Origin of the sequence: Streptomyces sp. NBC_00207, from assembly GCF_045160965.1 — a bacterium.
Taxonomy (GTDB): domain Bacteria; phylum Actinomycetota; class Actinomycetes; order Streptomycetales; family Streptomycetaceae; genus Streptomyces.
Map to the genome: position 1 here is coordinate 6,755,344 of NZ_CP130715.1, position 115,343 is coordinate 6,870,686.

The window sequence follows — 115,343 nt, forward strand, 5'->3', positions numbered from 1 at the left end:
CTATTCGGTGGGATTCCTCGTCGCCTGGCTGGTGGTCCTCTTCCTCGTCGCCGAACTGGTCCGCAACTGCGGGCGCTTCACCCTCGCCGACGTGGTCGCCGCGCGGATGAGCGAGCGTCCGGTGCGGATCGCGGCCGGCACCTCCTCCGTCGTCGTCTCCGTGCTCTACCTCGTCGCGCAGATGGTCGGCGCGGGCAGCCTGGTCGGTCTGCTGCTCGGCAGCTCGAGCGCAGCGGCCCGGACCCTGACCGTGATCGGGGTGGGCGCGCTGATGGTGGTCTACGTGTCCTTCGGCGGGATGCGGGCCACCACGTGGATCCAGATCGTCAAGGCCGTCCTGCTGATGGGCGGGGCGGTCACCCTGACCGTGCTCGTGATGCTGCGCTTCCACGGGAACTTCGACCAGCTGCTCACCAGCGCCGCCGACCGCAGCGGGCACGGGGCCAAGTTCCTCGGCCCCGGCCTCAAGTACGGTGGCGACTGGACCTCCCGCGTCGACTTCATGAGCCTCGGCCTCGCGCTGGTCCTCGGGACCGCCGGGCTGCCGCACATCCTGTCGCGCTTCTACACGGTGCCCACGGCGCGTGCGGCGCGCCGGTCGGTGGTGTGGGCGATCGCGCTGATCGGCGGCTTCTACCTGATGACCATCGTGCTCGGCTTCGGGGCGGCGGCGCTGGTGGGCCCGGACGAGGTACGGGCCTCCAACGCCTCCGGGAACACGGCCGTTCCGCTGCTCGCGGCCTTCCTCGGCGGGGGCGCCGGATCCACCGGGGGCGCGGTGCTGTTCGCCTTCGTGGCCGCCATCGCCTTCGCCACCATCCTGGCCGTCGTGGCCGGCATCACCCTGGCATCGTCGGCCTCCGTCGCGCACGACCTGTACGCATCGCTCAAGCGGCGCCGGGCCAAGCAGCGCAGCGAGGTCGCGGTGGCCCGGGTCGCGGCGGTCGGCATCGGGGCGGTGGCGATCGCCCTGGGGCTGCTCGCCCAGGACCTCAATGTGGCGTTCCTGGTGGGACTGGCCTTCGCGGTGGCGGCCTCGGCGAACCTTCCGGTGCTGCTGTATTCGCTCTTCTGGCGCGGCTTCACCACGCGGGGAGCCGTCTGGTCGGTGTACGGGGGCCTGGTTCCGGCGGTGCTGCTGGTGCTGGTCTCGCCGGTGGTGTCGGGCAGCGCGGAATCCCTCTTCCCGGGTGTGGACTTCCAGTACTTCCCGCTGCAGAACCCGGGCATCGTCTCGATCCCGCTGGGGTTCCTGGCGGGCTGGCTGGGCACGGTCACCTCGGGCGAGGAGCCGGACGAGGCGAAGCACGCCCAGACGGAGGTCCGCTCCCTGACCGGCGCCGGGGCGGTCTGAGCGCCGTCAGGCCGGCCCCTCCGACGGGAGCCAGGTGTAGCGGTGCTCCGGGCGGCCGGTCTCCCCGTAGCGCAGGGCCAGGGTCACGCGGGCGGTGCGTTCGAGCAGCTTCACGTAGCGCTGGGCGGTCTGGCGGCTGACGCCCGCGCGGTCGGCTATCTGCTGGGTGGAAAGGGGGCCCTCCGCAGAGAGCAGGACCTGGCGGACCAGTTCCGCCGTCGTGGGGGAGTGGCCCTTGGGGAGCTCGTTCGCGGGTCCCGCGGCGGCGAGGGCGCCGAAGATCCGGTCCACCTCGGCCTGTTCGGCCTCGCCGCCCGTCTCCAGGGTGCGGCGCAGGGCCCCGTACGCCTCCAGCCGGGTGCGCAGTCCGGCGAAGGTGAAGGGTTTGACCAGGTACTGGAGGGCCCCGAGACGCATCGCGGCCTGCACGGTGGCGAGATCGCGGGCGGCCGTGACCATGATCACATCGGTGTGGTGGCCGAGCTGGCGCAGGCGCCGGACCAGGTCCAGGCCGTTCTCGTCGGGGAGGTAGTGGTCCAGGAGGACCAGGTCCACCGCCTGCGAGGTGAGGAACTCCAGGGCCTCGGCCGCCGAATGGGCCTGCGCCGTGACGCGGAAACCGGGAACCTTCGCCACGTACGCCGCGTTGATCCGGGCAACACGCATGTCGTCGTCGACGACCAATACGTGGATCGGGGTCTCGTTCACCGCAGGGCCTCCGGGAGTACGACGGAGAATTCCGCCCCTCCGTCCGCTGCTTCACCGGCCCGGGCGCTGCCGCCCTGCCGCTCCGCGAGGCGGCGTACGAGGGCGAGGCCCAGCCCGCGCTCGCGGTGGGCGCTGGGCTGCTTGGTCGACCAGCCCTCGGTGAAGATCTCCTCGCGGCGCGCGGCGGGCACCCCGGGGCCGCTGTCGCGCACCCGCAGCACGGCGGTACGGCCCTCCGCGCGCAGCTCCACCTCGACCAGGGGCGCCGCCGAACCGGCGGCGGCGTCCAGGGCGTTGTCCACCAGGTTGCCCACGATCGTGACGAGGCCGCCCGGGTCCACCAGGCGGTCGGGGAGGAGGGTGGCCGCGGCCAGCCTCAGGGGGACGCCGCGTTCGGCCGCGACGGTCGCCTTGCCCACGAGAAGGGCGGCCAGCAGCGGGTCCTGGACCTTCTCGGTGACCTGTTCGGCAGTCGTGCGGTGCACGTCGGCGACCTCGGTGACGAACTCCACCGCCTCCTCGTGCAGGCCCAGTTCCAGCAGGCCGAGGAGGGTGTGGAGGCGGTTGGCGTGCTCGTGGTCCTGGGCACGGAGGGCATCGATGAGGCCCCGGGTGGAGTCGAGTTCACGGCCGAGGCGTTCCAGCTCGGTACGGTCGCGCAGGGTGGCGACGGCGCCGCCGTCCTCGGTGGGCATGCGGTTGGCGACCAGGACCCGGGGGCCCTGGACGGTGAGCAGGTCCCGGCCGGTGACGCGGCCCGAGAGCACATCGGCGGTGCGGCCGGCGCCGAGTACGTCGTCCAGGGGGCGTCCGGCCAGGGTGCCGGTGGAGTCCGGGGCGAGGCCCAGCAGCCGGGCGGCCTCGTCGTTCACGAGCCGGACCCGGCCGTGGTAGTCGAGGGCGATGACTCCTTCGCGAATGGAGTGCAGCATCGCCTCGCGCTCGGCGAGCAGGCCGGAGATGTCGGAGAAGGCCAGGTCCCGGGTCTGGCGCTGGATCCGGCGGGAGAGCAGATAGGCGGCCAGGGCGCCCGCGGCCAGTGCGCCGCCCGCGTAGGCGAGCAGGCCGGGTATGGCGCCGAGCAGCCGGTCACGAACGCTGTCGTAGGCGATGCCCACCGAGACGGCGCCGACGATCTCGCCGTCGGCCGCGACGAGCGGGACCTTGCCGCGGGCGGAGCGGCCCAGGGTGCCCTCGTCGATCTCCATGACCTCGCGGCCCCCCAGCGCGGCGCTCGGGTCGGTGGAGACCGGCAGCCCGATCCGGTCTGCGCTCGGGTGCGAGCGGCGGATGCCGTCCAGGTCGAGGACGACCACGTACTCGGCCCCGGTGGCCCGGCGGATCCGCTCGGCCGAGGACTGCACCGGGCTGTCGGGCGAGGCCCCGGAGTCCAGGAGGTCGGCGGCCAGCGAGGGGTCGGCCGCGGCGCTCTGCGCGATCGCGAGGGCGCGCCGCATGGCCTGGTCGTCGAGCTGCGCGCTCAGCGGTGCCAGGAACAGTCCGGTCGCCAGGACGGCGACCCCGGCGGCGATGGCCAGCTGGGTCAGCAGGATCTGGGAGACGGCCCGTCTGGGCAGCCCGAGGCGCCGAGCGCTCATGAGGGGGAACCGCATGGGCAGCAACGGTAGGTCGGCCCCGGCACGAGCGGAACGTCTGCGGCGAGCTTGTCGGCTTCGCCACTTCTGTCATGTTCGGGCCGTGTTGCGCGCTTCACCGCGGGTGAGGGGGCGAAGCGGAGGCCGCAGCAGGGAGAGCGGGGCGTTACGGCATCGGCTGGGGCGGGCGCGGGCCGTGGTACTGCCCGCTCGGCCGCATCCGCAGCGGCCGCTCCTGGTACTCCTCCAGGGCGTGCGCCATCCAGCCCGCCGTGCGGGCCACCGCGAAGACCGTCTCCCCGGCCTCCGCGGCCATCCCGCACGACACGGTCAGCACCGCCAGCGCCAGGTCCACATTGGCGTGCAGCCCGCCCTGCCTGGCCATCACCGCGGCCACCTCGCGCGCCGCGCCCAGGGCGGGAGCGGCCTGTTCCAGCCCCTCCAGCCGGGCGAACAGCGCCTGCGCACGCGGGTCCTCCCCCCGGTACAGGCGGTGTCCGAGCCCCGGGACCCGGCGCCCGGCCCGAAGGTACTCCGCCACCACCGGCGCGGCCCCGCCCTGTTCCAGCACCTCGACGAGCATCCGGTGCGCGAGCCGTCCGGCCGCGCCGTGCAGGGGTCCTTCGAGTGCGCCGAGCCCGGCGGACACCGCCGCGTACGGATGGGCGCGCGCCGAGGCGGCCACCCGTACGGCCAGGGTCGAGGCGGCCAGGTCGTGGTCGACGAGCAGCGCGAGCGCCAGGTCCAGCACGGCCAGGGCGTCCGGGTCCGGCTCCCGGGCCGTCAGCCGCGACCACAGCTGACGGGCGATCCGGCCGTCGCCGGCCCACTGGGCCGTACCCGCCTCGGGGAGTGCGCCGACCAGTGTGGGAATCAGACTGCGGGCCGAGCCGAGGACCGCCTCCCCGGACAGGTCGAAGCGCAGCGGGTCCGCCACCGCGGCGGCGGCCACCGCCACCCGCAGCCGGTCGATGGGGCCGCCGTGGGCCGGCAGTGCGGCCACCGCCCGCCGGGCCGCGGCCAGTGCTTCCGGGGGAGCGGTGAACCGTGCCCCGGGCACGAGGGTTCCCGTCCAGAGCCACTCGGCGACCTCTTCGTAGCGGTGTTCCGAGGCCAGCGCCACGGCGTCCACGCCCCGGAAGTAGTACCGGTCGGGCTCGATGAGGGTGAGCGCCGTGCGGACGGAGAGCTCTCCGGCGGGAGCTGCCGCCTCGCGCCGGCTCCGCCGGGCCAGCGCCTCCACCTCGGCCGCGTCGAAGGTGCTGCCCCGCCCGGCCGGATCGCGGCGGCTGGTGAGCTGGCCCCGGCTGACGTACGCGTACACCGTCGCCGGCTTCACGCCGAGCACCCCCGCCGCCTCTTGTGTGCTGAGCCTGCGCCCGCCGTCCGTCTGGTCGCTCATGACGGACACCCTACAGATGGGTTTCAATGTTGATTAGATCAACATTGACAAGGATTCAATCCATCATGGATGGTCGATCCATGAACACCACCGACAGCACCATCGAAGGACCGCGCGGCCTCGCGGGGGTCGTGGTCACCGAAACCGAGCTGGGCGACGTCCGAGGCCGGGAGGGCTTCTACCACTACCGCCAGTACTCGGCCGTCGAGCTCGCAGCCCGCCGCAGCTTCGAGGACGTCTGGCACCTGATGTTCCGCGGCACACTGCCCGCCGACGCCGCCGAGCGGGCCGCCTTCGCCGCCGAGACCGCCCCGCTGCGCCACCTGCCCGAGGAGGTCCGGGACGCACTGCCGGGCCTGGCCCGGGCCACCCGGCTCTCCGGCCCGCTCGCCGGGCTGCGCACCGCACTCTCCCTGCTCGGAGCCTCCGCCGGCTTCCGCCCGGTGTACGACCTCGATCCCGCCCGCCGGGCCGCCGACGCGCTGGCCGCATGCGCCGCCGTACCGACCCTGCTGACCGCACTGCACCGGCTGGGGCAGGGCCTGGAGCCCGTCGAGCCGCGCGACGACCTCCCGTACGCCGCCAATTACCTCTACATGCTGACCGGCCGGGAGCCCGGCCCGACCGAGACCCGCGCGGTCGAGCGGTACCTGATATCGACGGTCGACCACGGCTTCAACGCCTCGACCTTCACCGCCCGGGTGATCGCCTCCACCGGCGCCGACGTGGCCGCCTGTCTGACCGGCGCGATCGGCGCGCTCTCCGGGCCGCTGCACGGCGGCGCCCCCAGCCGCGCCCTGGACACCCTCGACGCCATCGGCACCGTGGACCGGATCGGGCCGTGGATCCGCGAACGGGTCCTGGCGGGCGACCGGATCATGGGCTTCGGCCACCCCGTCTACCGCACCGAGGACCCCCGCTCACGCATGCTGCGCGAGATCGCCCTCCAGTTCGGCGGGCCGCTCGTGGACTTCGCCGTCGAGGTCGAGCGCCAGGTCGAGGAGATCCTGGCCGAGCTCAAGCCGGGCCGGGAGCTGCACACCAACGTGGAGTTCTACGCGGGCGTGGTCATGGAGCTGTGCGGGCTGCCGCGCGAGATGTTCACCCCGACCTTCTGCGCGGCCCGTGTGGTCGGCTGGAGCGCGAACGTCCTCGAACAGGCCGCCGACTCGAAGATCATCCGCCCTGCCGCCCGGTACAGCGGCCCCACCCCGCCCCAGCCGGTGCCGCTGATCGACTGATCGACCGATTGACCGATCGACCGGCGGAGGCTGGCTACGATCGACCGGGTGAACAGCAGGCAGCCCATCCCCGTCGTCGTCCTCGCCGGTTTCCTCGGATCCGGCAAGACCACCGTGCTGAACCACCTCCTCGCCGGTCGCGGGGGCACCCGGATCGGGGTCGTCGTCAACGACTTCGGATCGATCGAGATCGACGCGATGTCGGTGGCCGGCCAGGTCGGGGACTCGATGGTCTCCCTCGGCGGCGGCTGCCTGTGCTGCGCCGTCGACGGCAGCGAGCTGGACGCGTACCTGGAGAAGCTCTCCGCCCCCGTCCACCGCATCGACGTGATCGTCATCGAGGCGAGCGGGCTGGCCGAGCCCCAGGAGATGATCCGGATGCTCATGGCCAGCGAGAACCCCGCCATCCGCTACGGCGGTCTGGTGCAGGTCGTGGATGCAGCCGAATTCGACGCGACACGGGCCGTGCACCCGGAGACCGACCGCCACCTCGCCGTCGCGGACCTGGTGGTGCTCAACAAGACCGACCGGGTCGACCCCGGCGAACGCGCCCGGATCGAGACGGAGCTCGCCGCGCTCTGCGCCCCCGGCACCCCGGTCGTGGGCGCCGACCACGGACGGATCGACCCGGAACTGCTCTTCGACCGGCGCCCCTGGACCGAGACCCGGGGCCAGCTCTCCTTCGAGGACCTCCTCGCGGAGGCCGGCGGCCACGACCACTGCACCCACGCGCACGCCGCCTACGCGAGCACGGAGTTCGCCTCCGGCCAGGCCCTCTCCCCGCGCCGGTTCATCGATTTCCTCGACCGGCGGCCTGCCGGGCTCTACCGGATCAAGGGCTTCGTGTGGTTCGGGGTCCGCGGACACGAGGAGAAGTACGAGGTCCACGCGGTCGGCCGGTTCCTCCGCTTCGCCCCGCAGCCCTGGGGGCGGGGCGAAGCGCGCCTGACGCAGCTGGTCCTGATCGGCTCCGGCACCGACGGCGAGGCACTTGTGCGGGAGCTTGAGGCCTGCCGCGAGGAGGCCCCGCAGGACGCCTCCCCCGAGAGCATGTGGGGCGTGCTGCGGTACGTCGCCGAGCCCCGGGCCGCGGCCGGTCCCGAAGCCGAAGCCGAAGCCGAAGCCGAAGCCGAGCCGGAGTCCGGACTCGGAGCCGAGGCCGGGGCCGTCTGATGCGCTGACCGGAGACCGGATAGCCGGCTCAGCCGGCGGGAACCGTCTCGCGCAGGAAGCCGATCAGCAGGTCAGTCACCGCGGCGGGCCGCTCCAGGCTGGGGAGATGTCCGGCCCAGGGCAGTTCGACGTGCCGGGTGTCGGCGAGCAGATCCGGAAGCCTTGCCGCGATCTCCCGGAAGTCCGCCAGGTCGAGGCCGCCGGAAAGCGCGAGACCGGGTGCCTTGACCGCTGACAGGTCGATGTCCACGTTCTTCCGGCCGGCCCCCTCGGGGGCGGCCAGCTGCACCTCGAAGGCACGCCTCTGCATCGCGCGCACCTCGTCCCGGACCGCCTCACCGGCATCCGGCCCCAGGAACGTGTCCACGTTCAGTTCCACGGCCCCCTCGATGTCACCCGCCTCGATCAGCGCGTCCTCCCGCTCGCCGAACGCGCGCAGCTCATCGCCGGGTTCATGTCCGGGCAGCCCGGAACACAACAGGGCCAACGCGGAGACCCGGTCCGGACGGCGTGCGGCGATCTCCACGGCGACCCGTCCGCCGTACGAGGAGGCGATCAGCGCCGCCTGCTCGATGCCGAGGGAGTCCAGCAGGTCCAGTACGTCCTCTGCGTCGTTGTGGCGCCGGTTCGGCAAGGGACTCCGGCCGAAGCCCCGGAAGTCGCAACGCACCACCCGGTATCCGGCATCGACGAGGGCCGGCCACTGCGGGTCCCACATCCTTCGGTCGCACACCGCGGAGTGCAGCAGCACCAGCGCGGGGCCGTCGCCGGCCGCATCGTAGTCAAGAGTCATGCGGCAGACCCTAGGCGACCTCGACGCCGTACTCGCTCAGCAGGTCCTCCAGGCCGCCCCGGTAGCCCTTGCCGCCGATCACGAAGTCCCAGTCGCCGTTCGACCGGCGCCGGAACGAGCCGAGCACCAGAGCTGTTTCGCCGGCCCGCCCGTCGGAGACGTCCAGCCGTCCCAGTTCCTCACCGCCGGCGGACAGCAGCCGGATGTGGGCGTCGGTGAACCCGGCGAGGTCGGCCCGCGGATCGACCTCCGGGTCGATCGCGGCCACGAGGACCAGCCGGTCGGCCTGCGACGGCAGGGCGTCGAAGGAGACCTCCAGCGCCGCCTTGTCGGGCGCCGCGTGCGCGCGGGCCCGTACCGAACCGTCCGGGGTCCGCGGGTTGTTGAAGAAGACGAAGTGGTCCTCGCTCAGCACCCGGTTGCCCGTGCAGACGAGCGCGCACACGTCGAGGGCGACCCGGCCCGACCAGGACATGCCGAGCACGTTGTGGTCGGCCGGGGGAGCCGGCTCCGGCTCGGGTGCCCGCCGCGCGGGCGCCGCGGCGCTGCCGCCGCCGAGCCGGCCCCGAAGTCCGTACTGGTGGAGCAGCTCGACCAGGTCCGCCCCGGGAACCAACTCAAGCGGCTTGCCGTTGGCAAAGGTGTACGACCCCGGTCCGAAGGACGCGGTGGTGACCAGCACCCCCTTGTTCGCCCCCTTGTCCTGGACCGTGCCGTACAGATCACGCACGGCCGTCGGCGGCACCGTGTTCCGGTAGCGCTTGACCTGCACCACGATCCGTCCGCCCCGGATCGGCGCCGGGTCCACCGCCTCCACGTCCACCCCGCCGTCGCCCGACCGCTGCGTGGTTACCGCCTCCATGCCCATCGCCCGGAACAGCTCGGCGACCAGGTTCTCGAAGGCGATCGGGTCCATCACGAAGAGATCCGGCTCGTCCTCGTCCGCGTCGCCGGCGTGCCCGCCGTGGCTGACGACATCTCCGCCGACCTCGTCGGGCCGGCGCCCGGGGCGTACCGCCGTCAGCTGGTCGGGCCGCGCCGACAGCAGCCCGCCCAGCCCCGAGACCAGACAGTCCACCGCGCTGACCTGCTCCAGCCGCAGTCCGGCGAAGGCGTCGCGCGCCGCCGGTACCGTGGCGAGCACGAATCGCGCCTCCCGGCCCGTCACCGGATCGTGGCAGTCCACGAAGCCGTTGATCACGACCGAGTCCAGTACGCCGAACTCGTCCGCCGCGTACAGCTCGCGCACCACCAGCAGCACGCACTGGGCCAGCAGGTCCCGGTACAGCGCCCGTCGTTCCGTGACCGGGCGGGGCTTCACCTTGTCCTGGTCCGTGCTCGGCAGGTACTGCACCGCCCGGGCCTCCGGTACCACCGCGTACCCGGGCAGCTCCCAGTCCAGTACCAGCTGGCGCGCGGCCGGGTCGTACGCGGCCGTCACCTGCCTCGGCAGTGTCTCGGGCCAGGCCGTCGAGGCGTAGAGGGCGGCCGAGAAGTACTCCACCGCCGCCTCGGCGTCACCCGCGCGCAGTGCGTCGGCCAGCTCGGTGAGTCCGCCGTTGTGCGCCCGCATCCCGGCGAGCTGCTCCGCCGCCCACCGGTCGTACTGCTGCCGGTACGCCGCCAGTTGCTGCCGGCGCTGCGCCTCCGCGGCGTTCGCTGCCTGCCAGGCCTGGGTGTAGCGGGCGTGCGCCTCCCGCTCCGCCTGCGCCCGGTGGTTCGAGCCGAGCGTCCAGCCGCTGCTCTGCCGCTGGAAATCCTCGATGCGGGGCATCGGCACCGGATGCGCCAGGGCCCCGGGGTCGAAGGGCTGCAGCCGGTCGGGCCGGGCCAGGGCGGATATCCGGAACGCCGGTGCCCGGCAGCCCGCGACCAACAGGCCCTTGAGGGCTTCGACCTCGGCGTCGAGCTGCGCGGTACGCCGCAGGGCCTCGGCCTCGCGGTACTGCCGGTGGCTGCGGTTCGCGTCCCGTTCGTGGGCCCGCTGCCGGCGCTCGGCCTCGCGCTGCTGGACCAGCTGCGTCTGTTGCTGCCGACGCTGGGCCTCCGCCCAGTTCCCGATCAGTCCGCTGCTCGCTCGACGGCTCATCAGCTGCGTTCTCCCCCCACCGCGTCCACGGGAAAACACTAGTCGGCATTCGGGTGGTACGTCCCACCGGTCGTACCACCCGAATGCCTTCCCGCGACCTACAGCGCGGCACCCGCCAGCGCCGCGACGGACGCGGGCAGCGCCGTACCCGAGCCGTCCCGGCGCGGGTCCACGGCCGGCAGCTCCGCCGGAGTGCCGTTCGCCGCCGCCGCGCGGACGGGCGAGCCGCCCGCCCAGGCCAGCACCAGCACGTCCTCGCCCTTCAGGAACCGCTGGCAGCGCACACCGCCGGTGGCCCGGCCCTTGCGCGGGTACTGGTCGAAGGGGGTCAGCTTCCCCGACAGCACCGAGTCGTCCAGCGTGCCGTGCGAGCCCGCCACGGTGAACACCACGGCGTCCCGGCCGGGGTCGACGGCCGAGAAGTGGATCACCTTGGCGTTGTCGGAGAGCTTGATGCCCGCCATGCCTCCCGCCGGGCGGCCCTGCGGGCGGACCTGGCTCGCCGGGTAGCGCAGCAGCTGGGCGTCGTCGGTGATGAAGACGAGGTCCTCCTCGCCCGTGCGCAGCTCCACCGCGCCGACGATCCGGTCACCCTCCTTGAGGGTGATGACCTCCAGCTCGTCCTTGTTGGCCGGGTAGTCCGGCACGACGCGCTTGACCACGCCCTGCTCGGTGCCCAGGGCCAGGCCCTGCGAGGACTCGTCCAGCGAGGTCAGGCAGATCACCTTCTCGTCCGCCTCCAGCCCGGACAGGAACTCCGAGACCGGGGCGCCGCCCGCCAGGTTCGGCGCGGCGTGCGTGTCCGGCAGCTGGGGCAGGTCGATCACCGACAGCCGCAGCAGCCGCCCGTACGAGGTGACCGCGCCGACGTCGGCGCGGGCGGTGGCCGCGACCTGCGAGACGATCAGGTCGTGCTTGGCGCGGGCGCCGCCCTCCTCCTCCGGCAGCGGGTCGCCGTTGGCCGTGCGCGCGAGCAGGCCCGTCGAGGACAGCAGCACACGGCAGGGGTCGTCCGCGACCTCCAGCGGAACCGCGGCCACCGCGGTGCCCGCCGACTCCAGCAGCACCGTACGGCGCTCGGTGCCGAACTTCTTCGCGACCGCCGCCAGTTCCGTGGAGACGAGCTTGCGCAGCTCCGTGTCGGACTCCAGGATCCCGGTGAGCTCGTCGATCTCGCCGGTCAGCCGGTCGCGCTCGGACTCCAGCTCGATCCGGTCGAACCTGGTGAGGCGGCGCAGCGGGGTGTCCAGGATGTACTGGGTCTGGATCTCGCTCAGCGAGAACCGCTCCATCAGCCGGGCCTTGGCCTGCGCGGAGTTGTCGCTGTCCCGGATGAGCCGGATGACCTCGTCGATGTCGATGAGCGCCACCAGCAGGCCCTCGACCAGGTGCAGCCGGTCCCGGCGCTTGGTGCGGCGGAACTCGCTGCGCCGCCGGACGACCTCGAAGCGGTGGTCGAGGTAGACCTCCAGCAGCTCCTTGAGGCCCAGCGTCAGCGGCTGCCCGTCGACCAGCGCCACGTTGTTGATGCCGAAGGACTCCTCCATCGGCGTCAGCTTGTAGAGCTGCTCCAGCACGGCCTCCGGGTGGAAGCCGTTCTTGATCTCGATGACCAGGCGCAGACCGTGCGAGCGGTCGGTGAGGTCCTTGACGTCGGCGATGCCCTGGAGCTTCTTCGAGCCGACCAGGTCCTTGATCTTCGCGATGACCTTCTCGGGGCCGACCGTGAAGGGCAGTTCGGTGACGACCAGGCCCTTGCGGCGCGCCGTCACGTTCTCCACGGCCACCGTCGCGCGGATCTTGAAGGTGCCGCGGCCGTTCTCGTAGGCGTCCTTGATCCCGGACAGGCCCACGATCCGGCCGCCGGTGGGCAGGTCGGGACCCGGCACGAAGCGCATCAGCGCCTCCAGGTCCGCCTGCGGGTGGCGGATCAGGTGCCGGGCGGCCGCGATGACCTCGCCGAGGTTGTGCGGGGGCATGTTGGTGGCCATGCCGACCGCGATCCCGGACGCGCCGTTGACCAGCAGGTTCGGGTAAGCGGCGGGAAGCGCGACCGGCTCCCGCTCCTGGCCGTCGTAGTTGGCGGTGAAGTCGACGGTGTCCTCGTCGATCGACTCCGTCATCAGCGAGGTGGCGTCGGCCATCTTGCACTCGGTGTAACGCATGGCGGCCGGCGGGTCGTCGTTGCCGAGCGAGCCGAAGTTGCCGTGGCCGTCGACCAGCGGGAGCCGCATGGAGAAGGGCTGGGCCATGCGTACGAGGGCGTCGTAGATCGAGGCGTCTCCGTGCGGGTGGAGCTTGCCCATGACCTCGCCGACGACACGGGCGCACTTCACGTAGCCGCGGTCGGGGCGCAGCCCCATCTCGTTCATCTGGTAGACGATGCGGCGGTGCACCGGCTTCATGCCGTCCCGGGCGTCGGGCAGGGCGCGGGAGTAGATCACCGAGTACGCGTACTCGAGGAAGGAGCCCTGCATTTCGTCGACGACGTCGATGTCGAGGATCTTCTCCTCGAAATCCTCCGGCGGCGGGGTCTTCGTGCTGCGGCGGGCCATCGCTGCGCGGCTCCTTAACCAAGAAAGGGGTGTGCTGGGTGTCTGGCTGGTCTGCTGGGGGTCTGGCTGGGTCTGGCCGGTCTTGCCGGGGCGGGCGGATGTCCGGACGGGTATGACGCGGACCATTGTGGCCCGAGGCACCGACAACGCCGACTCCGACCCCGGGGGAGTGACCCGGGAACTTATCCGGCGGCCGACGCGCTTGCATACAGTGGCAGGTCTGACGGAAATCTCTGCATCGCGATCGAAGGGACCACATGCCCATGGGTCACACGGCCACAGCCCAGGCCGGCTCCGGCGGCCTGACAGCGACCGAGCACCGGCTGGCCAACGGCCTGCGCGTGGTGCTCTCCGAGGACCACCTGACCCCGGTCGCCGCGGTCTGCCTCTGGTACGACGTCGGCTCGCGCCACGAAGTCAAGGGGCGTACCGGCCTTGCTCACCTCTTCGAGCACCTGATGTTCCAGGGTTCGGCGAGCGTCCCGGGCAACGGGCACTTCGAGCTGGTCCAGGGGGCCGGCGGCTCCCTCAACGGCACCACCAGCTTCGAGCGCACCAACTACTTCGAGACGATGCCGACCCACCAGCTGGAGCTCGCGCTCTGGCTGGAGGCGGACCGGATGGGGTCCCTGCTGGCCGCCCTGGACGACGAGTCCATGGAGAACCAGCGCGACGTCGTCAAGAACGAGCGCCGCCAGCGGTACGACAACGTCCCGTACGGCACGGCCTTCGAGAAGCTGACCGCTCTGGCGTACCCCGAGGGCCACCCCTACCACCACACCCCGATCGGCTCCATGGCCGACCTGGACGCCGCGTCCCTCGAGGACGCGCGCACCTTCTTCCGTACGTACTACGCGCCCAACAACGCGGTGCTCTCGGTCGTCGGGGACATCGACCCCGAGCAGACCCTCGCCTGGGTCGAGAAGTACTTCGGCACCATCCCCGCGCACGACGGCAAGCAGCCGCCCCGCGACGGCTCGCTGCCCGAGGTCATCGGGGAGCAGCTGCGCGAGGAGATCGTCGAGGAGGTCCCGGCCCGCGCGCTGATGGCCGCCTACCGGCTGCCGCACGACGGCACCCGTGAGTGCGACGCCGCCGACGTGGCGCTGACGATCCTGGGCGGCGGCGAGTCCTCGCTGCTGCACAACCGGCTGGTACGCCGTGACCAGACGGCCGTCGCGGCCGGCTTCGGCATGCTGCGCCTGGCCGGCGCGCCCTCGCTGGGCTGGCTGGACGTCAAGACCTCCAGCGGCGTCGAGATCCCCGCCATCGAGGCGGCCGTGGACGAGGAGCTCGCGCGGTTCGCCGCCGAGGGCCCGACGGCCGAGGAGATGGAGCGCGCCCAGGCCCAGCTGGAGCGCGAGTGGCTGGACCGGCTGAGCACCGTGGCCGGCCGCGCCGACGAACTGTGCCGCTTCGCGGTGCTGTTCGGCGACCCGCAGCTGGCGCTGACCGCGGTCCAGCGCGTCCTCGACATCACCGCCGAGGAGGTGCAGGCCGTGGCCGCGGCCCGGCTGCGCCCGGACAACCGCGCGGTGCTCGTCTACGAGCCGATCGCGGCAGACGACGACGAGAACGACGAGTCCGACGAGAACGAGGGGGCGGAGCAGTGAGCGACACCGCAGCCGTCACGATGACCTTCCACCCGCGCCCGCAGGCCGGCGAGCCGCAGCCGTGGGCCTTCCCGGCCCCCGACCGCGGGGAGCTGTCCAACGGGCTGACCCTGCTGCGCTGCCACCGGCCGGGCCAGCAGGTGATCGCGGTCGAGGTCAACCTCGCCGCCCCGCTCGACGCCGAGCCCGAGGGCCTGGACGGCGTGGCGACCATCATGGCGCGGGCGCTCTCCGAGGGCACCGACAAGCACTCCGCCGAGGAGTTCGCGGCCGAGCTGGAGCGCTGCGGCGCCACCCTCGATGCGCACGCCGACCACCCGGGCATCCGGGTCTCCCTGGAGGTCCCGGCCTCCCGGCTGGCCAAGGCGCTGAGCCTGCTCGCCGAGGCGCTCCGCGCCCCCGCCTTCGCCGACGCCGAGGTGGACCGCCTGGTGCGCAACCGGCTCGACGAGATCCCGCACGAGCTGGCCAACCCCCAGCGCCGCGCCGCAAAGCAGCTCTCCAAGGAGCTGTTCCCGGCGTCCCTGCGGATGTCCCGGCCGCGCCAGGGCACCGAGGAGACCGTCGCCCGGATCGACTCCGCCGCCGTGCGCGCCTTCTACGAGGCCCACGTACGCCCCGCCACCGCCACCGCGGTGGTCGTCGGCGACCTGACCGGCATCGACCTGGACGCCGTGCTGGCGGACACCCTGGGCGCGTGGACGGGCAACACCGCCGCGGCCCTTCCGGTGCCGCCGGTCACCGCGGACGACACCGGCCGCGTGGTCATCGTGGACCGGCCCGGCGCGGTCCAGACGCAGCTGCTGATCGGCCGGATCGGGGCGGACCGCCACGACCAGGTCTGGGCGGCCCAGGTGCTCGGCACGTACTGCCTGGGCGGCACCCTCACCTCCCGCCTGGACAAGGTGCTGCGCGAGGAGAAGGGGTACACCTACGGCGTGCGCGCCTTCGGCCAGGTACTGCGCTCCACCGCCGACGGCAAGGGCGCCTCGATGCTCGCCATCAGCGGCTCGGTGGACACCCCGAACACCGGACCGGCGCTGGAGGACCTCTGGAAGGTGCTGCGCACCCTCGCGGAGGGCGGTCTGACCGACGCCGAACGCGACGTGGCCGTACAGAACTTGGTGGGCGTGGCCCCGCTGAAGTTCGAGACGGCGGCCTCGGTCGCCGGCACCCTCGCCGACCAGGTCGAGCAGGAGCTGCCGGACGACTACCAGGCGCAGTTGTACGCGCGGCTCGCCGAGACCGGCACCGTGGAGGCGACCACGGCGGTCGTGAAGGCCTTCCCGGCGGACCGCCTGGTCACGGTCCTGGTGGGCGACGCGGCAGTGATCGAGGAGCCGGTACGTGCCCTCGGGATCGGTGACGTCACCGTCGTCACCAACTGACCTGTCGGTGACGGCCGGCTGACGGTCGACCGACGGATCGCGCAGGGGCTCTGGCGGGCTTATCCGCCGGAGCCCCTTTTGTCTGTTTAGTGGCTAGGTTGCTTGTATGGGGTGTGGCGTACGCAACAAAAAGGCGCGTCTGTTTGGCGATTGACTGATGATCCGCCTAGCGTCGGCCGTGCTGTCCGTCAGTTGTGCCCGCCGCACCCGCGGCACCGGACAGCGATCGCCGAGTCCCCGTCAGGCGCGAGCCTGGGGAGCCGGGGACCCACATGAGTCCCTGGGGTGAATCGGACCCCCTCGCAAGAGGAGGCCCGTAGGAGACCTTCCTGCTCCGAACCCGTCAGCTAACCCGGTAGGCGAGAAGGAAGGAAAGGATCAAACCCTTCATGGCGTTTGGCAGTCGTCCCGCTGGTACCGGTAAGCACCGTGGCTCCAGCCGTCTGAGCAAGAAGACCGCCGGCTACGCCGGTATCGCCGCGATCGCCACCACGGGTGTCGTCGGCTCCCTCGCCGCCCCGGCCTTCGCCGCGGACAACCACAGCAGCTCCGCCCCGGAGAACGGGCTGGGTGCCGTGGTCGTCGCCGAGGACCTTGCGGGTGACATCGCCGACCAGGCCGATTCGCAGCACCGCGCCGCCGAGCACGCCGCCGCCAAGGCGCAGGCGGAGGCGGACGCCAAGCAGAAGGCCGCCGAGTCCAAGCGCCTCGCCGAGGCCAAGGCGAAGGCCGAGCGCGACGCCGCCGAGCGTGCGGCCCGCGAGGAGGAGCGCAAGCGCCTCAACACCTTCGTCGCCCCGGTCGACGGCTCGTACGTCAGCACGCAGTACCACGCGGGCGGCGGCATGTGGTCCTCCGGCAGCCACACCGGCATCGACTTCCACGCCGCCTCCGGCACCTCGGTCCACGCGGTGGGCTTCGGCACCGTCGTCGAGGCCGGCTGGGGCGGCGCGTACGGCAACAACGTCGTCATCAAGCACAACGACGGCACGTACACCCAGTACGGGCACATGACCTCGCTGAACGTCTCCGTCGGCGAGCAGGTCACCCCGGGCCAGCAGATCGGCCTGTCGGGCTCCACCGGCAACTCCAGCGGCCCGCACCTGCACTTCGAGGCCCGCACGGGCTCGCAGTACGGCTCGGACATCGACCCGATCGCGTACCTGCGCTCGCACGGCGTCAGCCTCTGACCCCGTCCCGCACCGCTTCACGAAGGCCCCGGCTCACCGAGCCGGGGCCTTCGTGTTGCGTCTCTGTGCAAATGTTTCGCATTTCCGGCCGCTCTCGGAAATTATCGTGTGTTGCAATAGAGTCGCAGCACGCGCATGTGCGTGCAATGAGGCTGGCAGTCGGAAATAGGCGGAGGTTCGGTCTTGCGTATTCCTGCGCACGCGGTATGCACAGCAATCCGCGACGACATCGTCTCCGGGGTGTTCGAGCCGGGCGGCCGGCTGACCGAGGAGGTGCTGGCCCGCCGGTACGGAGTCTCGCGCGTCCCGGTCCGCGAGGCACTGCGGACCCTGGAGTCCGAGGGCTTCGTGACCACGCGGCGCCACGCGGGGGCCTGTGTGGCCGAGCCGACCGCGCAGGAGGCCGCGGACCTGCTGGAGGTGCGGATGCTCCTGGAGCCGCTGGCGGCCGCCCGGGCCGCCCGGCGGCGCACCGAGGCGCACCTCAAGGTGCTGCGCGGGCTGGTCAGGCTGGGGCAGGAGCGGGCCAGGCGGGGCCAGGGGGAGGACCTGCGGTCCCTGGGCGGCTGGTTCCACGAGACGCTCGCGCAGGCCTCCGGCAGTCCGGGGCTGATCGCGCTGCTCACGCAGATGCGGCACAAGGTGGCGTGGATGTACGTGGTGGAGGCGCCGGTGCGGCCCGTGGAGTCCTGGGCGGAGCACGGCGCGATCGTGGACGCGGTGGCCCGCGGGGACGCGGAGCGGGCGCGGGCGCTGACGGTGGTCCATGCCGACCGTGCTGCGGGGGCGCACCGGCTGCGGCTCCGTCCGGCGGTGAGCACTTCGCAACCTGCCGTAAACATGTCGAGCGGCCGGCATTAACAGGAGCCGTATACAAAGGGTGGCGTCGAGCATTGCCGCCGCAATTCGCGGCCGATGCGAATTCACGGTGAAGCGGCGCGGGCGGATCGTGGCCGGAATTGATTTCCGGCCTGCCGAATTCCCGAGGAGCTGAATTCCGGGGCGGTCCGCCGTGCGCGGAACGCCGGCTTCCCGCCGATCCGGCGCCCGGGGAGGCCCCCGGCTCCCCGCTGGCGCCTCCGCCCACGGGCTCCGATACGGAGAACGCCGAAGCCGCGGCCCCTGATGACGGGGGGCCGCGGCTCCGGCGCGGTACCGCGTGGGTCGAACCCGAAGGGTCAGACGGTCTCGGGGAGCTCCTCGAGACCCTCGGCGACCAGCTTCGCGAGGCGGTCCAGTGCGGCTTCCGCACCTTCGGCCTCGGAGGCGAGGACGATCTCCTCGCCGCCCTGGGCGCCCAGGCCCAGAACCGCCAGCATGGAGGCGGCGTTGACGGGGTCGCCGCCGGACTTCGCGATGGTCACCGGGACGCCGGAAGCGGTCGTCGCACGGACGAAGATCGAGGCGGGACGAGCGTGCAGGCCCTCGGCCCAGCCGACGTTGACGCGGCGCTCTGCCATGGTGATGCCCTTCAGGTTCTTACGGTTGTCTAGACCAGTCTCTCACGACGCCCGGAATGCTCCGACCGACCTTCGGCCCGAATCTGCCGCCGCTCGACCTTCCCCAGCTTGCACTCATTTGTCCCGGGTTGCCTCATGCGCCGCGCGGGGGCTGCCCGGCCCCTCCCGGCCTTAAAGTGGCCCCATGACCATCGAGTCGGACCCCTCGTACCCGGCCCACTGGGAAGCCGATGTCGTCCTCCGCGACGGCGGCACCGCCCGGATCAGGCCCATCACCACCGAGGACGCGGGCCGCCTCGTCAGCTTCTACGAGCAGGTCTCCGACGAGTCGAAGTACTACCGGTTCTTCGCCCCCTATCCCCGGCTCTCCGACCGCGACGTGCGCCGCTTCACGCACCACGACTACGTGGACCGGGTGGGCCTCGCCGCGACCATCGGCGGGGAGTTCATCGGCACCGTCCGCTACGACCGCATCGGCCCCGACGGCCGGCCCGCCTCGGAACCCGCCGACGAGGCCGAGGTCGCCTTCCTCGTCCAGGACGCCCACCAGGGCCGCGGGGTCGCCTCCGCCCTCCTCGAACACATCGGAGCGGTGGCCCGGGAGCGCGGCATCCGCCGGTTCGCCGCCGAGGTGCTGCCCGCCAACACCAAGATGATCAAGGTCTTCACGGACGTCGGCTACCAGCAGAAGCGCAGCTTCGAGGACGGCTCCGTCCACCTCACCCTCGACCTCGAACCCACCGCCGAGTCCCTCGCCGTGCAGCGGGCCCGCGAACAGCGCGCCGAGGCCCACTCGGTGCAGCGGCTGCTGGCCCCCGGCTCGGTCGCCGTCATCGGAGTCAGCCGCTCCGGCGCCGGCGTGGGGGCGGCAGCGCTCCGCAACCTCCGGGACAGCGGCTTCCACGGCCACCTCTACGCGGTCAACGAGGCCGTCACGCGCGATCTGCTCGACGGCGTACGGGCCTACCGCACGATCGGGGCCATCGACGCCCCCGTCGACCTCGCGGTGGTCGCCGTTCCGGCCGAGCGGGTCCCCGACGCGGTGGCCGCCTGCGGCGAGCACGGGGTGCAGGGGCTCGTCGTCCTGTCCGCCGGATACGGGGAGAGCGGCCCGGCCGGACTGGCCCGCCAGCGCGAACTGGTGCGCCAGGTGCGCTCGTACGGGATGCGGCTGATCGGACCGAACGCCTACGGGGTGATCAACACCGCGCCGGAGGTGGAGCTCAACGCCTCGCTGACGCCCGCGCCGATGCCGATGCGGGGCCGGATCGGCCTGTTCACACAGTCCGGGGCGATCGGCATCGCCCTGCTCTCCGCGCTGCTGCGGCGCGGCGAGGGCCTGTCCTCCTTCGTCTCCGCGGGGAACCGGGCCGACGTCTCCGGCAACGACATCCTCCAGTACTGGTACGACGACGAGGCCACCGACGTCGCCCTGATGTACCTCGAAACCCTGGGCAACCCGCGGAAGTTCACCCGCCTCGCCCGCCGGACGGCCGCGGTCAAGCCGGTGGTCGTCGCGAAGGGCGGCCGCCACACCCCGGCCGGGCACGTCGTCCCCGACACCAGGCTGCCGGAGGCCACCGTCTCCGCCCTGCTGCGGCAGGCCGGCGTCATCCGGGTCGACACGGTCACGGAGCTGGTGGACGTCGGCCTCCTGCTGGCCGCGCAGCCGCTGCCCGCCGGGCCCCGGATCGCGATCCTCGGCAACTCCGAGTCCCTCGGAGTCCTCACCTACGACGCCTGCCTGGCCCAGGGCCTGCGGCCGCTGCCGCCGCAGGACCTGACGACGGCGGCCGCGCCGACGGACTTCCGGGCCGCCCTGGCCGCCGCGCTCGCCTCCGAGGACTGCGACGCCGTCGTGGTCACGGCCATTCCCTGGGTGAGCGAACACGCACTGGCCGACGACCTGGCCGACGCGCTGCGGGAAGCGGTGGCCGAGGTCCCGGGCAAGCCCGTGGCCGTGGTGCACGTGGAGCTCGGCGAGCTCGTCGAAGCCCTCTCCGCCACGCGGGGCCCTTCCCCCACCCCGGCCCCGTACGCGCCCTACCCGCCCGCGCCCTCGAACGCCGGTCGGGACGAAACGGGCGCAGCGGCGGAACAGCCCCCCGCAGGGGACCGGATCCCCAGCTACCCCGCCGCCGAGCGGGCCGTACGGGCCCTCGCCGAAGCCGTCCGGTACGGGCAGTGGCGCCGCGGCCTCGCCGAGGGCGGGTACGTCCCCGAGTTCGAGGACGTGGACGAGGCCGGGGCGGCCGCCCAGCTGGCCGGGCTGCTGGCCGGGGTCGACGACGCAGCCGTGCTGACCCTGGCGGAGTGGGACGCCCGCGAGCTGCTCGCCCGGTACGGGATCGGCGTCCGGTCCGCCCTGCCCGCGCCCAGCCCCGACGCGGCGGTCCGGGCCGCCGGGGTCCTGGGGTACCCGGTGGCGCTGAAGACCACCGCCCCGCACCTGCGCCACCGCGCAGACCTGGGCGGCGTACGGCTCGACCTCGCGAACGAGACCGAGCTGAGGCGCTCCTACGAGGAGCTCACCGACGCGCTGGGCAAGCCGGCCGAGCTCCAGCCCGTGGTCCAGGCCATGGTGCCGCGCGGGGTCGACACCGTCGTCAGCTCCGTCATCGACCCGGCCGCGGGCGCCGTCCTCTCCTTCGGGCTCGCCGGCGTCGCCTCCGAACTGCTCGGCGACACCGCCCACCGGCTGGTTCCGGCCACCGACCGGGACGCCGCCGGACTGATCCGTTCCATCCGGGCCGCGCCGCTCCTCTTCGGCTGGCGCGGCAGCGACCCCGTGGACACCCCCGCCCTGGAGGAGCTGCTCCTGCGGCTGTCGCGCCTGGTGGACGACCACCCCGAGGTGATCGGGGTCTCCCTGGAGCCCGTCGTGGTCGCCGCCGAGGGCCTCTCCGTGCTCAGCGCCACCGTCCGCGTCGCGCACCCGCCCGCCCGCGGCGACCTCGGCCCGCGGACCCTCCCCAGTTACTGAGCGAGTACGACGCGGCCTGGGGGCCCCGTACGGGCCTTAGGATGGACCTCATGGCGAAATCCGGTACGACGACCCAGGGGCTGCGCACGGCGATCGAGCGCAGCGGCTACTACCCGGCCCTCGTGGCCGAGGCCGTGGAGGCCGCGGTGGGCGGCGAGCCGATTTCGTCGTACCTGGTCCACCAGGAGACGACCTTCGACTCCAACGAGGTGCGCCGCCACGTCACCGTGCTGGTCCTGACCGGCAACCGCTTCATCGTCAGCCACACCGACGAGCAGGCCGCCGACGCCGGGTCCCCGTCCCCGTACGCGACCACCTCCACCGAGTCGGTCAAGCTGTCCAGCATCTCCTCCGTGGTGCTGAGCCGTGTCGTCGCCAATCCGGAGTCCTACACCCCGGGCACCCTGCCCCGCGAGGTCGTCCTGACCATCGGCTGGGGCGCGGTCTCGCGGATCGACCTGGAGCCGGCCGCCTGCGGCGACCCGAACTGCGACTCCGACCACGGCTACACCGGCAACTCCACCGCCGACGACCTCAGCCTGCGGGTCAGCGAGGCCGGTGACGGCCCCGAGGCGGTGCGCCAGACCCTGGTCTTCGCGCAGGCGCTCTCCGAAGCCACAGCAGCGACGTCCACGTCCACCCCCGCCCGCTGATGGCGTACTCCGCGGCGCAGGAGTGGCCCGAGCCTGAGCTGCTGGACCTGGCCGGTGCCCCCGTCCCGGAGTACGGCACCGGGTCGCTCGCCGACCTTCTGCCCACGCTCGCGGCCGGCCAGGGCGTCCCCGGTTTCACCGCCGGCATCGCCGAGCTGGCCCCGGCCGACCGGAACTGCGTGTTCCTGGTCGACGGCATGGGCTGGGAGCAGATCAAGGCCCACCCGGACGAGGCCCCGTACCTCACCTCCCTGCTCGGCAGCTCGCGCGGCGGCACCGGCCGCCCCATCACCGCGGGCTTCCCGGCGACCACCGCCACCTCGCTGGCCTCCGTGGGCACCGGGCTGCCGCCCGCCCGGCACGGCCTGCCCGGCTACGCCGTGCGGAACCCGGCCACCGGCGAGCTGATGAACCAGCTCCGCTGGCAGCCGTGGACCTCGCCGAAGCCGTGGCAGCCGTACCCGACCGTCTTCCAGCAGGCCGACAAGGCCGGCGTCGCGACCGCCCAGGTGTCCTCGCCCGCCTTCCAGACCACCCCGCTCACCAAGGTCGCGCTGAGCGGCGGCACCTTCCACGGCCGGATGACCGGCGAGGAGCGGATGGACCTCGCGGCGATCCAGCTCGCGGCCGGTGACCGCTCGCTCGTGTACACGTACTTCAGCGAGCTCGACGGGGCCGGCCACCGCCACGGCGTGGACTCCGACGCCTGGCGCGGCCAGCTGATGCTGGTCGACCGGCTCGTGCAGCGGCTCGCCGAGCAGCTGCCGCCGCGCACCGCGCTGTACGTGACCGCGGACCACGGCATGGTCGACGTCCCCTTCGACGAGGACTCCCGGATCGACTTCGACGAGGACTGGGAGCTGAGCGCCGGCGTGGCCCTGCTGGGCGGCGAGGGCCGGGCCCGGCACGTGTACGCGGTGCCGGGCGCGCAGAACGACGTACTGACCGTGTGGCGCGAGGTCCTCGGCGACCGGTTCTGGGTCGCGAGCCGCGAAGAGGCCCTGGACCTGGGCTGGTTCGGCGCGCCGGGGGAGTGCGACGAGCGCGTGCTCGGACGCATCGGCGACGTGGTCGCCGCCGCCCAGGCCGATGTCGCGATCACCGCTTCGCGCAACGAGCCGAACGAGTCCGCGCTCGTCGGCATGCACGGCTCCATGACCGCGGCGGAGCAGCTGGTCCCGCTGCTCGAGATCCGCTCCTGACCCTCCCTCCGTCCCGCACTCCGACCCACGACCCGAAAGGTCCCGTACTTCCCATGCCCGAGCTGGTGTTCTTCTCCGGAACGATGGACTGCGGAAAGAGCACGCTGGCGCTCCAGATCGCGCACAACCGCGACGCGCGGGGACTCCAGGGCGTGATCTTCACCCGTGACGACCGGGCGGGCGAGGGCAAGCTGTCCTCCCGCCTCGGCCTGGTGACGGAGGCCATCGAGGCTCCGGAGGGCATGGACCTCTACGCGTATCTGGTCGCCCAGCTCTCGAAGGGCGGAAAGGCCGACTACGTGATCGTGGACGAGGCCCAGTTCCTGGCCCCGGAGCAGATCGACCAGCTGGCCCGCATCGTCGACGACCTGGACATGGACGTCTTCGCCTTCGGCATCACCACGGACTTCCGCACGAAGCTCTTCCCGGGCTCGCAGCGCCTGATCGAGCTGGCGGACCGGCTGGAGCAGCTCCAGGTCGAGGCCCTGTGCTGGTGCGGAGCCCGCGCCACCCACAACGCCCGCACGATAGACGGCGAGATGGTGGTCGAGGGCGCCCAGGTGGTGGTCGGTGACGTGAACCGCCCGGCGGAGGAGATCGGCTACGAGGTCCTGTGCCGCCGCCACCACCGCCGCCGCATGACCTCGGCCGCGGCCCACGCGGGCGCCCTCTCCCCGGACGTCCTCCCGGTCAACCACGCCTGACCCACCGGTCGCAGCGGCGCGCCCGGCACCGAACCGAACGGCGGCTGAGGATGACGGACGAACCGAGCGGGAGTGCGCCGGCCCCGCGGTCGGCGAAGGCCGGGCTGGAGGTCGTGATGCACGGCGTGGCCGAGGGGCTGCCTTCGTACGCGCGGGCCTTCAAGGCCGTCGTCAACGTCGAGGTGGCCCCGCGGGCCATCGTGGCGCGCACGGCTCCGGGGGCGCTGCAGGAGGCCGACCGGCTCTGGCTGGAACACGCGCGGACCGCTGCCGTCATCGATGACGAGGGCTCGTTCCTGGTCCCGGGGGCCGATCGCGACTGGGTCCGGGTGCGCCGCACCGCGCACACCGCGCTCTCCGCCGCCCTCGAACCCGGGGCCGGCTCCGTGGTCATCGCGATGTCCCCGGACGGCCGGCGGCTGTGCGCCCTCACCGAGGAGGACGACGACTACTGGATCGTCGTCCACCATTTCGAGGACCGTCCCGTGTGACCCGGCGGTCCGCCGCGGATCTGCGCCAGGTCCTCCCTCGTGCTCCCGCGGTCACTTCTGGCACAGGGCGGTGTCGAGGAGGGCGTCCGCGTGGGCGAGGGACTCGGCAGGGGCCATGTTGGCGGTGACGACGACGGTGGCGGCGCGGCCGTCGTCGGTGGCGCCGGGGACCGAGTGGTAGCCGGGGGTGTCGCCGCCGTGGCCCCACATCAGGCCGCCGCAGCTCAGCGGGGTGCTGGAGACGCCGAGCCCGTACCGGGTGCCGGGCCGCCAGCCCGGGCTCTCGGCCTTGACGGTGGTACGCATCTCCGCGAGCTGTGCGGGAGCCAGGAGCCGGCCGCCGATCAGCGCGGAGAAGAAGCGGTTCAGGTCGCCGGGAGTGGAGATCAACTGCCCGGCGGACCAGCCCCAGGAGGGGTCGATCTCGGTGATGTCCTCCAGGGCCGCTCCGGGTCCCGCCGCGTGGTAGCCCCGCGGGTGGGCCCCGCGGATGCCCTGCTCGCCCACGCCCGGGAAGTAGGTGTGGCGCAGCCCGGCGCGGTCGATGACCCGCTCGGTGATCTGCTCGGCCAGCGGCCGGCCGGTGACCTTCTCGATGAGCAGACCGGCGACGACGTAGTTGGTGTTGCTGTACGCCCAGCCGGTTCCGGGGGCGAACTGCGCCTCGTGGGCCAGCCCGATGTCGAGCAGCTCGCGCGGCTGGCGGTAGGTGTGGCGTCCCTCGCCGAGCACGGACTCCAGGATGTGATCGGTGTAGTTGGGCAGTCCGCTGGTGTGCTGGAGCAGCTGGCGGACCGTGATGGCGCGGCCGTCGATGCCCTTGCCCCGCAGCAGGTTCGGCAGGTACTGCTCCACGGGGGCGTCGAGCACCACCCTGCCCTCGCCGACCAGTTGCAGCACGACCGTGGCGGTGAAGGTCTTGGTGTTGCTGCCCGCCCGCACCTGGCCGTCGACCGGGACCTTCGCCCGGGTCTTCACGTCCGCCACGCCTGCGGTGTAGTTGCGGGCGCGCCCGGCACGGTCGACGGTGGCGGCCAGCGCCGCGGGAAACCCGTCGTCGGCCACCAGCCGCTCCAGCCCCGTGCGCACGGCGTCCCGCGGACCGTGGGGCTCCGCCGCGGCCGGGGGCAGGGCGGCGGCCACCGTCAGGGCGGCGGCCGCCACGGCCACCGCCGCGACGACCGCCCGCCGCCGCCCGGACGGCGACCAGGCGGGCACGGACCGGGCTCGGCGGGGACGAAGGTCGGTCATGGGAGGTGCTCCTCGTGTCGGAGAGATCGGGGGACGGAGGAACGCACGGCATCGTGCACCGCAGGTGCGGTGCACCGCGTGTCCCTCCGCATGCCCCGACACTAGGAAGCGGGCCCGGTCCGCAGCGTCGCCCGCAGGCACGAGGACCCTGGTACTCCCCGCACCCCCGACCGGTACCCAGGTCCCGCTGGAGGCGGCCTAGGGCCGTGAGTGGACGAGGGTGAAGACCGCGCCCTCCGGGTCCGCGACCGTGGCCTGGCGGCCTCGCAGGCCCTCGCGGGGCGGGTCGACGACGCGTCCGCCGAGTTCGGCGACCCGGGCCGTGGCCGCGTCGGTGTCCGCCACCTCGAAGTACGCCATCCAGTGCGGGCCGCGGTCGTGGGGCAGCGAGCGGCCCACGCCGTGCACCGCGGCCACGGGCCGGCCCTCCAGGTTGAGGGTCAGGTAGTCGAAGTCGTCGGAGGCCGTGCCGTGCGCCAGTGCCTCGTGGCCGAAGACGTGCTCGTAGAACTTGCCGACCGTCGAGGTGTCCTGGGTGACCAGCTCGTTCCAGACGGGGGTGCCGGGCCCGCCGGGCAGCCGGGTGCCCATGCGGCTCTGCGCCTGCCACAGCCCGAAGATCGCGCCGAGCGGGTCGGAGCAGATCGCCACCCGCCCCGCGATGCCCGCGTCCAGCGGGCCCACCGCGACCGTGCCGCCGCACGACCGCACCGATTCGGCGGTCGCGTCGGCGTCGTCGGTGGCGAGGTACGTCGTCCAGGCCACCGGAAGATGCCGGTCCGGTGGCATCTCGCCGATCCCGGCCACCTCCTGGCCGTCCAGCACGGCGCGCACGTACGGGCCGAGCTGCTCGGGTCCCGGTACGTACTCCCAGCCGAACAGATCGGCGTAGAAGTCCTCGGTGGTCCCGAGTCCGTGCACCATGAGGCTCACCCAGCACGGGGTACCGGGCGTGCGCCGCGTCGCTTCCGCTGCCTCGGTCATGTCAGCCGTCTCCTCCGTCGTACCGCTTACCGGTGCTGATGCTTCCACTCCGGAGGACCCGGCGCGCCCCGACCGCGCCGCATCGCGGGGTCCTGGCGCGGAGTTGACCGGATCGGTGTGCCCCGCCGATGACGGGCTTGTTACGCCGGTTCCGGGTGGGGAGGAAGATGGCCGGCATGACTGCGAAACATGCGATCCTCTCCGCGGCCGAACTGAGGAACGAGCTGGCGGGCTCCCGGCCACCGGTGCTGCTGGACGTCCGCTGGCAGCTCGGCGGCCCCGACCAGCGGCCCGCCTACGAGGAAGGACACCTGGCCGGGGCGGTGTACGTCGATCTCGACCGGGAACTGGCAGGTCCGCCCGGGGCGGGCGGCCGCCACCCGCTGCCGGACCCGGAGGCCTTCGGGGCGGTGATGCGCCGGGCCGGCGTGTCGGCGGACGTGCCCGTCGTTGTGTACGACGGCGGCCAGGGCTGGGCGGCCGCCCGGGCGTGGTGGCTGCTGCGCTGGACGGGTCACCCGAACGTGCGGGTGCTGGACGGCGGACTGGCCGCGTGGACGGCGGCAGGAGGCGCGGTGACGGCCGACCGGGTGAATCCCGAGGAGGGCGATTTCAAGCCAACTCCGGGTGCGGTCGGGCTGCTGGACGCGGACGCGGCGGCCGTACGGGCGCGCGAAGGGGTACTCCTCGACGCCCGGGCGGGGGAGCGGTACCGCGGAGAGGTCGAGCCGATCGACCCGGTCGCCGGCCACATCCCGGGCGCGGTGTCGGCACCGACCACGGAGAACGTGGGGCCGGACGGGCGTTTCCTGGCCGCGCACGCACTGCGCGCCCGGTTCGAGGGGCTCGGCGCGTCCGAGGGCGGCCCGGTGGGCGTGTACTGCGGCTCGGGGGTCTCCGGAGCCCATGAGGTCCTCGCCCTGGAGGTGGCGGGCATCGCGTCCGACCTCTACGCGGGCAGCTGGTCGGAGTGGTCCTCGGACCCGGCCCGGCCGGTGGCCACGGGACCGGACCCCCAGTAGGGCCGGGCGTACCGCCGCCGGGTCGTACCCGGCGGCGGTGCTACTCCTGCTTCTTGCGGCGGGTGCCGAAGACGATCTCGTCCCAGCTCGGCACCGCAGCGCGCCGCCCGGGGCGGACCCCGTCGGCCTCGGCCTGGCGGTCGGTGGTGCCCGTCAGGCGGTCGCGGTGGCCCGCCACCGTGCGGGGCATCAGGACGTCGGCGTACGCGGAGCCCGCGCCCGCCGAGGCGGCCGGTGCCGGCGGCTCCTCGACCTCCGGTTCCGTCGCCGGGGTGTCGGTGCGGTCGGGGACCACCATGTCGCCGCGGAAGCTCGGGACCGCCTCCAGCAGGCTGGTCAGGGTGTCCCGCTCCTCCTCCGGGTCCGGCGCGGGCGCCGGCCTGCTGTCGGGACGTTCCAGCTGCCGGTCCAGGGCGCGGTCCAGCGGCCGGTCGCGCGGCAGCCGCGCGATCCTCGGCACGAAGGGGAAGCTCGGCTCGGGCGTCGCCGGCAGGTCCTCCGACTCGCCGATGAGCGAACGGGCCTCGTCGTCCACGGCGACGACCAGCCGGCGCGGCGGGTCGTAGGTCCAGCTCGCCGAGTGCGGCTCGCCCGCGACCCGGTAGACGAGGAGGACCTCCCAGGTGCCGTCGTCGCGGCGCCAGGAGTCCCACTGCACGGATTCCTTCTCGGCCCCGCGCAGGGTCAGCCGCTCCTGCACGGCCTCGCCGAGCTGCGGCCCGGTGTTCTCGCCGGGACGGCGCACGGGGGTCTTGCGGGCCCGCTCGGCCATGAACGCGCGCTCGGCGAGCACGGGGCCCTCGAAGCGGCGTACGCGGTCGACGGGGATGCCGGCGAGTTGAGCGACCTCCTCCGCGGAGGCACCGGCCCGTATGCGGGCCTGGATGTCGCGGGGGCGGAGGTGGCTCTCCACCTCGATCTCGATCTGGTTCAGGCGTGCACGGTCGTTGCGGACGGCAGCCCGCAGCCGCTCGTCGATCGGAAGCGTGTACTCCGTGCTGTCCCCAGCCTTGAGCACCAGTCGTGTGCCGTCATTTGAGACGGCCACGACACGCAGTTCGGGCATGGGGACCTCCCGGGTGGTGCCTGCCGACGTCACGTGCGTCGCTGCTTCCGCTAGTCGAGTGTGGCCTGCCCGGGTGCAGCCTGCCACAACCTTGCCGAGTTAAACCGGCGTGTCGGGCATGCGCCCTTGATCGCCGTTATGGCACGGTTACCTGTTGGGCACGCACAGTGACCGAACGGTTACTGTGCGCAGCAGGAGCCCGTGCAATACCGCGGCATCACCGGTCTTGAGTGCCGTTTTCCATCAGCCGGCCCCCTCTCCCGAGTCCGGACATCCGAAAGGAAGGACGGCCCCAGGGCTCGCCACAGTACTCCATTCGGGCCACCTGGGTGGACCGCCGCGCCGCCGAACTTATCCCGGACGGCGGGAGTTGGGCTGCCCTCCGTCGGGTCCCACCTGCACCCGACGTCCGATTTCAGGTGTCTTGCTTCACAGAATCACCAGAAACGGAACTATCCGCTTCGCTCAGCTGTCGGTAACTGCTGGAAGAGGAGAAGCGTGAGAGGCGGGACACACACGGGATGCCGACGGGTCAGAAGACGACGAAGGACGCCGGGAACGCACCGGAGAAGAAGCTCGACCTGAGCGCGGCTCAGGTCGCCGGCTCCTCCCTCGCCACCGTGGCGGCGGCCCTGCTCGCCTCGAAGATGGGCGTCTACGGGACGATCCTCGGGGCCGGTGTGGTCAGCGTCGTCGCCACCGCCGGGGGACCCGTCATCCAGCATTTCTTCCGGCGCACCGGCGACCAGCTGCGCGAGAGCGCCCGGACCGGGGCCCGCCGGGTGCCGCCGCCCCGCGAGGAGCGGGAGCGGGCCGGCGCCATGACGGCACCGCACGCGCCCGCGCCCGCCGCGGAGTTCGGCGGGCAGTTCGGCGAAGCCACCGTGCACGGCACCCGGGTACGGGGCTGGAAGCGCACCGCCGTGGCCTCCGGAGCGGCCTTCGCCCTCGCCATCGGCGGCCTCGGCACCTACGAGGCGATGGCCGGCACCTCCGTCAGCAGCGACGGCGGCACGCTCTTCTCCGGCGGCACCCGCACGGCGGACCGGGAGCAGCCGTCCACGCCCCGGGACGAGCCGGCGGGCGGCGGGAAGGGCGGGAGGACGCCCGGGTCCGGGACCTCCCCGAGCTCCCCACGGCCGTCCGGCGGTCCGAGCCCGGGCACGAGCCGGGCTCCGAGCCCCGACCCGAGCCCCTCCGGCTCCGGGGAACCGGCGCCCGGCCCCTCCCCGTCCGGGCAGTCGCCGACTCCGACACCCGCTCCGCCGACCCCTCCGCCGACCCCTGACGCGTCGACACCGGCGGCGCGGCAGAGCACTCCCTGACCCCGCGTGACGCCGGCCGGGCCTCAGGCGCCCAGGACCCGCCGCAGGTAGTCGTTGCCGAAGACCCGGTCCGGGTCGAGCTGGTCCCGCAGCGCGGTGAACTCGCCGAACCTCGGATAGACCTGCGCGAAGTACTCCGCGTCCCGCGTGTGCACCTTGCCCCAGTGCGGCCGGCCGCCGTGCGCGGTGAAGATGCGCTCGGCCGCGGTGAAGTAGGCCTGGTAGGGCGTGCCCTTGTACATGTGCACCGCGATGTACGCCGTCTCGCGCCCCGAGGCCGTCGACAGCGCGATGTCGTCCGCCGGAGCCGTCCGCACCTCCACCGGGAAGCTGATCCGCAGCCGCGAGCGGTCGACCATCGCGCGCAGCTCCCGCAGCGCCTCGACCACCTGCTCGCGCGGGAGGGCGTACTCCATCTCCACGAACCGCACCCGGCGCGGGCTGGTGAACACCTTGTACGGGATGTCCGTGTACGTACGTGCCGACAGGGCGCGGCTGGCCACGCGGGCGATGGAGGGGATGGTGGCGGGGGCCGCACGGCCCACCGAGTTCACCACCTGGAAGAGGCCGTTGGAGAGCAGCTCGTCCTCGACCCAGGCGCTCACCGGCCCGGGCGGGGCGGCGGGGCCCTGGCTGCGGTTGTTCCGCTTGGTGTTGCAGTTGCCGGTGTGCGGGAACCAGTAGAACTCGAAGTGCTCGTTCTCCGCGAAGTGCTCCTCGAACTCCGCCGTCACCCGGTCGAAGCCCATGGGCTCCTCACGGGCGGTCAGGAAGAAGAGCGGCTCCACGGCGAAGGTGATCGCGGTGACGATGCCGAGCGCGCCGATGCCGATCCGGGCGGCCGCGAAGACCTCGGGATTCTCCTTCTCCGAGCACGTCAGCAGGCGGCCGTCGGCGGTGACCAGTTCCAGGCCGCGGATCTGGGCGGCGATGGAGGCCGAGTCGCGGCCGGTGCCGTGGGTGCCCGTGCTGGTCGCGCCGGAGACCGTCTGCTCCATGATGTCGCCCATGTTGGTCAGCGACAGGCCCTCCCGGGCCAGGGCCCGGTTCAGGTCCTTGAGGACCGTGCCGGCCTCCACGGTGACGGTGCCGGCGGCCCGGTCGACGGCCCGGATCCCGGCCAGGGCCTGGGGGCGTACGAGCACCCCGTCGGTCGCGGCGGCCGCGGTGAAGGAGTGGCCGGTGCCGACCGCCTTCACCCGCAGCCCCTCTTCGGCGGCCCGGCGGACCGTCTCCTGGAGCTCGCCGACCGAGGCCGGCGTCACCACGCGGACGGGCGTGGCGGTGACGTTCCCCGCCCAGTTATGCCACGTGGTGGTCGGCCTGCTGTTCCCTGCTGTCCCCGCTGTCGCCGTCGCCATCGCTAGAGGGCTCCTCCCCTTGCGCCGGCCTCGTCAGCCGGCGGTATCCCGCGAACGCCACCGCCGCCGCGGCGACCCCCGCCGAGATGGAGACGACGTACCCGGTCCGCGCGCCGGCCGCGTCCACGACCCAGCCGGTCACGGAGGACCCGAGCGCGATGCCGACCGCGAGGCCGGTGCTGATCCAGGTCATGCCCTCGGTCAGCTTCGCGTGTGGTACGTGCGCCTCGATCAGGGCCATCGTGGTGATCATCGTGGGAGCGATGGCGAGGCCCGAGACGAAGAGCGCCACGGCCAGAAACGGAAGGTTCCCGGCCAGTAGGAGGGGGATCATACTCACGGCCATCGCACATACGCCCAGTACCCAACGGCGTTCTGTCCGGCCCTTCAGGTGCAGAAGGCCGAACACGATGCCGGCCAGACAGGACCCGAGTGCCCAGACGGCCAGGATGAAGCTCGCCGAGGACTTGCTGCCCTGCTCCTCCGCGAAGGCCAGCGTGGCCACGTCGATGGAGCCGAAGATCGCGCCGGTCGCCACGAACGTGGCCGTCAGCACCTGCAGGCCCGGCGAGCGCAGGGCCGAGGTGCGTTCCACGCTCTTGTCGCGCGGGTGCGGTGCGGGCTCGGTGGAGCCCTGGGCGGTGAGCAGCCACACGCCGACCATCAGGCAGACGGCCGCGATCAGCGGCCCGGCCTCCGGGAACCAGGTGGTGGACAGTCCGATGGCGAGGATCGGGCCGAAGATGAAGCAGACCTCGTCCACCACCGACTCGAAGGAGTACGCGGTGTGCAGCTCGCGCGGGGAGTCCCGGTAGATGACGGTCCAGCGGGCACGGATCATCGAGCCGACGCTGGGCACGCAGCCCGCGATCGCGGCGCAGACGAAGAGCGTCCAGTCCGGCAGGCCGTTCGCGGCCGCCAGCAGAAGTCCGGTGACCGCCGCCACGGAGACGAGGGTCGCGGGGCGCAGGACGCGGCGCTGGCCGTACTGGTCCACGAGCCGGGAGACCTGGGGTCCGATGACCGCGGCGGCGAGCGCCAGCGTGCCGGTGAGCGCGCTGGCCATGGCGTAGCGGCCGGTGATCTCGGAGATCATCGTGAGGATGCCCACGCCGACCATGGAGATCGGCAGCCGGCCTATGAGGCCGGCGGCGCTGAACCCCTTGGTGCCGGGGGCCGCGAATATGGCTCGATAGGGACTGGGCAAGGGCCCTCCGTAAGGGACGTCGTGGGCCCATACAGGTTACGTCCGCTTACGGGGCGCCCGCACGGGGAAGGTTCCTGATCCAGAAACTTAGGTTCACCTTACCCATGCTGCGGGGCAGGTCATGGCCGGGCCGCTTCTCTCCGCAGGACGCCGGGTGGCAGGATTCGACGCATGTCAGACCAGCTCCTCCCGCCCGCCGGCGGGTCCGCCGCCCCGTACGACGCCCTCCTGCTGCTCTCCTTCGGCGGTCCCGAAGGACCCGACGACGTCGTGCCGTTCCTGGAGAACGTCACGCGAGGGCGCGGCATCCCGCGCGAGCGGCTCAAGGAGGTCGGACAGCACTACTTCGGCTTCGGCGGGGTCAGCCCGATCAACGGGCAGAACCGCGAGCTGCTGGACGCGCTGCGCAAGGACTTCGCCGGGCACGGGCTGGACCTGCCGGTCTACTGGGGCAACCGGAACTGGGCCCCGTACCTGACCGACGTGATGCGGGAGATGGCCGCCGACGGGCGCCGCCGGATCGCGGTGCTCGCGACCAGCGCGTACGCCTCGTACTCGGGCTGCCGGCAGTACCGGGAGAACCTCGCCGACGCGCTCGCCACCCTGGCCGAGGAGGGCGTGGAGCTGCCGCGGGTCGACAAGCTGCGGCACTACTTCAACCACCCCGGCTTCGTGGAGCCCATGATCGACGGGGTGGTGGCCTCGCTCGCCGCCCTGCCCGAGGAGGTGCGCGCCGGCGCGCACCTCGCCTTCACCACCCACTCCATCCCGACCGCGGCGGCGGACACCTCCGGCCCGGTCGAGGACCACACCGAGGGCGGCGAGGGCGGCGCGTACGTCAAGCAGCACCTCGACGTCGCCCGGGTGATCGCGGACGAGGTGGCGGCGCGGACCGGCGTCGCCCGCTCCTGGCAGCTCGTCTACCAGTCCCGCAGCGGCGCCCCGCACATCCCGTGGCTGGAGCCGGACATCTGCGACCACCTCGAGGCCCTGCACTCCGAGGGCGCACCCGCCGTGGTCATGGTGCCCATCGGCTTCGTCTCCGACCACATGGAAGTCCTCTACGACCTGGACACCGAGGCCACGGCCAAGGCGGCCGAACTGGGCCTGCCCGTGGCGCGCTCCGCGACCGTCGGCGCCGATCCGCGGTTCGCCGCGGCCGTACGGGAGCTGGTGCTGGAGCGCGCCGCCCGGGAGCGCGGGGAGCGGGCCGCGGAGTGCTGGGTGGGCACGCTGGGGCAGAGTCATGACCTGTGTGCCGTGGGCTGCTGCCCGGCGCGGGGCCCCCGGCCGGCGGCCGCGGGCGTGGACAGTCCGTACGCGTAGGAAGAGGGACCGTGATCTCCGAAGAGCTGAAGGCCGAACTGCTGGACGTGGGCCTGGAGGCCGCCCGGCAGGCCGGGGCTCTGCTGCGCGACGGCCGGCCGGCCGATCTGGCGGTGGCGGCGACGAAGACCAGCCCGATCGACGTGGTGACCGAGATGGACATCGCCGCGGAGAAGCTGATCACCGGCATCCTCGCCGAACGGCGGCCCGAGGACGGGCTGCTGGGCGAGGAGGGCGCGGACACCCCGGGGACGAGCGGGGTGCGCTGGGTCGTCGACCCGCTGGACGGCACCGTGAACTACCTCTACGGGCTCCCGAGCTGGGGCGTGTCCATCGCCGCCGAGTACGGGGGCGAGACCGTGGTGGGCGTCGTGGCGGCGCCGATGCGCGGGGAGACCTACCACGCGGTGCTCGGCGGCGGGGCCTGGCTGGGCACGGCGCGCCTCGCGTGCCGGCCGGCGGCGCCGCTGGACCAGGCGCTGCTCGCGACGGGCTTCGCGTACGTCCAGACCCGGCGCGCCCACCAGGCCGGGATCGCGGCCCGGATCATCCCGCTGGTGCGGGACATCCGGCGGGGCGGGTCGGCGGCGCTGGACCTGTGCGACGTGGCCGCAGGGCGGCTGGACGGGTACTACGAGCGGGGGCTGAACCCCTGGGACCTGGCCGCCGGCGACCTGATCGCGCGGGAGGCGGGGGCCGTGACGGGCGGCCGGCCGGGGGAGCGGGCCTCGGGGGAGCTGGCCCTGGCCGCCACACCCGCCGTGTTCGCCTCCCTGCAGCCGCTGCTGGACGAGTCCGGGGCCTGGCACGACTGACCCCTCCCGCACCGCCCCGCGCCCGCTCCGGCCGCCGCAAGCACGCGAACCCCGGCTGCCCGTGGGGGCGGCCGGGGTTCGCGACGTACGGGATCAGCCGGGGGTCGTGACGTGCGGGATCAGCAGGTCGGCTGGGGTCGGGTCGGGTCGGGAGGCCGGGGTCAGCAGGCGGGCACGGTGGCCGAGACGGGGACACCGTGCTCGGCGGCGAGCCGCTGGAGGTCTTCCAGCTCCGCCTGTTCCACTTCCGCGAGGAAGTCGTCGCCCGTCTCGCGGGCGTGCATGAGGTCCGACTGCGTGGACCTGATGCGCTGCAGGAGACCCGCGGTGAATGCGTCCATGATGGGTTCGCCCCCTCTTCGTGGGTCGGCGGCGGCACGTGGAAGTCCGCCGTCAGGGAGTGGATGGGGTGTGCTGTCGTCCTCCCCGGCACCCTGGGCCCAGAAACCTCTCCAGGCGAGGGAATCCTCACTTCCGCCCCGAGAGCCCCTCCATGAGCCGCCTTACAGCCGGTTTACGGCCGAAACGTGCAGGATGGTCGACGCAATACACGTGTGCCCTTCTGGGCTCGGAGGAAGGAAACGACGTGCGCGTACTCGTCGTCGAGGACGAGCAGCTGCTCGCCGATGCGGTGGCCACCGGCCTGCGCCGGGAGGCCATGGCCGTGGACGTCGTGTACGACGGCGCCGCCGCCCTGGAGCGGGTCGGCGTGAACGACTACGACGTGGTCGTGCTCGACCGGGACCTCCCGCTCGTGCACGGCGACGACGTGTGCCGGAAGATCGTCGAGCTCGGCATGCCCACCCGCGTGCTCATGCTGACCGCCTCCGGTGACGTCAGCGACCGGGTGGAGGGCCTGGAGCTCGGCGCGGACGACTACCTGCCCAAGCCCTTCGCCTTCACCGAGCTGACCGCCCGCGTGCGGGCGCTCGGTCGGCGCACCACCGTCGCCCTGCCGCCCGTACTGGAGCGGGCCGGGATCAAGCTGGACCCGAACCGGCGCGAGGTGTTCCGCGAGGGCAAGGAGGTGCAGCTGGCCCCGAAGGAGTTCGCGGTGCTGGAGGTCCTCATGCGCAGCGAGGGGACCGTCGTCTCCGCCGAGCAGCTGCTGGAGAAGGCCTGGGACGAGAACACCGACCCGTTCACCAACGTCGTACGGGTGACCGTCATGACCCTGCGGCGCAAGCTGGGTGAGCCGCCGGTCATCGTCACCGTGCCCGGTTCCGGATACCGGATCTGACCCGCGTGGCAACCACTCCGGCGCCACCGGCGGCGCCACCGAAACCGACCTGGGACCCCGGCCAGCCCGAGGGTCCCTTCCCATGGCTGCGGCCGACCATCCGGATACGCCTCACGCTGCTCTACGGCGGGATGTTCCTGATCGCGGGCATCCTGCTGCTGTCGATCATCTACCTGCTGGCGGCGCAGGCCCTGCGGCAGGGCAACGCCCTCCCGTTCACGATCGTCGGCGGCCAGGTGAGGGTCACCAGCAGTTCGTGCCCGGGCCTGGTGGGCGAACTGACGCCCGACCAGTTCAACGTCGCGACGAGCCAGTGCCTCCTCGAACAGCGCAGGCACGCCCTGGACGACCTGCTGAGCCGCTCGCTGATGGCCCTGCTGGGTCTGAGCATCATCGCCTTCGCCTTCGGCTACGCGATGGCCGGCCGGGTGCTCTCGCCGCTCGGCAAGATCACCCGGACGGCCCGCCGGGTGGTCGGCTCCGACCTGACCCGGCGGATCGAGCTGGACGGGCCGGACGACGAACTCAAGGAGCTCGCCGACACCTTCGACGAGATGCTCGACCGGCTGGAGCGGGCCTTCACGGCCCAGCAGCGGTTCGTGGCGAACGCCTCGCACGAGCTGCGGACCCCGCTCGCGATCAACCGGACCCTGCTGGAGGTCCACCTCTCCGATCCGGGGGCTCCGGTCGAGCTCCAGCAGCTCGGGAAGACCCTGCTCGCCACCAACGAGCGCAGCGAGCAGCTGGTCGAGGGCCTGCTGCTGCTGGCCCGCAGTGAGAACCAGATCGTCGAGCGCAAGCCCGTGGACCTGGCGGAGGTCGCCTCGCGCGCCGTCGACCAGGTGCGGGGCGAGGCCGAGGCGAAGGGCGTGGAGATCCGTGGCGAGCGCGCGCCCGCCGTCGTCCAGGGCAACGGCGTGCTGCTGGAGCGGATCGCCCTCAACCTGGTGCAGAACGCCGTCCGGTACAACGTGCCGGAGGACGGCTGGGTGGAGGTCACCACCGAGGCCCAGCACGGTCAGGCGGTCCTTCTGGTATCGAACACGGGTCCCGTTGTTCCCGCGTACGAGGTGGACAACCTCTTCGAGCCGTTCAGGCGGCTGCGTACGGAGCGAACGGGCAGTGACAAGGGTGTCGGACTCGGTCTGTCGATCGCGCGCTCCGTGGCGCGCGCACACGGCGGAAGGATCCAGGCGATGCCCCGGGAAGGCGGTGGCCTCGTGATGCGTGTCACTCTTCCTTTGTGAGCAGTGCACCCCGTGTTCGCTGTTGGCTGAATGCTTGCCCTCTGAAAGCAATTGCTCCTGTGTGATCGATCACAGTGGCGAGTGTCGGCGCATGTGCGTTCAGTGACTCCGGGGCGGCCGGAAAGCCCGGGAAGTCCGGGTTTCCGGCCCCCCGTATGGCGGGAAATACACGGGGTGGCGTTTGTGCAAGACGGCCCCCGGACCGTGTACGGTCCCGGTCGTCATCCCAGCCAATCGCCCCTTCAGGTGGGCGGCTGGGTGTCGATTGAGTAACAGACCTTGATGTGAGGCAAAATCTCCGCCTCAGGTCGGGCACAAGTCCGGCCTCTCGTGCGTTACGTGCGCTGAGACACCGCTAACACCCAGAGGGGGAGAGCGAACAATGGCAACGGACTACGACACCCCGCGCAAGACCGACGACGACGTCGACAACGACAGCATTGAAGAGCTGAAGGCCCGACGTAACGACAAGTCGTCCTCGGCCTCGGACATGGACGAATTCGACTCTGCCGAGAGCCTGGAGCTTCCCGGTGCGGACCTCTCCAATGAGGAGCTGGCCGTCCGGGTCCTGCCCAAGCAGGCCGATGAGTTCACCTGCATGAGCTGCTTCCTGGTGCACCACCGCAGCCAGCTGGCGCGCGAGAAGAACGGTCAGCCGATCTGTCGCGACTGCGACTGAGAGGCGTCGGCCGTGGCTGGCTCGACACCCTTTCGGAAGCGGCGCTTCCGAAAGTCTGGTGATCCGGCGGAGGCGCAGGTGGCACCCCTGGACCCGGAAACGGGTTCCGGAGCCCCCGGCGACTCCGCCAGTGAAGCGATCGCCGTGCCCTCCGACACCGCCCCGGCGGTGCCGTCGGCCACAGAGCCCGGTGAGGGGGCCCGGCACAGGTCCGGGGCCCGTCGGCTGCAAGCCGTCAAGAAGGGTGTACGCAAGGGCGGCGAAAGTGTCAGGGACGCCGTCCTGTACATCACCGAAAGAGTCATCGAGAACGCACCGCGCGTTCCGGTTCGGGACCTCGCGACCCTGCGCGCGCAGTTCCCGGGCCTCGGCCCCGATCAGCTTGCCGACAAGCTGATCTCGGGCGCCGCCAATGCCACCTCCACCGTTGGAGCGGGGATCGGCGCGGCGGCCATGCTGCCCGTCCCGCCCGCGATGCCCGCGGAGCTGGCGGCGGAGATCACGGGGGTCGCGGCGATCGAGCTGAAGCTCGTCGCCGAGCTCCACGAGGTGTACGGGCTCCGCGCGCCCGGCAGCCTCGCGCAGCGCAGCTACGCCTACCTGACCGCCTGGACGGAGGAGCGCGGAGTCGACCTGACCAAGCCGACGACGCTGAATGCCGCGCTCGGCGGGCAGATGAAGCGCGAACTGCGCCAGCAGATCATGAAGCGGATGTTCCGCAGCCTGCCGAACCTCATGCCGTTCATGGTGGGCGCCGCCGTCGGCGCGGTCATGAACCGCCGCGACACGCTCAAAGTCGCCGAGAAGGTTCGTGGCGACCTGCGGCGCAGGGCCGTGGCGTGGGATGCCCTTCCGGCCCTGCCGCCCCTGGAGCAGCCCGTACAGCCCCTTCCCGAGGCCACCAGGGCCGCACTCGAGGGCCGGGATCCGTTCACGCCCGGCTGAGACCGGCCGCTGAGACCTGCCGTTGGCACCGGCCGCTGACGCCGGCTGCCGAGTCCGGCCGCCGGGAGCAGCCGCTATTCGGCCGGCACCGCCTGCGCCTTCGCCGCACGGATCGCCGCGACCAGGGCCGCGGGCTCGCGGGTGGAGACGTAGACGTACGGGGTCGGGTCGGCCGGGTCGGTGACCTCGACGCGGACCGCCGTCGGCACGTAGCTGCGCATCAGCATGAAGGCGCGGGTGTCCGCCTTGTACGTGCGCCAGGCGCGCGACTCCTCCGCGTCCAGGATCTCGGGCTCGCCCAGCGCGGTCACCGGGATCCGGGCGTCCCCGGCCACCAGCGTCCCGCTCACCACGCGCACGCGCGCGGAACCGTACGAGCTCACCAGCAGCCCGCTCAGTGCGGTGCCCCCGACCAGGCCGGCCAGCAGCGGCATCGTGCCCAGCGGCAGCAGCATCAGCGCACAGGCGAGGCCGGTCAGCACGGCGACGCCCCACCAGAAGCGGGGGGCGGTCAGTCGTTCGTCGTGGTGCGCGGGGGAGAGCTGCATGAGCTCAAGCCTGCCACGAGGCGACCGGTGGGTAGCCGCGCGGGTAAGGTCTGCGGCTGTGAGTGGACGAAACACAGCGTTGACGCCTCCGGCCGATGCCACCGCGCCGGTCCGGCACCCCGATGCCCCGGCACCCGGCGAGCTCCTCGGTGCGCACTACGAGCACTGTTTCGGCTGCGGCGGGGGACAGTCGCACGGACTCCACCTGGAGGCCCGTGCGGGCGAGGGCGTGCGCATCACCGCCGAGTTCACCGTCAAGCCCGCACACCAGGGCGCTCCCGGCCTCGCCCACGGCGGGGTGCTCGCCACCGCGCTCGACGAGACCCTGGGCTCCCTGAACTGGCTGCTGCGCGTCATCGCGGTGACGGGGCGGCTGGAGACCGACTTCGTACGGCCCGTGCCCGTGGACACCGTGCTGTACCTGGAGGCCGAGGTCACCGCCGTTGCCGGGCGCAAGATCTACTGCACCGCCGTCGGCCGGATAGGCGGTCCGCAGGGCCCGGTCGCCGTGCGTGCCGACGCCCTCTTCATCGAGGTGAAGGTCGACCACTTCATCGACAACGGACGGCCCGAGGAGATCCGGGCGGCGATGGCCGACCCGGACCAGGTCAGGCGCGCACGCGCCTTCGAGGTGAACCCCTGATGTCCCTGAACCACAACGGACCCCGCCATGCGGTCGACGTGCTGATCCGCCGCGTCGATCCGGAGGTCCCCATTCCCGCGTACGGTCACCCCGGTGACGCCGGCTGCGACCTGGTGACGACCCAGGCCGCGGAGCTGGCTCCCGGCGAGCGGACCGTACTGCCCACCGGAGTGTCCATCGCCCTGCCCGACGGGTACGCGGCGTTCGTGCACCCCAGGTCCGGCCTGGCCGCACGCTGCGGGCTCGCCCTCGTGAATGCCCCGGGGACGGTGGATGCCGGGTACCGTGGAGAGATCAAGGTGATCGTGGTCAATCTCGACCCTCGCGAGAGCGTCCGGTTCGAGCGTTTCGACCGCATTGCCCAGCTGGTTGTCCAGCGGGTCGAGAAGGTGCGCTTCCACGAGGTGGCGGAACTTCCCGGCTCGGCCCGGGCCGAGGGGGGTTTCGGCTCCACCGGCGGTCATGCGGCCGTGGCCGGATCCGGGGCTGGTCAGCAGGGTGGGAATGGCTACGCTTCGGTCGTAACCGACCGGGAAGGACAGTGACGTGTTCGGACGTCGCAAGAAGAACGACTCCGCCAAGGACGGCGGCGCGGCCGAGCAGGTCGTAGACGGCGTCGGATCCGGTGAGCCGGACGATGCGGGCGAGCAGGACGGCGCTGCCACGCCGCGCCGGGTGAACCTGCCCCCCGCCCCGCGGCCCGACGGCCCGTGGGACGTCTCCGAGGTACTCGGGAACCCGGCCGACGGCCGGGTCGACCTGGGCGGCATCCTCGTACCCGGTGTCGAGGGCATGGAACTGCGCGTCGAGGTCGCGGGTGACGCGATCGTGGCCGCGACCGTGGTCCTGGGCGACAGCGCCGTGCAGCTGCAGGCCTTCGCCGCGCCCAAGAAGGAAGGCATCTGGGGCGAGGTCCGCGAGGAGATCGCCGCGGGCATCACCCAGCAGGGCGGCATCATCGACGAGGCCCAGGGTTCGCTGGGCTGGGAGCTGCGCGCACAAGTGCCCGTACCGCTCCCGGACGGACAGACCGGCGCCCAGCTGGTCCGCTTCGTCGGCGTCGACGGTCCGCGCTGGTTCCTGCGCGGCGTCATCTCCGGCCAGGGCGCGGTGCGCCCCGAGTCGTCGGGCGTGCTGGAGCAGATCTTCCGGGACACCGTCGTCGTCCGCGGCGACGGCCCGATGGCCCCCCGCGACCCGATCGTCCTGAAGCTGCCGAACGACGCCCAGATGGTGCCGGACGGCGTGCAGACGGAGGAGCAGGAAGGCTCCCGCTTCGGCGGCGGCATGGGCCAGCTCGAGCGCGGCCCGGAGATCACCGAGGTCCGCTGACCCCGGACGGCCCCGTGCGCACAGGGGGCCGTCGCATGTTTTCGGCCGGTGGGCCCCGCTCCTTCGGGACGGGGCCCACCGGCTTTCGCACGCCCGGCCCCGTCCGGGTCCCGCCCCGCCCCGGCCCCCTTCGTCCCGTCCCGCTCCGCCCGTCGCGCAGGGGATCCGAGCGGAGCGTCAGGGATCCGTCAGGGATCACCGCCCGGGCGGTGATCGGTGCGTGGCGGGCACGGACGTCCCCGAGAATGGGCGCATGGGACGCGGCAAGCTCAGGATCTATCTCGGCGCGGCACCCGGTGTGGGCAAGACCTACGCGATGCTCTCCGAAGGCCACCGCAGGGTGGAGCGGGGCGCAGACCTCGTCGTCGGCTTCGTCGAGCACCACGGGCGGCCGCGCACGGAGGTCATGCTGCACGGTCTCGAACGGGTGGAGCGCAAGGCCCTCACCCACCGCGGAGCCTCCTTCACCGAGATGGACGTGGACGCCCTCCTCGCCCGCGGACCCGCCATCGCGCTCGTGGACGAGCTCGCGCACACCAACGTGCCCGGCTCCCGCAACGCCAAGCGCTGGCAGGACGTCGAGGAGCTGCTGCGGGCCGGGATCGACGTCGTGTCCACCGTGAACATCCAGCACCTGGAGTCCCTGGGGGACGTGGTCGAGTCGATCACCGGGGTGCGGCAGCGGGAGACCGTGCCCGACGAGGTGGTCCGCCGGGCCGACCAGATCGAGCTGGTCGACATGTCCCCGCAGGCGCTGCGCCGGCGGATGGCGCACGGGAACATATACGAGCCCGAAAAGGTCGACGCGGCCCTGTCCAACTACTTCCGGCCCGGCAACCTCACGGCCCTGCGCGAGCTCGCGCTGCTGTGGGTGGCCGACCGGGCGGACGAGTACCTCCAGGAGTACCGGGGCGAGCACGGCATCCGCTCGACCTGGCAGGCGCGGGAGCGGATCGTCGTCGGGCTGACCGGCGGGCCGGAGGGGCGCACGCTGATCCGGCGCGCCTCTCGCATGGCGGCCAAGGGCTCGGGCAGCGAGATCCTGGCCGTCTACATCGCCCGCAGCGACGGGCTGACCGCGGCCTCGCCGAAGGAGCTCGCGGTCCAGCGGACCCTGGTCGAGGACCTGGGCGGAACGTTTCACCATGTGATCGGCGACAACATCCCGGACGCGCTGCTGGAATTCGCGCGCGGGGTCAACGCCACCCAGATCGTGCTCGGCTCCAGCCGCCGCCGCTCGTGGCAGTACGTCTTCGGCCCCGGCGTCGGCGCGAGCGTGGCCCGCGACTCGGGGCCCGACCTGGACGTCCACATCGTCACGCACGAGGAGGCCGCCAAGGGGCGCGGTCTGCCCGTGGTCCGCTCGGCGGCCCGGCTCGGGCGGCCCCGGATCCTCGCCGGCTGGGTGGTGGGCGTGGTCTTCCCGCCGCTGCTCTGCCTGCTGCTGACGCACGTCGCGTGGGACCCCGGGCTCGCCAACGACATGCTGCTCTTCCTGGCGCTGACGGTCGCGGCGGCGCTGCTCGGCGGCCTCTGGCCGGCCCTCGCCTCCGCCGCCGTCGGCTCGCTGCTGCTGAACTACTACTTCGCCCCGCCGCTGCACCGGTTCGCCATCTCCGACGCCCGGAACATCGTCGCCATCGCCGTCTTCGTCGGGGTGGCCGTCTCCGTGGCGTCCGTGGTGGACCTCGCCGCGCGCCGCACCCACCAGGCGGCCCGGCTGCGCGCCGAGTCGGAGATCCTCTCCTTCCTCGCCGGCAGCGTGCTGCGCGGGGAGACCACGCTGGACGCGCTGCTGGAGCGGGTGCGCGAGACCTTCGCCATGGAGTCCGTGGCCCTCCTGGAGCGGGCGAACGACGTGGAGCCCTGGAAGCCGGCCGGCAGCGTCGGCCCGAGCCCCGCCGACCGGCCCGAGGACGCCGATGTGGACATGCCGATCGGCGACCACATGGCGCTGGCCCTGTCCGGGCGGGTCCTGCCCGCCGAGGACCGCCGGGTGCTGGGCGCCTTCGCGGCCCAGGCGGCCGTGGTCCTGGACCGCCAGCGGCTGGTCGGAGAGGCCGAGGAGGCCCGCCGGCTGGCCGAGGGCAACCGGATCCGGACCGCGCTGCTGGCCGCCGTGAGCCATGACCTCCGTACGCCGCTGGCCTCCATCAAGGCGTCCGTGAGCTCCTTGCGCTCCGACGACGTGGACTGGTCCGAGGAGGACCGGGCCGAGCTCCTGGAAGGCATCGAGGACGGCGCCGACCGCCTCGACCACCTGGTGGGCAACCTGCTCGACATGTCCCGGCTGCAGACCGGCACCGTCACCCCGCTCATCCGGGAGATCTACCTCGACGAGGTGGTCCCGATGGCACTGGGCGGCGTACCGGAGGACAGCGTGCGGCTGGACGTGCCCGAGACGCTGCCGATGGTGGCGGTGGACCCGGGGCTGCTGGAGCGGTCCGTGGCCAACATCGTGGAGAACGCCGTCAAGTACAGCCCGCCGGGGAGACCGGTGCTGGTGGCGGCCAGCTGTCTCGGCGACCGCGTCGAGGTACGGGTCGTCGACCGCGGGCCGGGGGTGCCCGAGGAGGCCAGGGACCGGATCTTCGCCCCCTTCCAGCGGTACGGTGACGCCCCACGGGGGTCCGGCGTGGGCCTCGGGCTCGCGGTCGCCCGGGGGTTCGCCGAGGCCATGGACGGCACCCTGGCGGCCGAGGACACCCCCGGCGGCGGGCTGACCATGGTGCTCACCCTGCGCGCGGTGCCCCCCGGCCCGCCGCCCGAAGGGCCGCCCGAACCGATGGAACACACGGAACGTGATCACAGCAGTGATCGGATGACGCGACAGAAGGCAGGACCCCAATGACCCGGGTGCTCGTGGTGGAAGACGAGCCGCAGATCGTCCGCGCCCTCGTGATCAACCTGAAGGCACGCAAGTACGAGGTCGACGCCGCCGCCGACGGTGCCAGCGCACTGGAGCTCGCGGCGGCCCGTCACCCCGACGTCGTCGTCCTCGACCTCGGGCTGCCCGACATGGACGGCGTCGAAGTGATCAAGGGGCTGCGCGGCTGGACCCGGGTGCCGATCCTGGTCCTCTCCGCCCGGCACAGTTCCGACGAGAAGGTCGAGGCGCTGGACGCGGGGGCCGACGACTACGTCACCAAGCCCTTCGGCATGGACGAGCTGCTGGCTCGGCTGCGCGCCGCCGTCCGCCGCGCCGAGCCCCCGGCCGGTTCCGGCGAGGACGAGGTGATCGTGGAGACCGAGGGCTTCACGGTGGACCTGGCCGCGAAGAAGGCCGTGCGCGAGGGGCGCGACGTACGGCTGACGCCGACCGAGTGGCACCTGCTGGAGGTCCTGGTCCGCAACCGCGGCAAGCTGGTCAGCCAGAAGCAACTGCTCCAGGAGGTCTGGGGGCCCTCGTACGGCACCGAGACCAACTACCTGCGGGTCTACATGGCCCAACTGCGGCGCAAGCTGGAGGCGGACCCCTCGCACCCGCGGCACTTCATCACCGAACCGGGCATGGGATACCGCTTCGAGAGGTAGTCGGCACGCCGGTAGGCTTCCTTGTATGAGTGCTGAACCGCGTCCCGAGAAGCCCGCGAAGCCGGCCCGGCCGGCGGGCCGGTTCCGCCGGATGATCGAGCGGCTGTCCACCTCGCAGGAGGAGCTGCATTCGGCGGAGCTGCAGGAGGACGCAGAAGCCGCGGGGTGCACGCGGATCTGCGACTGCCACGACCGCCAGATAGTCAAGGTGACCGGAACCCTGCGTACCGTCACCCTGCGGCCGCGGGCGGGCGTCCCCGCACTGGAAGCGGAGCTGTTCGACGGCTCCGCCGCCCTGGACGTGGTCTGGCTCGGGCGTCGCTCGATCGTGGGAATCGAGCCGGGGCGGCGCATGATCGCCTCCGGACGCATCTCGATGAGTCATGGCCGTCGGGTGCTCTTCAACCCGAAGTACGAACTCCGACCGCTCGGACAGGAGCACTGACCGGTGACGTCATTCGACAAACCGACCACCCCGGACCCCGCCGCCACACCGTCCGAGGACCAGAGCGCGGTCACCCAGGCGGCGCTGTTCGACGCCTTCGGAGGCATCCGGGGCACCGTGGAGACGATGCTCCCCGGGCTGCTCTTCGTCATGATCTACACGATCAACAAGGACCTGAAGTGGTCCGCCTTCGCCGCGGGCGCCGTCGCGGTGCTCCTGGTGATCGTCCGGCTGCTGCGCAAGGACACGGTGAAGCACGCCTTCAGCGGGGTCTTCGGCGTGGGCGTGGGCGTGGCCTTCGCCCTGTTCACGGGCAGCCCGAAGGGCTTCTACCTGCCGGGCATGATCTACGGCGCCGGACTCGGGATCGCCTTCACCCTCTCCGCGCTCGTGGGCTTCCCGCTGCTGGGCGTGATCCTGGGCCCGGTGTTCAAGGAGAACCTGTCCTGGCGCACGCGCAACCCGGGGCGCAAGAAGGCGTACACCAAGGCCAGCCTGGCCTGGGGCCTGATCTTCCTCGCCAAGTACGCGATCCTCTTCCCGCTGTACTGGTGGGGTGACGCGACGCAGCTGGGCTGGGTGCTGATCGCGCTGAAGCTGCCGCCGATGGTGCTCGCCGTGTACTTCACCTGGGTCTTCCTGGCGAAGGCGCCGCCGCCGATCGACGTGATCGCGGAGTGGGAGGCGAAGGAGGCCGCGGAGGCCGCCGCCAAGGGGCCGAAGGCCTGACGGCCCACAGCTGACGAAGGGGCGGGACCGGCCCGGGTGGCCGGTCCCGCCCCTTCGTGTCGCCCCGGGACGTCCGATGGGGGCGCGCCCCGCAGGGCGCGCCCCCTTCGTCGTCGAGCGTGGCCGCAAGGGCCAAGGGCTAGCCGCGGGCCTGGAGGAGGTCCTCCAGCTGCTCCTCGCGGGCCTGGGCGGCCACGAACAGCAGTTCGTCGCCAGGCTCCAGGGTCTCTTCCCCGTGCGGGGTGAGGACCCGGTTGCCGCGGATGATCGTGACCAGCGAGGTGTCCTCGGGCCAGGTGATCTCGCTGATCTGGGTGCCCGCGACCGAGGAGTCGGCCGGCAGGGTCAGCTCGACGAGGTTGGCGTCGCCGTGGCTGAAGCGCAGCAGCCGTACCAGGTCGCCGACGCTGACGGCCTCCTCGACCAGGGCCGACATCAGACGCGGCGTGGAGACCGCGACGTCGACGCCCCAGGACTCGTTGAAGAGCCACTCGTTCTTCGGGTTGTTCACACGGGCCACCACGCGCGGCACCCCGTACTCGGTCTTGGCGAGCAGCGAGACGACGAGGTTGACCTTGTCGTCACCGGTCGCCGCGATGACCACGTTGCAGCGCTGGAGCGCCGCCTCGTCCAGCGAGGTGATCTCGCAGGCGTCGGCCAGCAGCCACTCGGCCTGCGGCACCCGTTCCACCGAGATGGCGGTCGGCGCCTTGTCGACCAGGAGCACCTCGTGGCCGTTCTCCAGCAGTTCGCCCGCGATGGAGCGGCCCACCGCGCCTGCCCCGGCGATCGCGACCCTCATGCGTGTGCCTCCTCAGGCCCTTCGGCGAACGCCGCCTCGACCTTGTCGATCTCGTCCGTGCGCATCATCACGTGGACGAGGTCGCCCTCCTGGAGGACGGTCGCCGACGTGGGCAGCATGGCCTCGCCCAAGCGGGTGAGGAAGGCGACGCGGACGCCGGTCTCCTCCTGGAGCTGGCTGACCTTGTGCCCGATCCAGGCGGCGGAGGTGTGCACCTCGGCGAGCTGGACACCGCCGCTCGGGTCGCGCCACAGCGGTTCGGCGCCCGACGGCAGCAGCCGGCGCAGCATCTGGTCGGCGGTCCACCGCACGGTGGCGACGGTGGGGATGCCGAGACGCTGGTAGACCTCGGCGCGCTTGGGGTCGTAGATGCGCGCGGCGACGTTCTCGACGCCGAACATCTCCCGGGCCACGCGAGCGGCGATGATGTTGGAATTGTCACCACTGCTGACGGCGGCGAAGGCGCCCGCGTCCTCGATTCCCGCCTCCCTCAGGGTGTCCTGGTCGAAGCCGACCCCGGTGACGCGGCGGCCGCCGAATCCGGCGCCGAGCCGGCGGAATGCGGTGGGGTCCTGGTCGACGACGGCGACCGTATGCCCCTGCTGTTCCAGGGTTTGCGCGAGGGCGGAGCCCACTCTTCCGCAGCCCATAATGACGATGTGCACGGCCGTCCTTCCGGCTGTCAGCGACTCGCTGGTTCCCAGCCTCATTGCATGCTCTGGTTTAACAGGGTCTCAGACCATGGCCCAAGCTACACACGGGCGGTCACAGGTGGGGCCTCTTGCGCCGCAGTCGTGGTGCGGCCGGGGAGGAATTGCGGCGGGATTGCGGTATGAGGGGGTGGGGGTTCGTCAGTCTGATTTCGAACGCTTACGATCCTCTGCGTGTCCAAACTGACCGACGTGCCCAAACGGATCCTGATCGGCCGGGCGCTACGCAGCGACCGCCTCGGAGAAACCCTCCTGCCCAAGCGGATCGCCCTTCCCGTCTTCGCCTCCGACCCGCTCTCCTCCGTGGCATATGCCCCTGGCGAGGTCCTGCTGGTCCTGTCGATCGCGGGCGTGTCGGCGTATCAGTACAGCCCCTGGATCGCACTCGCGGTCGTCGTACTGATGTTCACCGTCGTGGCCTCCTACCGCCAGAACGTCCACGCCTACCCGAGCGGTGGCGGCGACTACGAGGTGGCGAACACCAACCTCGGACCCAGGGCCGGTCTGACCGTCGCGAGCGCCCTGCTCGTCGACTACGTCCTGACCGTCGCCGTGTCGATCTCCTCCGGAGTCGAGAACCTCGGCTCCGCCGTGCATTTCGTCATCGAGCACAAGGTGCTCTCGGCGACCGTCATGATCCTTCTGCTCACGCTGATGAACCTGCGCGGCGTGAAGGAGTCCGGCAAACTCTTCGCAATCCCCACTTATGTATTCGTCGCCGCCGTCTTCGTCATGATCGGCTGGGGTGCCTGGAAGGGCATCGTCCTCGGCGAAACCCTGACGGCGCCGACCGCCGACCTCGAGATCAAACCCGAGCAACAGGGTCTGGCCGGCTTCGCGATGGTCTTCCTTCTGCTCCGGGCCTTCTCCTCCGGCTGTGCGGCCCTGACGGGCGTCGAGGCCATCAGCAACGGCGTCCCCGCCTTCCGCAAGCCCAAGAGCAAGAACGCCGCGTCCACCCTCGCCTACATGGGCGGCCTGGCGGTCACCATGTTCTGCGGCATCATCGGCCTGGCCATGGCCAGCGACGTGCGGATGGCCGAGAACCCCGCCGAGGACCTGCTGGCGAACGGCGTCCCGGTCGGCCCCGAGTACATCCAGAACCCGGTGATCTCCCAGGTGGCCGAGGCCGTCTTCGGTGACGGCAGCTTCCTCTTCATCCTGCTGGCCGCGGCCACCGCGCTGGTGCTCTTCCTGGCGGCGAACACCGCGTACAACGGCTTCCCGCTGCTCGGCTCGATCCTCGCGCAGGACCGCTACCTGCCGCGCCAGCTGCACACCCGGGGCGACCGGCTGGCCTTCTCCAACGGCATCGTGCTCCTCGCCGGCGCCGCGATCCTGCTCGTCTGGATCTACGACGCGGACTCGACCAAGCTGATCCAGCTCTACATCGTCGGCGTGTTCGTCTCCTTCACGCTGAGCCAGATCGGCATGGTCCGGCACTGGAACCGCCACCTGAAGTCGGAGCGCGACGCCGCCGCCCGCCGCCGGATGCACCGTTCCCGGGCGATCAACGCCTTCGGCGCCTTCTTCACCGGCATGGTGCTGGTCATCGTCCTCGCCACGAAGTTCACCCACGGTGCGTGGGTCGCCCTGCTCGGCATGCTGATCTTCTACGGCACCATGAGCGCGATCCGGAAGCACTACGACCGGGTCTCCGCCGAGATCGCCGCCGCCGAGGGCCCCAGCGACGACAGCGTGCGGCCCTCCCGGGTCCACTCGATCGTCCTGGTCTCCAAGGTCCACAAGCCCACGCTGCGCGCCCTGGCCTTCGCCAAGCTGACCCGCTCGGACACCCTGGAGGCGCTCAGCATCAGCGTCGACCCGGCCGAGACCAAGGCGCTGCGCGACGAGTGGGACCGGCGCGGGATCAACGTCCCGCTCAAGATCCTCGACTCGCCGTACCGCGAGATCACCCGCCCGGTGGTCGAGTACGTGAAGGGCCTGCGCAGCGAGAACCCGCGCGACGCCGTCAGCGTCTACATCCCGGAGTATGTCGTCGGACGCTGGTACGAGCACCTGCTGCACAACCAGAGCGCGCTGCGCCTCAAGGGCCGGCTGCTCTTCACGCCCGGTGTGATGGTCACCTCGGTGCCCTACCAGCTGGAGTCCTCGGAGCTCGCCAAGAAGCGGGCGAAGAAGCGCCAGGACTGGAACGCCCCGGGCGCCGTGCGCCGCGGCCCGGTCGACACCCCGCGGCCCCCGAAGGAGCCCGCCTCGAAGGGCTGACCAGGTTGGTGAACGGCCGGACGAGATCCACGTAAACTGGTGGGTCGGTCGTCCGGCCGTTCCCCTTTTCAGGTTTTTGGAGTCTCCCCACCATGACGAGCGCCGAGCAGAACGAGAAGCAGTCACTGGTGGGGGAGGAGTACGAGGTCGAGGTCGGCCCCGTCGCACACGGCGGACACTGCATCGCCCGGACCGCGGACGGCCGCGTCCTGTTCGTCCGCCACACCCTGCCCGGTGAGAAGGTCATCGCGAAGGTCACCGAGGGCGACGTCGACTCCCGCTACCTGCGCGCCGACGCCATCACCGTGCTCGACGCCTCCAAGGACCGCGTCGAGGCCCCCTGCCCGTACGCCGGCCCCGGCAAGTGCGGCGGCTGCGACTGGCAGCACGCCAAGCCGGGCGCACAGCGCCGGCTCAAGGGCGAGGTCGTCGCCGAGCAGCTGAAGCGGCTCGCCGGACTCACCCCGGAGGAAGCCGGCTGGGACGGCACCGTGATGCCCGCCGAGGGCGACAAGCTGCCGGCCGGTCAGGTCCCGCAGTGGCGCACCCGCGTGCAGTTCGCGATCGACGAGGACGGCCGGGTCGGCCTGCGCAAGCACCGCTCGCACGACATCGAGCCGATCGACCACTGCATGATCGCGGCTCCCGGTGTCTCGGAACTGGGCATCGAGCAGCAGGACTGGCCGCAGATGGAGACGGTGGAGGCCATCGCGGCCTCCGGCTCCAACGACCGCCAGGTCGTCCTCACCCCCCGCCCCGGCGGCCGCCTCCCGCTCGTCGAGCTGGACAAGCCGGTCTCGGTCCTCCGGGTCGAGGAGAAGGACGGCGGGGTCCACCGCGTCCACGGCCGCCCCTTCGTGCGCGAGCGCGCGGACGGCCGTACGTACCGCGTGGGCATGGGCGGCTTCTGGCAGGTCCACCCGCAGGCCGCGGACACCCTGATCAAGGCCGTCATGCAGGGCCTGATGCCGCGCAAGGGCGAGATGGCCCTCGACCTCTACTGCGGCGTCGGCATCTTCGCGGGCGCGCTGGCCGAACGCCTCGGCGAGAGCGGCGCTGTGCTCGGCATCGAGTCGACGAAGCGCGCGGTCGAGGACGCCCGGCACAACCTGGCGGACTTCCCCCGGGTCCGCATCGAGCAGGGCAAGGTCGACCAGATCCTCCCGAAGACCGGCATCACGGAGTGCGACCTGGTCGTCCTGGACCCGCCCCGCGCGGGCGCCGGCAAGGGCACGGTCCGCCACATCGCGGGCCTCTCGGCCCGCCGCATCGCCTACGTGGCCTGCGACCCGGCGGCCCTGGCCCGCGACCTGGGCTACTTCAAGGAGAACGGCTACAAGGTCCGCACGTTGCGCGTCTTCGACCTGTTCCCGATGACGCACCACGTGGAGTGCGTGGCGATCCTCGAGCCCATCGCCAAGGGTGCCTGAGCTGAGGGTTCTCTAGATTGCGTCGTCGGCGTCGGTTCCCCTTCAGGGGCGGATTCCTTCCGGCGTGACCGCCGCATCACCGGCCGCTGTACCTTCGGACGCCGGTGAGAGGGGGGCTGATGCCACGACGGCGTTATGACCAACGGGTGCTCGTTCTGGTCGAAGTGCGCGGTGGGCAGCGCGACTGGGATCAGGCGGAGCGGGAGTTCGCAGAGCAGGACTGGCCGGTCGGCACGTCCTTCGTCCGTGGCGACGGAGCGTCCACCGGGGTGCTCCGGGCGGATGCCTCGGCGCGTCTGTACTCCGTCGAGGTGAGGTTCTTCGGGGCCCGCAACAGGCGCACCACGCGGGCAGCCGCCTGGCGCGTGGAGCGGCTGGCACGGGCCACGGGTCTGGAGATGTACGCCCGGCGCTGCGAGCTGATGGACCGGGACAGGGAGCAGCTGACGGTCTGGTGGGGGCATACCGTCGCCCATCGGCCCCCTCGTGTACCCGTTCCGAGGCCCCGGACACCGGTGGCGAGGCTGGGCCGCGCAACCGAGGTGGCGCGTGCGCGTTTCGCGGAGAGGCGTGGGTACCACGACACCGGCCTCGTGGTGACGGGCACGGCATCGGAAGCCCGGCGGCTCTCCCGCATGGACCTGCACGGCGGGTCCGACGCCGGGCCGGCCACCGACGTACGGCCGCTCTCCGGCCGGGAGCGCAGCCACATCGTGCCCCGCCGTGAGGGGGACTTCCAGCGCAGGGCGAGCCGTCTCGTGGCCTGGCTGCTCGCCATGGCCTTCTGCGCGGTGGTCGCCCGACAGCACAGCGGTGTGCGGACGTGGGTATGGGCCGGCGCGGCGGTGCTGTGCTTCTTCATGGCAGCCCGGCTGGCGAGCGTCATGTTCGCCCTCGGGGGCCGCGGACGCGGTCTCCTGCTGTGCGCCGCGGTGGCCGCCTGGTTCCTTGCCGTCGCCTTCGGCGCGGGTGCGGAGGACGGAGCAGGCTGGACTCCGACACAGATGCTGACGCTGTTCGCCGTTGTGGCGACGACCGCAGGCATCTGGCTCCTGGTCCGGCGGTGGACGTGGGGCGAGTGGATCGCCTGCGCGGCACCTCTGGCTTTTGCGCTTGTCGTGTCCTTGGTGGTGAGCTCGGGGTCGGTGCTGCACGCGATGTACGCGGACAGCCTCGAGCTGAAACCCGAGGACCTCGACGTACCCGCGCTCTGGCAAGCCGCATCGGCGGTGAGGCTGTTGAGCCTGTTGAGCTTCGCACTGTTCGTCCCGGCCCTGTGGGGCATCGCCAAACACGTGCACGCACCGTTCGTCAGCCCTGTCGAGAGGCTGGGCGTACCGCTCTACGTGGTCACCCAGGTTGCGGTGGCATTGCTGTGTGCGACCGGGGCCCTGGAGTCGGCCGGGGACGCGGTGAAGGACTTCCGCGCGGCGGCGGTGCGCAAGGAGCAACTGCCTTCCTACTTCGGCGTGGAGCCGGAGTGGGCGTGCGTGGAGCCGACCGTCCTCGCGGCGAAACTCAGCAGCCGAGGTGGCGTCCTCCATCCCGAGCGGCCCTACATCTCCTTCGGGGAGGCCGGAGGAACCGTATCGCTGTGGGACGAGCCGGCGGGCAAGGCGCTGCAGATGCCGGCCGAACAGGTCCGTCTCGTCCCGGCGGCGGACGGCCGCGTCCGCTGCACCTTCTCGTACGAGAGCCTGCCGAAGGGCGACTGACCTGCAGCGGACGGCGAACCCGCGGCCTCCTGGGCCGGCGGCCGGTGCTCGTGGCTGTTTTCATTCGGAATATGTCTGATCGCTCAGCCCCGTGTTCGCGTCAACGGCATGGGCGTAAATCAGTCACGCGGTTGGCCGGAAATCGCCAGGTGGTGGATTTTCGTGGCAATGAGTCGCAGGTCAGCCATCCGTTTCAGGGTGGCCGGAACCTAGCTTTCCTTTTCCTTTACTCAGCGGTGAACAATGCACAGCTTTTTGTTAACCGACGGTGATCATGCGTCCTCAGGGCGATGTGGTCGATGTCGCGTGCGTCACTGAACGGCCTTCCAATGGCGTCTATATGGGCGCAAAACGGGCGTAAATGAAGGGTGCTGGTCGCTGGAACGAGAGGTTCCTGGCCGCCGGCCGCCCCCGTTCCGCTTTGGTCGACGGGTTCCGAGAGCCGTGAAAGTCACAGGTCATCGCGGCGTGGTCGATATTCCGCTTCGGCCTTCGGGCGGGCGCAATGACACAGCGGCGCGCCCGGCGTTTCTAGAAGCGTTGACAGGGGCCAGTTCCGGACTGTTGTATGACTGCTGTCAAGGGGGCGGGATGGCAAATAGGGGCCGATCTAAGGGCCGCACCGCAAACGCGCTGCATTAACCTGTTGCCATCTCCAGTTCGGGGAGATGTAATGAGCAAAATCAAGCACACGCTTCCGATCGCCGCCGCAGCCATAGTGCTGACGGCCGGAAGCATCGTCGGCCCCAGGTTCATGCAGACCGAGTCCGTGGCCGCGCCCACGGCCACCGTCACGGAGACTCCGCCGACCACGGAGGTTCCGCCGACCACCGAGGCCTCGCCGACCGCCGAGGTCCCGACGGACACCGCCGAATCCGCGGACAAGTTCGGTTCGCGCGGCGCGAAGACCCCTGCCGAGTTGCTGCAGTTGCTCGGCGAGCGGATCAAGGCCAAGGACGTCGACGGAATCATCGCTCTCCATGAGCGTGAGGCCGCGATCGTCAATTACGACGGGTCGGTCATCAGGGGCCACAAGGACATCCGGGCGTTCTACATCGAGTGGTTCAAGTCGAACCCGGTGCTGACCGTCAACCCCCGCCAGGTCGTGATGGCGGGCGGGGTGCGCGGGTGGGACGGCAAGGTGCGCAACCGCACGGCGGCCATCATGGGCGATTACAAGCTGGAGCAGAACGCGGCGGACGGTACCCGCGAGAGCTTCACCGGCAATTTCTGCGACACCGTGCAGGAGCAGTCGGACGGTAAGTGGCTTTACGTTCAGGACAACCCGTACCCGCCCCACGGCGGGCCGGCGCCGGCAGCTGCCGCACACCACTGATCTGAACTGAATCGGCGGCCTCTCCTGCTTTCTGTGCAGTCGACCCGCCGACGAACCAGCCGTGTCACGCGAGTCTGATCCGCCGTGCCGAAAATCGAGCATTCCGAGAAAAGTCCGGCCACCCATGGAATTCCGGCATCGGCCATGGGTGGCCGGCCATCGGCCAATCAATCGCGGATAGCGATGTGCAGACACGTCGGAGGTTTGGAGAAAACTTGAACGGCACCTCGCTCGAAGTTTTACGACCCCCGGTTGCGCAGCAGCAGCCTCAGTGGGGAGACCCGGCGGAGGTCGAGCAGGTCCGGGACACGCTGGCAGCCCTCCCCCCGCTCGTGGAAACCGAATCGCTGGGCAGGCTCCGAGGTCTGCTCGCCGAAGTCGCCGCCGGGCAGGCGCAGGTGGTGCAGGCGGGTGACTGCGCGGAGGACCCTGCGGAATGCACCGCAGGTGACGCGGAGCGCAAGGCGGAACTCCTCGACGTGCTCGCCGGCGTCATGAACGCGATCACTCATCAGCCGGTCGTGCGGGTGGGCCGGATCGCAGGCCAGTACGCCAAGCCCCGGTCGGCGCACACCGAGCAGGTCGGCGGCGCCGAGCTCCCGGTGTACCGGGGGCACATGGTGAACGGTCCCGAGCCGGACCCGGAAGCACGACGGCCCGATCCCCGGCGCCTGCTGACCGGCTACCGGGCGGCGAGCCAGCTCATGGCCAACCTCTGCCCGACGCCGCAGGCTCGCCTCGACCCGGCCGTCTGGACCAGCCACGAGGCCCTGCTGCTCGACTACGAGATCCCGATGCTGCGTCGGGACCGCGAGGGCCGGGTCGCGCTGACCTCCACGCACTGGCCGTGGATCGGCGAACGGACCCGCCAGCTCGAGGGCGCCCACGTCGCGCTGTTGGCAGACGTGGTGAACCCCGTCGCGTGCAAGGTGGGACCGCGGATGACGGTCGCCGAGCTGCTCGGGTTGTGCGAGCGGCTCGACCCCGGGAAGGAACCGGGCCGACTCACCCTGATCGCCCGGATGGGCGCGGACGCGGCCGGGGATCTGCTGCCGCCGCTGGTCCGGGCCGTACATGCCGCCGGACACCCGGTGATCTGGCTCGTCGACCCCATGCACGGCAACACCGTGACCACCGCCGAGGGACGCAAGACCCGCGTCGTGGAGACGATCGTCCGGGAGGTCGAGGCCTTCCAGGCCGCCGTGCGCGCAGCCGGCGGGATCCCGGGCGGGATCCATCTGGAGACCACCCCCGATGCGGTGACCGAATGCGCCGACGCCCCGAACGGCATCGACCGGATCGGTGAGAAGTACACGACGCTGTGCGACCCGCGCCTCAATCCTCGTCAGGCGGTGGCGGTGGTGTCGGCCTGGCAGACACAGATGATGACGAACCGAGCCGAGGGAGAACCGTGCCGGGCATAGCCCCGATATCAGCCTACCCACTGCCGACGGCGGCTGAACTGCCCAACAGCACGGCGCAGTGGACACCCGATCCGAGCCGCGCCGCCCTGCTCGTGCACGACATGCAGCGGTACTTCCTCGCCCCGTTCCCCGCGGAGATACGCGACCCGCTGGTCCGCCACTGCGCGCAGTTACGCGAGCGTTGCGCGGAGCTGGGGGTCCCGGTGTTCTACACCGCTCAGCCCGGTGGCATGACGGACGAGGAACGCGGCCTGCTCAAGGACTTCTGGGGTCCGGGCATGAGGGTGGACCCCGTCGATCGTCAGATCGTCGCGGAGCTCGCCCCCCGGCCGGCGGACCAAGTGCTCACCAAGTGGCGCTACAGCGCGTTCTTCCGCTCGGACCTGTTGGCGCAGCTGCGCGCCCAGGGCCGCGACCAGCTGATCGTCTGCGGGGTGTACGCGCACGTGGGCGTCCTGGCGACAGCCCTCGAGGCGTTCACCAACGACATCCAGCCGTTCCTGGTCGCCGACGCCCTCGGCGACTTCTCCGCCGAGTACCACCGGCTGGCCCTGGACTACGCGGCCGCCCGCTGCTCGGTGGTCACCACCACCGAGGAGGTCTTCCGATGAACCCGACGCAGTTGCTCGAGCACGTGCTGGGCCCCAACCCGGGTGCCTTCGCCCTGCTCCACCGCCCCGAGACCCTGGGCCCGGACCGCGTGGAGATCCTGCTGGGCCAGGTCAGCACCCCGGCCCGGGTCGCCGACATCCCGCTGGACGACCAGGCCGGGCGGCCCGGCGAGGCCCGCCACGAGACCTTGGTCCTGGTGCCCCACCAGCAGATCGCCGAGCGCGGCTTCGCCGCCGCCCAGGACGGCTCACCGCTCCTCGCGATGACGGTGACCGACCAAGGGCAGATCAGCACGTCCGAGGCTCTCAGGTCGCTGCCGGACGAGCCGATCGCCCTGACCGGTGGGCGCTTCGACACCGACGACGAGGCCTACGCCGACACGGTCCGTGCGGTCCTCGACAATGAGATCGGTACCGGAGAGGGCTCGAACTTCGTCATCAAGCGCTCGTTCGTCACCTCCATCACCGGGTACTCGACGCGCAGCGCACTGAGCCTGTTCCGCCGGCTGCTCACCCGGGAGAGCGGCGCCTACTGGACCTTCATCGTCCACACCGGCACCCGGACCTTCGTCGGCGCCACACCGGAGCGCCACGTCAGCCTGCGGGACGGCGTCGCGGCGATGACCCCGATCAGCGGCACCTACCGGTATCCGCCCACCGGACCGGTCCTGTCGGAGGTCATGGAGTTCCTCACCGACGGCAAGGAGACCGACGAGCTGTACATGGTCCTGGACGAGGAACTGAAGATGATGGGCCGGGTCTGCCAGGGCGGCGGCCGCGTGAAGGGGCCGTTCCTGCGGGAGATGGCCTGGCTCGCGCACACCGAGTACATCATCGAGGGGCGCAGCGACCTCGATCCCCGGGACATCCTGCGGGAGACGATGTTCGCCCCCACCGTGACCGGCAGCCCGCTCGAGAACGCCTGCCGGGTGATCGCCCGCTACGAGCCGCGCGGCCGCGGGTACTACGGCGGCGTGGCGGCCCTCATCGGCCGTGACGCCGGCGGCGCGCGCACCCTGGACTCGGCCATCCTCATCCGTACGGCCGACATCCGTCCCTCGGACGCCGACGACATCGGACACGTCGAGGTCGGGGTGGGTGCGACCCTGGTCCGGCACTCCGACCCCGATGCCGAGGTCGCCGAGACCCGCACTAAGGCCGCGGGTGTGCTGAAGGCGCTGGGCGCCAACGAGCGGCTCGACGAGCACCCGCTGATCCAGGAGGCGCTGGGAAGGCGCAACGAGACGATCGCGCACTTCTGGCTCAGCGATACGGAGAAGCGGGCGCAGCCGCATCCGGTGCTGGAAGGCCGCCGGGCGCTGATCATCGACGCCGAGGACACCTTCAGCTCGATGCTGGCCCACCAGCTGCGCGCCATCGGGCTGACCGTGGAGCTCAGCAGCTTCGACGCGGTCCACCGCTTCGACGAACACGACCTCGTCATCATGGGCCCCGGACCCGGCGACCCGCGGGAGACCGACCACCCCAGGATGGCCCGGCTCGCCTCGGCCATCGAGGAGTTGCTGGCCCGCCGCATCCCCTTCCTGGCGGTCTGCCTGAGCCATCAGCTGCTGTGCCGGACCCTCGGGCTCGAGCTCAGGCGCAGGGACGTCCCGAACCAGGGCACCCAGCGCGAGATCGACCTGTTCGGCTCGCGCGAGCGGGTGGGCTTCTACAACTCCTACTCGGCCCGCGCGCGAGCCGACCGGCTGGAGTGCCCGGGCGTCGGCGAGGTGAAGGTCAGTCTCGACGCCGGGACGGGCGAGGTCCACGCCCTGCGCGGCCCGCACTTCGGCTCGGTGCAGTTCCACCTGGAATCCGTGCTCACCCAGGACAGCGAGCGCGTCCTGGCCGAGCTGCTCGTACCGCTGATGGAGACCGCGGAGGTAGTGAACGCATGAAAGCCACCATCTCCTGGTGGGACCTCACCGGGTCCGACCAGACCATCGACTCCTTGCGCGTCTACCTGCGCGACGAGGGCGTCGATCCGTGGACGGAGATCCACGGGATGCGGCTGAAGTTCTGGATATCCGACCGGCAGACCAACCGCTGGGGCGCAGTGATGCTGTGGGATTCCACGGCCGACCTGACGGCACCTCTGCCGCCGAACCGGGCCACCGAGCTCATCGGGTACCCGCCGTCCGTCCGGATGATGACCGACGTCGAGGCCATCGTCGAGGGCGTCCACTCCGGCCAACTGGTCGAGCGCGGCCTGGCCTTCGAACCCATGGGGAAGTCATCGTGAGCGCATCGACCCAACCGCGGGCGGCCGAGGAGTTCTCCGCCCCGCCCGCCGAACCGATGGGCCTGCTCCGGACCTGGTTCGACAGCGCCGTCGCGAGCGCCGTCCGCGAGCCGGGCGCACTGGCGCTGGCCTCCGCCGACGCCCGCGGCCACGCCTCCAACCGGATCGTGGCGGTGCTCGCGGTGCGCGACACCGGCCTGGTGTTCGCGAGCCACTCCGACAGCCGCAAGGGTCAGGAACTGGCCGAAACGGGCTGGGCATCGGGCGTGTTCTATTGGCGCGAGGCCGGCCGGCAGGTGATCGTGAGCGGCCCGACCCGCCCGCTGCCCGACGAGGAGTCGGACGCCCTGTGGGATGCCCGGCCGGTCGCCACGCACCCGATGTCGGTGGCGTCGTACCAGAGCGCACCGCTGCTGGACGAGGAAGCGTTGCGCAAGCAGGCCCGGGAACTGGGCCTGGACGGCTCGGCGCTGCCTCGCCCGGACCGCTGGGTGGGCTATCTGCTGGAGCCGGCAGAAGTGGAGTTCTGGCAGGTCGAGCCGGTGGACCGGTTGCACCAGAGGCTGCGTTACGAGCGCGACGGTTCCGGCTGGCGTACGGGCCGGCTCCAACCCTGACCGTGCTCTGGATCGTGGACTCAAAAGAAAGAAAGGCAAGTCGATGTGTGGAATTACGGGCTGGGTCTCGTTCGACCGGGATCTGACTCAGCAGCGCACGCAGCTGGATGCGATGACGGAGACCATGGCCTGCCGGGGGCCGGACGCCGGAGGTGCCTGGCTCGACCGGCACGCGGCGCTCGGTCACCGGAGGCTGGCGGTCATCGACCTCGAAGGCGGCACCCAGCCCATGGTGCTGCCCACCGACGACGGTCCGGTGGCGATCACCTACAGCGGTGAGGTCTACAACTTCACCGAGCTGAGGAGCGAACTGCTCCGCCGGGGACACCGGTTCGAGACCCGCAGTGACACCGAGGTCGTGCTCCACGGCTACGTGGAGTGGGGCGAAGCGGTCGCCGAACGGCTCAACGGCATGTTCGCGTTCGCGGTCTGGGACTCCCGGATCGAGAAGCTCGTGATGATCCGCGACCGGATGGGCGTCAAGCCGCTCTACTACTCCAGCACCGGCGACGGGGTGCTGTTCGGCTCCGAGCCGAAGGCGATCCTCGCCAACCCCCTGGCGGACCGCGCGGTCGACCTCGCCGGCCTGCGGGAGCTGGTCAGCTTCACCCAGACGCCGGGCAGCTCGGTGTGGTGCGGTATGCACGAGGTGGTCCCGGGCGGCGTCGTCACCGTCGACCGCTCCGGCCTGCGCGAGCACCGCTACTGGACGCTGCCCACGCGTCCGCACACCGACGACCAGAAAACCACCGTCGCCAACGTGCGCGAGCTGCTCGAGGACATCGTCAGCCGGCAGCTGGTCTCCGACGTCCCGCGCTGCACCCTGCTCTCCGGCGGCCTGGACTCCAGTGCGATCACCGCACTGGCCGCCGCCAAGCTCGGCCGGCCCGGTGAGCACGGCGAGCCCGGCGAGAAGGTGCGCAGCTTCGCGGTGGACTTCGTCGGACGGGAGGACGACTTCGTCGCCGACGAGCTGCGCGGCACGACGGACGCCCCGTACGCCCGGGAGGTCGCCGCACACGTCGGCACGCAGCACGAGGCCATCCTGCTCGACCACGCCTCGATCGCCGACCCGGACGTGCGCCGGGCCGTCATCACCGCACGGGACAGTCCGCTCAGCCTCGGCGACATGGACGCCTCGCTCTACCTGCTGTTCCAGGCCATCCGCAAGCAGTCCACGGTCGCCCTGTCCGGGGAGTCCGCCGACGAGGTCTTCGGCGGGTACCGGTGGTTCCACCAGCCGGAGGTCCAGGCCGCGCAGACCTTCCCCTGGATGGCCGTCTTCGTCAGCGGCGCGCGGGCCCAGGTGTCGGACCGGTTCAACGCCGACATCACCGCCGCCCTCGACCTGCCCACCTACATCGCCGACCGGTACTCCGACGCGGTCGGCGAGGTCGAGCGGCTCGACGGTGAGAGCGACCACGAGATGCGGATGCGGGTGATGTCTTACCTGCACCTGACGCGCTTCGTCCGGATGCTCCTGGAGCGCAAGGACCGGATCAGCATGGCCGTCGGGCTGGAGGTCCGCGTCCCCTTCTGCGACCACCGCCTCGTGGAGTACGTCTACAACACCCCGTGGTCGATGAAGACCTTCGACGGCCGGGAGAAGAGCCTGCTGCGCGCCGCGACGGCCGACCTGCTGCCCAAGTCGGTGCTGGAACGCGTGAAGGCTCCCTACCCCGCCACGCTGGACCCGCACTACACCACCGCGCTGCTGCAGCAGTCCAAGGAGCTGCTCACCAGCGACGACCCGGTCTTCGGCCTGGTCGACCGCAGCTGGCTGGAGAACATCACGCGGCAGGACTCGGCCACCATGCCGATCGACGTCCGCAACGGCATGGAGCGCGTGCTCGACCTGAGCACCTGGCTGGACATCTACAAGCCCGAACTCCGGCTCTGACGCCGAGCTCGCAGCGATCGCGGACAGCTCCGACACAGCACCGCCGCTGCCTGGGAACGGAGACGCTCTCAGGCGGCGGCGGGCCGGCCGATTACCGACACTGCGTCAATTATCAAGCCCGTACCATGGATTGAGGGATTCGAGATGGGAACGGAAAACGCTCAGCCCGAGGGGTTCGAAGCCGACCTCGACCTGCGCGCCCGACACCGTGCCGTCGTCGCGGACTACATGAGCCGCAAGGGCGAGAACCGATTGACGCGCTACCAGCTCTTCGCCGAGGATGGCAGCGCCGGGCTGTGGACCAGCGACACCGGCGAACCGATCACCTCCCAGGGGCACGAGAAGCTCAAGTCGCACGGCGAGTGGTCGCTGCGCATGTTCCCCGACTGGGAATGGAAGAACGTAGAGATCTTCGAGACACAAGACCCCAACAGGTTCTGGGTCGAGTGTGACGGAGAGGGCCAGATCCTCTACCCGGACTACGAGCCCGGCTACTACAGGAACCACTTCATCCACTCGTTCCTGCTCGAAGACGGCAAGATCAAGCAGAACCGCGAGTTCATGAACCCGTTCCAGCAGCTGCGCGCGTTGGGTATCGAGGTGCCGAAGGTCAACCGCGGCGGAATCCCCACGTAGGGACTTCCCCCCGCTTTCCACGACCGGATGCGGCAGGCCCGGACGGACCGTCGGGGCCCGGCGCCGGGTTCACGTTGTCCGCACACACAGCAAGGAGCACCAGGTGGGATCTCAGCTCAACCCGTACATCGCCTTCGACGGGGACGCGCGGCAGGCGATGGAGTTCTACCACGAAGTCCTCGGCGGCAAGCTGGAGCTGGGCACGTTCGGTGACTTCGGCTCGCCGGAGTCGCCCGACGCCGCCGACAAGATCATGCACGCCACGCTCAGCACTTCGGACGGCTTCACGGTGATGGCGTGGGACGTCCCGGAGCGGGTTCCCTTCAACCCGGGCACCAACGTCGCGCTGTATCTCGGTGGCGACGACGCCGGCCTCCGTACGTACTTCGAGAAGCTGTCCGTCGGCGGCACCGTGGTGATGCCGCTGAAGCAGCAGATCTGGGGTGACGAGGCCGGCACGCTCGTGGACAGGTTCGGGATCACCTGGATGTTCAACATCAAGCAGTCTCAGTCCTGATCGCCGAGGGGCCACGGCGTGCGCAGTGGCCCCGACCGAGGGCGGAAGCCCTCCGACGCACCACCGCGCATGCCGTCGGGCCGCCGGTGGATCGTGAAGCAGTGCACACCCCACCACCCGAGGCCGTGTTCGGGCGCGAGGCGCCACGACCGGCCGACGGGTGAGGGGTGAGGATCTTCCGGTGTGGGGCGGGGCTCACTGACGGCGCCGCCCCACACCGGGAGGCATGCGGCCCCCGGCGCTCCCGCGCGTACCGCTCCGACGCCCCGCCCGCACACGACGGGCCGGCCCGTCGTGAGGGAGCAAGGCGGCGGTTCATGTCTCACAGCTTTATCCGTGCCGTGGAAGACCACGGTGAAGAGTGCCGACCGGGATCGGTTGGATGGTCGCAATGGTGAGGTCTCAATGACAGTCGACGTGCAGGCCACTCGAGACGTGGTCGACATCATCACCGGGGGATGGAGGGCGCAGGCGCTCTACACCGCGGTCAAGCTCGCCCTGCCCGACCACATCGAGGCCGGCCGTGACACCGACGCCGAACTCGCCAAGGCAACGGGGGCGAACGAGCAGGGAATTCACCGCCTGATGCGCCTCCTGGTGGCCATGGGCATATTCGAGGGCAGCGAGTCCACCGGCTACCGCGGTACCCAGGTGAGCGCGGCCCTCCTCGACGGCCCCCAGTCCCTGCGCGACATGTGCCTGCTGTACGGCGAGGAGTTCTACTCCGCGTGGGGTCACGCCCACCACGCCATCAGCACGGAGAGCTCGGGATTCGAGCTCGCCTACGGCCAGTCGTTCTACGAGTACCTGGGCCAGGATGCGGCCACCGCCCGGCGGTTCCAGCTCACCATGAACGCCGCGAGCATGTTCTTCCACCAGGTGCCCGAGGCCTTCGACTTCTCCGGCAAGAAGGTCGTGGACGTAGGCGGTGGGGGCGGGCACCTGCTCGCCACGATCCTCGGCGCCACCCCGGACGCCAAGGGCGTGCTCTTCGACCGCGAGCACATGATGCCCAAGGCCCGTGAGCACCTGTCCGCCACCGTCGGCCCGGACCGCGCCGAGCTGGTGGGCGGGGACATGTTCAAGGGCGTCCCGGAGGGCGGGGACGTCTACATCCTCTGCCGCGTGCTGGCCGGCTGGGACGACGAAGCCGTCGTCGGCGTCTTCGAGAACTGCCGTCGCGCCATGGCGGACTCCTCGTCGCGACTGCTGATCCTCGACCGTTTCGTCGAGGACGAGAACTCCACCGTGCTGCCCGCCCTGTGGGACCTGCACCTCCTGGTGACGACGGGCGGCGAGCACCGCACCGTCGACAGGATCACGCGGCTGCTGAACCGAGCCGGCCTGGAGATCGCCGGGACCGCGGAGCTGCCCATGGAGACGACCGCCCTGATCGCCGCGCCGCGCGCCTCGTAGCGGCACGGGGGGCAACGCAAGGGGCGCGCCCCGGCGCGTCACGGCCCGCGGCGGCACGGAACCGCCGGGCGGGGCACGAGCAACAGCGTGAACAGGAGATCTCGGGTGCTCAAGTTGGCAACGATCGGCGTCTACGGCTTCGACGGCGATTCCTACCTGGAACGACTACGACAGGCGGACGTGCGCCTGGTGCTCGACGTGCGTCAGCGCCGCGGAGTCCGCGGCCCGGCGTACGCGTGGGCGAACTCGAAGCGGCTGCAGGCGGCCCTCGCCGAGGCGGGGATCGCCTACGCGCACCACCGCGAACTCGCCCCCACCACCGAGCTGCGTCACCTCCAGTACGCCGAGGACGACCGCCAAGGGGTCGGCAAGCGCTCCCGGCGAGAGCTCGCCGCCGAGTACACCCGCCGCTACACCGCCGAGATCCTCGACCCGGTCGACCTGGATCCGGTCGTGGCGGAGCTGCCGGGCAACGGGATCGCCGCGCTGTTCTGCGTCGAGACCGACCCCGAGGCGTGCCACCGGTCGCTGGTCGCCGGGCGACTGGCCGAGCAGCACCAGATCACCGTCGAACACCTGAGGCCGCTGTGACGGACCCCATCCTTCCGGCCGGCGCGGCCCGTCCGCGGATCGCGGTGTTCGCCGGACCGACCGCGACGATCCTCAACACGCCGGACCTGGTCACGTCGAACAAGGCGCGCGCACGCCACGGTCTGCCGCTGCGCCCCTCCCGTTTCGACATCCTGCGCCCCCAACGGCTCGCGGCGCCCGCGACGCTGTACGTCGAGGCGTTCAGCGCGCACCCGCTCGAACGGGACGCGGCCGGGCTGTACGCTCCGCCGGACGGCTGGCTCGACGAGGACGGCACGTTCCACACCGAGCGGCCCGCCGGCGACGCCACCCCGGTGCACGTCGTCGAACTCGACCCCGCCGACGGCCTCTACCCCCTTCCCTACATGGGAAGGCAGGCGGACGGATCCGCCTGGGAGGAGACCGCGACGGCGCCCTACGCGCAGCCGGGAGACGCCCGGCAGACGTTCTACCCCGATGCCCGCCGCCTCTACGAGGAGATCGAACGGTTCGGCCTCGGCGACCACGGCACCCCCGTCGAGCTGGGGTCGATCGCCGACTTCGAGTTCTTCCGCGCCGCTCCGTCGGGCGGCTACACGACGGGCCCCGAGGCCGAGCTCCTCGGGCAGGACTTCTTCGTCTACTACCCGTACCACCTCCAGAGCGAGCCCGGCCTGGCCAACCTCGCCCAGGCGACCAACCGGGTCCAGGCCGTCCTCGACACGGGGGAGTTCGCCGGCGTCCAGTGGCTGGAGGGCAGCCCCACCGTCGACGAGACCCTGTACTGGCTCGGGCTGGTGATCGACACGAAGGTGCCCCTCGTCGGGCACGCCGCTCAGCGCCGCCACCAGTCGCTGAGCGCGGACGGCGACCGCAACGTCGTGGACGGCGTGAAGTTCATCGCCTCGCGCGTCGCCCTGGACGAACGGGGCGAGGACCGCGTCGGCGCCTGCGTGATCGTCGACGAACTCGTCTACTCGGCCCGGGACGTGACGAAGGTCGACGCCCGGCCGGGCGGCTACGAGGTGACCGGCGGCCACGGGGGAGTCGTCGCCGACCTCGGCGGCTACGGCCCCCCGCAGCTCACCTACCTGCCGGCCCGCCGGCACACCCACCGCTCGGAGCTGCGCCTCACCGTGCTCCCCGAGCAGGTGCCCGGCGTCGCCGGGAGCCTGGCCGCGGGCGTGTCGCCGGTCGACGTCGTCACGAAGGACGCCGACGGGCTCGTCCCCTCCGCCATGCCGCACGTGTCGATCACCAAGTACAGCCGGTACGCGGCGACCGGCACCGGCACCGACGACCCGCCCATCGCCGACGAGGAGGTCGAGATCCTGGCACGGATCGACGCCAACCTCTCGCACACGCCCCTGTCCGGCTTCGTCTGCGAGGGCATGTCGCCGTTCGGGATGGCCGACCCGACGAGGAACGCGGCGCTGAGCGTCGCCCTCTTCGCCGGCATGCCGGTGGTCCGCACGGGCCGGGGCAACACCGGGGGCATGGCGTACCGGACCGACCCGACGTTCATCTCGGGCAACAACCTCACGGCCACCAAGGCGCGCATGCTCCTCATGGCCGCGCTGCTCAAGTTCGGTGCCCTGCCGCCGGCCGCGGACCCCTTCCACCCGACCCTCGACGAGCGGGCGGCCACGGAGAAGGCGGTCGCCCACTACCAGGCCCTTTTCGACTCCCACTGACCTGCGACACGACGAGGACGGCGCGGGTCACCGCCCGCACGTCCCGATCCCGCCCTTCGAGAACGGAACCCATGGGTACGTACGAATACGTGGTGGCCGACGTCTTCACCGACGTCCCACTGGAAGGAAACCCGACCGCGGTCTTCCTGGACGCCTCCGGCCTCTCCGCCGAGCGCATGCAGCAGATCGCGCAGGAGCTGCACCTGTCGGAGACCGTCTTCGTCCTCCCCGCGGAGAACGACGGCGACGTGCGGGTCCGCATCTTCACCCCGGTCAACGAGCTGCCGTTCGCCGGACATCCGACCCTGGGCACGGCCGTGGTGCTCGGCGAGTCGCACGAGGGCAAAGAGCTCCGGATGGAGACCGCCAAGGGCACCGTGGTGTTCGAACTGGAGCGGGACGACGAGGGCCGGACCATCGCCGCCGGCATGTGGCAGCCCCTCCCGGCCTGGGAGCCCTACGACCGCGCGGACGAACTGCTCTCCGGTCTCGACCTGGTGGACACCGGCAGCACCCTGCCCGTCGAGGTCTACGACAACGGGCCGCGGCACGTGTTCGTCGGCCTGGAGAGCGTGCCCGCGCTCTCCGCCGTCGAGCCGGACCAGCGGATTCTCGCCAGGCTGCCCGACATGGCCGCCAACTGCTTCGCGGGTTCCGGAACCGAGTGGCGACTGCGCATGTTCTCGCCCGCCTACGGCGTGGTGGAGGACGCGGCCACCGGCTCGGCCGCGGGGTCGATCGCAGTACACTTGGCCCGGCACGGACTGATCCCGTTCGGGGAGTGGATCGAGATCCGCCAGGGGGTCGAGATGGGCCGTCCTTCGACGATGCGCGCCCGCGCGACGGGGACGCCGGAACGGATCGAGTCGGTCCAGGTAGCGGGATCCGCCGTGGTCGTCGCCCGGGGCACGCTGTACGCGTAGCCTCCGAGCTCCGAGAACGTACGAGTGACCGATCCGCCGAGGAAGGGCCGCCACGCGTGTCCAGCAGAGCACCGTCCCCCGACCGTCGCAGGGCGAGGCCGACCGTCCGGGCCGAACGGCGGGTGGTCTGATGGCGGCCGAGGACGACGGGCTGTTCGCGCTGCCGGATCCGTACGACACTCCTCCGCCCCCCGGGCCCACGGCGGTTGCCGAGCCCGTGGGGGCCGCCGCGCCGCTCGCCGTGCGCATGCGGCCGAGGACGCTCTCCGAAGTCGTCGGCCAGGCGCACCTGCTGCGCCCCGGCGCGCCGCTGCGGCGGCTGGCGGAGGGCGGGGAGGTGGCGTCGGTACTGCTCTACGGCCCGCCCGGCACCGGGAAGACCACCCTCGCGCGGCTGCTCGCCGGCGCCGCCACCCGCCACTTCGTCGCCCTGTCGGCGCTGTCCAGCGGCGTCAAGGAGCTGCGCGACGTGATGAACGACGCGCGCGTGCGGCGCGACCGGCAGAAGCGTCAGACAGTGCTCTTCATCGACGAGGTGCACCGCTTCTCCAAGACCCAGCAGGACGCGCTGCTCGGGGCCGTCGAGGACGGACTCGTGCTGCTCGTCGCCGCCACCACCGAGAACCCGTCGTTCTCGGTGGTGTCCCCGCTGCTCTCACGCATGCTGGTCCTCCAGCTCCAGTCCCTGACCGGGGACGACGTCCGCGAGCTGCTGCGACGGGCGGTGAAGGACGAGCGCGGCCTCGGCGGCGCGGTCTCCTTGTCCCCCGAGGCCGAGGCGGCCCTGGTGCGACTTTCGGCCGGCGACGCCCGGAGCGCGCTGACCGCGCTGGAGGCGACTGCCGACGGGGTGACCGACACCGGCGGCACGGTGATCGACGTGCCGGCCGTGGAGCGGGCCATCGCCGAGACCACCGTGCGCTACGACCGGCAGGGCGACCAGCACCACGACGTCGTCAGCGCGTTCATCAAGGCGATCCGCGGCTCCGACCCCGACGCCGCCCTGCACTACCTGGCCCGCATGCTCGTGGCCGGGGAGGACCCGCGGTTCATCGCGCGCCGGCTGGTGGTCCATGCCAGCGAGGACGTCGGGCTGGCCGACCCCACCGCGCTCCAGGCGGCCGTCGCCGCGGCGCAGACGGTCCAGCTCATCGGCATGCCGGAGGCCCGCCTCGCGCTGGCGCAGGCCACCGTGCACCTGGCCATGGCGCCGAAGTCGAACACGGTCATCGTCGGGATCGACGAGGCGATGGCCGACGTACGGGCCGGCGCCGTCGGCGAGATCCCCGCCCACCTGCGGAAGGGCCGCTACAAGGGCGCCAGGGAACTGGGCAACGCGATCGGGTACAAGTACCCCCACCGGACCCCCGAGGGCGTCCTGGAGCAGCAGTACCCGCCGGACGACCTGGTGGGGAAGGACTACTACCGCCCCACGCGGCACGGCGGGGAACGCGTCCTGCACGAGCGCCTCGCCAAGCTCCGCCGTGCCGTCCGCGGCGAGTAGACGCAGTGTCACCGGGGGCCGCCGAAACCGGAGACGGACGTCACCGCCACGCGCACCGGGTCACCCGGCCTGCCCGCTGCTCGCGCCCGTTCGACGGGCACGAGCAGCGGAGGAGCAGGGGTCACATCACGCGACGGCGGTGCCCTCGAGCTCGACCATCTGGCCGGGGATCGCCAGGCGCGTCACACCGAGCATCGTGGTGGTCGGCGAGACTTGGGCGGCGCCCAGACGACCCGCCAGCACGCCGTAGTGCTGGAAGAGCAGGTCGACGTCGGTCGTGTAGACGTTGAGGCGGACGAGGTTCGCGAGGGTCATGCCGGCCTCGGCGAGTACGGCCTCGATGTTGTCGATGCTCAGCGCCAGCTGCGCCGCCATGTCACCGTCGTGCTCAGGCTTGCCCTCGCTGCTCATCGCGGTCTGGCCCGAGATGTACAGGGTGCGCGAGTGTCCGGAGACGACCTCACCCTGGTTGAAGCCCATCTCCACCGACCACGACACCGGGTTGACCGCATTACGTTCCATTGACGCACTAACTCCATTCGATTCACTGACAGTACGAACGTCCAGCGGCTTGGCAGCCGCCAAGTTCTGACGTCGTGTGAAGGAGCCTTCCAAGAAAACACGACATCCTTGGTCATGTATTTTTGCTAAAGTTTTCATATGCGCGCCGACCGGTTGGTTTCCCTGGTGCTTCTCCTGCGCCAGCGCGGTCGGATGACCGCGGATACGCTGGCCCGTGAGCTGGACGTATCGACCCGCACGGTGCTTCGCGACATAGACGCACTGTCCGCGGCGGGTGTGCCCGTCTACGCCGAACGAGGCCGGCACGGCGGTTTCGCGCTGCTGCCCGGGTTCCAGACCGCGCTCACCGGACTGAACCACGACGAGGCGCTCGCCCTGCTGGTCGCCGGATCACGGCGCGGCGCACAGCAGTTCGGCCTCGGGTCGGCGCTCGCCTCGGCCATCCTCAAAGTGGTCGACGCACTGCCCGAAGGCCTTCGGGACACGGCGTCCGGCGCGGCGCAGCGCTTACTCATCGACCCGGAGACCGACCTCCTCTCGCGCCGCGTGGCCGCCGACGAGGTGCCCGACACCATAGCGGCCGAGGTCCGGCGCGCGGTGTTCGCCGGACACAAGCTGCGCATCCGGTACGAGGCCCTGGACCAGCCTCCGAAGTGGCGCACGGTGGACCCGATCGGCCTGGTCACCGTCCGCGAGCAGGGCTATCTGCTGGCCAAGAGGGGCGGCGCGGACCGCACGTACCGGCTGTCCCGGGTGCTGGCCGCCGAGGCGCTCGACGAACCCGCGCAGCGGCCGGACACGGTCGACCTGGACCGGGCCTGGCAGGAACGCAACGCGCAGTTCAGGACCGGAGGCGACCAAGTCGCCGTGCTGGTACGGGTGGACCCGGGGCGTCGGGAGCACCTGGTGAGTACCGTGCTCGCCGTCTGTGCCGAAGAAGCCGACGCGGACGGCTGGCTGCGGCTGAACGTGATCTTCCAGGATTCGCGGCACGCCGAATGGGCGCTGTGGCAGCACGCCACGCACGCGGAAGTCCTGGCCCCGCAGTGGCTGCGCACGTCCCTGCACGACCGTGCCGCAGCGATCGCCACCCGCTATGGAGCGGCTTCAGCGGCATCAGCCGCATCCTGAGGAGTCGTTCCGAGAGGTGACGCCTTCCGCCGATCCCGCGCAGGGGCTTCGGAGGGGTCGGAGACGGTCACCCCGCAACACCCCGAGCCCGTCGCCACACGTCCGGGCCGGCCCCGCCCGTCGACCCGGTCGGTGTCGGCGTGTCCGTCTACGAAGAGTGACGGCCGTGCGGGGGACCGTGGCGGGGCCGGGGGTTCGGCGTGTCGGACGGGCGGTGCTGGCCCGTGACACCGACGGCCCTGTCGCGGGGATCCGGATTCGGCGAGCGCGCTGCATGTATATCGTCATACATCTGTCGCTGTGGGTGATCAACGCCCACGGCAGGCCCTCCGCCTGTCCGTACGTGCTCACAGGTGAGGAGTCACATGTCACGCAGGCACCGCTCCAAGAGAATCGCGGCGTCACTCTCCGCGCTCGCGGCCACCGCCCTCTTCGTCGCTGCCGTACCTGCCACCGCCCACGACGGGGAAAGCCATCCCGACGAAGCCGCGGCGCTGGGGACCGGGCATGCTCAGGAGCATGCCAAGATCCGCGCGGCGGCCCAGGCTCTGGGCGGGTACTCCCAGCTGGCGCGGATCGAGAGCCTGAGCGATCTGACCAGGTCCCAGGAGCTGGCGAACTCGAAGTTCCATCCGAAGGCGTACGGGCAGTTCGCGGAGTACTTCCAGTCGCCCGACTTCGCCGCCCACATCGCCATGCTGCCCACCGGCAAGGTGCTGCTGTTCTCCTTCGAGCGCGTCGAGACCGACCCCACGGAGGAGCCGGCGCCGACCAACACGCTCGGGCCGGAGAACGCAGGCCGCGCCTTCCTCTGGGATCCGGGGAAGGGGACCGGCCCCGCGGCGTTCAAGAAGGTCACCCCGCCGGAGCTGGTCGTGCCTGACGGCACGAACGTGAAGCGCCCGGCCCCCTTCTTCTGTGCGGGGCACGCCTTCCTGCCCAACGGCATGCTCGGCGTCTTCGGCGGGAACCTCGGCTACGGCGGAGGCGCAGGAGCCAAGCTGTCCCTCGTCTTCGACCCGTGGACCGAGACGTGGGCGCTCAACAAGGACATGGCGGTGGGCCGCTGGTACCCGACCGTCGCCACCGCCCCCGACGGGCGCCTTCTCATCATGTCCGGGCACACCGACGCGGGTTGGGGCACCTCCACCTCGGTCGTCGAGCGGTTCCCGGCCAAGAGCCACCCGGTGCCCTTCGAAAAGACCGTGATCCCGCGGAACGTCCCCACCGACACCCTTCGCGTCGACGCCCCGTTCGGCGAGGACAGCGACTACCCGCACCTGTTCACCCTCCGCGACGGCAAGGTGTACGGCCTGGGCCGCCACGCCACCCGGCAGTGGGCCTTCGACCCGGTCGCCGAGACGCGTACCGACCTTCCCGCCCGCCCGGACGGCGTCCACCGCGGTTACGGCTCGGCGGTGGCGCTGCCCGCCGGATTCCGCGGCCCGAACTCCGTACTGGTCCTCGGCGGTGACCGCGACGACCCCAACACCTACCAGCTGGCGGACGGGGTGTGGGAGAAGAAGCAGCCGCGCGCCTTCGGCCGGACCCAGGACAACACCCTTCTCCTCCCGGACGCGAGCCTGCTGACGGTCAACGGCGCCTACGGAATCCGGGATTACGGAAACGGCGACTACAACCCCAAGTCCGATCTCAAGTACCGCCAGATCGAGACCCGCAACGCGCTCGGGGAGTGGCGGCTCGGGCCCGTGCAGCGGCTGCCGCGCGGCTACCACGCCAACTCGGTCGTCCTGCCCGACGGTCGGGTCATGGTCACCGGCGACGAACTCCAGCAGCTCGCCAACGATCCGAAGATCGACGACGACATGAACGGCAGCATCGAGATCTTCGAGCCCGCCTACCTCCACCAGGGCGCCCGGCCCAAGCTCGACCGCGTGCCCGGCGGCCCCATCGCCTACGACTCCCGCTTCAAGGTGACGACTTCGACCCCGAGCCAGGTCAAGAAGGCCGTCCTGCTGGCGCCGACCACCGCGACCCACGCGGTCAACACGAGTCAGCGCCACCTGGAACTGCGGATCGTCCAACGTCAGGGCAACACGATCGGGCTGCAGGCCCCGCCCTCCGCGAACGACGCCCCGCCCGGCCACTACATGCTCTTCCTGCTGGACGAGAAGGGGGTGCCGAGCATCGCCAAGTTCGTGTCCCTGCGCTGAGGAAACGAAGCTGAAGGAAGCGAACGGGAGCGAATGGGAGCGACGACCCGTCCCGGTTTTCCGCACTCACGGATTCCGAGGCGGGCCGTCGCCCGTGCGGACAGCGCCCACCCATGCGCCCTGCCGCTCCGGTTGCCTTCCGTCCTATGATCGTCACTCCGCGTACGAGGGGGGCTCGGCATGGGGGCAGGCGAGGCGGGATCGGAGCGGGCGCAGGAGGCGCGGCGGCAGGAGCGGTTACTCCGGGAGCAGTGGCAGGCCGCCCGCCGGCAGGCCCTGAGGTGGACGGCGGTGGGCGAGGGCGAGCAGCGGGTTCTCGCCCAGCTGCTGGTGCTGACCGCGCGCGGATGGCGGTTGCTCGTCGACCGGCGGTGGTCCGGAACGCCGACCGCGAACGCGGACATGCTGCTGGTGGGACCCGGCGGTGTCTTCGTCGTCGACGTCAAAGCCGGAGGCGAGCCGCGGGACGAACAAGCGGCCGAGCTGCTCACCGCCACGAGGGCGGCCGAGAGCGCGGTGGCGTCCCTCGGAATGTCACCCGTGGCAGTCCAGCCGCTCATGGTATTCGCCGGGCGGCGCTTCGACGCGGCCCTGGGCCGGATACGGCTCCTGGGCGAACACGAGATCGGCCCCGTGCTGCTGTCGCAACCGCACAGGCTGCGAGCGGAGTCGGTCCGGGCGATCGCCGATCATCTCGAGCGGGTGTTCCCGGACCACGTGGGGTCGGCGGTCGACCAGCAGGCGCCGTCCGCGCCCGAGCGTCACCGACCGAGCACCCCGGACGGTCTGTTCGATCTGGACGGGCTGCGTGAAGCGGCCCTGAAGAGCGCGAGGGGGGCGCCGATCGAGCAGTGGATGACCTTCCTCCACCCCGATCAGGTCGCACTGGTGCGCCGCAACTGGTCGGGCCCGGCACGCATCAGCGGACCGGCGGGCACCGGCAAGACCGTCGTCGCCCTGCACCGTGCGGCCCACCTGGCCCGGCGGACCACCGGCCGCATCCTGTACGTCACCTTCGCCAACAACCTGCCTCGCGTGCAGAGCACCTTCCTCAGGACCATGGCTCCCGCCGTCGCCGACCGGGTGGACTTCCGCAGCCTGCACTCCTGGGCACAGGAGTTCCTGCAGCAGCGGGGCGTACCGGTGCGGCTCCGCGGGGACAAGGCCGAGACCGCCTTCAGCCTCGCCTGGAAGAACGTCGGCCGCGAAGGCCGACTGGCCGCGCTCGATCCGGCCCCGGCCTACTGGCGCGAAGAGATCGACTACGTCATCAAGGGGCGAGGCCTCACCAGCTTCGAGGAGTACGCGACCGTCCACAGGAGGCGGCGGAAGGCGAGCCTGCACCGGACGCACCGGCAGTCCGTGTGGGAGCTGTACGAAGCGTACGAATCGCTGCGCGGCGAGCGCGGCGTCCACGACTTCAACGACGTCCTCTCCTTCGCCCTGGCCGAAGCGTCACGCCGGCCCGAACGGCCCCCGTACGCGGCCGTCATCGTGGACGAGGTGCAGGACCTCACCCTCGTCGGAGTGCGCCTCCTGCACGCACTCGTCGGTGACGTGCCCAACGGTCTGCTGCTCGTCGGCGACGGCCAGCAGACCGTGTACCCGGGAGGCTTCCGCCTCACCGACGCGGGCATCGACATCCGCGGTGATCGCGGACAGGTGCTGCGCACCAACTACCGCAACAGCAAGCAGATCCTGGACGCGGCCCTCGCCGTCGTGGCCGACGACGCGTTCGAGGACCTCGACGGCCTGCGCACTCCGGGCCGCCGCGATGTCGACCTCACCTACCACGAGGGGGACGTCGTACGCGTCACCAGGCCCACGGTGGACGCCCATGACAGGGAACTCCTGGACGCCCTGCGCGCCCTGCCCGACGGTGCGCCGGCCGACACCGCCCTGCTGTGCCCCTCCATGCGTGCCGTCGGCCACTACCAGCGGCTGCTCACCCAGGCGGGCATCCCGGTGTGCCCGTTGGAGCACTACGACGGGCACGCCGTCGACGCCGTGAAGCTGGGCACCTATCGCCGGGCCAAGGGGCTGGAGTTCAAGAACGTCTTCCTGCCCCGGCACGACGCGGTGTTCGCGAACGGGACGGCGGCCGACACGGCGGGCGGTACGGAGTCGGCGCAGACGGCCCGGGAGCGAGAGGAACTGCTGCGCAGCCAGCTCTTCGTGGCCATGACCAGGGCCCGTGACCTGCTCTGGCTCGGCAGCATCGCCGGGTAGGGGCCCCGTGGTCCGCCACCCTGCCCGTGTCCTGAAGGCGGCGACCCTGCGCGGGGCCGGGCCGGTCGGAGCCGACAATGGGGGGATTCCCAGGAAAAAGGACCAGTTGATGCACCCCTTCTCGTATGGACCCGCCCAGGACCTGCTGTTCGGCGTGGTCGACGTCGAACTCGATCACGAGGGCGGGAGCCTCGTCGTGGACGGGGAGGGGATTTCTCGGGTCGAGGTGAGGCGGGCCGGGGGTGCGGCGGTGGAGAGCCATGTGCCGATCGGGACGCGGGACCCGGACCGCCTGTCGATGACCGTCGGCGGGGCGGAGGTGTCGTTGCGGCCCGCCAAGGGGTTCCTGACGCGGAAGTCCTACCGGGTGGATGTCGGCGAGTACCGGTTGGTCCCGGACTCGCTCGACGGGAGCAGGCTGCTGCGGGGCGGAGCGGTCCTCGGGGTCTTCTCGTCGAGCGGGGACGGCCGGGTGTCCGTCGAGTGGAAGGGCAGCCCGGGTGCCGACGACGCGGCCGTCGGGTACGCGCTCGCCGCGGCGTTCGGGACGGGTGCCGAGCCGATGTGGAAGCTCACCCTGGACGCCCTGCTGGAGCTGTGGCCGTAGGTCCCGCGTCGCACGCTTCCCGAGGGGCGGACGCGCGAGCGCTTTGTCCCGTCGACGGGACGGGCGGTCCGAGCGCGGATTCTTCCCCCGACCCCGTGCGCAGCGCCCGTATGTGGTGCCGCGTGGTGCCGCCGTGGTGCGATCGTGGGGGTGGTGGTGCCATGTGGCTCAGGTTGGCGCAGCAGTGGCACCACGCGTGACCTGCGGGTTTGTAAATGTCGGCAGGAGTGGTGCCAGATTGGCTCGACATGGCGCCACGCGTGTGTCATGCTGTTTCACATGGACCTCACGCCCTATGTCGCCAGTCTTCGGCACGAGCTCGCGGTGGCCGCCGAAGCAGGCGGCGACGATGCTCGCGCTCTCGCCGAGCGCATCACCGCACCGCTAGAGTCGGCAGCCAGACTCACCCTCCTGAATGCCCTGTCGGACGCCATGGGTGAGGTCACCCGGGAGCTCGCCCCGGGGTCGGTGGACGTGCGGCTGCGCGGGCTGGAGCCCGAGTTCGTCGTGACCGCGCCGCCGAGGGACGAGCCCTTCGCGGCGCAGGGTTTCGAGGAAGCGCACGCCCTGCCCGCCGTGCCGCCCGTGGCGGAAGGGGAGGACAGCAGTACCGCACGTATCAACCTCCGACTCCCCGGCCACATCAAGGCGCGTGCGGAGCAGGCGGCCTCGCGGGAGGGGCTGTCGCTCAACGCATGGCTCGTCAGGGCCGTTTCGGGTGCACTCGAGCCCGGCGGCGGGCGGCAGGGCGACGGGCCGGCGCCCCAGCGGGGCAGCGGCAGGAAGAGCTTCACGGGCTGGGTGAGCTAGCCCCACCCGAGCACCGTTTCGGCGTGCGAGAGGCCGACCACTCTCGCGTCACATCTTCACGTCCCCGGAGCGGGGGCGACCACCAGACTCACGAGGACGGGACAGTCATGCCTTCTTACGACACCAAGGGACCCATCACCGCGAACATCCACGTCGAGGTCGGTGTCGCCCGGATCAGTGCCGGGGACCGCACCGACGCGGTGGTCGACATCCACCCGCGGACCGCCGGGGACAAGGACGACCAGCGCGCCGCCGACGAGACCAAGGTCGACTTCTCCGACGGCACGCTGACGATCCGCACGCCGAAGGCGCGCGGGCTGTTCTCCGCCCGCGGTTCGGTCCTGGTCGAGGTCGCGCTGCCGCAGGGCTCGCGGCTCCTCGGGACCCTGGAGATGGGCGACATCACCTGCAAGGGGACGCTGGGCGAGTGCGAGGTCCGCACCAGCGCCGGCGACATCCGGCTCGACCAGGCCGGCCCGGTGCGGCTGAAGACCCAGCACGGGGACGTCCAGCTCGACACGGCGACGGGTGACGTCGACGTCACCACCGGTTCCGGCGAGGTGCGGGTCCGCACGATCGGCGGGGACGCCGACATCAAGAACTCCAACGGCAACACGTGGCTGGACGACGTGGCGGGCGATCTGCGGCTGAAGGTCGCCAATGGAAACATCACCGTCGGCCGGGCGCAAGGGTCGGTGACGTCAAAGAGCTCGAACGGCAACGTACGCATCGAGGAAGTGGCGCGCGGCACGGTCGAGCTCCAGACTAAGGCTGGCAACCTCGAGGTCGGGATTCGCCAGGGGACTGCCGCCTGGCTCGACATCAACTCCCAGTCCGGGACGGTCTACAGCACCCTCGGATCCGCCGAAGGCCCCGCGGAGGGCGCGGAGACCGTCAAGGTGCACGCGAGGACCAGCCTCGGTGACATCACCATCCAGCGTGCGCACGGCGCCTGACGTCAGAGCTCTGCCTCGCAACAGCTACGAAATGGAGGGGGCACGATGAGTGCCGCGACCGAACAGATGGCCCCGCCCAAGGGGATCAGCGCAGTCGGCCTGCGCAAGTCGTACGGCGAGAAGGTCGTACTCGACGGGATTGACCTGCATGTGCAGGCGGGCACGATCTTCGCGCTGCTCGGTCCGAACGGGGCGGGGAAGACCACCACGGTCCAGATCCTCTCCACGCTCATCGCCGCCGACGGTGGCGAGGCGACCGTGGTGGGGCACTCGCTGGAGCGGAGCGCGGATGCGATCCGTGCCCGGATCGGTGTCACCGGCCAGTTCGCGGCGGTGGACGGGCTGCTGACCGCCGAGGAGAACATGCTCCTCATGGCGGACCTGCACCACCTCGACCGCGCGGAGGGCAAGCGCCGCAGCGCCGAGTTACTCCGGCAGTTCGAACTCACCGAGGTGGCCGGCAAGATGGCCTCCACCTTCTCCGGAGGCATGCGCCGCAAGCTCGACCTGGCGATGACCCTCGTCGGCAACCCGAGCCTGATCTTCCTCGACGAGCCGACCACCGGCCTCGACCCGCGCAGCCGCCGCACCATGTGGCACCTGATCCAGCAGCTCACCGCCCAGGGCGTGACCATCTTCCTCACCACGCAGTACCTGGAAGAGGCCGATCAGCTCGCCGACCGGATCGCCGTCCTCGACAAGGGCAAGATCGTCGCCGAGGGCACCGCGGACGAGCTCAAGCGCCGCATCCCCGGCGGGCACATCCGCCTTCAGTTCTCCGACCTGATCGGCCTGGACGCCGCCTCCCGCCGGCTCGGCCTCGACGAGGGCGCCCGCGACGAGGAGAAGCTCACCCTGCAGATCCCGAGCGACGGGAGCATCCCCGCGCTGCGCGCCGTCCTCGACCTGCTGGAGGGCGCCGGTGTCACGGCGGACGCACTGACCGTCCACACGCCCGACCTGGACGACGTCTTCCTCGCCCTCACCGGCGACGGGTCGCGCCACCACGCGACCACCGTTCCCAGCCCCGCCAACACGGTGCAGGAGGCCCGCCGATGAGCACCACGTACGCGATGCGCGACTCGATGACGATGCTGCGCCGCAACCTCAAGCACGCACAGCGCTACCCCTCGATGACGATCTCGATCGTCGCGATGCCGATCCTGATGCTCCTGCTCTTCGTCTACGTCTTCGGCGGCGCGCTCGGCGCCGGCATCGAACTGCCCGGTGGCGGTACGGGTGACCGCGGCGACTACACCAACTTCGTAGCCCCCGGCATCCTCCTGATGGCGGCCACCGCCGGCGCGGTCTCGACCGCCGTGTCGGTCTGCACGGACATGACCGAAGGCATCATCAACCGCTTCCGGACCATGTCGATCTCGCGCTCCTCGGTGCTGACCGGGCACGTGGTGGGCAATGTCATCCAGACCATGATCAGCCTGGTCCTGGTCATCGGTGTCGCGCTCCTGGTGGGCTTCCGGCCCAACGCCACCGTCGTCGAGTGGCTCGCCGCCCTCGGCATCCTGGCGCTGCTCGCCTTCGGCCTCAGCTGGCTGTCCGCGGCGATCGGTCTGGGCTCCAGCAGCGTGGAGGCGGCGAGCAACGCGCCCATGCCGCTGACCTTCCTGCCCTTCCTCGGCAGCGCCATCGTCCCGCCGGAGTCCATGCCGGTCGGACTGCGCTGGTTCGCCGAGTACCAGCCCTTCACCCCGATGACCGACACCCTCCGGGGCCTGCTCATGGGTACGGAGATCGGCAACAGCGCGTGGCTCGCGCTCGGTTGGGGCGTCGTCCTCAGCGTCCTCGGCTACCTCTGGGCCCGCTCCGCCTTCAACCGCGAGGCGAAGAGCTAACCGCCCACCGCACCACGCAGGAACCCGAACGGGGCTGCCCGGCCGAGAGGCCGGGCAGCCCCGTTCTTCGTGCTCCGCCGTCCCGTCGACGGGACAGCGGGAGCACAAGGAACGGGGCGCGATGGCCGAAAACGCAAGGAGGAATCGCTCACCAGTGCCCGTCCGGCAGAGGTGTGCGGGCATTCCTTGTCTCGCCGGAGGGCCGCTCCTACGATCAATTGCGGAAGTGCGGGAAATAGGCCGTGACCGATCCGGCCCGCTGCACCAGCGCACCCGGTACTGCTTTCCACTTTCTGCGTTCTGCTTTCCGCTTCCACCGAAATCTGCAGAGGGGTCATGGTCATACACACGCGCAGCCACGCAACGGAAACCGCCGCCGGACTGGTCGTCGAAAGTCCCTTCATATGGCGGGCGCGGCGCCCCGGACACCGCCATCAATTGGTGTGCTTCCCACAGGCCGGCGGCGGAGCGGGGGCCTTCGCCGACTGGGTGCAGGAACTCCCGGCCGACATCGAGGTGGTCGCGGTGCAGCTGCCCGGCCGGCAGAACCGCATCATGGAGGACCCCGCCACCGAGGTCGGCCCGCTCGTCCGGGCCCTGATGCAGGCCCTGCGCCCCGTCCTGGACGGCCCGTTCTCCTTCTTCGGCCACTCCTGCGGGGCCCTGCTGGCCTTCGAGCTGGCGCTGGCGCTCCAGTCGCGCGGCGGCCCCCGGCCGGCTCACCTGTTCCTCTCCGGCCAGGCCTCGCCCGAGCCCTTCCGCAACCGGCCCCAGCTGCACGGACTGTCCGAAGAGGAGTTCCGCGCCGAGGTGCTGCGGCTCGGCGGCTTCGACGAGGAGCTCGCCGACGACGAGGACGCCATGGACGCCCTGCTGCCGTCCGTGATGGACGACTTCTCCCTCTGGGAGCAGCACGCCATGCCCGTCGACGCGCGGCTGGACGTGCCCATCACCGCCCTCGTCGGCGAGTCCGACAGCCGGGCGCCGCTGAACGAGATGGAGACCTGGGGCGCGCACACGGACACCGCCTTCGACCTGCGTGTCTACCCCAGCGGGCATTTCTATCTCTTCGAGCCCGGACTGAGCGCCGAGCTGCTCGAATTCATCGCCGGTACGGTGCTGGAGTCATAAGCTCCCCATCGGGTCGCATCACGGGCGGTGCGGTTTTCCGCGGGCAATTCCTGTGTGGCAGCTTTTCCGGGCTTGCCGCACCGCCCGCCGGCTGAGATCAATGAGAAATCAAACCCACGAGATTCCGGTCTTCATGTCCAACCATTGGGGGATGGTCGCTTTGTGCTCGTTCCATGACACGGCGGTGCCGGTGGCGACGATTCCTGAGATGTTCGGGAAGCAGGTCGTCGCCGCACCGGACGCCGTAGCGCTGGTCTTCGGCGAAACCTCGCTGACCTACCGCGAGGTCGACGCGCGGGCCAACCGCCTGGCCCGGCTCCTGGTCGGACGCGGAGTCGGACCGGAGTCGGTCGTGGGCGTGGCCGCGCAGCGGTCGCCGGAGCTGTGGGTGGCCGTCCTCGCGGTGCTCAAGGCGGGCGGCGCGTACCTGCCGATGGACGCCGCGTACCCCGCCGACCGCCTCGCGTACATGGTCGAGGACTCCGGCGCCCGGCTGGTCCTGGCGGACGCCGTCACCGGCGGCCTGCTGCCCGAACTCCCCGCCCCCGTACTGCTGCTGGACGCCCCCGAGACCGCGGCGGCCGTCTCCGCCGAGGCGGCCGGCCCGCTGACCGACGCGGACCGGATCCGGCCGCAGCGCGTGGCGCAGACCGCGTACGTCATCTACACCTCGGGCTCCACCGGCCGCCCCAAGGGCGTCGCCGTCACCCACAACGGCCTCGCCCCGCTGCTCGCGACGCACGCCGAGCGGCTCAGGGTGAGCCCCGCGAGCAGGGTGCTGCAGTTCGCCTCGCCGAGCTTCGACGCCTCGGTGTGGGAGATGTGCATGGGCCTGCTGTCCGGCGCCGCCTTCGTGCTGGCCGACAAGGAGGCGCTGGCCCCCGGCGACCCCCTGGCCGACACCATCGCCCGGCACGGCGTGACCCACGTGACGCTGCCGCCCCCGGTGCTCGCCGCGCTCCCGGCCGGGGCCATGGCCTCCGTCGAGACCCTCGTGGTCGCCGGTGACGCCACCACCCCCGAGCTGGTCGCCACCTGGTCGGCCGGCCGCCGCATGATCAACGCGTACGGGCCCACGGAGACGACCGTGTGCGCCACGATGAGCGCGCCGCTGGCCGGCGACGGCCGCGTACCGCCGATCGGACGCTCGATCACCGACACCGGCGTACACGTCCTGGACGACGCGCTGCGCCCGGTGGACGCCGGCGTGACCGGCGAACTGTACGTCTCCGGCGCCTCGCTGGCCCGCGGCTACCTCGGCCGCCCCGACCTGTCCGCCCAGCGTTTCGTGGCCTGCCCCTTCGGCGGGCCCGGCGCGCGGATGTACCGCACCGGCGACCTCGTGGAGTGGACCCCGGAGGGCGAACTCGTCTTCCACGGGCGCGTCGACACCCAGGTCAAGATCCGCGGCATCCGGATCGAGCCGCTCGAGATCGAGGCGGTGCTCAGCGGCCACCCCGGCGTGGCGGACACCGCGGTCCTCCCGTACGAGCGGCGCGGCAGCCGCCAGCTGGTGGCCTACGTCGTCCCCGCCGGCTCCGGCCGTCCCGGCCGGGCTGGCCCGCAGGGCAGCGCCTACGGCAGCATCGCCCTCGACTCCGGCTTCGGCGCCGGCGAGCTGCGCGCCTTCGCCGCCGAGCACCTGCCCGACCACATGGTCCCCGCGGCCTTCGTCCTGCTGGACCGGCTGCCCCTGACCCCGAACGGCAAGCTCGACAAGGCCCGCCTGCCGGAACCCGAGTTCAAGGGCGAGACCTACCGGGCCCCGCGCACCCCGCAGGAAGAGATCCTCGCCGACCTCTTCGCCAAGGCTCTGGGCGTGGGACAGGTCGGCATCGACGACGACTTCTTCACCATCGGCGGCGACAGCATCCAGTCGCTCCAGGTCGTGTCCTGGGCCCGGGCCCGCGGCCTGGTGGTCACCGCCCGCCAGGTCTTCGAGCAGCGGACCGTCGCCCGCCTCGCCGAGACCGCCGTCGCGAACGGGGAGGGCGCCCCCACCGGCCCGGTCCTGGAGGAGTTCGACGGAGGCGGCACCGGATGGATGCCGCTGCTGCCCGTCGCCCGCTGGATCCGCGCGTGGGGCCCCGGCTTCGACCGCTTCCTGCAGGCCATGGTGCTGGAGCTGCCCGAGGGCATCGACCGGGCCGGCCTGGCCGCCACCCTCACGGCCGTGGTCGACCGCCACGACCTGCTGCGCTCCCGCCTCGTCGCCGACGCCGAGGGCGAGGGGGACGGCGAGGCCGACGGACTGGTGGTCGCGCCCGCCGGTTCCGTGGACGTGGAGCCGCTGCTGCGCCGCGTCGCGTGCGACGGCCGCTGGGACGCAGAGTCCTGGCGGGGCCTGCTGCTCGGGGAACTGGAGGAGGCCGCGCAGCGGCTGGACCCGGCGGCGGGCGTGGTCGCCCGGTTCGTCTGGTTCGACGCGTCCGCAAGCGAGGGGGCCGAGGGCGCGGAGGGCGCCGGGCGCGGTGGCACCGGACGGCTCCTGCTCGTCCTCCACCACCTGATCGTGGACGGCGTGTCCTGGCGCATCCTGATGCCGGACCTCGCCTCGGCCTGGCAGCAGATCAGCTCCGGCCGCACCCCCGAACTGCCGCCCGTGGCCACCTCGATGCGCCGGTGGGCGCACGCCCTGGCCGACGAGGCCCTGCGCCCCGAGCGGGTCGCGGAGCTGGACCTGTGGCGCTCGGTCGTCGAGAGTCCCGACCCGCTGCTCGGCACCCGTCGGCTGGACCCGGCCGTCGACGTACGGTCCTCCGTCCGCGTCACCCACGTCCAGCTCCCGGTCTCCGTCACCGAGGCCGTGCTGACCGACCTTCCCGCGGCCTTCCACGGCGGGGTCAACGACGGACTGCTGGCCGCGCTGGCCCTGGCGCTCGCGCAGTGGCGGCGTACCCGCTCCGTCGACGAGACCTCCGCGCTGATCCGCCTCGAGGGACACGGCCGCGAGGAGGCCGCCGCACCCGGCGCGAGCCTCGCCCGCACGCTGGGCTGGTTCACCACCGCCTTCCCGGTGCGCCTGGACCTCGCCGGGGTGGACCTCGACGAGGCCTTCGCGGGCGGACCGGCCGCCGGCCTGGCCGTCAAGAAGGTCAAGGAGCAGCTCCTCTCCCTGCCCGACAAGGGCATCGGCTACGGCCTGCTGCGCCACCTGAACCCGCAGACCGCCGCGCAGTTGGCCGAACACGCCCTCGGGCAGGTCGGCTTCAACTACCTGGGCCGCTTCGCAGCCGGCGCAGACCGGCCCGGCGAACAGGGCGGGGCGGGCTTCACCCAGGCCCCCGAGGCTGCGGCCATCGCCGAACTGGCCGAGCTCGACGCCGCCCAGGACCCGCGGATGCCGGCCTCCGCCGAACTCGACATCAACGCCACGGTCAGCGACCAGCCGGCCGGCCCGGTCCTGAACGCCGCCTTCAGCGCCCCCGAGGGAGTGCTCACCCCGGCGGAGGTGCGGGAGCTCGCCGACCTGTGGTGCGCCGCCCTGGAAGGCCTCGCCCGCTACGCGGCCCGGCCCGGCGCCGGCGGCCTGACCCCCTCGGACCTGCCGCTGGTGACCGCGAGCCAGTCCGACATCGACGGCTGGGAGCGGCGTTTCCCGGGCCTCACCGACGTCTGGCCCACCACCCCGCTCCAGTCGGGCCTGCTGTTCCACTCGATCTTCGAGGACTCCTCCTTCGACGCCTACCAGGTGCAGTACGCCCTGCACCTGTCCGGGCGGGTGGACGCCGGCCGGCTGCGCGCCGCCGGACAGGCGCTGCTGGAGCGGCACTCCAGCCTGCGGACCGCCTTCGTGCACAACGCGTACGGGGACCTGGTCCAGCTCGTCTTGGACTCCGTCACCCTGCCCTGGCAGGACCTCGACCTGTCCGGGCTCGGCGAGGCGGAGCGCACGGAGGCCTTCGAGCGGTTCCTCGCCGAGGACCTGACCACGCACTTCGACCAGATCGCGCCGCCGATGCTGCGCATGACGCTGATCCGGACCGGCGAGGAGACGTACGAACTCGTCCTGACCGCCCACCACGTGCTGTTCGACGGCTGGTCGGTGCCCCTGCTGATGCAGGACCTGCTCACCTTCTACGGAGCGGCGGGCCAGGCCTCCGGGCAGGTCACCGGGCTGGAACCCGCCCGCGACTACCGGGACTTCCTGGCCTGGCTCACCCGCCAGGACCCCGAGGAGTCCGCGCGCGTCTGGCGCAAGGAGCTCAGCGGGCTCGGGGAGCCGACGCTGCTCGCCCCGGTGGTGTCCACCCCGGCCGCCGGGGCAGCCGCGTCCGCGGGGGCAGCCGCGTCCGCCGCGTCCGCCGAGTCCGCCGAGGACATCGCCATGCGGCAGGCCGAGGTGCCGCTGCCCGTCGAGGCCTCCCGCGAGCTGTTCCGGCGCGCCTCCGATCTCGGCGTCACCCTGAACACGGTGGTCCAGGGCGCCTGGGCGATCCTGCTGGCCCAGCTCACCGGCCGCCAGGACGTGGTGTTCGCCTCCACCGTCGCCGGCCGCCCGCCCGCCCTGCCCGGCGCCGACTCCACCGTCGGAATGTTCCTCAACACCCTGCCGGTACGGGTGCGGTGCGCCCCTGCGGACACCCTCGCCGAGCTGCTGACCACGGTGCAGGGCCGGCAGGCCGCGCTGATGGACCACCACCACTTCGGCCTGAGCGAGATCCAGCAGGCCGCCGGAATGGACGCCCTCTTCGACACCATCATCGGCTTCGAGTCCTTCCCGATGGACCGGGCCGGCATCGTCGAGGCCAGCCGCGCGGCAGGGATCTCGATCACCGGGATCCGCTCCTTCACCGCCAGCCACTACCCGGTGACGGTGCTCGCCTTCATCGAGCCCGACCGGCTGCGCCTGGCGGTGCAGTACCAGCGCACCGTGCTCGACCCCGCCGTGGCCGAGTCCATCGCCGCCCGGTTCGCCGCGATCCTGCGGCAGCTGGCCGAGGACCCCGGCCGCCGGGTCGGCGCCGTGGACGTACTGGAGCCCGCCGAGCGGGACCGGCTGCTGAACGGGCTCGGCGCGGGCCCGCGGACCACCGGCGCGGACGCCGACGGGACGAGAGCCGTCCCGGAGCTGTTCGAGCGGCAGGCCGCCGCCACCCCCGAGGCGGTCGCCGTGGTCTCGGGCACGGAGTCCCTGACCTACCGGGAGCTCGACGAGCGGGCGAACCGGCTGGCACACGGCCTGATCGCCCGCGGGGCCGGCCCGGAGACCCCGGTGGCCCTGGCCCTGCCCCGGTCGGCGGACCTGGTGGTCGCGCTGCTCGGCGTACTGAAGTCCGGCGCCGCCGCCCTGCCGCTCGACCCGCGCCACCCGGCCGGCCGCCTCGCGCGCGTCCTGGCCGACGCGCGGCCGCTGCTCGTGCTCACCGACCCGGACACGGCGGCCGCCGCGGCGGACACCGCGGTCCCCACCGCCCACCTGGACGAGCTGGGCTCCGGGGACGGCGCCTGCGCTCCGGCGACTCCCGTCCGGCGGCCCGACGGGCTCGCGTACCTCTCGTACGCCTGCGGCGGCCCGGGCGGGCCGACCGGGGTGGAGACCACCCATCGGAACGTGGCCGACCGGGTGACGGGGCTGCTCGCGCGGCTCGGTTCCGCGGCCGGCCCGCGGCTGCTGGCCGGGCTCCCCGCAGACGCCGAACCGCCGGTCATGGAGATCCTCGCCGCGCTCTGCGGCGGCGGGGGCGTCGAGGTGCTGCCCGATCCGCGGGCCCTCGCCGGGCACCGCCTCCTCGGCGCCTCCGCCGCCGCGTGCGGGGCGCTCGCGACGACCCCCTCGGCCTTCGCCGACCTGCTCGACGAGGTGGCCGGGGACCTGCACGCGGACACGATCGTGTTCTCGGGCGAGCCGCTGCCGGCCGCACTGGCGCGGCGGGCGGCGGAGTCCGCTCCCGGGGCCCGGCTGATCAACCTCCACGGCCACCCCGAGACGGGCTTCGCCACCGCCTTCTCACCGCCGGACGGCGAGGAGCCACCGGGCACCGCCGCCGTGCCCGCCGGGACGCCGCTCGCCGGAGTGCGGGCGTACGTCCTCGGCACCGGGCTCACCCCGGTGCCGCACGGCGCGGTCGGGGAGCTGTACCTCGCGGGCGGCGCGCCGGCCCGCGGCTACCGGGGGCACGGCGGACTGACCGCCGGGCGGTTCGTCGCCGACCCGTACGGCCCGGCCGGATCGCGGATGTACCGCACCGGCGACCTGGTCCGCTGGACCGGGGACGACCGGCTGGAATTCCTCGGGCGCGGCGACACGGAGGCGGCCGTCCGCGGTACGCGGGTCGCCCCAGCCGAGGTCGAGGCCGTCCTGACCGGGCACCCCGGGGTGGCGCAGGCGGCCGTGGCCGTCCGCGAGGGCCACGGGCCGGGCGGGACCGCGCAGGTGGTGGGCTACCTCGTACCCGCCGAGCCGTACGGCGCCGACCCCGGGGCCCACGCCGACGAGGTACGCGCCCACGCGGCGCGGTACCTGCCCGCGGCCCTGGTCCCCGCGGTCCTCGTGACCCTGGAGCGGCTGCCGCTGACGCCCGACGGCCGCCTCGACCGGGCCGCGCTGCCCGAACCAGAACCGGCCGGCCGCCCCTACCGGGCGCCGCGCACTCCCGAGGAGGCGGCTCTCTGCGAGCTGCTGGCGGAGGTGCTCGGCGTGGAACGGGTCGGCATGAACGACGACTTCTTCGAACTGGGGGGCAACTCCCTGCTGGCAACACGGCTCACCAGCCGCATCCGGAAGGTGCTCGGGGTGAGCGTGCCTTTGCGGTCGATCTTCGAGTCCCACGCAGTTTCAGAGCTTTCGCGCACGGTCAAGAACGCAGGCACGTCGAGCCGGCCTCGACTGCGCAAGATGGACAGGAGTGGACAGTAAAATGATCCCGTTGTCGTTCGCACAGCGTCGGTTGTGGTTCATCGACCGATTCGAGGGACCGTCGGCGACGTATAACGTCCCCTTCCTCGTGCGGTTGACCGGCGAGCTGGACCGGACCGCCCTGCAGTCCGCGGTGCGCGATGTCGTGGCACGGCACGAGAGCCTCCGCACGCTCATCGTGATGAACGAGCAGGGCGTGCCCTCGCAGCAGGTGCTGCCGGTGGCCGAGGCGCTGCTCGACGTGCCGCTCGTCGAGGTGGCGCCCGAAGCGGTGGACGAGGCCGTGTTCCAGGCGGCGCAGTACACCTTCGACCTGTCGGCGGAGATCCCGGTCCGCGCCACCCTGCTGCGCTCCGGCGAGCGGGAGCACGTCCTGCTCCTGCTGGTCCACCACATCGCCAGCGACGGCGAGTCGATGGAGCCGCTCTCCCGTGACCTGGCCACCGCGTACACCGCGCGGCTGCGGGGCGGGGCCCCGCAGTGGGCGGACCTGCCGGTGCAGTACGTCGACTACACGCTGTGGCAGCGCGAGCTGCTCGGCGACGAGAACGACCCCCACAGCGTGGTCTCCACGCAGGTCGCCTACTGGCAGGGCGAGCTGCAGGGCGTGCCGACTCCGCTGCGCCTGTCCTCGGACCGCCCGCGCCCGCCGGTGGCCAGCCACCGCGGCGACACGGTCGGCTTCCCGATCGACGCCGAACTGCTGGCGGCCGTCGAAACCCTGGGCCGCGAGCGGGACATGACCGTCCCGATGGTGCTCCAGGCCGCCCTCGCCGTGGTGCTCCAGCACCTCGGCGCCGGCCACGACATCGCCATCGGCTCCACCGTCGCGGGCCGCACCGACGACGAACTCGCCGCCCTGGTCGGCTTCTTCGTGAACACCTGGGTGCTGCGCACGGACCTCTCCGGCGCGCCCACCTTCGACCGGGTGCTGGAGCAGGTCCGGCAGAAGGCGCTGACCGCGTACGACAACCAGGACGCCCCCTTCGAGCACCTGGTCGAGGTCCTGAACCCGGAGCGGTCCACCGCCTACCACCCGCTGTTCCAGGTCATGTTCACCTGGGAGAACGACGCCTGGATCGAGCTGGACCTGCCGGGCCTGGAGCGGGCCCGCTTCGAGGTGCTCGCCACCCCGACGGCCAAGTTCGACCTGGAGTTCAACTACTTCTCGGACCCGGACGGTCCGGGCATGCTCTGCTACCTCGAATACGCGACCGACCTCTTCGACCGCTCCACGGCGCAGTCCGTCGTCGACCGCTACCTGCGGGTCATCCGCGAGGTCGTCGCCCGCCCGGACCGGCCGGTCGCCCTGGCGCCCGTACTGGACGGCGCCGAACTGGACACCGTGGTGCGGGTGTTCAACGACACCGCGGTGGCCCTGCCCGAGGTGACGGTCGCCGAGCTCTTCGAGCGGCAGGCCGCGGCGACCCCGGACGCGGTCGCCCTGGAGGCCGGGGACGAGGTCCTCACCTACCGCGAACTCGACGCGCGGGCCTCCCGCGTGGCGCAGGAGCTGACCGCGCGCGGCGTGGGCGCCGAGACGCTCGTGGGCGTGGCCCTCCCGCGCACGGCGGACCTGGTCGCCGGGCTGCTCGGCGTGCTCAAGGCCGGCGGCGCGTACCTGCCGATCGATCCGAGATACCCGAGCCGGCGGCTCGACTTCATCCTGGAGGACGCGGCCCCCGGGCTGATCCTCACCGACGAGCAGACCGTCGGCGTACTGCCGAAGACGCAGGTGCCGCAGCTCTTCCTGGGCGACATCGACTTCGGTGCGCCGGGGGACGCGGCGGCCGCCCCGGTCACCGCACGCCCGGGCCAGGTCGCGTACGTCATGTACACCTCCGGCTCCACGGGCACGCCCAAGGGCGTGGCGATCACCCACGCCAACGTGGTGAACGACGTGCTGGGGCTGGCCTCGGCGATCGGCGTCGGCGCGGACACGCGCGTGCTCGCCGGCACCTCGGTCAACTTCGACGTCTCCGTCTTCGAGCTCTTCGCCACCCTCTGCTCCGGCGGCACCGTCGAACTGGTGCGTGACGCACTGGTGATCGGTGAGCGCGGCGGCTGGAGCGGCGGCGTGATCAGCACCGTCCCGTCCGTCTTCGCAGAACTGCTGGGACAGGTCAACGGGAACATCAGCGTCGACACCGTGGTCTTCGCCGGCGAGGCCCTGCCCGCCGCACTGGTCCAGCGGGTCCGCGAGGCGATCCCCGGGGTCCGCGTCGTCAACGCCTACGGCCAGAGCGAGTCCTTCTACGCCACCACCTACGCGCTGCCCGCCGACCAGGAATGGGACGGCTCCGGCAGCGCCCCCATCGGCGCCCCGCTCGGCAACGTCCGCACCTACGTGCTCGGCCCCGGCCTGCGGCCCGTGCCGGTCGGCGTGGTGGGCGAGCTGTACGTCGCCGGGGAGATCGGCCGCGGCTACTTCGGCCGCACCGGGCTGACCGCCGACCGCTTCGTCGCCGACCCCTTCGGGCCGGCCGGCTCGCGCATGTACCGCACCGGAGACCTGGCGCGCTGGAACGCCGCCGGACAGCTGGAGTACGCGGGCCGCGACGACGCGCAGATGAAGGTGCGCGGGTTCCGCATCGAGCCCGGTGAGATCGAGGCCGTCCTGACCGCCCACCCGGGCGTGGCCCAGGCCGTGGTCACCATCCGCGAGGGCCGCGGCAGCAAGCAGCTCGTCTGCCACGTGGTGCCGCTGGAGGCCGACCAGAGCGGCTTCGGCACCGTCGCCAGCCTCGGCGACCTCGACGTCGACCTGACCACCAGCGTGTCCGTGCGCGAGCTCCGGCGCTTCGCCGCGGGCCGGCTGCCCGAGTTCATGGTCCCGTCCGTCTTCGTCATGGTCGGCCGGCTGCCGCTGACCGCCAACGGCAAGCTCGACCTGGCGGCGCTGCCCGAGCCCGACTTCAGCGGCGGCGAGTACCGCGCCCCGCGCAACGCCGCGGAAGAGGTCCTCGCCGCGGTCTACGCCGAGGTGCTCGGCCTCGACCGGGTCGGCATCGACGACGACTTCTTCGCCATCGGCGGCGACTCCATCCGCTCCATCCAGGTCGTCTCCCGCGCCCGCAGCGGCGGCGTGGAGGTCAGCCCGCGCCAGATATTCGACCACCGCACCGTCGCCGAACTGGCCGCGGTCGCGGTCGTCGGGGTCGCGGCCGGCACCGGCCCGGTGCTGGCGGAGCTGGAGGGCGGCGGCGCCGGCCGGATGCCGCTGCTGCCCATCGGCGAGTACCTGCTGGAACTCGGCGAGGGAACCGACCGGTTCGCGATGTCCATGGCCGTCGAGCTGCCCGAGGGCATCGACCGGGCCGCCCTCGCCGCCACCCTCGGCGCGGTGCTGGACCGCCACGACGTCCTGCGCTCCCGCCTGGTCACCGGCGATGACGGCGACGGCGCGGGCCGCGCGGGCCTGGAGGCCGGCGCGCCCGGCTCGGTCGACGCGGACGCCCTGATCCGCCGCGTCGAGTGCGACGGCCGCTGGGACGAGCAGTGGTTCGAGGCGGCCACCGCCGAACTGGACGCCGCCACCGGGCGGCTGGACGCCGCGGCCGGCGTCATGGCGCAGTTCGTCTGGTTCGCCCCGCAGGAGGGCGCCGGCCGGCTGCTGCTGGTCCTGCACCACTTCGTCGTCGACGGCGTGTCCTGGCGCATCCTGCTGCCGGACCTCGCCGCCGCCTGGGAGCAGGTCCGCGAGGGCCGCACCCCCGAGCTGCCCGAGGTGGGCACCTCGGTCCGCCGCTGGGCCCACGCCCTGGCCGAGGAGGCGTCCTCGCCCGGGCGCGTCGCCGAACTCGCCCTGTGGCGCTCGGTCGTGGCCGGCCCCGACCCGCTCCTGGGATCGCGGGCCCTGGACCCCGCCGTCGACGTGATGTCCACGGTGGACCACACCTGGCTCAAGCTCTCCGTGCCGGTCACCGAGACCCTGCTCACCACCCTGCCGGCCCGCTTCCACGGCGGTGTCAACGACGGCCTGCTCGCGGCGCTGACCCTGGCCGTCGCCCGCTGGCGCCGGGCCCGCGGCATCGACGAGTCCTCCGCCCTGATCCGGGTCGAGGGACACGGCCGCGAGGAGGACGTCGTCCCGGGCGCCGACCTGTCGCGCACGGTGGGCTGGTTCACCACCATGTTCCCCGTCCGCCTCGACCTCGCCGGGATCGACCTCGACGAGGCGTTCGCGGGCGGCGCCGCCGCCGGCTCCGCCGTCAAGGCGGTCAAGGAGCAGCTCCTGTCCCTCCCGGACAAGGGCGTGGGCTACGGCCTGCTGCGCCACCTGAACCCGCAGACCGCCGAGGTGCTGCGCCGGTACCCGACCGGCCAGATCGGCTTCAACTACCTGGGCCGCTTCTCGTCCTCCGCCGACGTGCCCGAGCACCTGCGCGGCCTGGGCTGGACCCTCGCCGAGGGCACCACCGAGCTGATCGCGCACCCCGACGGGCGGATGCCCGCCCTCTCGACGCTGGACGTCGGCGCGCTCGTCACCGACACCGAGCAGGGCCCTCAGCTCACCGCGCGGCTCGCCTTCCCCTCGGGCCTGCTCTCGGCGGAGGACGTCGAGGAGCTCGCCGAGCTGTGGAGCACTGCCCTCCAGGCCCTGGCCCGGCACGCCGCCGAGCCCGCCGCGGGCGGGCTCACCCCCTCGGACGTGCCGCTGGTCCGGGCGACCCAGGGCGAGATCGAGGCCTGGGAGGAGCGCTACCCCGGCCTGGCGGACGTCTGGCCGCTGACCACGATGCAGGACGGCCTGCTCTTCCACGCCCAGCTGGCCGGCTCCACCTTCGACGCGTACCAGATGCAGCTGGTCTTCCACCTCGCCGGCGAGGTCGAGCCGGCCCGGATGCGGGCCGCCGGCCAGGCGCTGCTCGACCGGTACGCCAACCTGCGCGCCGCGTTCGTGTTCGACGCGGCCGGGGACCGGGTGCAGGTCGTACGCGACCGCGTGGAGCTGCCCTGGCAGTACCTCGACCTCAGCGGGTTCGGCGAGGAGGGCCGCGAGGAGGCGCTGAAGCGCTTCCTGGCCGAAGACCACGACTCCCACTTCGACCTGAGCCGGGCCCCGCTCGTGCGGATGTCCCTCGTCATGCTGGCCCCCGACCGCTGGGAGCTGGTCTTCACCGCCCACCACGTCCTCTTCGACGGCTGGTCGATCCCCGTCCTCATGCAGGACCTGCTGCGGCTCTACGGCTCCGGGGGCGACGCCTCCGCGCTGCCGCGGGTGCCCGGCTACCGCGACTTCCTGGTGTGGCAGGCGGGCCAGGACCGCGAGGCCTCGGCCCGCGCCTGGGCCGCGGAGCTCGCCGGAGTCGAGTCACCGACCCTGATCGCCCCCGAGTCCGCCGCCGCGGCCGACCCGGCCGGCATCGGCCAGATCGACATCCCGCTCTCCGCGGACGCCGCCCGCGACCTGGGCCGGCGCGCCGCCGAACTGGGCCTCACCCTCAACACCCTGGTCCAGGGCACCTGGGCGCTCGTGCTCGCCGGGCTCACCGGCCGCCAGGACGTGGTGTTCGGCGCCACCGTCTCCGGCCGCCCGCCCGTCGTCCCCGGCGTGGACTCGATGGTCGGCCTGTTCATCAACACCCTGCCCGTCCGGGTGGAGTGCGGCCCCGGCGCCACCCTGGGCGAGCTGCTGCGCGACCTGCAGAACCGGCAGAGCGCCCTGCTCGACCACCACCACCACGGGCTGCTCGACATCCACCGCTCGATCGGGCTGAACGTACTCTTCGACACCCTCGTGGGCTTCGAGTCGTACCCGATCGACGGCGTCGCCATCAACGAGGCGAACTCGGCCGCGGGCATCTCGATCACCGGCATCAGCCCGCTCAGCGGCGCGCACTACCCGCTGGTCGTGATGGCCTTCGCCGACCCGCACCTGCGGGTGGCGCTCCAGTACCAGCACCACCTCTTCGACCCGGAGACCGTCGAGGGCATCGCCGCCCGGTTCGCACGGATCCTCCAGCAGCTCGTGTCGGACCCGGACGCCCGGGTCGGCGCGGTGCACGTCCTGGAGCCCGCCGAACGCGAGCGGCTCCTGGGCGAGTTCAACGACACGGCCGTGCCCGCCCCCGGGAAGACCGTCCCGTCCCTGTTCGAGGAGCAGGCCGCCGCGACACCGGAGGCGACCGCCGTCGCCTTCGGCGGCCAGAGCCTGACCTACCGCGAACTGGACGCCCGGGCCAACCGGCTGGCCCACGTGCTCGCCGCGCGCGGCGTCGGCCAGGAGTCCGTCGTGGGCGTGGCCCTGCCCCGCTCGACGGAGCTCGTCGTGGCCCTCCTCGCCGTCCTGAAGGCCGGCGGCGCCTACCTTCCGGTGGACCCGGAGTACCCGGCCGAGCGCATCGGGTTCATGCTGGACGACGCCGCGCCGACCCTGCTCCTGACCGACTCCGAGATCGTCGCCGGGCTGTCGGCCGGCCCCTGCCCGTACGTGGTCCTGGACGACGCGGACACCGCCCCGGCCGTCGCCGCGGCCCCCGCCGACGCCCTGCCGGCCGCCGCCCACGGGCGTGTCGACCAGCTCGCGTACGTCATGTACACCTCCGGCTCGACCGGCGTCCCCAAGGGCGTCGGCGTCACGCACCGGGCCGTGTCCGGCCTGGCGCTGGACCGCCGGTACCGCGGCGGCGCCCACGAGCGGGTCCTCGTCCACTCCGCCCAGTCCTTCGACGCCTCCACCTACGAGCTGTGGGTCCCCCTGCTGGGCGGCGGCACCGCGGTGGTGGCGCCCGTCGGCAAGCTGGACGCCGGCGCGCTCGCCGCGGTCATCACCGAGCAGCGGGTCACCGCGCTGTGGCTGACCGCCGGTCTGTTCAAGGTGATCGCCGACGAGAACCCGGAGTGCTTCACCGGGGTCCGTGAGGTGTGGACCGGCGGCGACGTCGTCTCCCCGGCCTCGGTCACCCGCGCCCTGCGGGCCTGCCCCGGCCTCAAGGTCGTCGACGGCTACGGCCCGACCGAGACCACCACCTTCGCCACCACCCACCCGATGCCCGACCCGGAGCGGGTCGGCGAGCCGATCCCCATCGGCCGCCCGATGGACAACATGCGGGTCTACGTCCTCGACGCGGGCCTGCGCCCCACCCTCCCCGGTGTGGCCGGCGAGCTCTACATCGCGGGTGCGGGCCTGGCCCGCGGCTACGCCCACCGGTCCGCGCTGACCTCCGAGCGCTTCGTGGCCTCGCCCTTCGGCGGCCCCGGCGAGCGGATGTACCGCACCGGCGACGTGGTGGCCTGGACCCCGGACGGCGAACTCGTCTTCCAGGGCCGCGTGGACACCCAGGTCAAGATCCGCGGCTTCCGCATCGAGCCCGCCGAGGTAGAGGCCGCCCTGGCCGCCCACCCCGGCGTCGCCCAGGCCGTGGTCACGTGGAACGAGGACCGGGCCGGCGAACGCCGTCTGGTCGGCTACGTGGTCCCGCGCGTGGACGGCTCCGACACCTCCGGCGCCGCCGAGCAGGTCGACGAGTGGGAGGAGATCTACGACGACCTCTACGCCGTCTCCGACGCCGCCTGGGGCGAGGACTTCACCGGCTGGAACTCCAGCTACACCGGCGGACAGCCGATCGCGCTGGACGAGATGGCGGTGTGGCGCGACGCCGCGGTGGAGCAGATCACCAACTGGTCGCCGCGCCGCGTGATGGAGATCGGCGTCGGCACCGGCCTGCTGATGTCGCAGACCCTCGGGCAGGTCGAGGAGTACTGGGGCACCGACATGTCGGCCGCGGTGATCGACCGGCTGCTCGTGCAGGTGGCGCAGACCGGCTTCGGCGACCGGGTGCACCTGCGGCACCAGAACGGCGACGACATCTCGGGCCTGCCGCGCGAGCACTTCGACCTCGTGGTCATCAACTCCGTCGTGCAGTACTTCCCCGACGCGGAGTACATGGACCTGGTCCTGGCCAACGCGATGGAACTGCTGGCCCCCGGCGGCCGGATCCTCGTCGGCGACGTCCGCAACGCCGCCACCCTGCGCCTCTTCCGCTCCGGCGTACAGCGCGCGCTGCACCCCGAGGCCTCCGCCTCGGTGAGCCGCGCCGCCGTCGCCCGCGCCATCCTGATGGAGAAGGAACTCGTCCTCGACCCCGAGTGGTTCACCCGGTGGGCCGAGCGGCACGGCGCGGGCGGCGTGGACATCCGGCTCAAGGCCGGCCGTCCGCACAACGAGCTGACCCGCCACCGCTACGAGGTGCTGCTGCACAAGGCCCCCGTGGCCGCGCTCCCGCTGAGCGAGGTGCCGGCCCGGCAGTGGGGCCGCCAGGTCGACGACCTCTTCGGCCTCGAGGACTTCGTCCGCGCGGGCGGGGAGCAGCCCGTACGCGTCACCCGCATCCCCAACGCGCGGCTCGCCGACGAGGTCGAGTCCGCCGCGGCCGTGGGAGTGATCTCCGCCCCCGCCGCCTCCGGCCCGGTGCTCGACCCGCAGGACCTGCGGGAGTGGGCCGCCGAGCGCGGCTGGGGCGTGCTCCTCACCTGGTCGGCCGCCGCGGCCGAATGCTTCGACGCGGTCTTCTTCCCGGCCGGGCCCGTCACCGACCAGGTGCTGACCGGCGGCTTCACGCCGTCGGGCCGGGCCGACCGGACGCTGGCCAACGAGCCGGCCGCCGCGGGCCGGATCGGCACCCTGGTGGGCGCCCTGCGCGGCTACCTGAAGGACCGGCTGCCCGACCACCTGGTGCCGTCCACCGTCGTCGCCATCGCCGAGGTGCCGCTGACCCCCAACGGGAAGCTGGACCAGCGGGCCCTGCCCGCCCCGGACTTCGCGGCGGCGGCCACCGGCCGGGCTCCGCGCACCCCGCAGGAAGAGGTCCTGTGCGGCCTGTTCGCCGCGGTGCTCGGCCTGGACCGGGTCGGCATCGACGACGACTTCTTCGCCCTGGGCGGGCACTCCCTGCTCGCCACCCGCCTGGTCAGCCGGATCCGCCAGGTCCTCGACGTCGAACTGCCCATCCGGGTCGTGTTCGAGGCGCCCACGGTCGTGGAGCTGGTCGAGCACCTGGCCGCCGGAGCGCCGGTCCGGCCGCCGCTGCGGCGCACCGCCGAGCGCCCGGACTCCGTACCGCTGTCGTTCGCCCAGCGCCGCCTGTGGTTCATCGACCGCTTCGAGGGTCCCTCGGCCACCTACAACGCGCCCTTCCCGCTCCGCCTGACCGGCGAGCTGGACCTGCCGGCGCTCCAGGCCGCGCTGCGCGACGTCGTGGCCCGCCACGAGAGCCTGCGCACGCTGATCGTCGAGGACGCCGACGGCGTCCCGGCCCAGCACGTGCTGCCGGCCGACGAGGCCCAGCTGCAGGTCCCGCTCGTGGAGGTGGCCCGCGGCGGTCTGGCCGACGCCATGGCCGAGGCCTCGGCGTACCTCTTCGACCTGGCCACGGAGATCCCCGTACGGGCCCCCGTGCTCCGGCTCGGTGCGCAGGAGCACGTCCTCGTCCTGCTGATCCACCACATCGCGAGCGACGGCTCCTCCATGGCGCCGCTGGCCCGCGACCTCGCCACCGCCTACGCGGCCCGCAAGGAGGGCGGGGCCCCGCAGTGGGCGGAGCTCCCGGTCCAGTACGTCGACTACACGCTGTGGCAGCGCGAGGTGCTCGGCGACGAGGAGGACCCGGCCAGCGCGCTCGCCGCACAGGTGGGCTACTGGCGCGGAGAGCTGGCGGGTGTGCCGCAGCCGCTGCAGCTCGCCTCCGACCGCCCGCGCCCGGCCAAGGCCTCCCACCGCGGCGACGCCGTGGAGTTCGCCCTGGCCCCCGAGGTCGCGGCCGCGGTCGAGGAGCTGGCGCGCCGGCACGGTGCGACCTCCTCGATGGTGCTCCAGTCCGCCCTGGCCGTGCTGCTGCACGGGCTCGGCGGCGGCGACGACCTGACGATCGGCTCCCCGATCGCCAACCGCACCGACGAGGCCCTCGCCGAACTGGTCGGCTTCTTCGTCAACACCTGGGTGCTGCGCGTCGACCTGTCGGGCAACCCCGCCTTCACGGAGCTGCTGGAGCGCGTCCGGGGCAAGTCCCTGGCCGCGTACGACAACCAGGACGTCCCCTTCGAGCGGCTGGTGGAGGTGCTGAACCCGGAGCGGTCCACCGCCTACTCCCCGCTGTTCCAGGTGATGTTCGCCTGGCAGAACTTCGCCCGGAAGGACTTCGCCCTGCCGGGTCTGCAGGTGGAGTTCGAGCGGGTCCGCACCGAGACCGCCAAGTTCGACCTGTTCTTCAACATGGCCGACCTGCCCGGCATGGGTGTGGTGGGTCTCCTGGAGTACGCCACCGACCTCTTCGACCGGGAGACGGCCCAGGCCGTCGCCGACCGCTTCGTACGGGTGGTGGGCCTGCTGGCCGCCGCCCCGGAACAGCGGGTGTCCACGGTCGAGCTGGTGCGGCCGGCCGAACGCGAGCTGGTGCTGCAGGGCTTCAACGCCACGCAGGAGCCGACCCCCGAGGTGACCGTGCCCGGGCTGTTCGAGCTCCAGGTCGCGGAGCGGCCCGACGCGGTCGCGCTGGTCTGCGGCGAGGAGTCGCTGACCTACCGCGAACTGGACGAGCGGGCGAACCGGCTGGCCCGCCAGCTGGCCGGACACGGCGTGGGCCCGGAGACGGTGGTGGGCGTCGCCCTGCCGCGGTCGGCGGACCTGGTCGCGGCCCTGCTCGGCGTACTGAAGGCGGGCGGCGCGTACCTGCCGATCGACCCGAAGTACCCGAGCCGGCGCCTGGAGCACATCCTGTCCGACGCCCAGCCGAGGCTGCTGCTCACGGACGCGGCCACCGCCGGTGTCCTGCCGGAGTCCGGGATCACCCGCCTGTACCTCGGCGACCTGGCCCTCGGCGGCTCCGCGGGCGGCTCCGGCGACACGGCGCCGCCGTCGGGCCTGCTGCCCGGCCACGCGGCGTACGTGATGTACACCTCCGGCTCGACGGGCGTGCCCAAGGGCGTGACCGTCACCCACGCCAACGTGGTCAACGGCGTGCTGCGGCTCGCGTCCACGATCGGCGTGGACTCCGGCACCCGTACGCTCGCCGGCGCCTCCGTCAACTTCGACGTCTCCGTCTTCGAGGTCTTCACCACGCTGGCGGCGGGCGGCACGGTCGAGCTGGCCCGCGACGTCCTGGTCATCGGCGAGCAGGGCGGCTGGACCGGCGGCGTGATCAGCACGGTCCCCTCGGTCTTCGCCGAACTCCTCGACCAGGTCGACGGCAAGATCACCGCGGACGCCGTGGTGTTCGCGGGCGAGGCGCTGCCCGCCTCCCTGGTCCGCCGGGTCCGCGAGGCCGTCCCGGGCATCCGGGTGGTCAACGCCTACGGCCAGACGGAGAGCTTCTACGCCACCACCTTCGCGCTGCCGGGCGACGAGGACTGGGACGCCGCGCACACCGCCCCGATCGGCGCACCCCTGGGCAACATGCGCACGTACGTCCTGGGAGCCGGCCTGCAGCCGGTGCCCATGGGCGCCGTGGGCGAGCTCTACGTGGCGGGCAACCTGTCCCGCGGCTACCACGGCCGCGCCGCGCTGACCGCCGAACGCTTCGTCGCCGACCCGTACGGTGCGCCCGGATCACGGATGTACCGCACCGGCGACCTGGCCCGCCGGCGGGCCGACGGGCAGCTGGAGTACGTCGGACGGGGCGACGCCCAGCTCAAGATCCGCGGGTTCCGCATCGAGCCCGGTGAGATCGAGGCGGCGCTGACGGCCCACCCCGGCGTGGAACACGCCGTGGTGACCGGCCAGAGCGCCCCCGACGGGGCCAAGCGCCTGGTCGGCTACGTGGTCAGCTCCCCGGACTCCGGCGGCCAGGTGGACGCGCAGGGCCGGTTCGAGGCCGACATGACCTCCGGCATCACCATGCGGGAGCTGCGCCGCTTCATCTCCGGCCGGCTGCCCGAGTTCATGGTGCCGGCGGTGCTCGTGCCGCTGGACCGGCTGCCGCTGGCCCCCAACGGCAAGCTGGACCGAGCGGCCCTGCCCGAGCCGGACTTCGCCGGCGAGAGCTACCGCGCCCCTCGCAACCGCACCGAGGAGGTGCTGGCGGGGGTCTACTCCGAGGTGCTCGGCCTGGAACGGGTCGGCATCGACGACGACTTCTTCGCCATCGGCGGCGACAGCATCCGGTCCATCCAGATCGTCTCCCGCGCCAAGGCACAGGGCGTCGTCGTCAACCCGCGGCAGATCTTCGAGCTGCGGACGGTCGCCGAGCTGGCCACGGCCGCCGGCAGCCAGAACCTCGGTCCGGTCCTGGCCGAGCTGGAAGGCGGCGGCACCGGCGTCATGCCACTGCCCCCGATCGCCCAGTACATGCTCGAACTGGGCAGCAGCTTCAACCGGTTCTCGATGTCCGCGGCGCTCGAACTGCCCCAGGACATCGACGAGGACGGGCTGACCGCGGTCCTGACCTCCGTGCTCGACCACCACGACATCCTGCGCTCCCGTCTCGTCCTCGACGGCGGCGGCAGCCTGGAGATCGCCGCCCCCGGCACGGTCGACGCGGCCGCACTGGTACGGCGGGTGGACTGCGCCGGCACCTGGGACGAGGCCTGGCTGGAGACGGCCCGGGCCGAACTCGACGCCGCCACCGGCCGGCTCGACCCGGCCGCCGGCACCATGGCCCAGTTCGTCTGGTTCGCCCCGGAGCAGGGCGCCGGCCGGCTGCTGGTGGTCCTGCACCACCTCGTCGTCGACGGAGTGTCCTGGCGCATCCTGCTCCCGGACCTCGCCACGGCCTGGGAGCAGATCGGCGCGGGCTCCGCCCCGAGCCTGCCCGCGACCGGCACCTCGGCCCGCCGCTGGGCGCACGCCCTGCTCGACGAGGCGTCCGACCCGGACCGCATCGCCGAACTGGCGCAGTGGTCCGAGCTGCTGGACTGCAACGACCCGGTCCTCGGCTCGCGGGCCCTGAACCCCGCGGTGGACGTCATGTCCACGGTGGAGACGGTCTCCCTGGAGCTGCCGGAGCAGGTCACCGAGGCGCTCCTGACCGCGGTCCCCACCGCCTTCCACGGCGGCGTCAACGACGGCCTCCTGGCCGCCCTCGCGCTCGCGGTGACGCAGTGGCGCGCGGACCGGGGCGTCGAGGAGTCCTCGACGCTGATCCGGCTCGAAGGACACGGCCGCGAGGAGCAGGTCGTGCCCGGCGCCGACCTCTCCCGCACGGTCGGCTGGTTCACCAGCATGTTCCCCGTGCGGCTCGACCTCGGCGGGCACGACGTACAGGAGGCACTCGCCGGCGGCGCCGCCGCGGGCGGCGTGCTCAAGGCCGTGAAGGAACAGCTCCTGGCCATCCCCGACAAGGGCGTCGGCTTCGGCCTCCTGCGGTACCTCAACCCGTCCACCGCCGCCGAACTCGACTGGCGGGCCACCCCCCAGATCTCGTTCAACTACCTGGGACGGGTCGCCGCCGGCGACACCGCCGACGGGCAGCGGGGCGCCGGCTGGAACCTGGCCGCCGACGCGCTCGGCCTCGCCGCGGACCTGGACGCGGACATGCCCGCGCTCTCCACGGTCGAGATCAGCGCCTACGTCACCGACACCGAGAGGGGCCCGCGCTTCCACGCCCGGGTCTCCTACCCGGCCGGAGTGCTCGCGCAGGCCGAGGTCCAGGCACTCGCCGACCTGTGGGTGCGCGCCCTGGAGGGCTTCGCCCACCACGTCGCCACCCCCGGCGCCGGCGGCCTGACCCCCTCGGACGTGCCGCTGGTCCGCATGACCCAGGGCGAGATCGAGAACTGGGAGGCGCAGTACCCGGGTCTGGCCGACGTCTGGCCGCTGACCCCCCTGCAGTTCGGTCTGCTCTTCGAGACCATGCGCCTGGAGGAGGACGCCTTCGACCCGCACATCGTGCAGGTGGCCTTCCACGTCCAGGGCCGGGTCGACCCGGCCCGGATGCGGGTCGCGGCGCAGGCGCTCCTCGACCGGTACGCCAACCTGCGCACCGCCTTCGTCACCGACGCGAGCGGCGACCTCACCCAGCTCGTCCTCGACGAGGTCGAACTGCCCTGGCGGGTCGCCGACCTCCGGGGGCTCGACGAAGCGGGCCGCGAGGAGGGGCTGGAGCGGATCCTCGCCGAGGACCACTACGCGCAGTTCGACCCGGCGAAGCCGCCGATGCTGCGGGCCTCGCTGGTCCAGCTGGCGGAGGAGACCTCCGAGCTGGTACTCACGGTGCACCACGCGCTCTTCGACGGATGGTCGTTCCCCCTGCTCGTACGGGACCTCGCGTACCTGTACGCATCCGAGGGCGACGCCTCCGAGCAGCCGCGCGTGCCCGAGTACCGGGAGTTCCTGCGCTGGCTGTCCCGGCGGGACGACAAGGCGGCCGCCGCGGCCTGGGCCAAGGAGATGGAGGGGGTCGGCGAAGCCACCCTGCTCGCCGCCGAGACCCCGCAGGACGCGGGCGACGACGCCCGCGTCGGACAGGTCGACGTCCCGCTGCCGCTGGACGAGGCCCGTGCGCTCAAGAAGCGCGCCGCCGAACTGGGCGTGTCGATGGGCACCCTGGTCCAGGGCGTGTGGGCGCTGATGCTCGGCCAGCTCACCGGAAAGCGGGACGTGATCTTCGGAACCACGGTCTCCGGCCGTCCGGCGGAGGTGCCCGGCGTCGACCAGATGGTGGGTCTGTTCGTCAACTCCCTTCCCATCCGGGCCGAGTACGCGCCGAGCGACACCCTCGGCCAGGTGTTGAAGAACCTCCAGGAGCGGCAGACCGCGCTGCTGGACCACCACCACTTCGGGCTGCACCGCATCCAGCGGGAGGCCGGCCTGAAGGAACTCTTCAACACGATCGTGCTGTTCCAGTCCTTCCCGGTCGACAAAGAGGCCCTGGGCGCGGCCAACACCGCGGCGGGCGTCTCGTTCACCGGCATCCGCCCGTCCGCCGGCGCCGCCTACCTGGTGGGTCTGGCGGCCGACGCCGAGCCTTACCTGCGCATGATCCTGCAGTACCAGCGGCAGGCCATCAGCGCGGAGACGGTGGAGCGGATCGCCGAGCGGGTGCTGCACATCCTGCGGCAGCTGATCGCCGACCCGCAGATCCCGGTGGGCGCGCTGGACGTGCTCCACGAGGCCGAGCGCGACCGGATCCTCCTCGCCTTCAACCAGACGGCGACCGAGACCCCGGCCCTCACGCTGCCCACCCTGTTCGAGCGGAAGGCCGCCGAGGCGCCGGACGAGATCGCGGTGCTCTTCGAGGACGAGGAGGTGACCTACGGGGAACTGGACGCGCGGGCCAACCGGCTGGCGCGGGCCCTCGTCGAGCGCGGTGTCGGACCGGAGACGGTCGTGGGCGTGGCCCTGCGGCGCTCGCCGCAGTGGCCGGTCGCGGTCCTCGCCGTGACGAAGGCGGGCGGCGCCTACCTGCCGCTCGACCCGGCCTACCCGGCCGACCGGCTCACGTACATGGTCGAGGACTCGGCGATCGGGCTGATCCTGACCGACGGGGCCACGGCGGACCGGCTGCCCGACCTGCCCTCGCAACTGCTGGTCCTGGACGCCCCGGAGTTCGCGGAGTCCCTGGCCGGGACGGACGACGCCGTGCTGACCGACGCGCAGCGGCTGAGCCCGCTCGCGGTGGCCAACACCGCCTACGTCATCTACACCTCGGGATCCACGGGCCGGCCGAAGGGCGTGGCCGTCACGCACACCGGCTTCGCCAACATGGTCGCGGAGGTGACGGAGCTGCTCGGCATCACCGCCGGGAGCCGGGTCCTGCAGTTCGCCTCGCCGAGCTTCGACATCTCCGTCGCCGAGATGTGCATGTCCCTGTTCGCCGGGGGCGCCCTGGTCATGGCGGACCCGGACCGGCTCACGCCGGGGGCCCCGCTCGCCGAGACCGCCGACACGTACGGGGTGACCCACGCGATCCTGACGCCGACGGTCCTGGCCGCCATGCCGGCGGGCTCGCTGTCCACCGTCGCCTCCCTGATGGTGGCCGGCGAGGCCACCTCGCCGGAGCTGGTGGCCACCTGGTCCGCCGGACGCCGGATGTTCAACGGCTACGGCCCGACCGAGACCACCATCGGCGCGACGGTGAGCGAGCTCACCGCCGAGGGCACCGTGTCGATCGGCCGCCCCATCCGCAACACCCGGGTGTACGTGCTGGACGCCGCACTGCGGCCGGTCCTGCCGGGCGTGCCCGGTGAGCTCTACATCGCCGGCGCGGGCCTGACCCGCGGCTACGTCGGCCGGTCCGAGCTGACCGCCCAGCGGTACGTGGCCTGCCCGTTCGGCGAGCCCGGCGAGCGGATGTACCGCACCGGCGACCTGGTCGAGTGGACCCGGGACGGCGAGCTGGTGTTCCGCGGACGCACGGACAACCAGATCAAGATCCGCGGCTTCCGCATCGAGCTCGGCGAGATCGAGTCCGCGCTGGCGGCCCACCCGACGGTGGACCACGGCGTGGTCACCGCCCGGGACAACCTGGCCGGCGACAAGCAGCTCGTCGCCTACGTCGTCCCCGCACCGGGCGAGAGCGTGGTGGCCGAGGCCCTGCGCAAGCACCTCACCAGCCGGATGCCGGAGTACATGGTCCCGTCGGCCTTCGTCACGCTGGAGCAGCTGCCGCTCACCCCGAACGGCAAGCTCGACCGGGAGGCCCTGCCCGACCCGGAGTTCACCGGGGGAGCGGACTACCGTGCCCCGCGCAACCCGCTGGAGACCACCCTGGCGAAGCTGTTCGCCGAGGCGCTCGAACTGGAGAAGGTCGGCATCGACGACGACTTCTTCGACCTCGGCGGTCACTCGCTGCGCCTGACCCGCCTGATCAGCCGGATCCGCGCGGTCCTCGGGGCCAAGGTCCCGATCCGCGTGATGTTCGGCGCCACCACGGTGGCCAAGCTGGCCGAGTACCTGGAATCCCAGGTCAAGACCGCCCAGGCGCCCGTCTTCGCCGACCCGTTCGCGGTCGTCCTGCCGATGCGCACCGAGGGCACGAAGCCGCCCCTGTGGTTCATCCACCCGGGTGTCGGACTGTGCTGGTCCTACGTGGGCCTCGCCCAGCTCCTCGGCGACCGGCCCGTGTACGGCATCCAGGGCCGCGGCTTCGACGGCAGGGGCCGGGCCGAGTCCACCCAGGCGATGCTCGACGACTACCTGGAGCAGATCCTGGCGGTCCAGCCGGAGGGCCCGTACCACTTCGTCGGGCACTCCACGGGCGGCACCTACGCCCACGCCCTCGCCGCGGCCCTGAAGCAGCGGGGACACGAGGTGGCGCTGCTGGCCCTCATGGACAGCCCGCCGAGCGGCTGGTTCCGGCACATCGAGGACCCGGTGAACATGCCGGAGGTCCGCGAGTTCTTCAAGGAGTTCTTCATCGGCTCCGGAGTGGACGAGGACCGCGAGGCGCTGGTGGAGAACGGCAGCCACCTCTTCAAGTCGCACGCCGAGATGCTGCTGGAGTGGGACTCGCCCGTCTACGACGGCGACGCGGTGTTCTTCAACGCCACCCAGAACCCGGACGAGTCCTACGCGGCGATCTGGGCCCCGCACATCGGCGGAACCATCCACGAACACGACATCGACGCCACGCACATGGGCATGCCGAAGGCCCGGCCCGCGGCCGAGATCGCCCGCATCATCAACCTCCACCTTGAGGGGAACTGACCATGACCGGGACATCCGCCGGCGCGGACGCGAAGGAAGCGGCGGCCTTCGTCGACCGCATGGGCATCAATCCGGAGTTCTTCTGGCTGCGCGGCCACAAGCCCGAGCACCCGGTCGAGGTCAACGACTACGGCATCGTCAACGTGTACGGGTACAAGGAGGTGCTGGAGGTCGTCGCCGATCCGAAGACGTACTCCAGCGACGTCGCCGAACTGATCGCGGGCGACGTGGAGATCGACCCCGAGTTCAGCGACGGCACCCTGCTGCAGTCCGACCCGCCGGACCACACCAAGCTGCGCAAGATCATCAGCAAGGCGTTCACCCGGGGGATGGTCGCGGCCCTGGAGCCGCGGATGGTCGAGATCACCCACGAACTGCTCGACGCGGTGGACGGCCAGGACAGCATCGAGATGGTCGACGACCTCGCCTACCCGATGCCGATCATCGTCATCTCCGAGCTGCTCGGCGTACCGCAGAGCGACCGCGACCTGTTCAAGACGTGGGTCGACCGGATGGCCCACAGCGCGGTCGCCCTCACCTCCGGCGACCGGGACCTGGACGAGGACGTCGACGCCCAGGCCGCCATGCGCGTGGTCCCGGAGATGTTCCAGTACCTCCGGGAGCACGCCGCCGAGCGCCGGCTCAAGCCGCGCGAGGACCTGCTGACCAAGCTGGTCGAGGCGGAGGTCGACGGGGAGCGGCTCAGCGACAACGCGGTGGTGAACTTCGCCAACGAGCTGCTCGTCGTGGGCCACGCCACCACCAGCGCGCTGCTCGGCAACACCCTGCTGTGCCTGGACGCCCACCCGGAGCACCTGGCCGCCGTCCGCGGGAACCCCGGCCTCACCCCCGGTCTGATCGAGGAGTCGCTGCGCTACCTGAGCCCGATCGCGACGGCCTACAAGGCCTGCGTCGCCGAGGGCGAGCTCGCCGGCGTCAAGGTCCACCCGGGGCAGCTGGTCGCCATCTCGCTGTCGGCGGCCAACCGGGACGAGCGCCAGTTCACCCGCCCGCACCTGTTCGACCCGTACCGCGACCCCAATCCGCACATCGGCTTCGGCCGGGGCATCCACTTCTGCCTCGGCGCCCCCTTGGCCCGGATGGAGGGCCGGATCGCGACGGACATCCTGCTGGACCGCTTCCCGAAGATGCGGACGGACCCGGACAACCCGCCGGCCTTCCTGCCGCTGCCCCACGTCATCTCGACCTCGGAGCTCCCGCTCCTCGTCCGATGAGGCGCCACTCTGCGGCCCGCGACCGGGCCACCGAAGGAGACCCCCGATGAGCACCACGACCAGCCCCCTCGCCAAGTGGGAGATGCATCCCCGGCACTTCTGGCTGCGCGGGATCCAGCCCGAGGCGCCGATCGAGTACGACCCCGAGGTCGGGATGTGGCACGTCTACGGGTACCCGGAGACGCTGGAGATCCTCAGTGATCCCGCGACGTACTCCTCCGAGGTGGCCGCGCGCTACGTCAGCCCGGAACAGGCGGCCGTCGCCTTCGACGGGAACCTGACCCAGGCCGACCCGCCGGAACACCAGAAGCTGCGCAAGCTGGTCGGCCGCACCTTCACCCTGAAGATGGTGGCCGAGCTCGAATCGCGCATCACCGCGCTCACCCACGAGCTGCTCGACGAGGTCGAGGGCGACACCTTCGACCTCGCGGAGGCACTGGCCTATCCGCTGCCCGTGATCGTCATCTGCGACATGCTCGGCATCCCCCGCGAGGACCGCGAGCTCCTCAAGGAATGGGCCGACCAGTCGCTCATGGCGAGCACCCAGCTCACCACGCACCAGGGCGACAAGGCGCAGGAGGAGTCCCTCGACACCCAGGCCGAAGCGGCCATGGCGATGGGCTTCTACATCCTCGACCTGGTCACCCAGCGCCGCGCCGAGCCGCAGGAGGACCTCCTGTCCCGGCTCGTCGAGGCGGAGGTCGACGGGGAGCGGCTCACCGACCGGCAGATCGTCAACTTCGCCAACCTGCTGATCTCGGCCGGCCACATCACCACCACCATGCTCCTGGGCAACACCATCCTGTGCCTGGACGCCTTCCCGGACGTCGACGAACGGGTGCGGAAGGACCGGTCGCTGGTGCCGACCCTGCTGGAGGAGTCGCTGCGCTACCTGAGCCCGCTCGCCGCGGGCTACCGGGTCACCACGCGCGACGTGGAGATCGCCGGGGTCAAGGTGCCCGAGGGTGACGTGCTGGAGGTCTGGTTCTCGGCCGCCAACCGGGACGCCCGGGTGTTCGAGAACCCGGACGTCTTCGACCCGGCCCGCAATCCCAACCCGCAGATCGGCTTCGGCCGGGGCATCCACTTCTGCCTCGGCGCCCCGCTCGCGCGGCTCGAGGGCCGGATCGCGATGAACATCCTGTTCGACCGCTTCCCGAAGCTGCGGGTGGACCCGGACGACAAGCCGACCTTCCTCACGTCCCCGGAGTTCACCGGGGTCTGGAAGCTGCCGATCCGGGTGAACTAGCCCCCCGTACCCCCCCCACACCACCTCGTGAGGCATACGCCGGCCGGCGCGCCGGCGTATGCCTCACGGGCGGTCTCCACTGGGCACGACGACACCGGCCACCGCGGCCGGCGCAGGACAAGGAGCATCTCTTGACCCACTACGACGTGATTGTGGTCGGCGCCAGGTGCGCCGGGGCTCCGGCCGCGATGCTGCTCGCGCGCGCCGGCTACCGGGTGCTCATGGTCGAGCGCGGCACCTTCCCCAAGGACACCCTCTCCACGCTCTACATCCATCAGCCCGGCGTCGCCTCCCTCGCCCGGTGGGGCCTGCTCCCCGCGGTGGTGGCCACCGGCGCCCCCGCCCTCGACCACGTCCGCTACACCCACGGCGACATCCGCCTCGACGGCTGCTCCTGGGCCGCCGACGGGCAGCGTGCCGCCTACGCGCCCCGCCGCTACCTGCTCGACCCGATCCTCGCGCAGGGCGCCGTCGACGCGGGCGTGGAATTCCGCGAGAACTGCTCGGTGAGCGACCTCGTCTTCGACGGCGACCGAGTCGTCGGCGTCCGGCTCGGCTCCGCCGGCACCGTCGAGAGGGCCACGCTCGTCATCGGCGCCGACGGCATGCGCTCCACCGTCGCGGCGAAGGCCGGCGCCCGGCTCGTCGTCGAGGACCCCACCTCGACGTGCGCCTACTACTCCTACTGGTCCGGCCTCCAGCCCGGGTTCAGGCTGTACGACACCCCCGGGCACTGGGTCGGCACCGTGCCGACCAACGACGGGGCGACGCTCGTCGCCGGCTACCTCCCCCAGGAGCAGTTCCACAGCGTGCGCGGCGACGCCCTGAACGCCCTGCTCACCAACGTGGAGAAGACCGCCCCCGAACTGCGGGAGGAAATGGTGGGCGGCGCCCGCCTGGAGCGCGTCTACGGCACCGGCGACCAGCGCAACTTCTTCCGGCAGGCCGCCGGACCCGGCTGGGTGCTCGTCGGCGACGCCGCCCACCACAAGGACTCGATCACCGCACGCGGGATCACCGACGGCTTCTACCAGGCCCAGCTGCTCGCGGACTGCATCGGCGACGGCCTCCACGACCCCGACCGGCTGCGGACGGCCCTCGACACCTACGCCGAACAGCGGATGGAGGCCCTCACGCCCGAATACCGCGCCACCCTCAAGACGGCCCGGCTGGACCCGCCCGCCCACCACGTGGACCTGCTGCGCGCCGTCGCCGGCAGCCGCGACCTGACGGACCGGTACTTCTCCACGCTGTCCGGTGTCTGCCCGATCGACGAATTCGTCACCCCCGAACTGCTCGACCTGATGGAAGAGATGGACATGGAAGGAATGCAGGGATGACCGACGGGACCACCGGGAACGACCGGCTGCCGCTCACCTTCGGGCAGGAGCTCATCCGGTCCGGACACCGGCAGGAGGGGGCGTACGGTCACCACCCGGTCATCGCGCTCCGGCTGACCGGCACCCTCGACCGGACCGAACTCACCGGGGCCCTGCGGCTTCTGGCGGCCCGGCACGAGCCGCTGCGCACCACGTTCACCGAGGCCGGCGGCCGGCCCGTGCAGAAGGTCTGGCCGGCCGGACCGCTGGAGCTGGAGTCCGCCGACCTGGCGGGACTGCCGGCACCGGAGCGCAGCCGCCGGCTCGACGCCCGCATCGCGGAACTGGCCGCCCGGCCGTACGACCTCGCCTCCGGCCCGCTGCTGCGCTCCCTCCTGGTCCGCCTCGGCGCCGACGAGCACGTGCTGGTGCTGAACGCCCACCGGATCGCCGTGGACGCCCGCTCCCGGACCCTCGTCATCGCCGAGCTGACCGAGCTGTACGCGGCCGCCGTGTCCGGGAGGCCCGCCCGGCTGCCCGAACTCCCGGTCCGCTACGCCCAGTACGCGGCCGAGCAGCGCGCACGCGTCACCGAGGCCGGACTCGCCGCGCAGCTGGAGCACTGGCGCGGCCACCTCGCCGGCCTGCCCGCCCTGCGGCTGCCCACCGACCGGCCCCGCTCCCGGGCCCGCGGCGCGGCCGCCGCCCGCCACGAGTTCCGGATACCGGCCGAGGCCGCGAAGGGCCTCACCGCGGCGGCCGAGGCGCACGGCGGCACTCTGTTCGCCGGCCTCTTCGCCGCCTGCCAGGTGCTGTTCTCCCGGCACACCGGCCAGGAGGACCTGGCCCTGGGCACCCTGGCGGACGGCCGCCCCCGGCCGGTGCTCGACCGTCTGATCGGGGCGTTCGACAACCCGCTCCTGCTGCGCGCCCACGTATGCTCCGAGGCGCCGTTCACCGAGCTGCTCGCGCAGACCTGCGCCACCCTCGCCGAGGCCGCCGCCCACCAGGACGTGCCCTTCGAGCAGGTCCGCACCGCCCTGGGCGAGGGCAAGGACGCCGGCGACACCCCCGACGTCCAGGTGATGGTGGTGCTGCACGGCGCGGCCGGGGCGGCCGGGCCGGTGCAGGCGCCGGGACTCGCCGTACAGGCCGTCCCCGCGCCCGGCGTGCCCGCCGCGTACGACATCACCGTCGAGTTCGCCGAGACCGGCACGGGCGAGCTGGCCGGCGCGCTGGAGTACGACACCGCCCTCTTCGACGCGGCCACCGTCGAGGTGCTGGCCCGCCACCTCTCGGTGCTGCTCGCCGCCGCCGCGGCCGACCCGGCCACCGCCGTGGACGAGCTGCCGCTCGCCGACGAGGACGAGCTGCGCCTCCTCACCGGCGAATGGGCCGTCAACCGGGCCGAGTTCCCCTCCGGGAGCTGCGTCCACGAGCTCGTCGCCGAACAGGCGCGCCTGCGCCCCGACGCCGTGGCCGTCAGCGCCGGCCTGGAGACGCTGACCTACGCCGAGCTGGACGCCCGCGCGAACCGGCTGGCCCACCTGCTCGTCGCGGACGGGGTCCGGCCCGGCACGTTCATCGCCGTCTGCCTGCCCCGCGGCCCCGAACTCGTCACCGCACTGCTCGGCGTCCTGAAGGCGGGCTGCGCCTATCTCCCGCTGAACCCCGACTACCCGGGGGACCGGCTGAGCTTCATGCTCTCCGACGCCGAAGTGCCGCTGTGCCTCACCGAGTCCTGGCTGACCGGCAAGCTGCCGTCCGACGGGACGCGGATGATCGCCCTGGACGAGCAGGACGAGGCCGTCGCCGCCCAGCCGGCCGGCGCCCCGGACGTCCGGGTCACCGCCGACGACCCCGCCTACATCATGTACACGTCGGGCTCCACGGGCACGCCCAAGGGCGCCGTGATCGGACACCGCTCCGTCGTCCGGCTGTTCCGCAACGCCGACTGGGTGTCGCTGGGCCCGGACGACGTCATGGCCCAGGGCTCGGACGTCACCTTCGACGCGGCCACCCTCGAGATCTGGGGCCCCCTGCTGGCGGGCAGCCGGATGGTCGTCATCGACAAGGACACCCTGCTGGACCCGGCGGAACTCACCGCCGCACTGCGCCGGGGCGGCGTCACGACCCTGTTCGTGACCACCGCCGTCTTCAACCAGATCGTCGCCGCGGACCCGTACGCCTTCGGGGCGCTGCGCCACGTGCTCTTCGGCGGCGAGGCGGCGAACTCCGTCCGCGTGGCCGAGGTGCTGGCGGCCGCGCCGCCGCAGCGCCTCGTGAACCTTTACGGGCCCACCGAGACCGCCGTCCTCGGTACTTGGCACCTCATCCGCGAGGCCGACGAGAACATGCCCGTCCCGATCGGCCGCGCCGTCGCGAACACCACCGCGTACGTGCTCGACGAGCGGCTGCGGCCGGCCCCGATCGGGGTGGCCGGCGAGCTGTTCATCGCCGGCCCGGGCGTCGCCCAGGGCTACCTCAACCGGCCCGAACTGACTGCGGACCGCTTCCTGGACAACCCGCACGGCGAGGCCCCGGACCACCGGATGTACCGGACCGGCGACCTGGTGCGCTGGACCAGCGCGGGCGTCATCGAGTACGTGGGCCGGGCCGACCACCAGGTCAAGGTCCGCGGCTACCGCATCGAGCCCGGCGAGATCGAACTCGTCCTGCAGCAGCACCCCGAGGTCGGGGTCGCGCTGGTCCTGGCCCTGGCCGACGGGGAGCACAAGCGCCTCGTCGGCTACGTGACCCCCGCCACCCCGGGACACCACCCGCAGCCGGCAGAGCTGCGGGAGTTCGTCTCCGCCCGGCTGCCGGTCCACATGGTGCCGTCCGCCCTCGTGTGCCTGGAACAGTTCCCGCTCACCCCGAGCGGCAAGGTCGACCGCAGGGCCCTGCCCGCACCGGAGCACGCGGCCGCCCCCGCGGGCGCCCGGGAGCCCCGTACGGGCACCGAGCGGCTGCTCGCCCAGATCTGGTCCGACGTGCTCGGCATCCCGGCCGTCGGCGTCACCGACAACTTCTACGAGCTGGGCGGGGACTCCATCCTCGGCATCAGGGTGGTCGCCCGGGCGAAGAAGGCGGGGCTGGTGATCTCCGCCAAGGACGTGTTCCGCAAGCAGACGATCGCCGAACTCGCCACCACCGCGGTGGCGGCGGAAGCCGCCTGAGCCCTCCGCCCGCCCCCTGCCCACCTCCGTCGAAGACCATGACCGTGCCGCGGACCTCCACATCCGCGGCCCTGGAGGAGACATCCCGATGACTGCCCCCACCCTGCCGGCGGCCGACCTGCCCGACCTGCCCGACGTGGCCGACCTGGCGGCCCTGGCCGATCCGGCCGCCTACGACCTCACCGACCCGCAGACCTTCGAAGACAACGACCCGCACCGGCTGTGGCGGCCCTTCCGCGCGCACAACCCGGTCTTCTGGCACGCGGCCCGGGACGGCAAGCCCGGATTCTGGGTCCTCACCCGGTACGACGACATCATGACCGCCTACCGCGACAACAAGCGGTACACCTCCGAGCAGGGCAACGTCCTCAGCACCCTGCTCCTCGGCGAGGACTCCGCCGCGGGCAAGATGCTCGCCGTCACCGACGGCCCGCGCCACCGCGAGATCCGCAACCTGATGATGAAGTCCTTCTCGCCGCGCGTCCTGGCCCCGGTCGTGGAGAACGTCCAGAAGCTCACCGACCGCCTCGTCTCCGAGGCCGTCGAGGAGGGCGAGGTGGACTTCGTCACCGCCGTCGCCGACCGGATCCCCATCCACAGCATCGGCGACCTCATGGGCATCCCCGCCGAGGACCGCGAGCAGCTCGTGGACTGGAACGCCCAGACCCTGTCGCGGTACAGCGCCGACGACGGCGAAGAGGTCTCGCTGATGGCGCGCAACGAGATCATCCTCTACATCTCCGGCCTGATGGCCGAGCGCCGCCGCAACCCCGGCGAGGACGTCCTCAGCACGCTGGCCACCGCCACGATCGACGGCGAGCCGCTCACCGAAGAGGAGATCATCTACAACGCGTACAGCCTGATCCTGGGCGGCGACGAGTCCAGCCGGGCCACCGCCTCCGGCATCGTCCACGCCTTCAGCCAGTACGGGGACCAGTGGCGCCGGCTGAAGAACGCGGAGGTCACCCTGGAGAGCGCCACCGAGGAGGTCATGCGCTGGACCACACCGACCATGCACTTCGGCCGGCACGCCCTGGTGGACATCCCGATCCGCGACCACGTCGTCAAGGCCGGTGAGATCGTCACCCTGTGGAACAGCTCGGCCAACTTCGACGAGGACGTCTTCGCCGACCCCTACACCTTCGACCTGGCGCGCACGCCCAACAAGCACGTCAGCTTCGGCCACGGACCGCACTTCTGCCTCGGTGCCTACCTGGGCCGCGTCCACATGATCTCCATGCTGGAGTCGCTGCGCACGCGGGTGGCCGACATCGAGCTGCTCGCCCCGCCCACCCGGCTCTTCTCCAACTTCGCCAACGGCCACGCCACCCTGAAGGTCCGCCTCACCGGCGAACGCTCCTCCTGACCCCACCCGCGGTGCGCATGGCGAAGGCCCTCCCGATCGGTTGACCGGGAGGGCCTTCGCCGTGGCCGCAGGGCCGCCGGGTCAGCGGCCGCTGCCCACCAGCGAGGCGGCGGCGAAGGCGCGGAGGTCATCCGCGATCGCCCGGGCCACCTCGTGCTCGGAGGACTGGAGGTAGAAGTGGCCGCCCTCGAAGAAGCGCGCCGTGAAGGCGGCCGCCGTGTGCTCGCTCCACCGCAGCAGCCCCTCGCGCGGCACGTTGAAGTCCTGCGCCCCGGAGTACGCGTACAGGGGGCAGGCGAGCCGGGAGCCCACGCCGCCCCGATAGCTCTCCGCGGCCTTGAAATCGGCGCGCAGGGAGGGCAGGACCGCCGCCATCAGGTCCTTGTCGGCCAGCAGCTCCGGCGGGGTGCCGGCCAGATCGAAGATCGACGAGGCGAGCTCCTCGTCCTCCATGCGGGACAGTCCCCGGCTGAGGTGGATGGCGGCCGCGGGCCGGCCCGAGACGATCACGCCGATCGGCGCACGGTCCGGGTGCAGCCGCTCCAGCCGCAGGGCCACCTCGTACGCGACGATCGAGCCCAGGCTGTGCCCGAACAGGGCGAGCGGCCGGTGCGCGCGGGGCAGCAGGGCCTCGACGACCCGGTCGGCCATCTCCCCGATGTCCTCGATGCAGCGCTCGCCCAACCGGTCCTGGCGGCCCGGGTACTGCACGTTGAGCACCTCGGCACTGTCGGACAGGACCGCCGACAGGCTGTAGTAGCCCGTCGCCGAACCGCCCGCGTGCGGGAAGACGACCAGCGTCGGGGCTCCGGCCGGCGGCCTGTGATAACTGCGCAGCCAGCCCGTCGGGTCGGAGCCCGAGCCGTAGGGTCGCTTCATCGCCGATCTCCGTTCTCCGCGGGCCCGTGGGACCCGCAGGCGTCCGAGGTGGTGCCCGCGAGCAGGTGCGGCCCGACGTCCGCGAGGGAGGCGCAGCCGGTGAGGGCCAGCGCCAGGCCGAGGTCGGTCAGCAGGCAGCGCAGGACGTGCTCGACGCCGCCCCGGCCGCCGAGCCCGAGCCCGTACACGTACGGCCTGCCGTAGAGGACGGCGTCCGCGCCCAGGGCCAGGGCCTTGACCACGTCACTGCCGGTCCGGACCCCGGAGTCCATGAGCACCGGCACGTCCGGGCCGACGGCCGCGCGCACCGCGGGCAGCGCGTCCAGGGCGGACACGCTGCCGTCGAGCTGGCGGCCGCCGTGCGTGGAGACGACCACGCCGTCCGCGCCGTGCTCCAGAGCCAGCCGGGCGTCGTCCGGATGCAGGATGCCCTTGACGAGCAGCGGCAGCCGGGTCAGCCCGCGCAGCCAGGCCAGGTCCGCCCAGGTGAGGGTCGGGTCGGTGGAGATCTGCGCCCAGCGCAGCACGGCCGCGGTGGCGTCCGCCCCGGCCGGCAGCCCGGCCAGGAACGCGGGATCGCCCGTGAAGTTGGCGATGCCGGTCCCGCGCAGGAACGGCGAGTAGCCGCTGTCGAGTTCGGCCGGACGGAAACCGAGGTGGGTGGCGTCGACGGTGACCACGATCGCCGTGTAGCCGGCGGCCTCGGCACGCCGCACCAGCGACTCGCCCACCGCCCGGTCCGAGGGCAGGTACAGCTGGAACCAGCGGCGGTGGTCACCCGCCTGCTCGGCGACCTCCTCCAGCGTGCGGGAGGCGAAGGTCGACAGCACCAGCGGCACTCCGGCCGCCGCGGCGGCCCGCGCCGTGGCCGACTCACCCTCGGGATGGGCCACTTGCTGCGCGGCCAGCGGCGCGAGCAGCACCGGCACGGGCAGCCGCTGGCCGAACAGGGTCACCGAGGTGTCGGTCCGGCGGGTGCCGCGCAGCATCCGCGGCACCAGCCGGTGGCGGTCGAAGGCCGCGCGGTTGGCCCGGCCGGTCGCGCCGGAGCCGGCGGTGCCCGCCACGTACGCGTAGCCCTCGGGGGACATCACCGCGCGGGCCGCGGCCTCCAGCGCGGTGGGGTCGGTCGGCAGCGCCGGGGTGCGGCCTTCGAGGCCGCCCAGCAGGATCTCCCGTACGAGGTCGGCGAGGGGCTCCTCGGCCGGCGCGGCGGGCGCCTCCGGTTCCGCGGCGGGAGGCGCCGCGGCGAGCCGTGCCAGGTCCCCGCGGACGCAGTGGGTGAGCAGTGGCCCGGTCTCCCCTGGCCGTTCGACGAGCGAGAAGTGCCCGCCGGACAGCGTCACGACCGTGTGCCCGCTGCCGGCGTGCCGGGCCCAGCCGGCCATCTGCTCCAGGGAGTTCTTCGGGTCGGAGGCCGCCAGGAGCACGGTGAGGGGGGCCGCCACGGCTGCCCCGTCGGCGCAGCGGTAGCGCTTCAGTGCCCGGTGGTCGGCGCGCAGCAGGCGCAGCACCTCGCCGACGGTCTCCGGGTCCCGCAGCAGCGGTTCGGGGATGCCCCCGAGCCGCCGCAGCCCGGCGACCAGCTCCTCGTCGCCGACGCCGGTCAGGTCGGGCTCCTCCCAGTCCTGCGCCGGGGGCCGGGCCGCCGAGACGAACAGCCGGGTCACGGTGCCGCGTTCCTCCAGGAG

At 72.1% G+C, this 115,343-nt stretch carries 79 protein-coding genes and 1 riboswitch (2 of these 80 only partly in view); of the genes, 60 read left to right on the plus strand and 19 right to left on the minus strand.

What is annotated here, in order from left to right; genetic code table 11:
* Positions 1 to 1,354, plus strand: partial view of a cation acetate symporter gene (locus tag OG472_RS31885; protein WP_401611265.1) — the 3' portion only. It extends 239 nt beyond the left edge of the window; 1,354 of the gene's 1,593 nt are visible here — the last part of the coding sequence; its start codon lies beyond the left edge, outside the window; its stop codon occupies positions 1,352 to 1,354.
* 6 nt (positions 1,355 to 1,360) lie between these two features.
* Here the strand turns inward: OG472_RS31885 and OG472_RS31890 are convergent, their stop codons facing one another.
* The 3 genes from OG472_RS31890 to OG472_RS31900 all read right to left on the minus strand — a co-directional run bounded on the left by OG472_RS31890 (position 1,361) and on the right by OG472_RS31900 (position 5,059).
* Positions 1,361 to 2,020, minus strand: a complete 660-nt coding sequence (locus OG472_RS31890; RefSeq protein WP_401611363.1) for a response regulator — start codon at positions 2,018 to 2,020, stop codon at positions 1,361 to 1,363.
* A gap of 38 nt (positions 2,021 to 2,058) precedes the next feature.
* The gene (locus OG472_RS31895; RefSeq protein ID WP_405832290.1) at positions 2,059 to 3,660 is read right to left on the minus strand and encodes an ATP-binding protein; all 1,602 of its coding nucleotides are present in this window, start codon (positions 3,658 to 3,660) and stop codon (positions 2,059 to 2,061) included.
* A gap of 163 nt (positions 3,661 to 3,823) precedes the next feature.
* Positions 3,824 to 5,059, minus strand: a complete 1,236-nt coding sequence (locus tag OG472_RS31900; protein ID WP_401611268.1) for a citrate/2-methylcitrate synthase — start codon at positions 5,057 to 5,059, stop codon at positions 3,824 to 3,826.
* A gap of 80 nt (positions 5,060 to 5,139) precedes the next feature.
* On the opposite strand from OG472_RS31900, the gene OG472_RS31905 reads away from it, so the two are divergent.
* Positions 5,140 to 6,300, plus strand: coding sequence for a citrate synthase (locus tag OG472_RS31905; protein WP_405832294.1), 1,161 nt, complete (start codon positions 5,140 to 5,142; stop codon positions 6,298 to 6,300).
* A 48-nt stretch (positions 6,301 to 6,348) separates the two neighbouring features.
* Entirely contained in the window at positions 6,349 to 7,473 is a 1,125-nt protein-coding gene (locus OG472_RS31910) for a CobW family GTP-binding protein (protein ID WP_405942311.1), read from the plus strand.
* 28 nt (positions 7,474 to 7,501) lie between these two features.
* On the opposite strand, the gene OG472_RS31915 is transcribed toward OG472_RS31910, so the two are convergent.
* The 3 genes from OG472_RS31915 to OG472_RS31925 form a co-directional block, all read right to left on the minus strand.
* Positions 7,502 to 8,266, minus strand: a complete 765-nt coding sequence (locus OG472_RS31915; protein ID WP_405942312.1) for an alpha/beta fold hydrolase — start codon at positions 8,264 to 8,266, stop codon at positions 7,502 to 7,504.
* A 10-nt stretch (positions 8,267 to 8,276) separates the two neighbouring features.
* Positions 8,277 to 10,355, minus strand: coding sequence for a restriction endonuclease (locus tag OG472_RS31920; protein ID WP_405832300.1), 2,079 nt, complete (start codon positions 10,353 to 10,355; stop codon positions 8,277 to 8,279).
* 98 nt (positions 10,356 to 10,453) lie between these two features.
* Positions 10,454 to 12,910 (minus strand): DNA topoisomerase (ATP-hydrolyzing) subunit A, encoded by a 2,457-nt coding sequence (locus OG472_RS31925; protein ID WP_401611275.1) that lies wholly within the window; start codon positions 12,908 to 12,910, stop codon positions 10,454 to 10,456.
* Positions 12,911 to 13,173: 263 nt separating this feature from the next.
* Between OG472_RS31925 and OG472_RS31930 the strand changes: the two genes are divergently transcribed.
* The 4 genes from OG472_RS31930 to OG472_RS31945 all read left to right on the plus strand — a co-directional run bounded on the left by OG472_RS31930 (position 13,174) and on the right by OG472_RS31945 (position 17,962).
* On the plus strand, positions 13,174 to 14,523 hold the full coding sequence (locus OG472_RS31930) for a M16 family metallopeptidase (protein WP_405832301.1): 1,350 nt from the start codon (positions 13,174 to 13,176) through the stop codon (positions 14,521 to 14,523).
* A 20-nt stretch (positions 14,524 to 14,543) separates the two neighbouring features.
* A complete protein-coding gene (locus OG472_RS31935) occupies positions 14,544 to 15,911 on the plus strand; it encodes a M16 family metallopeptidase (RefSeq protein WP_405834969.1) in 1,368 nt (455 codons plus the stop codon).
* A gap of 217 nt (positions 15,912 to 16,128) precedes the next feature.
* A riboswitch (cyclic di-AMP (ydaO/yuaA leader) is annotated at positions 16,129 to 16,288 on the plus strand.
* A gap of 12 nt (positions 16,289 to 16,300) precedes the next feature.
* The gene (locus OG472_RS31940; RefSeq protein WP_383568755.1) at positions 16,301 to 17,101 is read left to right on the plus strand and encodes a M23 family metallopeptidase; all 801 of its coding nucleotides are present in this window, start codon (positions 16,301 to 16,303) and stop codon (positions 17,099 to 17,101) included.
* A gap of 183 nt (positions 17,102 to 17,284) precedes the next feature.
* The gene (locus OG472_RS31945; protein WP_383568752.1) at positions 17,285 to 17,962 is read left to right on the plus strand and encodes a GntR family transcriptional regulator; all 678 of its coding nucleotides are present in this window, start codon (positions 17,285 to 17,287) and stop codon (positions 17,960 to 17,962) included.
* A gap of 317 nt (positions 17,963 to 18,279) precedes the next feature.
* Here the strand turns inward: OG472_RS31945 and OG472_RS31950 are convergent, their stop codons facing one another.
* Complete coding sequence (locus OG472_RS31950) at positions 18,280 to 18,561, minus strand: HPr family phosphocarrier protein (protein WP_030026990.1); 282 nt, start codon at positions 18,559 to 18,561, stop codon at positions 18,280 to 18,282.
* 184 nt (positions 18,562 to 18,745) lie between these two features.
* Between OG472_RS31950 and OG472_RS31955 the strand changes: the two genes are divergently transcribed.
* The 5 genes from OG472_RS31955 to OG472_RS31975 are packed head-to-tail and all read left to right on the plus strand — an operon-like array spanning position 18,746 to position 24,594.
* Positions 18,746 to 21,544 (plus strand): GNAT family N-acetyltransferase, encoded by a 2,799-nt coding sequence (locus OG472_RS31955; RefSeq protein WP_405942313.1) that lies wholly within the window; start codon positions 18,746 to 18,748, stop codon positions 21,542 to 21,544.
* 50 nt (positions 21,545 to 21,594) lie between these two features.
* A complete protein-coding gene (locus OG472_RS31960; RefSeq protein WP_030385644.1) occupies positions 21,595 to 22,197 on the plus strand; it encodes a DUF5998 family protein in 603 nt (200 codons plus the stop codon).
* Positions 22,197 to 23,399, plus strand: coding sequence for an alkaline phosphatase family protein (locus tag OG472_RS31965; RefSeq protein WP_401611280.1), 1,203 nt, complete (start codon positions 22,197 to 22,199; stop codon positions 23,397 to 23,399). Before OG472_RS31960 ends, OG472_RS31965 begins: the two co-directional genes overlap by 1 nt.
* A gap of 53 nt (positions 23,400 to 23,452) precedes the next feature.
* Positions 23,453 to 24,103, plus strand: a complete 651-nt coding sequence (locus OG472_RS31970; RefSeq protein ID WP_383568742.1) for a thymidine kinase — start codon at positions 23,453 to 23,455, stop codon at positions 24,101 to 24,103.
* Between the two features lie 50 nt (positions 24,104 to 24,153).
* Positions 24,154 to 24,594, plus strand: coding sequence for a hypothetical protein (locus tag OG472_RS31975; protein ID WP_405942314.1), 441 nt, complete (start codon positions 24,154 to 24,156; stop codon positions 24,592 to 24,594).
* Positions 24,595 to 24,645: 51 nt separating this feature from the next.
* On the opposite strand, the gene OG472_RS31980 is transcribed toward OG472_RS31975, so the two are convergent.
* A complete protein-coding gene (locus OG472_RS31980) occupies positions 24,646 to 25,845 on the minus strand; it encodes a serine hydrolase domain-containing protein (protein ID WP_405942315.1) in 1,200 nt (399 codons plus the stop codon).
* A 198-nt stretch (positions 25,846 to 26,043) separates the two neighbouring features.
* Positions 26,044 to 26,829, minus strand: coding sequence for a VOC family protein (locus OG472_RS31985; protein WP_383568734.1), 786 nt, complete (start codon positions 26,827 to 26,829; stop codon positions 26,044 to 26,046).
* Positions 26,830 to 27,005: 176 nt separating this feature from the next.
* Between OG472_RS31985 and OG472_RS31990 the strand changes: the two genes are divergently transcribed.
* Positions 27,006 to 27,851 carry a sulfurtransferase gene (locus OG472_RS31990; protein ID WP_401611285.1) on the plus strand — a complete coding sequence of 282 codons (846 nt, stop codon included), beginning with the start codon at positions 27,006 to 27,008 and terminating at the stop codon, positions 27,849 to 27,851.
* Positions 27,852 to 27,891: 40 nt separating this feature from the next.
* On the opposite strand, the gene sepH is transcribed toward OG472_RS31990, so the two are convergent.
* A complete protein-coding gene (gene sepH, locus OG472_RS31995) occupies positions 27,892 to 28,950 on the minus strand; it encodes a septation protein SepH (RefSeq protein WP_383568729.1) in 1,059 nt (352 codons plus the stop codon).
* 488 nt (positions 28,951 to 29,438) lie between these two features.
* Here sepH and OG472_RS32000 point away from each other — a divergent pair, with 488 nt between their 5' ends.
* Positions 29,439 to 30,242: a hypothetical protein gene (locus OG472_RS32000; protein ID WP_405832310.1), complete on the plus strand. Its 804-nt coding sequence runs from the start codon at positions 29,439 to 29,441 to the stop codon at positions 30,240 to 30,242.
* A 23-nt stretch (positions 30,243 to 30,265) separates the two neighbouring features.
* Here the strand turns inward: OG472_RS32000 and OG472_RS32005 are convergent, their stop codons facing one another.
* The gene (locus OG472_RS32005; RefSeq protein WP_405942316.1) at positions 30,266 to 31,603 is read right to left on the minus strand and encodes a D-arabinono-1,4-lactone oxidase; all 1,338 of its coding nucleotides are present in this window, start codon (positions 31,601 to 31,603) and stop codon (positions 30,266 to 30,268) included.
* Positions 31,545 to 32,810: an MFS transporter gene (locus OG472_RS32010; protein WP_401611289.1), complete on the minus strand. Its 1,266-nt coding sequence runs from the start codon at positions 32,808 to 32,810 to the stop codon at positions 31,545 to 31,547. Before OG472_RS32010 ends, OG472_RS32005 begins: the two co-directional genes overlap by 59 nt.
* 171 nt (positions 32,811 to 32,981) lie before the next feature.
* Here OG472_RS32010 and OG472_RS32015 point away from each other — a divergent pair, with 171 nt between their 5' ends.
* The gene (locus OG472_RS32015; protein WP_401611290.1) at positions 32,982 to 34,136 is read left to right on the plus strand and encodes a ferrochelatase; all 1,155 of its coding nucleotides are present in this window, start codon (positions 32,982 to 32,984) and stop codon (positions 34,134 to 34,136) included.
* Between the two features lie 11 nt (positions 34,137 to 34,147).
* Entirely contained in the window at positions 34,148 to 34,951 is an 804-nt protein-coding gene (locus tag OG472_RS32020; protein WP_405832313.1) for an inositol monophosphatase family protein, read from the plus strand.
* A gap of 161 nt (positions 34,952 to 35,112) precedes the next feature.
* Here the strand turns inward: OG472_RS32020 and OG472_RS32025 are convergent, their stop codons facing one another.
* Complete coding sequence (locus tag OG472_RS32025) at positions 35,113 to 35,292, minus strand: hypothetical protein (RefSeq protein WP_319728675.1); 180 nt, start codon at positions 35,290 to 35,292, stop codon at positions 35,113 to 35,115.
* Positions 35,293 to 35,537: 245 nt separating this feature from the next.
* Between OG472_RS32025 and OG472_RS32030 the strand changes: the two genes are divergently transcribed.
* The 4 genes from OG472_RS32030 to OG472_RS32045 all read left to right on the plus strand — a co-directional run bounded on the left by OG472_RS32030 (position 35,538) and on the right by OG472_RS32045 (position 39,062).
* Positions 35,538 to 36,191 (plus strand): response regulator transcription factor, encoded by a 654-nt coding sequence (locus tag OG472_RS32030; protein ID WP_030008767.1) that lies wholly within the window; start codon positions 35,538 to 35,540, stop codon positions 36,189 to 36,191.
* Positions 36,192 to 36,196: 5 nt separating this feature from the next.
* Positions 36,197 to 37,438 (plus strand): sensor histidine kinase, encoded by a 1,242-nt coding sequence (locus OG472_RS32035; RefSeq protein ID WP_401611293.1) that lies wholly within the window; start codon positions 36,197 to 36,199, stop codon positions 37,436 to 37,438.
* A gap of 382 nt (positions 37,439 to 37,820) precedes the next feature.
* Entirely contained in the window at positions 37,821 to 38,117 is a 297-nt protein-coding gene (locus OG472_RS32040; RefSeq protein ID WP_267723728.1) for a DUF4193 domain-containing protein, read from the plus strand.
* Between the two features lie 12 nt (positions 38,118 to 38,129).
* Positions 38,130 to 39,062, plus strand: coding sequence for a hypothetical protein (locus OG472_RS32045; protein WP_401611295.1), 933 nt, complete (start codon positions 38,130 to 38,132; stop codon positions 39,060 to 39,062).
* A 74-nt stretch (positions 39,063 to 39,136) separates the two neighbouring features.
* On the opposite strand, the gene OG472_RS32050 is transcribed toward OG472_RS32045, so the two are convergent.
* Positions 39,137 to 39,610: a DUF3093 domain-containing protein gene (locus OG472_RS32050; RefSeq protein WP_401611297.1), complete on the minus strand. Its 474-nt coding sequence runs from the start codon at positions 39,608 to 39,610 to the stop codon at positions 39,137 to 39,139.
* A 58-nt stretch (positions 39,611 to 39,668) separates the two neighbouring features.
* Here OG472_RS32050 and OG472_RS32055 point away from each other — a divergent pair, with 58 nt between their 5' ends.
* The 7 genes from OG472_RS32055 to OG472_RS32085 all read left to right on the plus strand — a co-directional run bounded on the left by OG472_RS32055 (position 39,669) and on the right by OG472_RS32085 (position 46,293).
* The gene (locus tag OG472_RS32055) at positions 39,669 to 40,253 is read left to right on the plus strand and encodes a PaaI family thioesterase (protein ID WP_361770644.1); all 585 of its coding nucleotides are present in this window, start codon (positions 39,669 to 39,671) and stop codon (positions 40,251 to 40,253) included.
* Positions 40,253 to 40,798 (plus strand): dUTP diphosphatase, encoded by a 546-nt coding sequence (dut, locus tag OG472_RS32060; RefSeq protein ID WP_383568702.1) that lies wholly within the window; start codon positions 40,253 to 40,255, stop codon positions 40,796 to 40,798. The genes OG472_RS32055 and dut overlap by 1 nt, the downstream gene beginning before the upstream one ends.
* Before the next feature lies 1 nt (position 40,799).
* On the plus strand, positions 40,800 to 41,585 hold the full coding sequence (locus tag OG472_RS32065) for a DUF3710 domain-containing protein (RefSeq protein ID WP_327416857.1): 786 nt from the start codon (positions 40,800 to 40,802) through the stop codon (positions 41,583 to 41,585).
* Between the two features lie 253 nt (positions 41,586 to 41,838).
* Entirely contained in the window at positions 41,839 to 44,436 is a 2,598-nt protein-coding gene (locus OG472_RS32070) for an ATP-binding protein (protein WP_405832315.1), read from the plus strand.
* Positions 44,433 to 45,119 (plus strand): response regulator, encoded by a 687-nt coding sequence (locus OG472_RS32075; protein WP_383568693.1) that lies wholly within the window; start codon positions 44,433 to 44,435, stop codon positions 45,117 to 45,119. Before OG472_RS32070 ends, OG472_RS32075 begins: the two co-directional genes overlap by 4 nt.
* 25 nt (positions 45,120 to 45,144) lie before the next feature.
* On the plus strand, positions 45,145 to 45,564 hold the full coding sequence (locus OG472_RS32080) for an OB-fold nucleic acid binding domain-containing protein (RefSeq protein ID WP_125816976.1): 420 nt from the start codon (positions 45,145 to 45,147) through the stop codon (positions 45,562 to 45,564).
* Between the two features lie 3 nt (positions 45,565 to 45,567).
* Positions 45,568 to 46,293 (plus strand): DUF3159 domain-containing protein, encoded by a 726-nt coding sequence (locus tag OG472_RS32085; RefSeq protein WP_383568689.1) that lies wholly within the window; start codon positions 45,568 to 45,570, stop codon positions 46,291 to 46,293.
* Positions 46,294 to 46,432: 139 nt separating this feature from the next.
* Here the strand turns inward: OG472_RS32085 and OG472_RS32090 are convergent, their stop codons facing one another.
* On the minus strand, positions 46,433 to 47,095 hold the full coding sequence (locus OG472_RS32090; RefSeq protein ID WP_030709508.1) for a TrkA family potassium uptake protein: 663 nt from the start codon (positions 47,093 to 47,095) through the stop codon (positions 46,433 to 46,435).
* On the minus strand, positions 47,092 to 47,760 hold the full coding sequence (locus OG472_RS32095; protein WP_401611301.1) for a potassium channel family protein: 669 nt from the start codon (positions 47,758 to 47,760) through the stop codon (positions 47,092 to 47,094). Before OG472_RS32095 ends, OG472_RS32090 begins: the two co-directional genes overlap by 4 nt.
* A 219-nt stretch (positions 47,761 to 47,979) precedes the next feature.
* On the opposite strand from OG472_RS32095, the gene OG472_RS32100 reads away from it, so the two are divergent.
* From OG472_RS32100 to OG472_RS32180, 17 genes are all read left to right on the plus strand, one after another.
* Positions 47,980 to 50,034, plus strand: coding sequence for an APC family permease (locus tag OG472_RS32100; protein ID WP_401611302.1), 2,055 nt, complete (start codon positions 47,980 to 47,982; stop codon positions 50,032 to 50,034).
* A gap of 92 nt (positions 50,035 to 50,126) precedes the next feature.
* A complete protein-coding gene (locus OG472_RS32105; protein WP_405832318.1) occupies positions 50,127 to 51,464 on the plus strand; it encodes a class I SAM-dependent RNA methyltransferase in 1,338 nt (445 codons plus the stop codon).
* 146 nt (positions 51,465 to 51,610) lie between these two features.
* Positions 51,611 to 53,179, plus strand: coding sequence for an NnrS multi-domain protein (locus OG472_RS32110; protein WP_405832320.1), 1,569 nt, complete (start codon positions 51,611 to 51,613; stop codon positions 53,177 to 53,179).
* Between the two features lie 673 nt (positions 53,180 to 53,852).
* Entirely contained in the window at positions 53,853 to 54,515 is a 663-nt protein-coding gene (locus OG472_RS32115; protein WP_401611306.1) for a YybH family protein, read from the plus strand.
* Positions 54,516 to 54,730: 215 nt separating this feature from the next.
* Positions 54,731 to 55,939, plus strand: a complete 1,209-nt coding sequence (locus tag OG472_RS32120; protein WP_405832321.1) for a 3-deoxy-7-phosphoheptulonate synthase — start codon at positions 54,731 to 54,733, stop codon at positions 55,937 to 55,939.
* Positions 55,927 to 56,550 carry an isochorismatase family protein gene (locus tag OG472_RS32125; protein ID WP_401611310.1) on the plus strand — a complete coding sequence of 208 codons (624 nt, stop codon included), beginning with the start codon at positions 55,927 to 55,929 and terminating at the stop codon, positions 56,548 to 56,550. The genes OG472_RS32120 and OG472_RS32125 overlap by 13 nt, the downstream gene beginning before the upstream one ends.
* Positions 56,547 to 58,451 (plus strand): anthranilate synthase family protein, encoded by a 1,905-nt coding sequence (locus OG472_RS32130; protein ID WP_405832323.1) that lies wholly within the window; start codon positions 56,547 to 56,549, stop codon positions 58,449 to 58,451. The genes OG472_RS32125 and OG472_RS32130 overlap by 4 nt, the downstream gene beginning before the upstream one ends.
* A complete protein-coding gene (locus OG472_RS32135; protein ID WP_383568665.1) occupies positions 58,448 to 58,795 on the plus strand; it encodes a hypothetical protein in 348 nt (115 codons plus the stop codon). The genes OG472_RS32130 and OG472_RS32135 overlap by 4 nt, the downstream gene beginning before the upstream one ends.
* Complete coding sequence (phzG, locus tag OG472_RS32140) at positions 58,792 to 59,412, plus strand: phenazine biosynthesis FMN-dependent oxidase PhzG (protein WP_405832325.1); 621 nt, start codon at positions 58,792 to 58,794, stop codon at positions 59,410 to 59,412. The genes OG472_RS32135 and phzG overlap by 4 nt, the downstream gene beginning before the upstream one ends.
* A 43-nt stretch (positions 59,413 to 59,455) precedes the next feature.
* Positions 59,456 to 61,312 (plus strand): asparagine synthase (glutamine-hydrolyzing), encoded by a 1,857-nt coding sequence (gene asnB / locus OG472_RS32145; RefSeq protein ID WP_401611314.1) that lies wholly within the window; start codon positions 59,456 to 59,458, stop codon positions 61,310 to 61,312.
* Between the two features lie 144 nt (positions 61,313 to 61,456).
* The gene (locus tag OG472_RS32150; protein ID WP_383568657.1) at positions 61,457 to 61,948 is read left to right on the plus strand and encodes a PhzA/PhzB family protein; all 492 of its coding nucleotides are present in this window, start codon (positions 61,457 to 61,459) and stop codon (positions 61,946 to 61,948) included.
* A gap of 103 nt (positions 61,949 to 62,051) precedes the next feature.
* A complete protein-coding gene (locus OG472_RS32155) occupies positions 62,052 to 62,465 on the plus strand; it encodes a VOC family protein (RefSeq protein WP_383568654.1) in 414 nt (137 codons plus the stop codon).
* A 405-nt stretch (positions 62,466 to 62,870) separates the two neighbouring features.
* Positions 62,871 to 63,881 carry a methyltransferase gene (locus OG472_RS32160; protein ID WP_405832328.1) on the plus strand — a complete coding sequence of 337 codons (1,011 nt, stop codon included), beginning with the start codon at positions 62,871 to 62,873 and terminating at the stop codon, positions 63,879 to 63,881.
* Positions 63,882 to 63,986: 105 nt separating this feature from the next.
* Positions 63,987 to 64,472 (plus strand): DUF488 family protein, encoded by a 486-nt coding sequence (locus tag OG472_RS32165; protein WP_405832329.1) that lies wholly within the window; start codon positions 63,987 to 63,989, stop codon positions 64,470 to 64,472.
* A complete protein-coding gene (locus tag OG472_RS32170) occupies positions 64,469 to 66,145 on the plus strand; it encodes an asparaginase domain-containing protein (protein ID WP_401611318.1) in 1,677 nt (558 codons plus the stop codon). The genes OG472_RS32165 and OG472_RS32170 overlap by 4 nt, the downstream gene beginning before the upstream one ends.
* A 71-nt stretch (positions 66,146 to 66,216) precedes the next feature.
* A complete protein-coding gene (locus tag OG472_RS32175) occupies positions 66,217 to 67,068 on the plus strand; it encodes a PhzF family phenazine biosynthesis protein (protein ID WP_405832331.1) in 852 nt (283 codons plus the stop codon).
* A gap of 130 nt (positions 67,069 to 67,198) precedes the next feature.
* Entirely contained in the window at positions 67,199 to 68,572 is a 1,374-nt protein-coding gene (locus OG472_RS32180; RefSeq protein ID WP_405832333.1) for a replication-associated recombination protein A, read from the plus strand.
* A 126-nt stretch (positions 68,573 to 68,698) separates the two neighbouring features.
* On the opposite strand, the gene OG472_RS32185 is transcribed toward OG472_RS32180, so the two are convergent.
* Positions 68,699 to 69,094 carry a RidA family protein gene (locus OG472_RS32185; RefSeq protein WP_401611321.1) on the minus strand — a complete coding sequence of 132 codons (396 nt, stop codon included), beginning with the start codon at positions 69,092 to 69,094 and terminating at the stop codon, positions 68,699 to 68,701.
* Positions 69,095 to 69,232: 138 nt separating this feature from the next.
* Between OG472_RS32185 and OG472_RS32190 the strand changes: the two genes are divergently transcribed.
* The 16 genes from OG472_RS32190 (at position 69,233) to OG472_RS32265 (ending at position 112,773) form a co-directional block, all read left to right on the plus strand.
* Positions 69,233 to 70,225, plus strand: coding sequence for a helix-turn-helix transcriptional regulator (locus OG472_RS32190; protein WP_405832335.1), 993 nt, complete (start codon positions 69,233 to 69,235; stop codon positions 70,223 to 70,225).
* 365 nt (positions 70,226 to 70,590) lie between these two features.
* A complete protein-coding gene (locus OG472_RS32195; protein WP_405832337.1) occupies positions 70,591 to 72,399 on the plus strand; it encodes a galactose oxidase-like domain-containing protein in 1,809 nt (602 codons plus the stop codon).
* Between the two features lie 180 nt (positions 72,400 to 72,579).
* Positions 72,580 to 74,628, plus strand: coding sequence for a UvrD-helicase domain-containing protein (locus tag OG472_RS32200; protein ID WP_405832339.1), 2,049 nt, complete (start codon positions 72,580 to 72,582; stop codon positions 74,626 to 74,628).
* A gap of 109 nt (positions 74,629 to 74,737) precedes the next feature.
* Positions 74,738 to 75,235, plus strand: coding sequence for a hypothetical protein (locus OG472_RS32205; RefSeq protein WP_405832341.1), 498 nt, complete (start codon positions 74,738 to 74,740; stop codon positions 75,233 to 75,235).
* A 279-nt stretch (positions 75,236 to 75,514) separates the two neighbouring features.
* A complete protein-coding gene (locus tag OG472_RS32210) occupies positions 75,515 to 76,045 on the plus strand; it encodes a toxin-antitoxin system HicB family antitoxin (protein WP_405832343.1) in 531 nt (176 codons plus the stop codon).
* Between the two features lie 107 nt (positions 76,046 to 76,152).
* Positions 76,153 to 77,001 (plus strand): DUF4097 family beta strand repeat-containing protein, encoded by an 849-nt coding sequence (locus tag OG472_RS32215; RefSeq protein WP_401611331.1) that lies wholly within the window; start codon positions 76,153 to 76,155, stop codon positions 76,999 to 77,001.
* A 45-nt stretch (positions 77,002 to 77,046) separates the two neighbouring features.
* Positions 77,047 to 78,060 (plus strand): ATP-binding cassette domain-containing protein, encoded by a 1,014-nt coding sequence (locus OG472_RS32220; RefSeq protein WP_401611332.1) that lies wholly within the window; start codon positions 77,047 to 77,049, stop codon positions 78,058 to 78,060.
* Positions 78,057 to 78,854, plus strand: a complete 798-nt coding sequence (locus OG472_RS32225; RefSeq protein ID WP_383568610.1) for an ABC transporter permease — start codon at positions 78,057 to 78,059, stop codon at positions 78,852 to 78,854. Before OG472_RS32220 ends, OG472_RS32225 begins: the two co-directional genes overlap by 4 nt.
* Positions 78,855 to 79,295: 441 nt before the next feature.
* Positions 79,296 to 79,985: a thioesterase II family protein gene (locus tag OG472_RS32230; RefSeq protein WP_405942317.1), complete on the plus strand. Its 690-nt coding sequence runs from the start codon at positions 79,296 to 79,298 to the stop codon at positions 79,983 to 79,985.
* Positions 79,986 to 80,193: 208 nt separating this feature from the next.
* Positions 80,194 to 86,844, plus strand: a complete 6,651-nt coding sequence (locus OG472_RS32235; RefSeq protein WP_405942318.1) for an amino acid adenylation domain-containing protein — start codon at positions 80,194 to 80,196, stop codon at positions 86,842 to 86,844.
* A gap of 10 nt (positions 86,845 to 86,854) precedes the next feature.
* Positions 86,855 to 104,425 carry an amino acid adenylation domain-containing protein gene (locus tag OG472_RS32240; protein ID WP_405942319.1) on the plus strand — a complete coding sequence of 5,857 codons (17,571 nt, stop codon included), beginning with the start codon at positions 86,855 to 86,857 and terminating at the stop codon, positions 104,423 to 104,425.
* A gap of 2 nt (positions 104,426 to 104,427) precedes the next feature.
* Positions 104,428 to 105,660, plus strand: coding sequence for a cytochrome P450 (locus OG472_RS32245; RefSeq protein WP_401611338.1), 1,233 nt, complete (start codon positions 104,428 to 104,430; stop codon positions 105,658 to 105,660).
* A gap of 46 nt (positions 105,661 to 105,706) precedes the next feature.
* Positions 105,707 to 106,909 carry a cytochrome P450 gene (locus OG472_RS32250; protein WP_405832350.1) on the plus strand — a complete coding sequence of 401 codons (1,203 nt, stop codon included), beginning with the start codon at positions 105,707 to 105,709 and terminating at the stop codon, positions 106,907 to 106,909.
* A gap of 131 nt (positions 106,910 to 107,040) precedes the next feature.
* Positions 107,041 to 108,249, plus strand: coding sequence for an NAD(P)/FAD-dependent oxidoreductase (locus tag OG472_RS32255; protein ID WP_405832351.1), 1,209 nt, complete (start codon positions 107,041 to 107,043; stop codon positions 108,247 to 108,249).
* Positions 108,246 to 111,407: a non-ribosomal peptide synthetase gene (locus OG472_RS32260; protein ID WP_405832353.1), complete on the plus strand. Its 3,162-nt coding sequence runs from the start codon at positions 108,246 to 108,248 to the stop codon at positions 111,405 to 111,407. The genes OG472_RS32255 and OG472_RS32260 overlap by 4 nt, the downstream gene beginning before the upstream one ends.
* Before the next feature lie 88 nt (positions 111,408 to 111,495).
* Entirely contained in the window at positions 111,496 to 112,773 is a 1,278-nt protein-coding gene (locus tag OG472_RS32265) for a cytochrome P450 (RefSeq protein WP_405832355.1), read from the plus strand.
* Between the two features lie 81 nt (positions 112,774 to 112,854).
* On the opposite strand, the gene OG472_RS32270 is transcribed toward OG472_RS32265, so the two are convergent.
* Positions 112,855 to 113,652: a thioesterase II family protein gene (locus tag OG472_RS32270; protein WP_405832356.1), complete on the minus strand. Its 798-nt coding sequence runs from the start codon at positions 113,650 to 113,652 to the stop codon at positions 112,855 to 112,857.
* Positions 113,649 to 115,343, minus strand: the 3' portion of a protein-coding gene (locus OG472_RS32275; RefSeq protein WP_405834971.1) for an alpha-hydroxy-acid oxidizing protein. 384 nt of this gene lie beyond the right edge of the window; the window shows 1,695 of its 2,079 coding nt (coding positions 385–2,079); the start codon falls outside the window, past its right edge; it ends in the stop codon at positions 113,649 to 113,651. The genes OG472_RS32270 and OG472_RS32275 overlap by 4 nt, the downstream gene beginning before the upstream one ends.

Bases quoted from the DNA above. Each gene is read 5' to 3' on its own strand.
- OG472_RS31900 (WP_401611268.1), bottom strand. From the start codon at position 5,059: ATGAGCGACCAGACGGACGGCGGGCGCAGGCTCAGCACACAAGAGGCG.
- OG472_RS32080 (WP_125816976.1), top strand. From the start codon at position 45,145: ATGAGTGCTGAACCGCGTCCCGAGAAGCCCGCGAAGCCGGCCCGGCCG.
- OG472_RS32185 (WP_401611321.1), bottom strand. From the start codon at position 69,094: ATGGAACGTAATGCGGTCAACCCGGTGTCGTGGTCGGTGGAGATGGGC.
- OG472_RS32180 (WP_405832333.1), top strand. From the start codon at position 67,199: ATGGCGGCCGAGGACGACGGGCTGTTCGCGCTGCCGGATCCGTACGAC.
- dut (WP_383568702.1), top strand. From the start codon at position 40,253: ATGTCCCTGAACCACAACGGACCCCGCCATGCGGTCGACGTGCTGATC.
- OG472_RS31940 (WP_383568755.1), top strand. From the start codon at position 16,301: ATGGCGTTTGGCAGTCGTCCCGCTGGTACCGGTAAGCACCGTGGCTCC.
- OG472_RS32150 (WP_383568657.1), top strand. From the start codon at position 61,457: ATGGGAACGGAAAACGCTCAGCCCGAGGGGTTCGAAGCCGACCTCGAC.
- OG472_RS32260 (WP_405832353.1), top strand. From the start codon at position 108,246: ATGACCGACGGGACCACCGGGAACGACCGGCTGCCGCTCACCTTCGGG.
- OG472_RS32265 (WP_405832355.1), top strand. From the start codon at position 111,496: ATGACTGCCCCCACCCTGCCGGCGGCCGACCTGCCCGACCTGCCCGAC.
- OG472_RS32040 (WP_267723728.1), top strand. From the start codon at position 37,821: ATGGCAACGGACTACGACACCCCGCGCAAGACCGACGACGACGTCGAC.
- OG472_RS32175 (WP_405832331.1), top strand. From the start codon at position 66,217: ATGGGTACGTACGAATACGTGGTGGCCGACGTCTTCACCGACGTCCCA.
- OG472_RS31905 (WP_405832294.1), top strand. From the start codon at position 5,140: ATGAACACCACCGACAGCACCATCGAAGGACCGCGCGGCCTCGCGGGG.
- OG472_RS31915 (WP_405942312.1), bottom strand. From the start codon at position 8,266: ATGACTCTTGACTACGATGCGGCCGGCGACGGCCCCGCGCTGGTGCTG.
- OG472_RS31930 (WP_405832301.1), top strand. From the start codon at position 13,174: ATGGGTCACACGGCCACAGCCCAGGCCGGCTCCGGCGGCCTGACAGCG.
- OG472_RS32190 (WP_405832335.1), top strand. From the start codon at position 69,233: ATGCGCGCCGACCGGTTGGTTTCCCTGGTGCTTCTCCTGCGCCAGCGC.
- OG472_RS32205 (WP_405832341.1), top strand. From the start codon at position 74,738: ATGCACCCCTTCTCGTATGGACCCGCCCAGGACCTGCTGTTCGGCGTG.
- OG472_RS32220 (WP_401611332.1), top strand. From the start codon at position 77,047: ATGAGTGCCGCGACCGAACAGATGGCCCCGCCCAAGGGGATCAGCGCA.
- OG472_RS32135 (WP_383568665.1), top strand. From the start codon at position 58,448: ATGAAAGCCACCATCTCCTGGTGGGACCTCACCGGGTCCGACCAGACC.
- OG472_RS31890 (WP_401611363.1), bottom strand. From the start codon at position 2,020: ATGCGTGTTGCCCGGATCAACGCGGCGTACGTGGCGAAGGTTCCCGGT.
- OG472_RS31925 (WP_401611275.1), bottom strand. From the start codon at position 12,910: ATGGCCCGCCGCAGCACGAAGACCCCGCCGCCGGAGGATTTCGAGGAG.
- OG472_RS32160 (WP_405832328.1), top strand. From the start codon at position 62,871: ATGACAGTCGACGTGCAGGCCACTCGAGACGTGGTCGACATCATCACC.
- OG472_RS31950 (WP_030026990.1), bottom strand. From the start codon at position 18,561: ATGGCAGAGCGCCGCGTCAACGTCGGCTGGGCCGAGGGCCTGCACGCT.
- OG472_RS32050 (WP_401611297.1), bottom strand. From the start codon at position 39,610: ATGCAGCTCTCCCCCGCGCACCACGACGAACGACTGACCGCCCCCCGC.
- OG472_RS31895 (WP_405832290.1), bottom strand. From the start codon at position 3,660: ATGAGCGCTCGGCGCCTCGGGCTGCCCAGACGGGCCGTCTCCCAGATC.
- OG472_RS32235 (WP_405942318.1), top strand. From the start codon at position 80,194: ATGTTCGGGAAGCAGGTCGTCGCCGCACCGGACGCCGTAGCGCTGGTC.
- OG472_RS32115 (WP_401611306.1), top strand. From the start codon at position 53,853: ATGAGCAAAATCAAGCACACGCTTCCGATCGCCGCCGCAGCCATAGTG.
- OG472_RS31935 (WP_405834969.1), top strand. From the start codon at position 14,544: ATGACCTTCCACCCGCGCCCGCAGGCCGGCGAGCCGCAGCCGTGGGCC.
- OG472_RS32245 (WP_401611338.1), top strand. From the start codon at position 104,428: ATGACCGGGACATCCGCCGGCGCGGACGCGAAGGAAGCGGCGGCCTTC.
- OG472_RS32105 (WP_405832318.1), top strand. From the start codon at position 50,127: ATGACGAGCGCCGAGCAGAACGAGAAGCAGTCACTGGTGGGGGAGGAG.
- OG472_RS32215 (WP_401611331.1), top strand. From the start codon at position 76,153: ATGCCTTCTTACGACACCAAGGGACCCATCACCGCGAACATCCACGTC.
- OG472_RS32270 (WP_405832356.1), bottom strand. From the start codon at position 113,652: ATGAAGCGACCCTACGGCTCGGGCTCCGACCCGACGGGCTGGCTGCGC.
- OG472_RS31975 (WP_405942314.1), top strand. From the start codon at position 24,154: ATGACGGACGAACCGAGCGGGAGTGCGCCGGCCCCGCGGTCGGCGAAG.
- OG472_RS32130 (WP_405832323.1), top strand. From the start codon at position 56,547: ATGAACCCGACGCAGTTGCTCGAGCACGTGCTGGGCCCCAACCCGGGT.
- OG472_RS32000 (WP_405832310.1), top strand. From the start codon at position 29,439: ATGCCGACGGGTCAGAAGACGACGAAGGACGCCGGGAACGCACCGGAG.
- OG472_RS31955 (WP_405942313.1), top strand. From the start codon at position 18,746: ATGACCATCGAGTCGGACCCCTCGTACCCGGCCCACTGGGAAGCCGAT.
- OG472_RS31970 (WP_383568742.1), top strand. From the start codon at position 23,453: ATGCCCGAGCTGGTGTTCTTCTCCGGAACGATGGACTGCGGAAAGAGC.
- OG472_RS31980 (WP_405942315.1), bottom strand. From the start codon at position 25,845: ATGACCGACCTTCGTCCCCGCCGAGCCCGGTCCGTGCCCGCCTGGTCG.
- OG472_RS32070 (WP_405832315.1), top strand. From the start codon at position 41,839: ATGGGACGCGGCAAGCTCAGGATCTATCTCGGCGCGGCACCCGGTGTG.
- OG472_RS31965 (WP_401611280.1), top strand. From the start codon at position 22,197: ATGGCGTACTCCGCGGCGCAGGAGTGGCCCGAGCCTGAGCTGCTGGAC.
- OG472_RS31990 (WP_401611285.1), top strand. From the start codon at position 27,006: ATGACTGCGAAACATGCGATCCTCTCCGCGGCCGAACTGAGGAACGAG.
- OG472_RS31920 (WP_405832300.1), bottom strand. From the start codon at position 10,355: ATGAGCCGTCGAGCGAGCAGCGGACTGATCGGGAACTGGGCGGAGGCC.
- OG472_RS31960 (WP_030385644.1), top strand. From the start codon at position 21,595: ATGGCGAAATCCGGTACGACGACCCAGGGGCTGCGCACGGCGATCGAG.
- OG472_RS32090 (WP_030709508.1), bottom strand. From the start codon at position 47,095: ATGAGGGTCGCGATCGCCGGGGCAGGCGCGGTGGGCCGCTCCATCGCG.
- OG472_RS32195 (WP_405832337.1), top strand. From the start codon at position 70,591: ATGTCACGCAGGCACCGCTCCAAGAGAATCGCGGCGTCACTCTCCGCG.
- OG472_RS32200 (WP_405832339.1), top strand. From the start codon at position 72,580: ATGGGGGCAGGCGAGGCGGGATCGGAGCGGGCGCAGGAGGCGCGGCGG.
- OG472_RS32210 (WP_405832343.1), top strand. From the start codon at position 75,515: ATGGACCTCACGCCCTATGTCGCCAGTCTTCGGCACGAGCTCGCGGTG.
- OG472_RS31985 (WP_383568734.1), bottom strand. From the start codon at position 26,829: ATGACCGAGGCAGCGGAAGCGACGCGGCGCACGCCCGGTACCCCGTGC.
- OG472_RS32025 (WP_319728675.1), bottom strand. From the start codon at position 35,292: ATGGACGCATTCACCGCGGGTCTCCTGCAGCGCATCAGGTCCACGCAG.
- OG472_RS32250 (WP_405832350.1), top strand. From the start codon at position 105,707: ATGAGCACCACGACCAGCCCCCTCGCCAAGTGGGAGATGCATCCCCGG.
- OG472_RS32225 (WP_383568610.1), top strand. From the start codon at position 78,057: ATGAGCACCACGTACGCGATGCGCGACTCGATGACGATGCTGCGCCGC.
- asnB (WP_401611314.1), top strand. From the start codon at position 59,456: ATGTGTGGAATTACGGGCTGGGTCTCGTTCGACCGGGATCTGACTCAG.
- OG472_RS32075 (WP_383568693.1), top strand. From the start codon at position 44,433: ATGACCCGGGTGCTCGTGGTGGAAGACGAGCCGCAGATCGTCCGCGCC.
- OG472_RS32015 (WP_401611290.1), top strand. From the start codon at position 32,982: ATGTCAGACCAGCTCCTCCCGCCCGCCGGCGGGTCCGCCGCCCCGTAC.
- OG472_RS32005 (WP_405942316.1), bottom strand. From the start codon at position 31,603: ATGGCGACGGCGACAGCGGGGACAGCAGGGAACAGCAGGCCGACCACC.